The following is an 88,276-nucleotide window of genomic DNA, read 5'->3' as shown; positions in this document are numbered from 1 at the left end:
GATCGAGTTATATATTATCGTTAATAATCAAACTAAATGACAAAAGTGTGACATTGGTTTTTATTATTTAAATAGTTGTTATATATGAACTTTTAATTATTTGTGATCACGTTCAAATAATAGTTAACTTAGATTAAGAGCAAATCTTTTGCTGCGTATCTCACAATTTTATGACATTTAAATATGTTTTACAGTTTAATTGTATGATTATTAAGTTGTGCCGTAATGGTAATCTAACAATGGAATTTAATGTTTTATTCATGGTTTTTTAAAGGGAAGTAATTATGAATCAATGGCCGCGTAGCTTTACAATGACAGCGTTAATGTCAGCAATATTGGCGGGTTGTGGTGGCTCATCGAGTTCATCTGACGAGTTGTCTGGTGGTAGTGCAATATCTAGTGAAACGTCAGTGCCTCAATTTACCTGTTCAAGTTATGATGAATTATCGCTTTTATCTGCCGTGGACGATGGCAGTTTTTATGAATCTTATTCTCCAGACAAAGCCATTGATGGAAAAGGAACAAGTGACTCTCATTGGTCTTCTGAAGGAGCAGGTAAAGAGTTGATTATCGATTTAGGGACAACGTCATACATTAATATGGTTTCGATTCTTTGGTACCAAGATTCTGATATGCAGCGTGAATATGCTTTTGAAATAATGGTTTCGGAAGATGGTAAAACCTGGCAATCGGCACCAGTAACCAAGCCTTCAAGTGTCAATCAAGACGAATATGTCGATTATGATATTGATACGGCTAAAGCTCGTTATGTCAAAGTGATTGGCCAAGAAAACAACGTGGATAACTTTATTAGTATCACTGAAATAAAAGTGAAGGGATGCGGTGAAAGTTTTTCTTTAGATCCGATGTTACCACCGTCAAGTAATTTTGATTTAAGCCGCTGGTATTTAGGTGTGCCGATTGATCTCGATAATAATGGTAAATCAGACAGCATTTCTGAAGAAACATTAAATAACGGCTATCAATTAGAAAATACTTTTTATACTAATGAAGACGATGGCGGTATGGTATTTAGAGTGAACGTTGACGCACCAAAGACTTCAACGAATACCAGCTATGCTCGAACTGAGTTACGTGAAATGCTGCGTCAAGGAGATACCAGTATAAAAACTCAAGGGGTAAATAAAAATAACTGGGTTTTTTCATCGGCACCTGAGAGTGATAGAAACAACGCGGGTGGTATTGATGGCGTATTAGAAGCAACACTGGCGGTGAATCATGTGACAACCACGGGTGATGATTATCAAAAAGGTCGCGTGATTATTGGTCAAATTCATGCCAATGATGATGAACCAGTACGCCTGTATTACCGTAAATTACCGAATAATTCTAAAGGTTCAATTTACTTTGCTCATGAGTCAAGAAATAGCACTAATGATGCATGGCATGAACTTATTGGCAGTAAAAGTGATTCTGCGAGTAATCCATCCGATGGAATTGCACTAAATGAGAAGTTTAGCTATCAAATTAAAGTGAAAGGTAATGCATTAACCGTGACAATTTCTCGTGTAGGGAAGAATGATGTAAGTAAGACCATAGATATGAGTAATAGTGGTTACGATAATGGTGGCCAATATATGTATTTTAAAGCTGGTGTTTATAATCAAAATAATAGCGGTAATGCGAATGATTATGTTCAAGCCACTTTTTATTCATTAGAGCAAAGCCATAATTAACATCATTTAAATTTAATAACAATTATACAATTAAGGATACTCATTGGAGTGTCCTTTTTTTGTTAGGGGTGTTCCGTCCGAAATAAGATCAATGCCAGTAATGCTTTAATTTCTGTTACAAGTATTATTCTGTTACAAGTATTGTAATGGAATCGATAAAATAGAGTATTCAAATAAAAAATAGAAATAAAAAATAGAAATAAAAAAGCCAAACGTTGAGTTTGGCTTTTTGTTTCAAAGAGGGATGTACAAAGGTGGTTTAGAAGCTGTAAGTCAAACCTACACGGCTACGCAGTTGACGTTCATCAGATTTACTGCTTACACTCACATTACCCAATTCGAAGTATGGGCGCCAGTTACTGTCATTTTTGTAACCGACCTTCAGGTTGTAGTCGTAGTTCCAGTCTTTTCCATCATATAAAAGCCAGTTGTCGCCTTCACGAGCTTTTTCATAGTTGGTTTCAAAATCAAACTGAACGGTACTATTCCAAGTATAGGTAAGGTTGGCCGTCACTTTACTTTTTTGCCATGTTTCACCATTCTCTTTTTCATCAGTGAAATCACGGAACTCATGACGGTAACGTAATTTAGCCGTAATGCCTGAATCGAATTCATAACCTACACGTAGTTGCGGTTTGTAAGTAACTCGTTGATCACCCATGGTAATTGGCATGCCAGGTTGTAGATAAAAGTTGTCATTTACAAAGTATTTGAAGCTGTATTCAAATTCAGAATCACCACGCTCTAAATCTTGGTAACCGTATGAACCATCTTTACCATTAAATTTCATTTCAACACTGTAATAGTGTGTACCAAGTTCTACTTTGGTACTGCCGCCAATCTTGATACGGTCACCATTTGATTCTGTATCATGTTTATACTCATGGCGATAATCAAGTGAAGCTGCATTTACACTAACAGCAGAAGTTGCAAGCAAAAGAGTAGTTGCAGCTAATGTAATTTTATTTAATTTAAACATACAGACGTCCTATCTAGTTATTGTGTTTACATTATTTTTCGTGATTTATAACGCTCGATATTTCAATGTTTAGGCTTATTTTTTAGCCGTATTGAATAACATTGAGCGTTACAGATTTAATCCGTTATTTATCTAATGAAGTGCGTGTTAATCGATTACTTACCGTCATGGATATCTCGATTACGCTTTAAGTCTTATTAGAATTAAATAATACAAATAGATTAAATAAAATAATGACGAGAAAATGTGAAAAAGATCGACTTATTAAAAGTCACGATTAGTTACAAATGTAATAATAGTGCGATACTTATAGTTAAGTTATTGTTTTTTAATGTTTATTTGTTGTTATTGCAATGCTGTCATAAATTCGTAAAGTGTGATCTGTGTGTAAGGTTTTTCTTAGAGGCAAGCTTAATCCTACTGATTTTTAAGGTAAATAGTGAGATCTACCTTTTGTTTTAACCTGAACTAGATTGTGAATGAATGGTTATTTTCGCGCTATTTAGAATGAAATAGTTGGGTATGCACCATACATTGCTGTCATCTATACTCAATTTTTTAGTTTTCATATTGCTGGTAGGATGAGTTTGAAGCAGATGAGTTGGCCATTAAAGCAATGAGATTAGTTATCCATCTTATTTCAATTGATTTTATCGTTATAAGATAAGGCCTAGCACTGATTTATAGGGAGAATGTTTGAGTGAATAGTGTAAGATCATCAAGATATAATAGATGGTATTTTAAACACTTTCACTGCAGTATCTAAGTCAATAATTAGGTGAAAGAGCTAGTGATAATGGGTTGTAAGCGATAGAAATCAATAAAATAATTGACCTAGATCACTTGTCCTACAAATAAGTGTCTTTGAATGTCGATTCATGTCACGCAATGGCAATATTGTACTACAAATGAATTTATAACTAGCTATATTAACGTTGAAACTAAAACTTAATATAAAGGGTAACACGATGGAATTTGATCTTAATACTGCCATTGTCGGAATCTATTTCCTCTTCTTAATCGCGATTGGATGGATGTTCCGCACATTTACAAGTAACACCAGTGACTACTTCCGCGGGGGCGGCAACATGTTATGGTGGATGGTTGGTGCAACTGCTTTTATGACTCAATTTAGTGCTTGGACTTTCACCGGTGCTGCAGGTAAGGCATATAACGATGGTTTTGCGGTAGCAATCATCTTTATTGCAAACGCCTTTGGTTACTTGATGAACTACTTATATTTCGCACCGAAATTCCGTCAGTTACGTGTTATCACAGTAATTGAAGCGATTCGTATGCGTTTTGGGCGTGGTAATGAGCAAGTATTTACATGGTCAAGCATGCCTAATAGTGTTATCTCTGCTGGTATCTGGCTAAATGGTCTTGCCATTATTGCTTCTGGTATCTTCGGTTTCGACATGAACACGACTATTATCCTAACTGGTCTAGTTGTATTGGTTATGTCGGTAACAGGTGGTTCTTGGGCGGTTATCGCATCCGATTTCATGCAAATGGTCATCATCATGGCGGTTACTGTAACAGCGGCTGTTGTAGCTATGATTAAAGGTGGTGGCGTTACTAACATCGTTGAAAACTTCCCGACGGATTCATTCCTTACAGGTGGTGATTTAAATTACGTTAGTATCTTTGGTCTTTGGGCGTTCTTCATCTTTATTAAGCAATTTAGTATTACTAATAACATGCTTAACTCTTATCGTTACCTTGCAGCAAAAGATTCAAATAACGCACGTAAAGCAGCATTACTTGCTTGTATCTTAATGACATTAGGCCCAATTATTTGGTTCATGCCTAGTTGGTTCATTGCAGGTCAAGGTGTTGACTTAGCCGCTCATTATCCAGAAGCAGGCAGCAAAGCAGGTGATTTCGCTTACCTTTACTTTGTACAAGAATACATGCCTGTTGGTATGGTCGGTCTGTTAATTGCAGCAATGTTTGCAGCAACCATGTCTTCTATGGACTCAGGTCTTAACCGTAACTCTGGTATTTTTGTTAAGAACTTCTATCAAGCTGTTTTACGTCCAAATGCGACTGAAAATGAATTGGTATTTGTATCTAAAGTGACTTCAACCTTCTTTGGTATTGCGATCATTATGGTTGCGTTGTTTATCAACTCACTGAAAGGGTTAAGCTTATTTGACACAATGATGTACGTTGGTGCCTTAATTGGCTTCCCAATGACAATTCCAGCATTCCTTGGCTTCTTTATTCGTAAAACGCCGGACTGGGCTGGTTGGGGTACGCTAGTTGTTGGTGGTTTCGTTTCTTACTATGTTGGTTTTGTTATCACAGCGGATCACATCTCAGCATGGTTTGGTCTAGAAGAGCTAACGAAACGTGAATGGTCTGACTTGAAAGTTGCGATTGGTCTGATTGCTCATATCGTAATTACTGGTGGCTTCTTCATGCTATCAACATTGTTCTACAAGCAACTTGCACCACACCGTGAGAAAGATGTTGATTTGTTCTTCAATAACTTAGCAACACCTCTTGTATCGGAAGGCGCAGAGCAGAAGAACCTAGATAACAAACAACGCCGTATGCTTGGTACACTAATTAGTGTGGCTGGTGTGATGGTAATGGCAATGTTTGTGATTCCAAACCCATTCTGGGGACGTATGATCTTCGTTCTGTGTGGTGTGATTGTTCTTGCTGTAGGTCTGTTGCTTGTGAAAGCGGTAGATACTAAAGTTGAAGATGCACAGATAGAAGCTGAATCTAAGTAAGTGGAATATTAGCGGATGAGTTATATCCGCTTTTATTTCTAAACAAAGCCAGCGTGGTGATAACGCTGGCTTTTTGTCCTTTTGATTTTCTAACAATGCTACCAAGGAATAATCTGTTAGATAATGGTAATAGCTAGAACTAATGGTTAAGTGGATAAATACAAATCTTAAATGCCGTGAATTATAAAAGGTAAGAAGTCGATGCTAAAAAGTTTGAGTAATAAGTGGTTTTCTCATCCTTTAACTCGTTTAGAAAGTGTGAGGAAAAGTATTACTGTTGAACCGCACTGGCCCGATAGTTTGCGCCAACTGCTTGCCTATCCTTTACCTAAGTTAACGACTCCGATTGATACTCTTCACTATTTAGCATTAGATTTTGAGACTACGGGTTTTAATCCCATAGACAATACTATTTTAAGTATTGGTACGGTGCCTTTGTACGGATATAAGATTGAAATTGAATCGTCTCGACATGTTTACTTAAATAATCAACATCACATTAATCCAGAAAGTGCGGTGATTAACCATATTGTTCCTGAAATGCTGTTGGAAGGGGATGAGTTGGATCAGGCGATGGAAGCCTTATTTGAAATGATGCGAGGTAAGGTGATTTTAGTCCATGGCGCGATAGTCGAGAAAAGCTTTATTGATCATTATGTGAAAAATAAGTATGGCATTAAAGAACTGCCTGTTGTGTGGATTGATACTCTAAAAATTGAAAAGTGCTTAACCTATATTAAACATGGTGAGCTATGTCGTTACCAATTGACCGATGTAAGAGAAAAGCATGGTTTACCGTGTTATCCGGCTCATAATGCACTGATTGATTCTATATCATGCGCTGAATTATTTCTTGCTCAAATGGTGAATATATTTGGTGATCAACGACATAAGGTCAACATTGATGATATTTTCAATAAGAAAACGCTTCCTAGAATGGATTTCGGTTAATTGTTAAAAATTTGATCTTGAATGTCATTAATCTAGAAAAACTCACTCATCATCACATTAAATATTACAATAAGACATTAATATTAACTTCGATTATTAAAACTAAATGAGGTTAAGGATGATGAGAAAAGTATATTTAAGTTTAGTGATTAGTGGTGTATTAGTTGGGTGTGCTTCAACATCAGAACCAGAAGCGACAGCAAGTACCGCAACAACATCAGCTCCTGCTGCGACGAGCACAAGCTCGGCTTTAGGTTTAATTCAAGATAATCAACTTACTGAATTTAGAAGTAATAATGGTAAGAGTGATGCATGGCAAAAACTTGCAGATAAGAGTAATGGTAAAGGTGATGTAGGCAGTTCAAAAGATACGGCATTTGGAGATGAAGGCTCAGCTCGGATTCGCTTTGTCAGTGAAAATGATGATTTCACAGCAACTCCAGGGTTAAGCCAAGAAGTATCAAATATTGAACCGAATACCGATTACATACTTTCTTTGTATTATTACGATAAGAAAGGACCAACTTCTCCTAGTGAACTTGAATTTGGTGTTAAGTCTAAAGATGGTAAAACCATTAAGTCAACAATGGCTCATGCAAAAGACGTTGCAATGAATCCTCAAGGTGCGGTTAAGAAAGGCTTTAAACAGGTGTCAGTCGCGTTTAATTCTGGCAGCAATACTACCCTTGATATTTATGCATTAATGCACATTACCGATACCAGTGGCATAAATTTAGATGGTGATATTGGTAAGCAAACTGAAGTACGTATTGATGAGTTCAAACTAACAAAAAGTTAAGTGGAATTTGGAATAGATAGAGCACGGCAATAATGTTTGCCGTGCTCTTTTTGTTTTATTTACCTACATTTTCTTCAATTGGTTTAGATGTAGATTCTGGCGCAGGTGCTTTTTTGCCTCTAAGTTTTTGTAGAACCGCTTCTTTAGGTCCATCAGCAACGATATGACCGCGTTCCATAACGATTAATCGGTCAACAAGATCAAGCATACTGGTTTTATGAGTAATTAAAATCAGTGTTTCACTTTGTGATAAACGCTTTAATTGCTGCTTAATTAAGGCTTCAGAGCGATTATCCATTTGGCTGGTCGGTTCATCCATTAACAATAGAGGAGGCTGGCTTAACCAAGCTCTGGCTATTGCAATAGCTTGTCGTTGACCTCCGGAAAGCGCAGCTCCACCTTCACCTACTTGTTTATCTAACCCTGATTCATCATGTTGAGTAAAATTGGTCACTCCAGCACGTTCCGCAGCAATTAATACATCATGATCGTTGGTTTGCGTTCGGCCAAGAGTAATGTTATCGCGGATCGAGCCAAAAAAGAGTGAGCAGTCTTGAGGGACACAACCAAAATTGTTTCTTACATCGGTATGGTGAAGTTGATTAATGTCCATGTCATCGATTTTTACCGAGCCTTCTGTAGCTTTATATAAACCCATGATGAGACGTTGAATTGTTGATTTACCTGAACCGATACGCCCAATAATGGCCACTCTTTCACCGGGTTGTATGGTAAAGCTAATATTTCTTAACGCATAAGATTTACTTTCAGGGTAGTGAAAACTGACGTCATCAAATTGAATCTTTCCTTGTAGAACAGGGCGGTGAATATAACGTTTACCTTCTTCCTGTTCCATTGGCATCGCCATGACTTGTTCTATGATTGTCATAGCGGATTTTGCCTGGTTATAACGAGTCGATAGCATAGACAGTTGTACCAAAGGTCCAACCGCACGACCACTAAGCATGGTGGCTGCAATTAATCCACCCATGGTTAATTGACCGTCTGCAATAAGGTAGACCCCCCCAATAATCATTGCTACAGAAACAAATTGCTGAAGAAAGCCTGCGGTATTTTGGACTGAATCAGTTAAACGACGGGTTTTGATGCTCCAATTAGACATGTGAGCCACGGCTTCTTCCCAGCGATATTGAAATTGACTTTGAGCGTTAAAAGTCTTTAATGTTTCTAGTCCGCTTAGGCTTTCAATTAAGTTGGCGTGTTTTTGAGAAGATAAACGAGATCCTTCTTCAATCGAGCGTTTTAAAGGTCGTTGCACTAAGAAGCTGTAAATTACCAATATCAAAACTGCGCCTAACGGTACGAGAGCCAACGGACCTGCAATTAAGAAAATGACAAACAAGAAAAGTAAGGCAAAAGGAAGATCGATCAATGCACCAACTGTGGCGGAGGTTAAGAACTCCCGAATAGATTCAAATTCTTGCATGTTTTTAGCAAAAGCGCCGACAGAAGCTGGCTTGGCTTCTAAACGAATGCCTAAAACACGATTAAATATTTTTGACGAGATGAGTAAGTCTGATTTTTTCCCTGCAATATCAATGAAATACGATCTCATTAGTTTAAGAACTAAATCAAAAATAAAAATCAGAAAAATACCGCTAGATAAAACCCATAAGGAATCAAACGCAAGGTTCGGGACAATTTTGTCATAGACTAAGCGGGTAAAAAGTGGTGTTGCGATCGCAAATATATTGATCAATATAGAAGCAAGTAAAACATCGCGATAAATATTTTTGGATTCCCAGAGCGTCCCCCAAAACCAATGGCCATTGCGAGTTTTAAGCACTTCCGGTGACCGATCATCATACCGAAAGCGTTTTTTAATGAGGAATAATTGACCAGAATATTGACGATTTAATTCTTCAAGTGGAATGGATTGTGTTACACCTTCTGATTGAGCAAGAACAATTTCGGCTTCTTGAGTTTCGTTATCAAAATCAAGGATAACGCAAGTATCCCCACCTTTAAGAAAGGCCACAACCGGAAATAATAATGGTGATATATTATCAATTGGTAGTTGACATAATTTGGCGGTTAATCCGGCTTTTTCTGCCGCTCGTGGGAATAGGTGCGTGGTGAGTAAGCCATCGGATAATGGTAAATCATTTACTAATGAGTTAGCGGAATGGGGCTGCCCATAGTAATGGCTAATATAGATAAGGGATTCTAATAATGGATCTTTCATTCTTTGGACTCATTGGTTACAGCATCAGCAAGAAAACCTTGAAAGTTTTGCAGTTCAAATTGATATAAAGTTTCCATTTGAGCACTGTTTTCTATGCGAGTAGCGATAATTAAAATATTGAGGTTAGTTACATACCTTAGTATTGAACTTAGTAGATCGGCTTTTTGCTGTTCATCAATATGAACCGTATAAACATGATCTAATTTGACATAAGACGGCTTGAATTTATTTAGATAATGGATCTGATTAAAATTATGGCCAAAGTGATCAATACCAAACCGAAAACCGTGCTTTTGAATTACACCAACAAGGCGTTGAATATTACTTTCGTAGCGTATAAAAGCGATTTCAGGTAATTCAAATATAAGCTGTTCAGCGAAGTGTGGGTGGCTATTCAGTTTGTTATCTAACCAACGTGAAAAGTTAGCACTATTAATGCTATTCACTGTGATGTTAACAGCAACTGGTAATGTTGAATCGGAATGAGTAAGTTTTCTAAATAGTAACTCAAGAATATGCATATCAAACATTAAACCTTCGCTGTGATATTGAATGGCATTAATGAATTGACCAGCATTAAATTGGTCTCCGTGGTATTCGATATGAGCAAATACTTCTTGATGGATAGGTTGGCGCTGCTGATTTATTGGGCTTTGAGTCGTGAGTTTCACTTCCATATTGGCAACGGCTTTCTTTACCAGTAGCCTCCACTCTCCAGCAGAGCGGAATTGAATATCGGCATGCTTTCCATTAGTATAGAAAGTGATGTTATCACCAGTATGAATAAGATTATCTTGTACTGCGATTCTTGCCTTTTTAAGCGATTGCTGTAGGTCATCATCTTCACTTACCGTGACGACTCCAACTCTGGCTTGTAGAGTAGCGAGATTGAATGGTTCTGCTTGTATTTCTTCTGCTTTGTTTAGCATAGTAAGCGCAATATTTTCCATGTCTTCATGAGATTGAGTGGGCAGAATCAGTACAAATTCAAAAAGGCTGATATTAGCAATAATACTATTGTCATTGGTGAGTGTTTTCAGTTGGATTGCCATTTGTTGAGCTAATCTTTGAGCTTCAATGAATTCATCATTCTCTAGATGATCTTGAATGAGATCGGAATGTAATAAAAGCAATGAGGTGGAATATTTTGAGCTTGCTAAAGATTGCCCAGTTGATGCCATCAGATAGTCCAAATTTGCTAGGCCGGTAATTGGATCTTGGTAAATTCGTTGGCGTAATTTTTCAGTCTCTTCGGCTTGTTGTCGGGTATTCGCTTCAATTTGAGCACTCATGTGGTTGAAACTATGTGTGAGAGCTTTCAATTCACTAATGTTTGGAATAGGCAGAGAATGGCCAAAGTTTTGCTGTGCAATTTTATCAGCTTGTAGTTGAAGTCTTTTAATCGGTGTGAGGATATGTCTTATCATAATCACTAATAAAATAAGGCTTACCAGTAAAAAGCAGAAAAAATTAATGAGTAAATGGTAAGTGGCACGCCAAAGCTTTAAATAGGTATTATTGAGATTATTGGCGACGGTAATCATGAGTGGGTTGTTATCGTAATGGGGTATTGCTTGCGTGACCACTACAGGCTCAATATTCACCATGTTTTTAAACCAAGATGGTACTCGATTTACAGGATCATTTTGGTGAACCACAATCGGCTCATCTTGATCTTGGTATTGAAGCTTTATATAACCATGGAAGCCTTGGCTGTATAAAGTATCTGTAATTTCTACCATTTTTTCAATATCATTAGTTGCCACATAGGGTTCAATAGCGATTTGAACAGCGCTGCTTAAATTGTGCATGCTAATGGTTTGTTGTGATTCTAAAAAGTCATTTGCTGATTTGTATTGAGTGATGAAAATTGAAGACATCAAGATAAAAAAGAGTAAGAAAAAGCCAATTAATAACTGTTTAAATAAGGTCATACAGCACTCGCTTATACGTTATTCTAACGAGAAGGTTTTTAACTGTTGATTGTAATGAGTATAAAGGTGAGGCTTACAACCGCCTAGTTTTGTTTTTGAACTGCATATTCAAATGTAAGGCAGAGCCCTGAGCGTGTAGATTGAACGCAGTGTTACTTCTTTGTACATTGAAAGAAACAAATAAACAACACTGCTTATGTGGAGATTTGGTAAAATATCGTTTTTATTCAGCGCGCTGATCGAAAATCGTCCAATTCTCTTTGATGTCGGTATTCATACCTAGCACAGTTGCTGTTACTCGGCGACTTAAGGTATTAACGACATTTTTATCACTGGCTTGAACAGGTTCATTTTCACCAAAGCTAATGGTTTGGATACGGTCAGGAGCTACACCTGCGTCGATTAAGGCCTTGCGAACATTGACAGAACGTCTTTCCGAAAGCGCTAAATTATAATCTTCTTTTCCTACAGGACTAGCATAACCTTTCAAGGTTATGTAGGTACTTGGGTACTTAGCTAAAAAATCACTCATGCTTTGTATTTGCTTGAGAAAAGCGCGAGGGACTTGATCAACATCGTTTGGAAAAAGGATGTGCAGCTTGTTTTGTTCTGATTGTACAGAAGCTATTGGACAGCCTGTGTTGTCGATTACTACACCTTTAGGGGTTTGCACACAATAATCTCGGGCGTTAATCACACCATCGCCATCAGAGTCGAGTAAGTCATGACTTTGTTGAACGATTGGTGGATCTTCTGCTTGCATAGAAGAGCAACCAGCGAGCAATAAGGCTAAAAGGGTAAAATAAATAGTTTTCATAGTTCGCTCCTTATTGATTAGATTCAGTCCATTCTTGTGGTAAGTCGACACGGAAAGAGTCTAATAGTAATCCTGTAGAATTCAGCAAACGGAAGTTCGCGTAAAGGCCATTGTAATAGGCTGAAATATACTCTTTACGTGATTCAAAAAGCTCATTCTCAGTATTGAGCAAATCCAGGAGTGTACGTTTTCCTAGTTTATATTGCTTTTCATAAACAATGATTGTTTTTGCTGACAAATCAACATGTTGCTCTAGGTATTTTCTTTGTTGCTCAGCCAGTTCACGGGCATTCCAGGCATAACGTGTGCTTTCTTCTAACATACGATAAGCGCGGTCACGAATGTTTTTTGCTTTGTTGACTTGATAAGCAGCACTACGGCTTTCTGCTTTATCAGAGCCACCGTTATAAAGGTTGTAGCGCATTTTTAGCATGACTTTAAGCTCATCGGTATCGCCTTCTGAGCCATCAAGTTCATCACCCCATTTCTGAGAACCTTCTACTGTAAAGGTCGGCAATAATGTTCCTCTTGCTTGCTCATATTGAGATTGAGCGGCATCAATGTCGTGTTTAGCAACTAATAAAACTGGGTTGTTTTCCTTTGCTTTAGCCAAAGCATCATCGATAGAAACGGCAAGATAGTCATCATCAACATCAGGCACTTTTAAGCCTTCAGGGTATTCACCGACTAATTTCATAAAGTTAGAAATTTGATCGGTAAGGTTACCTTGAGCTGAAATAAGGTTAGTTTGGGCTCGGGCTAATCGGCCTTCCACTTGAGTAAGATCAGCTGTGGAGCTTAATCCGGAGTCAGTTCGCTTTTGAATGTCTTTCACAATACTCTTGTGAACGTCAAGATTAGCTTGAGTTAACGTTAAAAGCTCTTGGGCTTCAAGAACTTTTAAGTAAGCTTCAGAGGTTTGTAGTGCCATATCTTGCGCATCAGACAATAGTTGGTAACGTTGAGCTTCCGCTTCTGAAGCCGTGCGTTGGATGTCATTGTATGTACTTGAGCCATCCCAAATCAATTGTCGAATTGAAAGTTGGGCATAGCGGGGATCGAACTCACCTTGTGTTCCTAATGAGTTATCGTAATCTTCATAGCCAACACCTGCCTCTAAATCTACACTCGGTAGATAATTGCCTTCCGATACATCACCTTGTGCCACCCGACTCATGTATTCGTTATAGGCACTTTGAATGTCGGGATTAGTCGCTAACGTTTTAGCTATTACTTGTTCAAGCGATTCTGCCTGAGTGGTAAAGGCTAAAAATTGACTACTGATCAGTAAGGCGACCTTCGATAAGTGTCTTTTATTCATAGTTATTCTCTCAATGCCGTTTGTCTTGCTTTAAGAACTGGTTTTAATAAGTAGTCCAGTACTGTTCGCTTTCCTGTAATGATATCTGCTGAAGCTGTCATCCCTGGAATAATCGGTAAATCAGTTCCTGTTGGGCCATGTAAGCTGTTTTCATCAGTGCGGATTTTTACTTGATAGAAGCTGTTCCCTTCTTCATCTTGGATAGTATCAGCACTAATGGTTTCCAGTGTACCTTCTAACCCCCCGTAATTAGTAAAATCATAGGCGGTAAATTTTATGATTGCTTTTAGTCCTGGATATAAAAAGCCGATATCTTGTGGAGCAATTTTCGTTTCTATCAATAAACTGTCTTCGGTTGGAACAATTTCAATTAAATCCATACCAGGTTGTATCACGCCACCGATAGTATTTACATGGATTTTCTGGATGGTTCCAGTTACAGGGGAGGTAACAACTGTTCGAGTCACTTTATCTTGCAAGCCTACTTGCATCTCAGACATGCTAGAAAGTTTATTCGATACATCACTTAGCTCTTGTTGTGTTTTTGTTCTAAAATCAGAAGCAATATTAGTGTATTTATAAGTCGTTTCTTGTATTTCAGATTCAATCACAGGAAGCTGCATGCGGGCAGAAGTGAGTTCTCTTTGGCTATCATTCATTGAGCGTTGTAATTTTAATAATTCAATCCGAGGAACTACGCCTTCATCAGCCAGTGGTTTTGTCATATTGTATTCTCGGCGAATAATACTGTAATTACTAGCTAAGCTGTTTGCTCGACTTTTTGTTTCATTGAGCTCTTGTTGCTTTTGTTTAATTTGTTGGGCGGTGACATTCAGTTCATTCTGGAAGTTTGCCATCACATCATGGTATTCATTTTGTTCTTGTAAAATAAGGCTGGCGTGCTGAGCAGAAAACTCGCCGTCGAACACTAAGGGAGCAACGTTCAGTTTTACTTTGGATTGCCAATCAGAGGCCGAGTTATCAATCACGATATTTCGAATAATTTGACGAAGGCGAATACTGTCAGCTTTTAAGCTAGCAAGATCTTGGCTTTTTTCACGAAAGCTAGATTGAAAAAGAGTATCGTCGATAAGCAATAATTTTTGACCTTTTACGACAGATTGCCCTTCCTTAATAAGCATTTCTTTTACGATGCCACCTTCAAGGTTTTGAACGATTTGCAATTGAGATGACGGGATCACCTTGGCAGAACCTGTTGTGACTTTATCTAATTTTGCAAATGAGGCCCAAACGATAGCAAGAATAAAAAAGCTGATAATGATCCACAAAAGAATACGAGCACTTTTAGGTGTGCTGAGAAGTAACGCAGCAGATTTATCATCGATAAAATCCATGTGTTCGCTCGAGACTAATGAAGGTCCATGATTCATAAACTTCCCATTCTTACTGCGGCGGAAAAATTCCAGCCAGAAAATAGTTAAAAATTCTGCAATTTCCTCATTTTACACCTTAAATACTTATCATTTTGTTGCCTTAGTCTTACAATTATTAAGGAAAAGGCTATTACTACTATAAGAAAAAACCTAAAAGGTCTAAAATGTAGACTGTGTTGTAAACTTTTGTGTATATTAGGTTTCATTGTCGCTGAGGTAAAGTGATTTCATATAAGTTTATCAATTGTTTGTATGTAATGAGCGTGTAGTTTGTTGAAAAATGTATTTGTGTTGTTAAATATCAGAAAGTAACTATGACAAGATATAAAAATAAGGAATTTAGAGTTTTTTGATTTTTTATTTTTATAAATTCAATAGGTTACTATTTATATTTAATGGCCTTTGTCTTTAATTTGCTCATGTAAATAAGTGGAAGCTGCAGTATGGATAATGTTAATTCTAATCAAGCAAGTATTGTTGTCGAACGAGGAGAAGTCTTCGTAGGAGATAGCGCACAAGAATTGAGGCCGATTGCGGGAGAATCTACTTTTTCTTCCCCAGATTTAATATGGGCGAATCCAAATGCACGTTATGTCATTACTACACAATCGGGTTCTCAAACGGTTGAAATGGATTGTGCTACCTGTGTCACGGTAACTGATGCTTCCCAACGCCCCATCATTATTCCACTGGATCCAACAGTTATCATTGATCCTAATGATTTATCGAATAGCCAATTTACTGCAAGTGATATCGCCACAATTAAAGCCCATATTGTTGCTGAAGATAATACTAGAATGGAGCAAGATGGCAGAGATGATGAACAATCTACTAATAAAAACACGGTAGAGGAAGAGCTATTACCGACACTGGAACAAACTGCATCAACTGGTTATGTTGCTGTTGAATACGATAATGCGGAAATTTTAGCTGGTGCTGGTCATGATACTTATGGCTACTTTGATGAGGAACAGGAGGAAGATAATACTGTTCCTATTTTAAACGCCTTAGGTGGGGGGAGGGGATCTGTTACCTTAGTGGAAGGTGATCGTGAACCAAAAGATTTAGGTGAAGTGTCTTATCCTATTACAACGGATGTCTCTGTTTTCGTTCGTGCAGGAACTTTACCTTTAAATTCTGATACTTTTACTTTTTCTTTTTTAGATGCTCTTTTAGCTGAGCTAAGCCAAGAAATCACTTCTTCTGGTCAAGCATTAACCTTTGTATTTGATGCGGAGACAAATTCAATTGTTGGTAGTCTAGATGGTGAAGATTATCTTGTTATTTCAATTGAAGCGACTTCTTCTCCAAATGGCCGTGATGTTGATATTATGGTGTCAGTCACGCTCAATAATTCTTTAGATCATTATGAAGCTGGTGATACAGCAGGAAAGGTGTCAAATCAAAATGATAATTTAGTTATTAGTGTTGATATTCAAGGTGAAGACAGCAGTGGTAATGAATTAAATGAAGCTATTGCAGTTGATGTAACTATTGCTGATGGTGTGGTGCAAACCTTTGGTGATGATACTGGTATTGTAATTAATGAATCAGAGAATATAAATGAAGTTATGAATGGGAAAATTGCCATTGATATTGGTTCTGATGATATTTTTTCCATTGAATTTTTACCTGAACAATTTACTCACTTGCATGATAGCGAGTTCACTGGTGCCTTAGCCTATGAAGATGGTAAGCCTGTTGACTATATTGTGGATGGTTCAACATTAACCGTTTTTAATGTTGAAGGTGAAATTGCGGTTATTATTGAAATATTTAATGATGGCAGCTATTCCGCTCAATTATTACAGCCGATTCGAGAGGTTAGTGACAGTGATGATGGACGCTATTTTTTCCATATAATTGCAACGGATCAAGATGGGGATACAACAATTGGCCAAATTCAGATTGATGTATTGGATGGTGATAATGCTAGGGGGCGCGAAGAACAAACCGTCGAGATGACGGAACCGGATTATGATCCGAGCGGATACCCTTTAACTATACCGTCCCCTGTTATGGTTATCGAACCAGGCGTAGAGCGCTTGGTGCCAGAAACGATACAATTTGCTCCTGTGACAATTAATGCATTAATTACAGAGTTGAATTCAGATATTACCGCTCAAGGTGGTGAAACGCTGACTTTCTCCGTGACAGCGGACGGTGTTCTCATCGGTTCTTTGAATGGTGAAACTGTCATCAGCTTCACTTTGACAGCAACACAAAATATTGATAATCCTTTTGCTGTTGATGTCATTATGACAGTTGAACAATTTCAGCCATTAGACCATTCAAAAACACCAAATACTGCTGGGTTTGTTCATGTGGAAGATGGTAAAATCTCTATCAATATTCCAATTCAATTACAAGATGTTGATGGAGACTCATTAAACTGGCCTGCTCATTTTGATGTCATTATTAATGATGGAGCCTTACCTGCCCTTAGCGCTGGTGATCTTGCAGAGTTACAAGATAATTTAGATTCTGATACAAATAATGTAACGGCATCGGGATCTATTACTTTAGATGTTGGTTCTGATAACGTTGATTATTTTGATTTTAATATTAGTCAACCTAGCTTAGAAGGCTTAATGACCAATGGTCTTCATACCGTTTATGAAGTTAATGGAAATCAAGTTATCGTTTATGTTGACGGTGCAAAAGAGACACCAATTTTAACCATCACCATGAATATCGATGGTACCTTTGATGTGGTACAAACTGCTGCGTTAGAGCAAGAAGGAACCGATGACACTATTCATTTAGCGCTTGATGTGGTCGCTTATGATAAAGACGGTGATGTAAGCAACTCGATCCAAGCTACGATTGATATTAAAGATGGTGTCAACCCTACTTTTTCAGCCGATTCTGGCACCATATTAAATGAAAATGGTGTGAGTGCTGGCTCGACAATCATTGATGATGGAAGCAGTGAAGTACCATTAACGGTGGGCTCCGATAGCATTGAGACATTATTATTCAAACCGTCGGCAGAACAAACCGCTTTTAATGGAATCACCAGTAACGGTTTATCGACAACGGTAGATGTAAAAGAAAATGTCTTAACCTTAACAGACAGTGAAGGTAACCTGATCCTTACCATCACCATTGCTAAAGATGGTACATACACCGTCAAACTTACCGGCCCCCTTGATCAAGATACGTCGGTGGGTGCGGATGGAACAGGTTCTCTTACGTTTGACGCCTACGTTCAGGCGACGGACTTTGATAATGATACCGCAGATGGCACTATTGTGATCACTGTGCTTGACGGCGCTGATTCGAATGGAACGGTCACGTCAGGCTCGACGGATTTGGTTTTCCTTGAACCGGATTTAGATCCAGCAGGAGACAATAGTCAATCCACGACCTTTACGATTGAAGCAGGAGATGATCGTCTCTCCCCCGGTACGATTACATTTTCGCCAGAAGATTCATCTTATCTGGCTGAGTTGATTGCGGATTTAAATCAGGTGATCACTACCGAAAATGGCGCTGGTGATATTGTATTTTCAGTTGACCCAGCAATGGGGAGCCTTATTACCGGCACACTAAATGGTGTTGTGGTTGTGACATTAGAAGTGTCGGCAACCAATGTGGGGAATGATGCTGAGATCACACTGACTTGGACCCAAAATATCCCTCTCGATCATATTTCCGCGACAGGAGACAATAGTCGCGTAATAGTGAATGGAGACAATATCGTAATCAATGCGCCGATCCAAATTCAGGATTCAGATGGGGATTACTTGACCAATGCTGTTGATACGACGGTGACCATTCAAGATAACGCTGCGCCAAGCATTGTAGAAAAAACCCCAGTAAGCTACACCGAAACGGATGTGGGTGGCAGTGGTTCGGGTGAGATCAGCATTGATCTTGGTTCAGATAATATTAAAAAGTTTGAGTTCCAGTTAAGTGACACCACGTTATTAGATAGCTTGGCATCGAATGGTCAAGGAACTAATTTTGATATTCAAGGTAATGTGCTAATTGTATATTTGGGTGACACTCAAGATACAGCAATTTTGACGATTACTCTAAATCCTGATGGAACTTACGATGTTGTACAAACTGCACCCTTAGAGCAACTAGAGTCTGCGGATGATTCAATTCAACTTTCCCTAGATGTGGTGGCAATTGATAAAGATGGCGACCCTAGTGATTCAACACCGATCAATATCACCATCATTGATGGGAGCGATCCCATTTTTGAAGACGATGAGTCGGCATTAATATTTAATGAAAGTGATGCTGTTGAAGCCGGCGATGGTGGAATCAGTGATAGTGGACAAGTTATTATTACTACAGGTTCTGATGCGATTGAAAGCGTTGTTTTCCAAGAAGCTCAATCCACTTTTGCTAACTTAACATCAAATGGTCAACAAACTCGTTTTGAGTTATCTGAGGATAAAACAACACTTACGTTGTTTGATAGTGATGACAAGCCTTTAATCATTATAGAGTTAACTGATAACTATGGTAATTATACCGTAACTGTCTTAGGTCCAATAGATCAAGGTGATAGTAACAGCACAACCTTCGACTTGGGTATTACTGCGAATGACTTTGATGAAGATTCGGTAAATGGTTTGCTAAGCTTTACTGTTACTGATGGTAAAAATGGCATTAGTACGAATGGCTCTGTCACCATTGATGAAGGTAATTTGACACCGGACACCTTAGAAAATCCATACCCTCTCACTAGCCAACCTCAACCTATTCGCATTTTTTCTGGTGTTGAAAAACTTGATATTAATACGGTTGAAATTGCTCAGGTTGATATTGATTCACTTATCGTTGAACTTGAAGCGGAGTTAACTTCTGGCGGGGAAGCGCTGACTTTTGAATATAATCTGGCAACCTTAACACTGACAGGCTCATTGGCTGATGGTAGTGAAGCTATTACTATTAAATTTTCGGCTGAAGAAATTGCAGATAGCCATGATGTGTATTTAAACGTCAGTATTACGCAAACTTTACCATTAGATCATCAGACTTTACCAACAAATACGGATGGTACAACTGACAGTGAATTAGGATTAGTTACGCAGACAGATTCAGAAATTCATATTCAATTTCCAGTACAAATCAAAGATACGGATGGGGACTATTTAACCGATGCCGATGGCCTACCAACTCCAGTGAATGTGGATGTCGCTATCATTGATGGAGCGGATCCTACTTTTGATTTTGTCGTGGGTGGAGATAACACAGTAAGTACGGTCATTGATGAGCAAAAAGAAGGCTCTAGTGTGATCACAAACAATCTTGTGCTAAACACCGGTAGTGATGCTATTGATGTCGTAACGTTTGCGTTAACAGAAGCGCAAGAAATGTCATTAGATGCGATTACTTCGAATGGTCAAGAAACGTCATTTTATATTTCTGATGATGGTGCATTGATAGTATATATACCATCGACATTTGGTGGTGAAGATGTCACGGTTTTAGAGATCGCGTTTAATAATACTGATAAAGATGGCAGCTATACAGTTCAGCAGTTTGAACCGATTGACCAGCCAGAAACGGAAGATAGCATTACGCTTGATTTTGATGTTGTTGCTATTGATATGGATGGTGATACAGCGAGCACTACGATTGATATTACGATTAATGATGGAACCAACCCTTCCAGTGAAAATATACAACCTAGCTTTGAAGTGACAGAAGGTGATTTAGACGTTAATGGTTTAAATAATGTCTTCATTACTCCGGCGACTTTAATTGGTAATTTTATTATTCCGGCAACTAATGATGATTTAGATCCAATGTCATTGGTATTGAACGATTATGAAGCACTGAAATCAGATTTTGTTGCGCTAGGTTTTACATCTAATGACAGTGTCGTAATATTATCTGACAATATTACCCACAATCCTAATAATGGCAGAATCACCATTACCGCGGTGAATGAGGATGGTGAAACTGTCTTTACGGTGAGCTTTACTCCAACACTACAAACTGATGGCAGTGTGACGGTTAAAGTCATTATTAATCAATATATGTCTCTAGATCATCCTGATGGTGCCAATGATGCAGATGATTCAACACATCTTGATGAGCTCGGCTTTACTGTACCAATTCAAATTTCAGATACCGATGGTGACAGACTTGTAAATGCCAATGGTGATGAAACACCGGTTAATGTTGATATCGTATTTAATGATGGCACAGATCCTTCATTTGGTACTGATAGTGGTATTACGATTACCGAAGTGGATGGTGATTCTACTGACACCATACACAGTGGGAAAATCACCATTAATATTGGCAGTGACAGCATTAGTGACATTAGATTTGAACTTACTGATGATCAACGAGTTGCTTTAGAAGCAATTACTTCTAATGGCGATGATACCGAAGTGGATTATACAGATGGTGTGATCACGGTCTTTATTGGTGATGTGAGTAACCCTATTTTTGTGATAAGTCTTGATGACTTAAATGGTAACTATTCAATTCAACAATATGCTTCTATCGATCAGCCTGATAGTAATGAACTAAATCTATTATTGAACGTAGTTGCAACCGACTATGATGGTGATATGAGTGTACCTGCAGAGATTAATATCACGATAAAAGATGGCACAAACCCAGTCATTAACCCAGATACATCAGGTTTGGTATTCAATGATAATGATGCAATTAGTTCTGATACGGGCACAACAAATTCAGGACAAATAACCATCGATGTTGGTGCTGATGAAATTGATACGATTGTTTTTCAAACCGATCAACCGGCACTGATAGGCTTGACTTCAAATGGTAACGAAACGTCATTTGTTGTTGAAGAGCACTTAATTACGGTATACGACAATAGTGATCCAAAAGAAACCTTAATGACGATTGAGCTAGATGATAATGGTGCCTATACGGTGACTATTTTAGGGCCGATTGATCAAGGTAACAGTGAAAGTACTATTTTTGATATTGGTATCACCGCTACTGATTTTGATAATGATACTGCAGATGGGTCAATTATTTTTACTATTAATGATGGTGATAATGCGACTGGAGCCATTAACAACGGTGCGATAACCACGATTACGATCACTGAAGGTGATTTAAACCCTGATGGTATGACTGGAGACGGAAACGCTTATCCTATTGATGGTACGACAGGTAATATTACTATTGCCGCAGGCGTTGAAAGATTAGATCCAAGTAAGGTGCAAATTTCACCAGATGATCTTACCAACTTTATGGCAGAGCTAGAATCGGATCTCACTTCTGGCGGGCAAGCCATTACTTTTAACACTACTCTAAGTTCTGAGGGTGGAGTATATACGTACACGATAACGGGCCAAGTTAACGGACAAGATGCATTAATCATCACGATAACCGCGACACAAAACACCAATGGTCAAGATGCGGATATTAGCGTGAATATCACTCAATACTTACCTTTGGATCACGATCAAACGGCCTCATCAAATAATACATCTGGTTTTGTTAGGGTAGATGATTCCGAAATTCATATTCTATTACCTGTTCAAATAGAAGATACTGATGGAGATTTGCTTGACGAAGCCATAAGTATTGATCTCACGATTAATGATGGCTTGCCTCCAGCTTTCGTTGTTGATTCCCCTGCCGCGGTTGATGAATCTGCTATTGATAATACTGGCCAAGATCACTACGGTTCTAACTCAGACAGTGATACTGAAACAACATCAGGTCAAATAACCATTAATTTAGGCAGTGATGAAATTGATAGCTTTAAAGTGGATGTCGATGAATTTACAACTTTAAATCCAAGCCTGACCTCTGGTGGGAAGGTTGTCACGTTAATTGAAAATGAAGACGGCACATTCAGCGGCATAGTGGCAGGTGAAGCTGTACCGATATTCACACTGAGCTTTACTCCTGATGGTAAGTACACCTTTATATTACTTCAGGCTATTGATCATAACAGTGAAACCCCTGATACGGGTTTAGGTTTAGAATTAGGTATTAACTTACCGATTTATGCCGTGGATAAAGATGGCGATAAAGTCCCTAGTCAAAGTGTGGGTGATGATTATACGAATAGTACTATCGTCGTTACTGTAAAGGATGATACGCCTTCTATTGATGGTAAAACTTATGAGGTTGATGAAGGAAAGACGATAACCGGTAACTTGAGCCCAACAGGTGAAGGGGCCGATGGCCTACAATCCTTATCACTTCAATTTGATGCTCATGATGGAGAAGGAAATATCTATCATGATGGTCCATTCGAGGATAAAGAAGTTTGGGCTAATGGTATCAAACTTGGGGAAATGAGTGTTGATGAGCATGGTAATGTTACGTTTAAAGCAGAAGATAATTTATCTCATGTGGATTATACGATTACTCTAGAAATACCGACAAGAGTGGTTGATAAAGATGGGGATGCAAGTGACGGTACGGTCACTTTAGTATTGGATGATACTGACCCTATATTTGTTATTCCAGAAAGTTTTGATGGTGTTGAGGAAGATGGTCAAAACCTTGATGATTTCGATAATTTAGGTACGAATGACTCTCCTGATCCACTTCACTCAACAGAAGGGATAGCTATAGATTTTTCGATTGACCTTGGTGATGTTGATCGTGATGAAGCATTAGTGGATGGTACTTTAAAAATTACGGTTCCCGAAGGCACTCAAGGTCTCTTTTGGTACAATGGTCAGCCATTAGCTATTGGTATTGATAATAAAGTAACAATCCCTTCAGGTGCGATATCAACCGTCGCAGGTAGCAGCACGATTGTTATTTCTGGGGTAACCTTTGTACCTACTAAAGATTTTTCAACTGATGGTATTACTTTCGATGTTGAAGCTGATATTTTTTCTACTGGGGACAATCCCGATGGCGTTGATGGTGGTTCACAGCATATTACTGGTGAAATCATCATAAAAGTAGATGGTGTCGCTGATATCCCAGTATGGAATAGCAATAATAAGACGGAATATGAAGGTACTGAGGATTCTGCTATTGCTATTGATGGCTTAGTTGCTGATTTGATCGATAAGGATGATTCGGAAGTCTTGTATTACCTAATCAAGATGGAAGATGGCTCAGAAGGAACTATTTCTGGAACTGGATTATCCACTATTACTATCGAAGGCGTTGAGTGGCAACGAATTTCAGCCAATAATATTTCCAGCTTGGCGGTGACGCCGAGTAAAGATTTCAGTGGTGAAATTTATTTGAATGTGATTGCTCAAAGTGAAGAGCAAACACCTTTTGCTGATGGAAAAGAAAATGCGCTTTCTGAACCTAAACTAGTGACTGTACTTGTAAAGCCTGATGCCGATCCAGCAACCTTAATTGTCTCTCGTGTCGATACTAATGAGGATACTGCTTTTACGCTTGATGGCATCATTACTTTAACTAAGTCAGATGATAATACTGATGCATCTGAAGCTTTATTTGTTCGTATCAGTGGCTTGCCTGAAGGTGCTCTATTACTACTTGATGGTGAACTAGTTACGATGATTAATGGTGCTTATGAAATAGCGTACGAAGAGTTATCTCGTCTACAATACAAACCGGCCCCAGAAAGTAGTGGTGAATTTACCATTACTATTGAAGGTATTGTAAGGGATAGCATTACCTTTGATAGCACCAATGATGGGGAGATCTCTGAATACATTACAGAAAGTAAAGTGGTGAATATTTCTGTTAAAGGTATTGCAGATTCACCTGAATTCGATACAGAGGGCTCAGACTGGTCCGTTATTGAAGAAGATGGTATCCAACAAGGTGTTGAAATTACGATTGATGAAGATTCTTTTGCTATTTTTGATTTTTCAGTGATCAGCGGTGAGCTGGAGAATGCTTTAGCCGGAGATCAATCTGAAACAGTTTCTTTAGTGATTTCAGGTATTCCAGAAGGTGTGGTTGTCAGAAGTTCTGATGGGAAAACTATTGATCTGACTTATGTAGGAAAAGGTGCTGATGGTCAGCCTATTTTCGAAATTGGTATCGATTCGCTTGATCATATTGAGATCATTCCACCAGAAAATAGTACTGAAGATATTGTACTTACTGCTAATGTTGTTGTAACTGAAGCCGATGGTGATACTGCTGAATTTGAAAGAGATATCTTAATTCATATCGCTCCTGTGATTGATGCTACGGATTATACTAAAGTCACGAAAGGTGAAGAGGACACGCCAGTTACTTTAAATTGGATGCCAACGCTTTCTGATAATCAAGAGTATATTACTTCACTAACCATAAGGCTTGAAGAAGGCGCAGACACGACGGGATATTCAATATTCTTTGTGCCTGCAACTGGTGACCCGATTGAATTATCATTTGATGAGGCTGGTGAACTGAATTTAGATAGCTATCTTGATGAATTAGTTAATCAAGGAGCTGAGTTGCAGATTCAAGGCCCTGTAAATTCTGATAATGACTTTAAGTTATATACCGACGTAGGTGTGAAACAAGATGATGCCGACGTAGAAGAGCCTTCAGTGACTAGTACTATTTATGGAACACTTGATATTGATGTACAAGCGAAAGTTGAAGCTGAAGGTGATCCATATACATCTTCTGAAGGTGCAGGTGAAATCGTAGTTAGTACAGGAGTCGATGAGGATGGTGATGGTATTATTGATAAAGTTGATAATATCACTTGTGATACTGACGGTGTGATTGATTTTAGTGTTGATACTGGAATTGGCCAATTTATGTGGGCCGAAAACGATTTCACGAGTAGTGAAGAGATCATTGAGTTTATTCTTGATTTTAGAGGTATTAACTTGCCGGAAGGTCAAGGTTTTGTAGTAGAAGGTGCACTTAATAATGGTGATGGTAGTTGGACAGTAAAAGCTGGTGCATTGGATAATGTCAAAATTCATGCCCCTGCAGGTTATACAGATACTGTAAGTATTAAGGTTATCGCAAAAGTACAAGATCAGGGTGATAATAATGAAGGAGATATTAGTGCTGAGACTATTGTTCGAGGGACCATTGAACTAGATTTTTCTAATAATCAGAAAACAGAGACAGAGTTAGCGGCTGAAATTGAAGCAATAGATACCGTAGTAACGGGGACCGAAGATCAAGGGATTAACTTAGGTTCACAATTAATATTGAATAATTCAATTTCTCTATCGACAGATGATGTCGATGGCGATTTCGAAAGTGAGATCCCTAATGATGTATTAACGGTTGTGATTACGGCGAGTCAAGGCTCTATTCCTACTGGCTTAATGTTCTCCGGCGGGGTGATGGACTTTGAAACTGACCAGTATATTTATGAAGCGACGATTAATGCGGATGGCACTGTCAATTTAAGTGGATTACATTTAATTCCACCTGCGGATTATGCCGGTGATTTCTCTTTTGAAATAAAGTATGTGACCACCGACACCATTAGTGGTGATGTTAAAGAAGCGACTCAAATAGTCACGGTGCAAATTGATCCAGTGGTCGATATTGGTGATGATGCAACGAATAGACCTGAACTTATTATTGATGTTATCACTAGCTCGGGCTTAGATGCTGATAAACAGCCGATTGATATTTCTGATGGTACGACAGACGTTACGTATGACAATGTCGCTTATGAAGATGCCACTATTCATTTGGATTTTTCTAATATCACGTATGGAGATACGGTTAATACCGTGGAAGGTGGTCAAGAAGTTATTGACAGTTTGACGATTCGTGTTAGCCCTGAACAAGGTTATTTTTTGGATGACAATGATAACTTGGTAAGTGTGTTAGTACTCGGTCCTAATGATTTGACTGATGTTCAATTTATTCCAAATGAAGACTTTAGTGGCAATGTAGAGGTCACGATAAGTGCCGTCATTACGGATACTGCAACATTTGATATTGTTGGTGGTACTGCAATAGATACGGGTGAAACAGTTGAAACAACGGTTAGCTTTGAGGTAGTTGCGGTCAATGATAAGGTTGAAATACAAACGGTTGGTGGTAATTTAACTGGTTATGAAGATACGGCTATTTCTTTAGCTGGTGGTAGCGTGACTTTGCAAGATATTGATGGTTCAGAGCAAATCGTTTCGGTTGTGTTGCAAAATATTCCTGAAGGTTTTACGTTAATAGGCGCGACGAATAATGGTGGTGGTGAGTGGAGTGTTAATGTTCCTAGTGGTCAGACAACTTTTGATCTCAGCTCTGTAAGTTTGGTTCCACCGAAAAATTTCAGTGGTACTTTGACGGTTGATGTCGTGATTTATACCAAAGAGGATTTGTTAGATGAAGTCGTTGGTTTTACCTCTCAGATTACGGTTGAAGTGTTGGCAGTGGCTGATGATATTGATACCAATATTGTAACCTCTGTAGAAGGAACGGAAAGTGATGAAGACAGTATTACACTGACATTGGGTATCGCAACCGTCGATAATAAGTCTAGCGCTGAATATAACCGAGAGGTAAAAGAATACGGTGCTCATGTCAACGAAAATGGACCTGAATCGATTCAAATTACGATTAGTAATGTGCCTGCATCAAGTTCTTTCTTAGCGATTAATGGCGTTGAATGGACATTTGAAGAACAAGGTGATGGAACCTTTACTTGGACTATTACCGTTGAACAAAATACGTTAGATAGCATTCAGTTTATTCCTGGTGATGCAAATAATACTAATTGGGATGGAGACTTACAGGTTGATATTCGAACTGTTGATAACGGTACGGTGGCCACTGATGATTTAGCAGTGGAAGAAATCATTCATGTTGAGATTTCTGCTGTCAATGATGCACCTGTTAATACAGTTCCGACAGAAACGATCAATGCAACTGAAGGTGTTGTTGTAGTCGTTGATGGAATTAGCATTACTGATGTTGATGTAGTAGATACGGACTCAGGAAAAATGACGGTCACACTATTGACCGATAGCGGTACATTAGCAGTACCTAGTGATTATATTGGTAGTGTATTAATTGATAATTCGACTGATGGCAAGTTGATTTTAACTGGAGATATTGATGATATTAATGATCTCCTTAGTGGTGGCATAGAGTATACCGCTAGCTATGATGTTGTTGCTGATGGGCTTACTGATGCGACAGCAACCATTACTGTGACGGCCAGCGATAATGGGAATACTGGTTCTGGTGGAGCTAAGACGGATGAAAGTACGATAACGGTGAATGTGTCTGCCGGTACACCACTAGCAAGTGAAAGTATGCGTATGGCAAGCCCGCCTTTAACCGCAAGACAATTTGTGCCAACAGCGTCAGTTACTGCCGCTCAGTTAGCATTGATTCCACTATTAGCATTGTTAAATGATAAAGTGAATGCTTCGGACTTATTGCAAGTTGAACTTCATAATGTAGGACTTGCTAATATTGTGAATTCCAATCGTCAGTCATTGGGCACTGTGCTATCTGATGGTTCAGTTGTGATATTACCTGAAGATTTAACTAATGCTTATATTACTGATTTACCGGAAGGTGAGCACCGACTTAATGTTACGGTAACAAAGCAAGTAGATGACGTTGTGATGACATCTGATGTATTAGTTGATGTTCAGGTTGAGGCTAATGGTCAAGTAATTGTTGAAGCTACAGGTGCCAACTACTCACAAACATCTATTCTAATTGATGGAGAAGAATCTTCAACTATCGTCGGTACGGATGGTGATGACATCCTTATCGGTGGTGCGGGTTCGGATATTTTAATCGGCGGTGCGGGTGATGATGAACTCTGGGGTGGTGATTACCAAGGTACAGGTGACGGAGAGTCAGATACCTTTGTTTGGCATGCTGAAGATATCGGAACAACCGGTTCACCGACCACGGATATCATCAAAGACTTTGAACTTGATATTGACCAAATTGACATACGTGATTTATTTGCAGATGGTGATACGGAAGGGGTTCAAATGGATGATATGCTTGCGAATATTACCGCTGTTGAAGACGATGGTAAGATCAACTTAACGGTGAATTCTGGTACTGATGGTGAACAAGTTATTGTGTTGGATAATATCAGTACAGGGTCTTTAGGTTTAGACAGTGGTGCGAGTTCTAACGACATTGTTAATCAGTTATTTACTCAACATAATGCGTTTACAGTAGATAGTTAATGTCACGTTGAAAGCCACATCATCATAAATGATGAACCATTCAAACACCTCTTAGCTGCCTCTAAGAGGTGTTTTTTTATTAACAGTCGCAAATATCGCATCAAATGTTTCATGATGGTGCACGTATGAAGTGCATTCAGGCATTAAATTAAACCTCAGCCAAGTAATAACAACAACTTAGCGAGGTTTAAAACTTGGCACACTTTTCGCTTTAAACCATGTAATGAATAACATTTGATATTCAGAAAACCTGATTCGCAGGCAAAGGTGCCTCCTATTGTTGACATCACGAGAGTGATCAAAGCATGGGAGGTATTTTTTTTTCTGAAGATAAAAGGATGAGAGACATGGCGAAGGAATGCATAAAGTCTGCCTGCCCATATTGTGGCGTGGGTTGTGGTGTTGAAGTGAAAACAAATGGCGATATAGTTGGGGATAACGCTCACCCGGCTAATGGCGGTGCGTTGTGTGTGAAAGGCTCTGCTTTAGCAGAAAGTTTAAACATGCCATCACGCTTACTTTACCCACGCGTTAATGGACAACAAATGGATTGGCAAAGCACCATTGATGCCATCAGCGACAAAATGTATTCCACCATTAAGGAACATGGCCCACAGGCCGTTGGTATGTATGTTTCAGGGCAGCTATTAACGGAGGATTACTACGTCGCTAACAAGCTAATGAAAGGGTTTGTAGGCAGTTCAAATATTGATACTAACTCACGTTTATGTATGTCTTCTGCCGTTGCTGCTCATGTCCGTGCTTTTGGTGAAGATCTCGTTCCAGTTGACTATGATGACCTCAACTTTGCCGACCTTATTGTCATTGTTGGTGCGAATACCGCATGGACTCATCCGATTGTGTTTCGCCGAATTCAACAAGCTCGCGAAGCTAATCCAAACCTGAAATTAGTGGTTATTGACCCACGTAAAACCGTCACGGCAGAACAAGCGGATTTGCATTTACAGCTTGAAAACGACGGTGACGTACTCTTGTTTAATGGTCTATTACGCTATTTGTTGGATACTGGTTCAATCGATACTGACTTTATCGCTAAATACACCAATGATTTTGATGCTTTATGTAAAGAAATCGCCAAACCGCATTATGAATTGCAAGCCGTCAGTGAAGCGTTAACCATCAATGCCACCTTGCTTCGCACGTTCTTCCAATGGTTTGCTTCTTCTGAGAATGTCATTTCTTTATTTTGCCAAGGCGTAAACCAATCTCAATCAGGGACGGATAAAGCCAATGCAATCATTAACGCGCATTTGCTGACTGGGAAAATCGCGAAAGAAGGTTCGGGTCCATTTTCAATAACAGGACAGCCGAACGCGATGGGAGGGCGTGAAGTTGGTGGATTAGCCAATCAACTGGCGGTACACCGTGGCTTTGACCCGGATTCAGTGCAGCAAGTTGCACAGTTTTGGAATGCACCAAATATCGCAACCCAACCGGGCTTAAAGGCCGTTGATTTATTTAACGCGGTTGAACAAGGTGAGATTAAATTCTTATGGGTAATCGCGACGAACCCTGCCGTTTCGATGCCCAATTCAGAGCAAATACGTAAGGCCTTACAAACATGTGATTGTGTGGTGGTGTCTGACATTACTGCCCAAACGGATACTGCTTATTATGCCGATATATTATTGCCTGCTGCAGGTTGGGGTGAGAAGCAAGGCATGGTGACCAATTCTGAGCGCTGCATGACTCGTCAACGTCAATTCATTCAACCACCGGGCGAAGCTAAAGCCGATTGGTGGATGCTATCACAAGTGGGCAAGTCATTATGTGAAAAAATGGGCGTACCTTCAGGGTTTGAGTTTCATTCTGAAATGGATGTATTTAGAGAATACGCAGCAATGACAGAAATCAATAAGAATACCTCGCTTCAGCTGGATATTTCAGAGTTAAAAAGCCTGTCAGATTCTGCTTATCGAGCTTGGCAACCAAAAGCATGGCCACTCAATGGACGTCACGTATTAAAAGATAAGCACACCGAAACTGTTGCGTTTCCAACACACAATGGTAAAGCGAACTTAGTTGTGGCTTGTGAAGCATCGTCAATAAAACCAATTGATTCAAACCAAGCTAACCCAATTCAAATCAGTGAGAATCAACAATGGTGGCTCAATAGTGGTCGCCAACGCGATCAATGGCATACCATGACTCGTACCGGTCACATCAGCCATTTAGCGGCCAGCGAAGTAGAGCCTACGTTGTATTTACACCCATTAGCAGCAGAACAAGCCAAGCTTAAAGCCAATGTCATTGTGGATGTGACTCACCCACAAACCAAAGAAAACGTCAAAGCAAGATTGGCATTTGATGAAGGGTTGAGCCATCAACAAGCGTTTATGTCGATGCATTGGGCCGGTGTTTTTGGTGGTAATAATCGCGTTAATAAAAGCATGCTTGGCTTAGTTGACCCTTATTCTGGTCAGCCTGCGTTTAAATCACAATATGTTGAAATTCAAGCAGCAGAAATTGGCAGTTATGGATTAGCACTTGGTATTGATCTGTCGGCGCAGCGTTGGCAATACATGAGCTTACAGCACGTAGAATTCACGCAAACACGTTCGACTTCAGAGCAAAACCAAGGTGTGTGGCGTTTTGCTGATTTTGAATGTTTTAGCAAGAATGAAATAAAAGAATTAATACAAAAGCAATTTCCCAATAGCCAAGTACTCACATTGGATCATCTTAAATCTTGGACCTTGCTTGCCATTATTGATAGCAAGATTGTCGCTATGATTTCAGTGAGCTCATCACCAGTCGTCTTACAAGCCGATGCGGTTATTCCTTTTATTAAGCAGCCTTTAAATATTGCCAATCTGCTTTCTGTCTTAAACAGTACCGATGGAAAGGCCAATAAGTTGGTGTGTAGTTGTTACCGTGTCACGGAATCGGATATTGTTGAGCAATTAGAAAAAGCCCCAAATATGTCTTTGCGTGAACTGCAAAATACACTGAATTGCGGTAAGAATTGTGGTTCATGCTTACCAGAAGTAAAACGATATTTGAATGAACAAACCATCGAAGTGATGGCAGTGAAATAACACAAGGAATGTGTCATGAGAGCAGATAAATTAAGCCGAGTACAAACAACCCCAATTGAAAAAGTTATGCAGGAAGTCGGCACCAAAGGGGTTAGGAATAAAGAAGCAAAGAATGGGTATTTCAATTATCAATCATCGAATGATGTCGATAAGTCGATGAACATAAAGGTTGGAGATAAAAAGAGAAGCGCCAAGAAAACCGGAAAGGTGTTATTGGTTGGCGCAGGTCCTAATGATCCGGATTTACTTACCGTAAAAGCCTATAAAGCGATTCTTCAAGCCGAAGTGGTGGTGTTTGACCGCTTAGTTGGCCAAGACATTTTGAACCTTATTCCCGATCATTGTGAGCAAATCTATGTAGGTAAACGCTGTGGTCAGCCGAGTTTGAAGCAAGATGAAATAAATGACATTTTAATTGAACAAGCCAAGTTAGGTAAGCAAGTGCTGAGATTAAAAGGTGGCGACCCGTTTATTTTCGGACGTGGTGGTGAAGAAGCCTTAGCCTTAATTGCACAACAAATCCCTTATGATGTGATCCCCGGCATTACCGCAGCCATAGGTTGTGCGGCATCAGCTAAAATGCCTTTAACTCACCGTGGGCTTTCTCGCAGTGTAACTTTAGTGACTGGGCATGTTATGGATGGCGCGTTTGACTCATGGTCAGGTTTGGTTTCGACGGGTCAAACGTTAGTCTTTTATATGGGGCTTGAGCAAGCGGAAAAAATTCAGGCGGGTTTGCTTCACTCTGGTTTATCAAAGCACACACCAATCGCCATTATTGGTAATGGTTGCAGTAAAAAACAGCAAGTACATATAGAACAACTTTCAGAACTTTGTCATTTATCAACCAAATTAAAAGGGTTAACACCAGCATTAATTGTCGTTGGTGAGGTTGTCTCACTTCGCGAGAAATTGAATGTTGAGTGGATTGAAGAACTCAGCTTGTATCAATAGAGGTAAAACTACCACTTTAGAGGTATTTTGTTGTTTTTAAAGGAAAAATTACCATCCACGGCATGTTAGTTGCTGCTTAATAAAGATTATGTTGTTTTTGCAAGGATGCAAATCTATGACTCAGTCTTTAGAACGCCCTAAAAATTCGTTCAAAGTGTCACAATCAAGCAAACTATCAAAGCAAATTCCTTTGATAGTTTGTTGTGACAATACCGAAACACAAGTGGCGTTATGCGCGCAACTTGCTCAAGATTTTGATGACATTACCGCATGTTCATTACATCAATTACCGGAACGATTACACCAACAACCTGACTCAAGCGTCGTGTTGTCATGGTATAAGCCTTGCGCTGATCTGATTTGGGGGATTGATTTTATCGAACAAAAACAAAATCCACTTCTCGTGTTAACTCAAGAACTTAACGTCGATGATGCCACTCGATTACCTGATAGCCTTGGCTATGCTTTATTACCATCCCAGTCTGATGTCCCATTACAAGGTTGGATTGAGTACGCCCAACAATTGAGAAAAAGAAGCCAAGCATTAGATAAAACCATCGTGCAACTAAATCAAAAACTCGACGATAGAAAATGGGTAGAGCAAGCGAAAGGCTTATTGATGAAAATACAGAATTTGGATGAGCAACAGGCCTACCAAGCCTTGCGCAGTGCCGCGATGAAAAACAGTCAAACCATTGGGCAAGTGGCAAAAAATGTTATTGCTACGTTTGAAAATTTATCGGTATAACGAGTGAAAGCGGTGCAAGCGTGCACCATAACCATTCAAAAGATTGCGAGACAGATTCAACTTTTATCTAAGCGCATGAAAATAAAGAAATATAAAAACTGGCACGGAAATTGGATTACTTATAAAACAAATCACTGTAGATATTCACTAAACCGACGATAGGTTTTGAAAGTGATAACCAGATTGAATATCGATTGACTCATCAATGGCGGTGAGAACATCGAACAGAAGATAAAGAATAGCAATGGCGCTATCGGTCCTAGGATCGATGGCGCTTTTTTTTGGAATTTATGCTGAAAGACATGGAGTCATACATGAATAAAGTGGTAGTGAATAGCAAGAGACAGCGTGTAAAAGCCTTTGCCCACAACGTATCTAAAATGGGGGCGAAACAATCGTTATTCGTTTTGAGTCTCGCGGCTGTGTTTAGCGTTAGTTCTCATGCTGCGACTGATAATAAAATCACCATCGGCGAAGCAGAAAAAGAAGATCTTACTTTTGGCTTTATTAAATTAACGGATATGGCTCCGCTGGCTGTGGCTTATGAAAAGCGCTACTTCGAAGATGAAGGTTTATACGTCACCTTAGAATCTCAAGCAAACTGGAAAGTATTGTTAGACCGAGTGATCGATGGCGAATTAGATGGCGCTCATATGTTAGCAGGGCAACCACTTGGTGCAACGATTGGCATTGGCACTAAAGCCGACATCATTACTGCCTTTAGCATGGATTTGAATGGTAATGCGATTACGGTTTCAAATGATGTATGGGACAAAATGAAACCTCAATTGGCGAAAACGTCAGATGGAAAAATTGAACATCCAATTAAAGCCGACGCCCTAAAACCTGTTATTCAACAATATAACGCGGAAGGTAAGCCTTTCAAAATGGGCATGGTGTTCCCGGTTTCAACTCATAACTATGAATTACGTTATTGGTTAGCGGCTGGTGGCATTAACCCTGGCTTTTATGCACCAGAAAAAGGCGATAACAGCGGTACGGCTCAGGCGGATGTATTACTTAGTGTTACTCCACCACCACAAATGCCCGCTACGATGGAAGCCGGAACGATTCATGGGTATTGCGTAGGTGAACCTTGGAACCAACAAGCGGTGATTAAAGGAATTGGTGTACCAGTGGTGACCGATTACGAAATTTGGCAAAACAACCCAGAGAAAGTGTTCGGCGTCTCGAAAAGCTGGGCAGAAAAAAATCCAAATACCCACTTACGTGTAGTTAGAGCGATGATCCGCGCAGCGTATTGGTTAGATGAAGAAAACAACAAAAACCGTAAAGAAGCCGTCAGTATTTTAGCTCGTAGTGAATATGTTGGCGCTGATAAGAACGTTCTTGCCAACTCGATGACAGGCACGTTTGAGTATGAAAAAGGGGATAAACGTGATGTGCCTGATTTCAATGTGTTCTTCCGCCATAACGCAACCTACCCATATTACAGTGATGCGATTTGGACACTGACACAAATGCGTCGTTGGGGGCAAATACCGCAATACAAGCCGGACTCTTGGTATATGGATATCGCTAAGCAAGTCTACCGTCCAGATATTTACAAAGTTGCGGCTCAATCATTAATTGATGATGGAACCTTAAAAGCAGCCGACTTCCCAGAACTCAATAGTACTGACGGTTTCAGAGGCCCGCAAAAACACTTTATCGATAACATTGTTTACGACGGAAAACAGCCGAATGCGTACTTAGAAAAGTTCAGTATCGGATTGAAAGACAAAGATTCTCTTTAAGTTAATACGCTCAAGAGCCTCATACAGATAGTTACGGATATAAGGAAAGTATTATGTCGAATTCAGCACTGCTTAGTACAAAGGCCAACGCCTCATCTAAAAAGCGCAATAACGTTTTTTCGTTATTACCTTCTCCATCGCAATCAGGATCAATTTCTGCGGCTAAAAAAATCTTAATACCTATGGTTGGGATTGTGGTGTTTTTACTGATGTGGAGCTTAGCAGCAAAACAAGTCCAAACCTCATTAGGCACTCTGCCGGGGCCGTATGAAACGGGGCAACAATTTAGTGGGTTGGTGAAAGAACATTTTGTTAGCCGAGAAAAAGAAGAAGCGTTTTATGAGCGCCAAGAGGTTCGTAACCAAGATAAGTTGGCAAAAGATCCTAATGCGGAAGTTCGTATTCGCCCATACACAGGTAAAGCGACCTTTTTTGACCAAATCGCCACTAGCTTATTTACGGTGGCTGCTGGGTTCTTATTAGCCACTATTGTCGCGATTCCAGTGGGGATTATCCTAGGGTTGAATCAAGGATTATACAAAGCATTTAATCCAATTATTCAATTACTTAAGCCTGTTTCTCCGCTGGCATGGCTACCAATCATTACCATGGTGGTGAGTGCCACTTATGTGTCAGATGATCCTATGCTCCCTAAATCGTTTGTTAACTCATTACTGACGGTGTCTTTATGTTGCATTTGGCCAACATTAATTAATACCACAGTAGGCGTGAACAGCGTGGATAAAGACTTATTGAACGTGAGTAAGGTGTTGCGTTTATCTTGGTGGAAACACGTTCGTACCATCGTTCTTCCTTCTGCGATTCCAATGATTTTTACCGGTTTACGTTTATCAATAGGTATCGCTTGGATGGTATTGATTGCCGCAGAAATGCTGGCGCAAAATCCAGGGTTAGGAAAATTTGTGTGGGATGAATTTCAAAATGGCAGCTCAGATTCACTAGGAAGAATCATGGTCGCCGTCATTGTTATTGGTTTTATCGGGTTGTTGTTCGACCAAGGCATGTTGCAATTGCAAAAGAAAATGTCTTGGGACAAGAAACAAGAATTACGTTAATCGATTCAATCTTAGGATGGAGAAGAATATGACAACCATGGAAGCAATTAAAAAAGTGGCGAATGACGCCGATACAAGTTTTGCACAAGATGACTCGCTGCAAGCAAACCCATTACATGAGCGCCCAATGGTCGAGCTCACTCGTTTAGGAATGCGATTTCCGACCCCTAAAGGGGAGTTTATCGCACTAAAAGGCGTGGATCTTACGATTAAAAAAGGCGAATTCGTGTCGTTAATTGGTCACTCCGGTTGTGGGAAATCAACGGTACTTAACCTTGTTGCAGGCTTAACCTTGCCAACGGATGGCGGTGTAATTGTCGATAGCCGCGAAGTTGATGGTCCAGGGCCTGAGCGTGCCGTGGTGTTTCAAAACCACTCTTTATTACCTTGGTTAACGGTTTACCAAAATGTTGAGCTTGCAGTAAAGCAAGTAGCAAAAGGAAAAGACAAAGCTTGGGTAAAAGAGCGCACTGAGCATTATCTTGCCCTCATTCAAATGCAACATGCTGCAGATAAAAAGCCTGATGAAATTTCAGGTGGTATGAAGCAGCGAGTCGGGATAGCAAGAGCACTCGCACTTCAACCCAAAGTATTGCTAATGGATGAACCTTTTGGGGCGCTTGATGCATTAACACGTGCTCACTTGCAAGATTCATTAATGAAAATTCAAGCGGATTTAGGCAATACCATCATTATGATTACTCACGATGTTGATGAAGCAGTCTTGCTATCAGACAAGATCGTCATGATGACCAATGGCCCATCTGCCACGATTGGTGAAGTGTTGAATATTCAGCTAGACCGCCCAAGAAACCGTGTTGAACTTGCTAATGATGCAAAATACCAAGGTTATCGCCAAGCGGTATTGAAATTCTTATATGAAAAACATGTTCACCCACAAACAGAAAAAAAGACAGATTCAGTAAAAAAAGCAAACGTGACATTTGCTGCTGACATTAAACGCGCATAAGGATAGTGCCATGAAAAAATTAAATTTAGTGATCGTCGGAAACGGTATGGTTGGTCATCATCTTGTTGAGCGTTTGGTTGAAGCTAACGCGACTGACCAATTCAACATTACCGTAATTGGTGAAGAGCGTTTTGTGGCTTATGATCGTGTCCACTTATCGTCGGTATTTTCAGGTCAAACCAATCAAGATTTGTTATTAAGCAGTGAAGATTGGTACCAACAACAAGGCATACGCTTAATTTTAGGCAGCCGAGTGACTACGTTAGATACGCAAAACCAGCGTTTAGTTATGGATGATGAAGATGTTTTAGCGTACGACAAATTGGTGTTATCAACGGGTTCTTATCCATTCGTGCCGCCAATTGAAGGTAATGACCGTGATAATTGCTTCGTGTATCGAACTTTAGATGACTTATCAGAAATCCGAAATGCTTGTGATTCAGCCAGTTCTGGCGCAGTCATCGGCGGTGGTTTGTTAGGGCTAGAAGCAGCCAATGCCTTACGTTTATTAGGTGTGGATACTCATGTGATTGAATTTGCTCCACGCTTGATGCCAGTGCAATTAGATGCAGGGGCAAGTGGGGTATTAGAAGATAAAATCAAACAGTTGGGTTTACAAGTACACCTTGATACTGCAACCACTTCCATCTGTGATGGTGAAAATGCTAAACACCGTTTGAACTTTAAAAATGGTGAATTTATTGAAGTGGATGTATTGGTTTTTTCTGCCGGTATTCGCCCTCAAGATGCGTTAGCCAAACAAGCAGGTTTAGCGGTAGGTGAGCGTGGCGGTATTGTGATTAATGATGCTTGCCAAACCAATGATCCTAATATTTTTGCGATTGGTGAATGTGCATTATGGGAGCAAAAAATCTTTGGCTTAGTGGCACCAGGTTACCAAATGGCGAGAGTGGCATGTTCGAGTTTATTGGGTGAACAAGCAGGCAAAACACAAACCTTTACCGGTGCTGATATGAGCACCAAATTAAAACTGCTAGGTGTTGATGTTGCCTCTATTGGTGATGCGCAAATGATGACTCAAGGCGCGCAAGAAATGGTATTACAAGATACTGTTGCGGGCAGTTATAAAAAGCTGGTGGTCAATGAAAAAGGCGATCAACTCTTAGGGGCGATTCTCGTGGGTGATAACACCGATTACGATGCTTTGCTCCAATGTTATTTGAATAAAACACCACTGCCTGATCATGCGGCGCATCTGTTATTTGATACTTCAATGCTGTCAGGTGAAGTGGCCGATACCGCGCTGATTTGTTCATGCCATAACGTGACTAAAGGTGATTTAATCACGGCTATTCATGCAGGAAGCCATGATTTAGCTTCTTTGAAATCGTGCACCAAAGCCGGAAGCGGTTGTGGTGGTTGTAGCAACATGGTTAAAACCGTATTAGATACCGAACTTGCCAATATGGGTATGGAAGTTAACAACCATATCTGTGAGCATTTTGAATATTCTCGTCAAGAGTTATTCCATTTGTGCCAAGTTGAAGAGATCAAGGATTTCGAGACATTAGTCGCCGAGCATGGTCATGGGCTAGGGTGCGATCTTTGTAAGCCGACAGCGGCCTCTATTTTTGCATCATTATGGAATGAACACATTTTTGAACCGCAACATCGTAGCTTGCAAGACTCCAACGATGCTTTCATGGCGAACTTGCAAAAAGATGGTTCTTATTCAGTGGTGCCCCGTATTCCCGGCGGTGAAATCACCCCAGATAAACTGATTGCACTTGGAGAAGTGGCGAAAAAGTACGACTTATACACCAAGATAACCGGTGGTCAACGTGTCGATTTATTTGGTGCGCAAATGGGTCAACTACCGGATATTTGGGAGGAGCTTATCCAAGCAGGTTTTGAAACTGGACATGCTTACGGTAAATCTTTGCGTACCGTTAAATCCTGTGTGGGCTCTACTTGGTGTCGTTATGGCGTAGATGACTCTATCGGTTTAGCTATCGAGCTGGAAAACCGCTATAAGGGCTTACGTTCGCCACATAAGATCAAGTTTGCAGTATCGGGTTGCACGCGTGAATGTGCAGAAGCGCAAAGTAAAGATATTGGTATTATTGCGACAGAAAATGGCTGGAACTTATACGTGTGTGGTAACGGTGGAATGCGTCCTCGCCATGCTGATTTGTTTGCCGTTGATCTGAGTAAAGAGCAATTGATTCAATACATAGATCGCGTGTTAATGTTCTACGTAAAAACGGCGGATAAATTACAACGTACGTCTGTATGGATGGAAAGCTTAGAGGGCGGTTTAGAATATTTACAACAAGTCGTGATCGAAGACTCGTTAGGTTTAGGGCAAGCATTGGAAGCGCAAATGCAAAGCGTGGTAGACACTTATCAATGTGAGTGGAAATCGGCGGTGGAGAATCCGGCTAAACGCGCTAAATTCCGCCCATTCATTAACCAGCATAGCGATGAACTACCCGTTCCTATGACTTACCAACGGATCCGTGAGCAACGTATTCCAGCTTTGGTGATTGACGCTGCGGCAGAGCCAAAAGAAGATAAACAAGAAAGTAACCAAATTAAAGTAACCGTGGATATGGGGGCGTAACTTATGTGGCATAACGTATGTGAATTATCTCAACTGGATGCAAATATAGGCACCGGTGCATTGGTTGAAGGACAACAAGTGGCTTTGTTTTATTTACCCAACCAACAAGAGCAAGTCTTTGCGATTGATAACTGGGATCCAATTGGCAAAGCCTTTGTACTAAGCCGTGGCATTGTAGGGGATGTAAAAGGGCAACCTTGTGTTGCGTCACCACTCTATAAACAGCACTTTGATTTAAAATCTGGAAGTTGTGTTGAAACGCCTGATATAAAAGTCAAAACATGGCGAGTACGAGTAGAAGATGAGCAAGTGTGGTTACAACAAGCTTAATGATTCGATAATAAACTTAAGCTGATAATGAAAGGCTTCATTCTGATGATTGAACAGAATGAAGCCTTTTTATTTAGAATCTAACGGTGCTATCTCATAACCTCCCGTCTACGCTATACTTATCTTAAATATTTCATCCGTATACATATTATTTTTAAATGGGAACCTGCCACCGTGTCATTAAATAAGAAAACGCTTTGTGCTTTAGTTTTCATCTGGCTTGTACTGGCAGCCACTCCTAGCTATTTGCTGATTAAGCATCAACAAGTATTTCCTTGGCTTGACCTTTCCAGTCTTCCAGCCGCTCTTCTTTACTTCTTAACCTCAACGGGCACTGCGCCTTATGCTGTTATGAGTGTGATTTCATTCCTCGCCATTAGCTTTATTTATGTGCCTAAGTTGATATGGACTCGGTTAGTGTTTGCCGTGGTATTGAGCGTAACCATTAGTTTTACCTTAAACCATCAATTAAAATCGTATTTTAAAGAAGCAAGACCTAATGCGGTGTTTTTATCCACTCAAACGCAGTCACCGATAGATCTAGAGTCCTTTTATTTACAAGATCCAGTCATGCGAAGTGCGTTAATTACGCAAGCATTGCAGCAATATCAGACCTCTGAAAGCTCCAATACATATCAAACGACACCACCGATTAGCATTTCTCCGATGATTCAAGATCATTGGATTGGTGAAGTTGGCTATGCGTTTCCATCCGGCCATACTATTTTTGCCATTACTTTAGTATTAACCGCCAGTTATTATCTTTTACTTTCAGGCGCAACCGTTTTGAATGTTCTGCTTGTAACGTGGGGTATATTGATGGGGGGAAGTAGAATGTTGTTGGGCATGCATTGGCCGCAAGATGTTCTCGCCTCAACTTGTTTGGCTGCTGTCATTAGCTTATTAAGTGTATTGATAGTTGAAAAAATGAGACGAAGTAAATGATAAAGATACTTTTAGCTGGGGTTTTCATTGTGAGCTTTTTCAGCTTATTTTCATTCTTCAGTACCGATGATTGTTTGGATCATGGCGGAAGCGCCCAACAATTTGGCTTGTTGTGTGAAGGGGCAGAACCGTTATATCAAAACATCACTATGCCATTGTTGGGAATCATTATTCTTCTGTCTGCCCTAGCTACGCGAGTGGGGTGGAAGTTGATGATATGGTTAAAGAATCGAATTTAGTTGTCTATCTAATCCTTTCGTTTTGAGTAAAAGAAAATACCCACAAGAGAAGTCTTGCGGGTGTTCTTGTATGGGGCGTCGGATGAAACGCTTAAACCAATATTAGTTATAATTTGGCGATGGTCTCATCTTGATTTTTGGGCTGTTTCTTATGGTTTTTTTCTGCTTTTTTAATCAGAGTTAATAGCTCACCACAATCGTAATCCTGCTGATTGACACCATATAAACTTGCCATCAATTCATTGATTTCTGCTTGAATGGCTAGCTTCATTTCACCTGGAATATTCGGGTATTTTGCTTGCCATTGCGTGAATTCGCTTTGAATTCTCGCACCATCTTTCGATTTGATGGCATCGACTAAACTTTTACTTTCCGCATTTGGTTGCACTTTAGGGGCCTGAGTTTGTTGAACTTTGGATTGTTTTTGCTTAATCAGTAATAACAAGGTTAAGGCCCATAAGAAAGCAAACAATGCGGTTAAATAAGGCCAAAAGCCAGCCGCTTGTATAGAAGGTGCATTGGAAGTAGCGGTATTACTTGCCGCACTTTGCGTTGTGTTAACTGCGCTGTTTCCATCCTTGTTGTCGAGTTTGATGGCTGGCGCAGCACTTTGAACAGGCGCGTTTTCATCCACGGTAGTGTTGAGTGTTAATCCTTTCGCTTCAGCGGTTTCTGCTTGGCTGGTTTGCGAGTTCCACCAAGGCACATTGACGGAGGGTAAAGCAATGCGACCAGGTTGTTTTGGTAGAATAACTTGCTTGATCGTCATAACGGTATTGCCGGATTTATCTTGTCCAAATTTTGGTTTTTCATCGTAAACACGAACCGATTTTGGATAATCAATTTTTATGTCTGGCAGGCTTTCAGCGCTAACATCTTTTACTACTAAGGCCAAAATTCGAGTGATTGGCTGGCCAACTTTAGCGTCAATGCTGCCGGTTGAAGTATCAACCATATTGCCTTCGCTATCCTGCCAACCTTGTTGTAATTTAAGAGATTGAGTTGGCAACCACACGCCATGATACGACGCAGGTTTTTCTTTTACATTTAAAGTGATTGGGCCTGAATGTACGTTCACCGGAACAATACGGCGTGCGCCAGTTGCTCGGCTAATGCTCACGACTGTTGCGGTTAAGCGAGGCGGGTTTAATATATGCTTTCCAGCTGAATTGGCGGTGACAGTATAATCTTGTTCGACAACGGTCGTTTCAACGCCGTTAATCACTTTTTGATACTGATTAGGTTGGCCAATAGGATCAATGGTTAAACCATCACCTGAGGGTGGGATAAGCTTGGTGTTTTGCAAACCTCGTGGATCGGTTTTAACCAATAAACGCGAGGTGAGGGTCGCCATCTCTTTTGGGTATAGCGTGGTTTTTGATAAGTGATCTTGAAACTCAATTAAATCATCTTGAGTTGGGCTACTTGGGTCTTTTGATACATGCAATGTGATTGGCGCAGTTTTTGAACCATTAATGTCAAAGCTTGGGATCACAACTTCACCGGTTTTATCGGTTGAAAGCGAGATATTCCATTCATTGCGAACCGAGTAATTTCCATTTACAAATGATCGGGTGCTGCCGTATTGGACTTGCCCGGTGGTGAAGTCTTTTTTAAGAACGCTTGGATCAAAGTCTTCACGGTGAGCCGCATCCATGTATTCAATTTGTAAGTTGAATATTTCATTGGTGCTAATGCGAGCTTTAGAAACCGAAGCGGATACCGCCACGTCTTCCGCCATGCTCATTTGGCTTACACTGAATGTAGCGATTAAAAGGCCTAATAAAGCGAATGGCTTTATCTTATTACGTTGAAATAAACGGTGACCTTGAGTCAATTTGCTACCTTGAATAAAGAATGAGCGGATTTTAGAGAAAATCGAAGTCATTGTACGGTCCATTATTCGAATTACCATTGTTGGCTACTGGTTTGTGGTTCAGGGTTCTGTTGGGCTTCAAGCGCCATTTGAGCTTGTAATAAACGTTTTGCGTTATCTGGGATTTGCTCAAGCTTATTAAGTTGAGGATCGACCGCTACGGTATTACCAGCTTGAGGTTTAGCATTTGGATCTTGCTGTGCCTCTATGGCTTGTTGCTTTTCTTGCTCTTGCTGTTTCTCTTGCTCAGATTGACTTGCTTGGGCAGCTTGTTGCGCTTTTTGTTGATCTTGCTTCTGATTGTCATCGCTGCTGTTGTTTTGGTTGTCGCTGGTTGGTTTACTTTCGGATTGATCGCGCTTGTCATTCTGGTCATTGTCTTGCTGGCTTTGCTGGCTTTGCTGCGAATTGTCCGATTGGTTCTGTTCAGCGTTTTGTTGTGAATCTTGTCCTTTAGATTGATCTGAGTCTTGCTGTGACTGCGGTTGATCGGACTTTTTCTGATCAGATTGATTTTGCTCTGATTGATCCTGCTGCGACTGGTTTTGTTGCGAGTCCGAGCCTGAGTCGTTTTGTTCGTCTTGTTCGTTTTGTAATTGCTTCTCTTGAGAGTTTTGCTCTTGTGATTGATTATCCTTTGACTGCTGATCTTTTGATTTATCTTGTTGCTGTTGCTGTTGCTGTTGCTGTTGCAATGCTTTATTGACGATGTCTAAATCTTTTTTTGCATCAGTAAAATTAGGGTTATTTTTTAAGATGGCTTGATAGCCAGCTTTTGCTTCATCAAGTAATCCAGCTTGTGCTTGCGAGCTTGCTAAGTTATAGAGAGATTGTTCATCATCTAAACCTGTGAAGGATTGAATAGCTCCTTGAAAGTCACCAGATTGATATTGTGCTATACCTTTCCATTTTTTATCAGTAAACAAAGCAGCAGCATTATTGTATTTTTTAGCTTGATAAGCGTCGTAACCTTGTTGATCACGAGTTTTAAAAATGGAATCTAAGCTCAGGTTTGAGGTGACCTTCGCACTATTGGGCGTTGCCGGTTGTTCTTCTGCTGCATACGCAGGATGTGGTTGAAGTAGCGGCAAGCTTAGTATTAACGCTAAGCTGAAAATGCCACCACGACGGAAGCCGCCTAAAGCTAAAAGCAATAAAATAGGCAGTAACCAAAATCCGTTATTAATATGTACTTCCAATTCAGGTGATCCTTTATTTTCTTTCGTTGTTTTTAATTCAACGTGGTGCAATGCATTAGATAAGGTTTTTATGTCTGCATCGTCAGCACGAAGTGGGGTATAAACACCGTTACCGGCTTTAGCTAATGCTTGTAACCCATTGATATTGGTTTTTGCCACGACGGTCGTACCGTTACTGGTAAACATGTCCCCATTTGGCAAACGAATCGGCGCGCCTTGTTGGGATCCGACGGACATAACAGATAACTGCCAATTGGTGCCTTTGAGTTGATCTTGAATATTATCAGCTTCATCGGCGCTAATATCGTCTGCAACCAAAATGATATCGCCTTGTTGATGGTCCGCTTGTGTGAGCATATCAATGGCTTTTTTCACGCCAGCTGCCGCATTGCTGCCGCGTGTGGGCATAATATCGGGTGCTAAGTTCGGAATTAAGCTGGCGAGTGTATTTGTGTCGCTGGTCAGCGGGCTGATCATATAGCCATCACCCGAATACGCGACAAGCCCGGTAGTGCCTTCATTTAATGCCGGTAACAAGTCCATTACTTTATAACGTGCTTGAGTTAAACGATTCGGCGCGATATCGGTGGCGTACATCGACAAGGTCATATCCATGACGATGACACGGGCGTTATTGACCCCAAAGCTCGGTACTTCTTGTTTTTGAAAACTTGGCCCTGTCAGTGCAACAATGGCGATTAACCAAGTGCTGCTAATTAGGCTGACGACAGAGCGATGGGAGTGTCGCTTATTTAAACCAAGTTGTTCACTTAAATGGGATGCAATTAAGCTTGTTCGTTGTGGCTTGGAATACAGCCAGCCGCACAATAACAAAGCCGGTAGTACTGCATAAAACCAATGAGGATGAAGAAATTGAAAATCAGCCATGTCGTCTCCTTAAAATTGCAAGGATGAAAGACAAAATCAATGCAAGTCCTAGTGGGTAAGTGAACCATTCGGTTTGAGGTCGCCATGTTTGAGTGGCATTAGTCACAGGTTGCAATTGGTTGATGGTGTCGTAAATCTTGTTCAGTTCATCTTGATTACGCGATCGGAAGTATTGTCCACCGGTCATTTTGGCAATTTCTGTGAGCGTTTTTTCATCAAGATCTTGTGACGTATTGACGGTTCGACTGCCAAAAAAACTATCGACTTTTAATTCACCAGCACCGACACCCACTGTGTAAATAATCGCATGGTTTTCTTTTGCGATTTTGGCGGCTTCTAACGGGTTAATTACCCCAGAAGTATTGCCACCATCACTGAGTAATACGATGACTCGTTGCTCGGCTTCACTTTTAATGAAGGTTTTAGTCGCAATGCCTAAACCTTCACCAATGGCGGTTTTTTGGCCAATCATATTGAGCTGCGCACGGTTCAATTGTTGCAAAACCGTGGTGCGATCGAGAGTGAGCGGTGTTTGAAGATACGCGTGATCAGCAAATAATACCAAGCCTAAACGGTCACCTTTACGTTTGGCAATAAATTCAGTCAGCACTTGTTTTACCGCGGTTAAACGATCGACATAGCCATTGGCCGAATTCATATCTTCTTGTGCCATTGAGCCGGAAAGATCGACCACCAACATCATATCTCGATGTTTTGGTTGGAATTCAACGGGCTTTCCATACCAAATAGGGCGTGCTGCAGCGATAACAAGCAGAACCCAAATGGTAATCGCCAGTAATTTTAAGCTGAAATGTTGACGTTGTTGAACCGAGCCTTCTGTCGGTAATGTTGGTAATACTATTGCGGCTCTTGGTGTGTGAGGAGGCGCAAGGAAGTAAACAATCAAAGGTAGTGGTAACAACACAAACATCCACACCCAATGAAACTCAAACATCGTTTTTGGATTCCTTGTTTTTAGATTCTGATTCAGCAGAAGGGCTTTCTAACGTATTCGTATCTTGCTCGCTTGTTGCTTTGAGTTGGCTTTCTTTTTCAATAAGCGCTTTTGGCGTGGTTTTCACTGCGCGAGCTGATGAAATGAGCCCATTATTGAAGGTAGAAGCCGTTTTTTGAAATGCTAAGTTAGCCGCTTTCAATTTCTTTTTACTTGGAGGTAGCGAATGTGTGATCCAATCTTCAACTTGTTGATACAGTTGATTCGCCAGTTCATCACTCACACCGTCTTTTTGGTATAGCGCTTGTTGCCAATCGTGTTGATTGACTTGAAAGTTGGATTTGTTTGATGGGTGTTGATCATCCAGAAACGCATACCAACGTTCTCCATGCAAGCTCGCTAACATAGGGCGAGGGTAGTAAGACAAACAAACTTGACGTAGCAGGTCATTTACGGTCGCCACTTTTTTATTACCAGCTTGATTGCGTGTTGTTTGCTTTAATAAACGTAATACGGTTTTTTTCGCAAGTCGGCGTTTTTTATGGCGCTTATAAAGCAGTACCATAATCAAAATGGTTAACACCACCAGTGCCAATATTGCCCACCAACCCCATGCCAGCGGCCATAGACCGGGTTCAGCAGGAAGGTGCAGTGGTGCTAATGGTAATTGCGTTTGTGTGGCTGATTGCGCGACTTCTTGCGCCTGAGATGCAGAAGCTAGAGATGGATCGTTCATTAAGAATCTCCTGAAGGCGAGATTGAAGCGGATGAATGTGACGATTGAGCACCCAATTGTGTTAACAATGGTTCGGCACATGAAAGAGAGCGCATTGGTATGGCCATGTTTTTACATATCTTATCTAATTGATTTAAGTGCTTAACGTAGCTATTTTCAAGTTGCTTACGGGTATTTTTCAACCCGAAGTTTAGCCAATGAGTGTGTTGCCCATTGGTCACGTATTCACTTCCTCTGAAATGTGTATTCCCCATTTCTAACGGATCGAAGATATGTACGAATTGCAATCGATTATGTTGGCGTAGTTGGTTGAGTAATGGTTTCGATTCTTCGGTTAAGCGTTGGAAGTCACTAATGAAGATAATATCGCTGCCTTTTGGGCACATACGATGCAACGTTTGCAGCGCATGATTAAAAGGCAGTTCAGTGACCGTATTTGAGCTATTTTGTTGCTGATCTTGAACTTGTTGAATGGCTTCATTATTGAGCTGCATCAGCTGGTGGCTAATGTGCAAAGCGCCTTGCTGACGAGCGGTTGGTTTTAATTCAACTAATCGGTCACCCATATCAATCACAGCCCCAATGCGGTCTTTTTGTTCGACAGTCAGCCAACTGAGTAAGCTTGCTAAATGGGCGCATTGAACCGATTTAAACAACAACTGCGAACCAAAACGCATGTTGCGGCTTAAATCGAGATACAAGATCACAGGCTGTTCACGCTCTTCGGTAAAAAGCTTGGTGTGTGCTTTACCTGTACGAGCGGTAACGCGCCAATCAATAGAGCGAATATCATCACCCGCTTGGTATTGACGCACTTCCGAGAAGTTCATGCCTCGGCCTTTTTGATTACTTTGATGGCTACCGTTGAGCTGTGACCAAATGCTTTTACCGGGCGGTTGCCAATGAACGGTATGGCTTTTGTAATGCAGCAATTCTTTTAAGCACAGTTGAACGCCGGTAGCAAAAGGGGGTAACTTTTGCTCCATCATGCACTGCCAACCTGTGCTAATAATTCTGCAATAACTCGGTTTGAAGTAATGCCTTCAGCTTGAGCTTGATAACTTAGTAATAAGCGATGGCGTAAAACCGGGAAGGCCATCGCTTGTACATCTTCTGGGCTAACGAAATCACGGCCAGAAAGCCAAGCATGTGCACGAGCACAACGATCCAGTGCAATGGTTGCACGAGGGCTGACACCCATTTGTAACCATTCAGCTAATAGTGGATTGTATTGTTCTGGCTGACGCGTCGCCATGATCAAACGAATGATGTATTGCTCAACATTGTCTGCCATGTGAATGGAAAGTGCGGCTTGGCGGGCATCAAAAATCGTTTGTTGCGATAGTGTGATTGGTTGCGCGGCAACATGGCCTTGCGCCTCACCACGGTTTAAACGCAAAATATCCAGTTCACTTTCTGCACTAGGGTAGTTTACTTCAAGGTGCAATAAGAAGCGGTCGAGTTGCGCTTCAGGCAGTGGGTAAGTCCCTTCTTGTTCAATCGGGTTTTGGGTCGCCATGACCAAAAACAATTCAGGTAACTTGTAAGATTCACGACCAACAGTGATTTGCTTCTCTGCCATTGCTTCTAGCATTGCCGCTTGAACCTTTGCAGGCGCTCGGTTGATCTCATCAGCGAGCAACAATGAATTGAAGATTGGGCCAGGCTGGAACGTAAATTCGCCAGTTTCAGGGCGGAAAATATCAGTACCAGTTAAATCGGAAGGTAATAGATCTGGCGTAAATTGCACGCGGTGAAAATCCCCAGCAATACAATCGGCTAATACTTTTACTGCGCGAGTTTTTGCCAGACCAGGAGGACCTTCAACCAGAATGTGTCCGTCGGCAAGCAGTGCAACTAATAACTGTTTTACTAATTCATTTTGGCCAATAACTTGAGAGTTTAAATATTGCTGGAGCTGGGCAAAAGTGTCCGAATGCATGGTCAAAATATCTCCTAGGATAACTAAGTTTGTTTGCTTAATAATATGTAATTTAAGGTGTTATAGTTGTCGTTACAAATGTGACAATTTGTAACGACTTCTATCCGACCAAGGAAAATTAAAAAAGTTCTCATTTTTAAACGTTAAAAGGAGTATTTAATACTTATCTGACAAATTTTTGCGACCAAATTGGTTTTTCGAGTAAGTATCTGCGTGAACGGAGGTTACGTTGAATAGTACAGCTTTTCTGGCAGATGTGACTCAAAGCCGTTAGAATTAGTGAAAGTTTTATTTTTGGGGGAAGTATAGATGAGCAATGATATTGAAAAAGAACTGGATCAAATGTCTGCAGAAATGACGGATGCACCAGAAACACCATTACCAAGCATTGAAGAGCAAAAGGCGATTGTTGCGAAATTTAAGCAACTTGAAGCAGAAGGTAAACTTACCCCAGAAGTGTTAGAAGCACATTTTGCTCAATTTAGTGATGATGGCGCAGGCCCAATTCATTAAAACTGAGCCATTAATCGTTAACGCCTGCTTTTTGAACTTAGCGGGCGTTTTTGCATTTTGGCATAGCTCATCAAAGGCTTGAGAATCTTATGTTAGAGAAAGAAAACTTAATCAAACTGGCACGCATGCCCATGCCATTTGGTAAGTATGCCGGTCGAATGTTAATCGACTTACCAGAGGAGTACTTGCTTTGGTTCCAAAATAAGGCGGAGTTTCCTAAAGGGGAGTTGGGTGATTTATTGAAGCTGTGTTTAGCACTTAAAGTTGAAGGACTAGATAGCTTAGTTAAGCCGTTGAAGCGGTCATGATTTTCATGGGGCTTCGCTTACTTGCCCTTCACGGCAACTTCAATTACTTTGGGTATAAACATTAATCAATGGATTTGGAATGGCTGTTTAGGGATGAAGCAATGGAACTAGAAATATACGTGGTTGATGCGTTTACCAATCAACAATTTAAAGGCAATTCAGCGGCGGTTGTGCCATTACCTGAATCCATGGGCAATGAATGGCTCGATGTTGATTTGATGCAAAGAATTGCCGCTGAAAATAATCTGTCTGAAACGGCCTTTCTTAAAAAAATATCTTCAAATTATTATCAAATTCGTTGGTTTTCACCATTAACCGAAATTGACTTTTGTGGGCACGCCACACTCGCATCATCGTTCGTGTTATTTCATCATTTAAGTTGTTGTGGCGATATTCAATTTGATACTCAAAAGGTTGGCACATTAACAGTTAAATCGTTAGCTGATGGCCGGATAGAAATGAGTTTCCCCAATCAATGTCCTGAAATGGTTTCCAATGTTCCACAAGATTTGTTGGATGGTTTATCTATTGCTCCTGAAACGGTATTAGTCAATCGACAGGCGTATTTTGCGGTGTTGCCTAACGTTGAAGATGTGTTGAACGTCACTTACCGTTCAGCATTCCTTAAAAAATTAGCACCGTTAGACGTGGTTGTGACTGCTGCTAGTGATGATAGTGAATATGATTTTGTTTCTCGCTATTTTTGGCCTGCTAATGGTGGCGATGAAGATCCCGTCACTGGTTCCATTCATTCGGGTTTAACCCCTTATTGGGCAAACGAACTCAATAAAACGGACTTGGTGGCGTATCAAGCTTCGCAACGTGGAGGCATTTTATATTGCCAACTTAGTGAAGGGAGAGTGTTGGTTTCTGGTTCTGCTGTGTTGTATTTGAAAGGCACAATATTAGTTTAATAGCGTGAACCCATAGATTTTTAATGTATATAGGAGTCAGCCTTCAAGGTTGAAGCAAAATATGACAACAATTAAAAAAGTACAGATCTCACCACAAGGTCCAGAGTTTTCAGAACTTGTTCAAGGTTACTGGCGCCTTGGCGATTGGGGTATGAGCTCACAAGAGCGTTTAACATTTTTAAAGCAACACATTGAGCTTGGTGTCACCACGGTCGATCACGCAGATATTTACGGCTACTACGAATGTGAGCAGCTTTTTGGTGAAGGCTTAGCACTGGATAAATCGGTGCGTGATCAGATTGAAATTGTGACCAAATGCGATATTAAATTGTGCGGTGATAAAAACCCGGACTGGAAAGTGAATCACTATAACACCAGTCAATCTCATATTGTTGAATCGGTGAATAATTCATTGCAGCGCTTGCAAGTTGAAGATATCGATGTATTGCTGATTCACCGACCTGATGCGTTAATGGATGCGGATGAAGTAGCAGAGGCGTTTAGCGAATTAAAGCAAGCAGGTAAAGTGAAGCACTTTGGTGTGTCGAATTTCACACCTCGTCAATTTGAGCTTTTGCAATCTCGTTTAGATGCTCCACTGGTGACTAATCAAGTGGAAATTAACCCGCTTAATTTTGATGTGGTAGACGACGGCACGTTAGATTTATTGCAACAACTGCGCGTAAAACCTATGGCGTGGTCTTGCCTTGCCGGTGGTGATATTTTTAATGGCACGCAAGAGCAACATATTCGGGTTCGTAACGAGTTAGAGGCGATTGCTCAGGAAGTTGGCGCAAGCAGTATTGATCAAGTGATTTACGCATGGGTGCGTCGCTTGCCATCAAAACCCTTACCAATTATTGGCTCGGGTAAGATTGAGCGTGTTCAGGCCGCAATTGATGCATTAAAGATTGAGCTAACGCGTGAGCAATGGTTCCGTGTGTGGATTGCTTCGAAAGGTCATGGTGTGCCGTAGATACTTAACTATATTTAATATCAAAAGGAGCTCATTGAACATGTTGGCTCCTTTTCTATTCTAGGAAGATATAAAAGATTTAATTTCCTTCTATCGCTTTCTCAACACTTAAACAGATGGTTTCACGCATCCATTGGTGGCCTTTATCTTGGTTATTTCGCTCGTGCCATAGCAATACATAGGCCATCGGCAGGAATTCAAAAGGGAGGATTAATTGGGTGAGCGGGTACAGTTTTAATGCATGATTAGCAAAGCTAGAAGGCAATGTGAAAATGAGATCGGTATGAGCGCACACGCTGGCCGCACCGTAAAAGTCGGGTACAGTGGCACTGATGTTACGGTGATGACCTCGATCGGCTAAGTGATAATCCAATGCCCACCATTCTTTGCCTTCACACCGAACTTGTACATGCGCCATTTCTAAGTAACGTTCAAGCGTCCAATCTTGCTGCTTCACGGCTTGTAAAATAGGGTGATCATTCCGCACCAAGCAGACTTGTTTATCTTCATATAACGTATGTTGAACGAGACCTTCTGGTAATTTGTTGTGATCAAGCCCAACTTGAGGGTGTAAATCTCTTCCTGCTATCCCAAAATCAATTTGACCTTGTTGTAGATCATGGAAGGATTGTCCGGTCCATAAATAAGTATCGAGCTTAATATCAGGTGCTTGTTGCAATAATGAGCCAATAAAAGAAGGGATTAAGGTTTCGTAAGCACTTTCTACCATGGAAAAGGTGAATTTTCGGTGACTAATCGCAGGATCAAAAACCGGTGGTAGCGTCAGTTGATACAAGCCTTGCAGAGTATTGGGTAATAATTTTGCCAATGCCATAGCATGTGCGGTGGGCTTTAATCCATGAGAGGTACGCTGAAATAAAGGGTCATCTAGGGTTTCGCGTAATCGATTTAAACTCTTACTGAGGGCGGATTGGCTAAGGTTTAAGCGATAAGCTGCGCGAGTGACGCTTTGCTCTTCAATTAAAACTTGTAAGATCACTAATAGATTAAGATCGATACGCGCAAGTTTATCTAAATTCACCTGATATTCCTTGTTGGAAATTAACTTTCTAAATTATACCATTTCTATTCATATCATCTAGGCGTTAAACTCACGATCTAAAAATTTGTTTTGCCCTTTTTACGAGAAATACATGCCAAATACAGCCAAGCAAGATAAGCCCATGCAACGTAATTTATTACCTATGTTGATGGCAATGGTGCTTTTAAGCCCACTTGCAATAGACATCTATTTACCTTCTTTACCAACCATGGCCGCAGAGTTTTCTGTATCGAACAGCGAAGTTCAATCAACGTTGATTCTATTTTTATTCTCGATGGGTTTAGGCCAAGTGATTATCGGCCCATTGGCTGACCGATTTGGCCGCCGTCCGGTAGCACTGTTTGGTATTGTGTTATATGGATTGAGTAGTGTCTTAGCGGCAATGGCTCACCAGTTTGAATGGTTACAAATTGCGCGTGTATTGCAAGGGTTAGCGGCGTGTTCAACCTCTATTGTGGTGTTTAGCGCCGTACGAGATTGTTATTCCACCAAAGATAGCGCCAAAATTTACAGTTACTTAAATGGTGCGATCTGCGTCATTCCTGCGTTAGCACCGACTTTAGGTGGTGTGTTGGCGTTGCACTTTGGTTGGCGTTCAACATTTGTATTTATGACCTGCTATGCAATATTGATGTTGTGTGTTGTGGCATTTCGTTTGCCGGAAACTCGCCCTGCCAATACGATTAGCGATGGCGCACTTTACCGCTGGGCTCGTTATAAGCCAGTTCTAATGGATCGTCATTTCATGTTTTACGCCATTTGCTGCATGACTGGTATGGGGGCGATTTTAACGTACGTTTCTTATTCACCGGTTTGGCTTATTGGCAAGCTTGGTATGTCTGAGCTGGCATTCAGTGGTCTATTTGGAGTCAACGCACTGGTTAATATTGCTGGCTGTTTTGGTGCGCCTTGGGTGATTAAGAAGTTAGGTAATCGTCCAACAGTTATTTTGGCATTTGCTTTGTTTATTGTTTCGGCTTTATTGGAATTTGGCGCTCAATTATTGAACTTTCAAACCCCAATTTATGCGGCTGCAGGCTTTATGTTACCAATGGCGTTGTTGTGCATAGGGTTTGCATTTTTATTAGGGCCAGCAACAAGTATGGCATTGGCAGGATTTGGCGAGCGAGCGGGTACTGCTGCAGCGATGCTGGGCTTTATACAAATGAGTGGTGCATCACTACTGGCTGGATTGATTCAACAAACCTCATTAACCGCGCCATTTGCAGTGATTGCTGTGATGGGCGGAGGTTCAGTGATTTTACTGGCAGTGATGTCGATGAAAAGAATGAACGCGTGGCATGTCGAAAGATTGGCTCAGGATTGATGTGTCACGCTTCTCCCTAACAAGAAAAGTCAGCCATTGCTGGCTTTTTTTATAACTGAATCAACGTAGTAAGATAGCTTGATGCGATGTTGTTTCAATTTTAGTCATTCTTTTATTACTTTCTCTGCACGATATTTGGCGACTAAATGAAGAGTGATGGTAGAAATGTATCCATATAGGCGATTAAATGTGATTTGTGACAGTTATTGCTTGAAGTGAATTAATCACAGAGGTTAATGTGTCGCATTGCTATTTTTTAAGGTAAGGGGATACATGAAAATTTCGATGTTTAGTACGAAGTCTTATGATGAGGTGTCATTTCTAAAAGCCAATCAACAATATGGGTTTGATTGCCATTTTTTTAATTTCCAATTGGACCTAAAAACAGCAGCCATTGCTGAGGACTCTCAAGTCATTTGTGCGTTTGTGAATGATGAACTAGGCCGTCCAGTTTTAGAGAAACTTGCTTCTCAAGGAACGAAATTAATTGCCATGCGTTGTGCTGGTTTTGACCGTATTGATTTGGATGCGGCGAAAGAATTAGGCATTCAAGTTGTGCGAGTGCCTGCTTATTCACCAGAAGCTATTGCAGAGCATGCTGTTGGATTAATGATGTGTTTGAATCGACGTTTCCACAAAGCTTATCAAAGAACACGTGATGCTAATTTCTCTCTTGAAGGGTTAACTGGCTTTAATTTTCACGGCAAAACCGTTGGGGTAATTGGTTCTGGGAAAATTGGCTTAGCCACCATGAGGATTTTAAAAGGTTTGGGTATGAATATTTTATGTTATGACCCATATCCAAGTGATGCCGCAATTGAGATTGGTGCTCAATATGTTGAGTTAGATGAAATATATCACCGCTCCGATGTGATTACGTTGCATTGCCCATTAACAGAAAGTAACCGACAATTATTAAATGCAGAGTCGTTTAGTAAAATGAAAGATGGTGTGATGATTATTAACACCAGTCGCGGCGGCTTACTAGATTCACAAGAAGCAATTGAAGCTCTTAAATCAGGTAAAATTGGGGCGCTTGGTTTAGATGTTTACGACAATGAAAAGGAATTGTTTTTCCAAGATAAGTCGAATGACATTATTACCGATGATATTTTCCGCCGTTTGTCAGCTTGTCATAATGTGTTATTTACTGGCCACCAAGCCTTTTTAACACAAGAAGCCTTAGCGAATATTGCTGAAACGACTTTAATGAATGTGGATGCATTTTCAAAAGGTGCGTTGTCTGGAAATGAATTGTTTAATCTCTAATAGAACCGTCTGTAATAGCGCTGCCGGTCATAAATGAATATTTGGTGGACAGAATGAATGCGGGTCACCTCAGTGATCGTTGGTATCGTAAAAATTTAGGAGATGCATTATTTGCTTCTCCTGAAATTGAGCGTATCAAACATTTGTGCTTAGAATCTGATGATAAAAGCAAGATGAGTGTTTATTATCGCCATGAATCGGGTGGGCAACTGCACTGTGATTTTATTTTGTACTTCCCGCCAGAGTGCCGAAATTTTGCTTTATCTATTGATGCCGTATCGTGTGAACAGCCAGATCGTCATGATCTGGCTTTATTATTTTAGAATGGGTTGTCATCATTGTAGATCGTGGATTATTATTCGCCTTCAGCAGCATGAAGTATAAGCTTTAAGCGATATCGAACAAATCCATTAATACAGTGAGCACCACCAATGATTACCATTCAAGCAGGCGTTTTCTATTGCCTGATAATAAGCCTTGTAACCTTTGTCGTTTATTGGAAAGACAAATCTGCAGCCAAAAAAGGTACGTGGAGAACGCCAGAAAAAACGTTACACACACTCGCGTTTGCCGGTGGTTGGCCCGGCGCATTAATGGCACAAAAAATTTTTCGACATAAAACCAGTAAGACCAGTTTCCAAATCGTATTTTGGATAATGGTTATCTTAAATTGCATTGGAACGGTGTTGATTTTAAATCCCGATTTTTTTCTTTAAGTTCTATATTTAAACGCTATTAAGATGTGAAAAAATCACCTTGTTTATATGAAGGCATTATTTTGTTATAATGCCGTCACTTTCACCAGACGGTGAACAGTTTCCCCAATCAGTTAAGGATGACGGAACACAATAAATTAGGTGTATCCATGTCTATGAACCAATTCTCTAAAAACGTTAACACTATCCAATCCTCTCAAATTGAAAATATTGAGCCTCAAATCACTGAAATTCCTGAGCAAGTTTGGCCTCAAATAGAACAAATTCAAGAAGTGGCTTATCGTGATGGCTTAGCCGAAGATATTGATATTTTAAAAATCAAAGCAGATGTTTCTCCTGAAACGTGTTTTGTCTGTATGGATGAAGACGATCAAGTGCTTGGTTATGTACTTGCACATCCATGGGAAAGCGATGTTCCTCCTTGTATTAATCAAGATATTTCTGAGCGTGATGAAGTAGTTTCAATGGAAGATGCTTCAACATTATACATTCATGATCTAGCCATTAACCCTGATGCACGCGGTGCTGGTATTGCCCAAGCTTTGATTGAAAATGTGATTACCCATGCTGAGGATTTTAATATAGATAAAATTTCTTTAGTCGCAGTACAAGGTATGGCTAGCTTTTGGGGCAAATATGGTTTTAAATCAATTCAGTCGAACAGTACCGATAGTTACGGTGATGATGCTCAATTTATGGTGCACCAATTGTAATGATGCTTCGTTATGATATTAACCATTAAAATGTTTCATGGGCATCCCCTCACTTAATCAGAATTGCGCAAGGGCGTTTAAATTACCATATTGAATCGTATGTAGTTATTCGCAATTCAGGTTTTCATATAAAAGAAAGGATGGATGCCATGAACTCTGCTTACCCAATGATCTCACCAACTTGGTTATTTGATCATTTTTCCGATGATAACTTAATTTTGCTTGATGCCACCACAGAACACGCGGTGGTGGGGGAGACATTAGAATTACCCCGTAAGTACCTTCCAAATTCGCAAGCATTTGATATCGAAAATGTCTTTGTTGATCTTGATAATCCATTGCCTAATAGTATGCCAAGTGCCGAGAAGTTTACCCAAGAAGTCAGGCAGCTTGGTGTTAACTCCGAGAGTATTGTTATTATCTATGATGCAAGAGGGCTTTATTCCGTTCCTCGCGCGTGGTGGATGTTTAAATCTATGGGGTTTGAGCAAGTTTATGTTCTTGATGGCGGTGTGTCTCGCTGGCAAGAGTTAGGTTACCCACTCGTCGATGCATTATTAGATCCGGAGCAAAAAGCACAGGGTAATTTCAGTGCTATTTTTCACCAAGAGAAAGTGTATGGTGCGAAAGAGGTTCTGGAGGCCATTGATGATCCTGAACAACAAATTATTGATGTACGTTCAAATGAGCGATTTATGGGGCAAGTCAAAGAACCACGCGAAGGGATGCGATCAGGGCATATTCCATCGTCTATCAACCTACCCTTTGGCCAAGTGCTGAATGGGCATCGCTATAAAAGCCAAGAAGAATTACAGCCCATATTTGCAGAGCATCAACTCAGCTATGATAAGAAACAAATATTTTCATGTGGTTCTGGTTTAACAGCCTGCATTGTTATTTTAGCGGCTTATATAGCTGGTTTCACCAGTTTGGTTGTTTATGATGGATCGTGGGCGGAATGGGGTGCTGATCCTAACCTTCCAATTGAATAGTTAAGATTAATGAGCAAAAGGGGTGAATGATGAACGAAGTAAATTATCCAGTGCAGGGTGAATGTCAGTGTGGGCAAGTTAAGTTTTCATTAAAGGCAGCGCCTAAAATGGTGATTGCTTGTCATTGTAAAGAATGTCAAAAATTGTCTACCAGTGCATTTAGTATTACCACAATCGTTAATCGAAATGATATTGATATTACAGGTGAGTTGCATGAAACTTCTCGTGTTGCTGACAGCGGTAATACGAATGTTGGAAAATTTTGCCCTAGCTGTGGCAATCGTATTTATCAAGTTAATCCAGCTGATCCGGAAATGATCAAATTCAAAGCCGCTGGTGGATTAAGTGATACTCGCATGATTGTTCCCACAACGCATGTTTGGACCAGTGAAAAGCAGGCTTGGGTGACTATTCCTGAGGGTGTACAAGAATTTCCCAAGCAACGCTAACCCTACCAATCTCATTCAAATAAAGATTAAGAGGGATATTCAATTAGATTGATAACTTGCATATCTCTTGATTAAGCTCGACACTGAAGCCATCGAATTCCGCTCTTAAAAGGAAAGAAACGATGGCTTCCTCTTCATCTAATACCTCAAAATCAACGACCTTCCGTACCGAAAAAGACAGCATGGGTGAAGTGCAAGTGCCTATTGATGCCTTGTATCAAGCTCAAACCCAGCGTGCTATTGATAATTTTTCGATCAGTGGTCTTGAAATGCCCCATGAATTCATTCGTTCTATTGTTCTAATAAAGCTCGCTGCTGCGAGGGTGAACACACAATTAGGGCTACTTGATCAAATACGATTTAAAGTGATTGAACATAGCTGCCTTGAGCTACTCGATGGTAAGTATCAAGATCAGTTCCCGATTGATGTTTTTCAAACAGGGTCGGGTACCAGTACAAATATGAACGTTAATGAAGTGATCGCTTCTTTAGCGAATCGAATGCTGGTTGCTAATGGCGATGAGAGTACGCCAGTCGGCCCGAATGACCACGTTAATATGGGGCAGAGCAGTAATGATGTGATTCCAACTGCGATTCAGTTAAGTGCGTTACTTACCATACGTGAAGGCTTATTACCGGAAATGGATCATTTAAGTTGCACCTTGGCAAAGAAAGCAGATGAATTGGCAAATGTTGTTAAAACAGGTCGAACTCATTTAATGGATGCCATGCCGATTACAATGAAACAAGAATTAATGGGATGGAAAACCCAAATAGATAAAGCGAAATGTAGAGTTGAGAATCGATTAGGTGAATTTGAACAACTAGCTCAAGGCGGTACAGCCGTTGGCACAGGAATTAATGCCCATGATGATTTTGCGAAAGAGTTTTCTAAAGTGCTTAGTTCGCTAACAGGCTTGGAATTAACGCCTAGCAGCAATTACTTTTACAACTTGAGTTGTCAAGATTCGAGTGTGGCACTTTCCGGTGAACTGAAAGCGTACGCGGTTTCATTAATGAAAATTGCCAATGATCTTCGATGGATGAATTCAGGGCCTCTGGCTGGGATCGGTGAAATTGAGTTGCCTTCTTTACAGCCGGGCTCTTCTATTATGCCAGGGAAAGTCAATCCGGTTATTCCAGAAGCGGTCGCGATGGCTGCAGCGCAAGTGATAGGGAATGATACGACCATTACAGTGGCCGGTCAGGCTGGGAATTTTCAGCTAAATGTAATGTTGCCAGTCATTGCACAGAATCTTTTGCAAAGCATCAAGTTGTTGTCCACGAGTTCTAATGCATTAGCTGAAAAGGCTATCTTGGATTTCACCGTTAGGAAAGATAATTTACAAGTGGCATTAGCTAAGAATCCAATATTAGTCACGGCACTCAATCCCATCATTGGTTATGAAAAAGCAGCAAAAGTAGCAAAAAAAGCCTACAAGGAAGGACGTGACATTATTGATGTCGCATTTGAAGAAACGGAATTAACGCGAGAGGAATTGGAACGATTGTTGAACCCATTACATCTCACGAAAGGTGGGATTTCATAATAGAGGGGATCCTAACTTCAACAAGGCTCTGAGCTGGTACTTAATAGAGTTGTGGTAAGTTTTAACAAAGGATGGATTAAATATCGCGATATTGGCGTTGAAACTTACATTTTGAGATTACGTGGGTAGGCGCGTTTTCGGATTGTGTATTTCGTTTATAAAGTAAAAAAAAGAAGCCACAAAAGTGGCTTCCTTCATTTATATCTTTACGTGTTCTTAGTTCATTTTGTAGTAAACTTCGATACGACGGTTTTTCTCGCGACCTTCACGAGTAGCGTTGTCTGCGATTGGGTTTTCTTCACCTTTACCATCAACAGTGATGCGAGATGTTTCAACACCTTGAGCTGTTAAGTAATCAGCTGCAGATTGTGCACGTTTTTCAGACAGTTGTTGGTTGTATTCAGCAGCGCCAGATGAGTCTGTGTAGCCAACTACGTCAACAGTTACGTCAGGATGTTGCTCTAGGTAAGTAGCAACAGGGTCTAAAGAACCTTTAGCAGTATCAGTTAACTCTGTAGAGTTAAGAGTAAATGCGTTAGTAGAAAGTGTAGCTGCTGGTAACGGCTCTGGAGCTGGCTCTGGAGCAACTTCTTGAGCAACAACAGGAGCAGCAACAGCTGCAGCAGCAACTGGAGCAGGGCTACCGAAGTAGTATGAAATACCAAAGCTTAGGTAGTTAATATCTGTATTACCAGTTGTGCTTCTTTCGCCAACATGGTTAAACCATTGGTATTCTGAACGTAGACGCCAGTTGTGGTTGATTTGGTATTCAATACCAGCACCAGCCATGTAAGAAAAGTTTTCGTCGTCTTCTGTTGCAGTCGAATCAACATCGTTGTAAGAACCACCAACTTTCGCGAATAAGTTCCACGTGTCAGTTAGGTTCCAATCCATTTTCAGACCTAGCTCACCTTGGTTTACGCGAGTTTCATTAGCAAGAACGTCAGAAACATAAGACTTTGATTTACCAAGGTAGTTGTAACCACCTTCTAAAGATAACCAAGAATTAAATTGGTAACCACCGTACAAGCTGCCAGCCCAAGCGTCATCATCACAATCAGTAGAGCTACATTCTACGAAGTTTGACCAGCCTGTTTTAGCACCTAGGTAAAATTCACCAGCATTTTCAGCTGCAGCGTTTGCTTGACCTGAAAAGAGTAAAGAAAGTGAAACGATCGAAGCAACAGATGTAAGTAACGAAACTTGTTTAATTTTCATATCAGCACCAACTAAGTTAATTTGTCCATAAACGATTCAAACCACAAGATTTGTGTCATGGTAATGTCAGCCATTTACCTGAAAACTTTATAGTTATCAGGAGCTAACTAAACAATACTGTTCTAAGCGTAGTTTATCAATCACCAAGTGTGAAACTTTTTTCACGAACTTATGTCCAAGAGAGCTAAAAATGGTAAGCGAACTTCTCAGGGACACCAACTCTTCCCTATAAACATTACTGTTTTGTTTTTGCGTATAAATTAATTGAAATCAAGTGGTTATGGTTTTGTTTGGCATTGTCTTTACATGATTTTCACTTGTAAATAGTACTTTTTCGCTTATTGTTTGACCTATGATTTGCCTCTCAAATAAGTTCATTTAATAATAAAATTAATGTTTAAAATGTGATTTATGTCACACTTTAAGGTTTGGTAAAATGTAAATGATATGTTGATATTATGTGTATTATTTAATGTTTAAAGGTTTGCCATAAATGTATCGATTAGGTTTAGATGTTGGTGGAACAAAAATTGAGGCTGTGGTTATTGATAAAAATAACCATGTTATCTTTCAAAAACGTATTTCAACACCTACCGATGCGTATTCTTCTTTCTTATCGAGCTTGATTAGCTTCATTTCGCAAATACAAATGGAACTTAGTGAACCATTTACTATTGGGATTGGTTTACCAGGCGCGATTAGTCCTGATACTGGTAAAATTAAGAACTGTAATTGTTTGATTTTAAATGGCGAAGATTTAAAAAGTGATTTAAGTCTAGCATTTGATCAACCTATTTACATTGCTAATGATGCTGATTGTTTTACTTTATCTGAAGCTATGGATGGTGCTGGATCGAACCATACAACGGTTTTTGGTGTGATTATTGGTACTGGGTGTGGTGGCGGTATTACGATGAATAGGCAACTGCTATCTGGCCCTAATGCCATAGCGGGTGAGTGGGGGCATAATATTTTACCGCAATACAGTGAGAGTAAAGATGGTACAGAGCAGCTTTGTTATTGTGGTAGAGAGAATTGCATTGAACGTTATATTTCGGGGACTGGCTTTGCTGTGCGCTATAACCAAAAATATTCAAGTGATTTAAAGGCCATTGATATCATAGAAAAAATGCGGTCAGGTGATAAATCGGCGGTTGAGCATTATGAATTATTAGTTGATATGTGTGCCCGAAGTCTCGCATCGGTGATTAATATTTTAGATCCTCATGTCATTGTGTTGGGTGGTGGTCTTTCTAACGTTGACGAGTTGTATGAGGATATACCCAAAGTGATCGGTCAATATGTGTTTTCTGATGTATGCAATACCCAAATCGTGAAAGCAAAATTCGGTGATTCAAGTGGGGTTAGAGGGGCTTGCTGGTTACCTGAAATGCATCAAGCTAAACACTAATGACAAAGTGATTGAATAACCCTATTAAATGAACAAGCCGCAGAGATCTCATCTCTGCGGCTATTTTGTTAGTCTTCGCTAGTAGAACTAATTTTGTGAATGGATAAATCCGCTCCGTTGTACTCTTCTTCTTGGGTAAGGCGTAACCCTGTTACTTTGTGGATGATGCCATAAACAATAAATGATCCTGCAACCGCAATAGCAATACCTGCAAGTGTTCCTATTATTTGAACAGTCAAACTTACGCCCCCCATGCCACCTAAGGCTTGTTGGCCGAAAATCCCAGCTGCGATACCACCCCATGCACCACAAACACCATGTAATGGCCAAACCCCTAACACATCGTCAATTTTTGTGCGGTTTTGCATGAAAGTAAATAACCACACAAAGATGGCCGCTGCGACGATACCTGTGACTAAAGCGCCCAGTGGGTGCATTAAATCTGATCCTGCACATACTGCAACTAAACCGGCTAGAGGGCCGTTATGAATGAAGCCGGGGTCATTTTTACCAACGATCATTGCGGTAATGATACCTCCTGCCATTGCCATTAAGGAATTCATAGCAACGAGGCCGCTAATACCGTTAATAGCTTGAGCTGACATGACGTTAAAGCCAAACCAACCAACCGAAAGAATCCACGCTCCTAGAGCTAAAAATGGAATGTTTGAAGGGGCAAAGTTGGTGTGTTTACCTGCTCGCACTCGACCATGACGCATGCCTAAAAAGATAACCGCGATAAGTGCAATCCAACCGCCTACACCATGAACAACAACTGAGCCAGCAAAATCATGAAACCCTGCTCCGAAGGTAGCTTCAAACCAATCTTGAAGTCCAAAATTACCATTCCAAATCATGCCTTCAAACAGTGGATAGATAAACCCGACAATAAAAAAAGTGCCGATTAAAATGGGATAAAAACGCGCTCGTTCGGCAATACCACCAGACACAATTGCAGGAATGGCGGCTGCAAAGGTTAATAAGAAGAAGAACTTAACCAGTTCATAACCATTACCGGCAGATAAAGTTTGGGCATCGACAAAAAAGGTTTGCCCATAAGCCACCCAATAGCCGAAAAAGAAATAAGCAATGGTTGATACGCCAAAGTCAGCCAGTATTTTAACTAAAGCATTCACTTGGTTTTTATGGCGTACAGTACCGACTTCCAAGAATGCAAAACCGGCATGCATCAAAAAAACCATGATGGCACCGAGTAATAAAAATAGTGTATCTGAACTTTGGGTGAGGGCTTGTACAGCGCCATTCACTTGGCTAATTGACTCATCCATGTATTCTCTCCTAAACATAATTATTATTTTGAATCTTGCTGCACGAAAAGTGTGCGATACAAAGTTCTCGCCCTTTTATGGGGCATGATTCTTGTTATGTTTTACTTTAAGCAAGAAGTAAGCCAGTTATGAATTAAGTGATATTTAGAAGATGACATTTAGGTGCTAGCTGGAATGAAAGTGTATTGGGTGGGAGTTTTTAAATTTTTCCAATGAACAATTGCACCACAAAAGTGCAAGATGTACCTTTGTGGTGCGTTATGAATTGCGCTTTTATTGGTGCATTCGTTGATTCTAATTAAATTTCAAGCTACTTTGTATTTCGTTTTTTGGACTGTACTGGCTTTGATTTAGACTGAAAATCTTTAATACTGCGCTTTTTAGCACTTCTGCGGTTCGCTTGTTTGTCTCGAGGTTGGCGTTTTGTCTCGCCAGTGCTTGGTTTATCGGTAACTGGGAAATCACTTAATTCGACTAGCGGCATAGCCTGTTTAGTGAGATCTCGAATAGCCGTTAAGACTTCTTGCTCGGCATGACATACTAAAGAAATACTCACGCCAGTTTGACCCGCACGGGCTGTACGCCCAATGCGGTGCACGTAAACGGCAGGGTTTTCCGGTAACTCAAAATTAATTACCGATGGCAAGTTATCGATATGTATGCCGCGAGCTAATAAATCGGTAGCAATAAGAATATTGATCTTTTTATTCTTAAAGTCACAAAGGGCTTGTTCACGATCTGCCTGATCTTTATTACCATGCAAAACAGAAAGTGAGATCCCTGCTTTTTTGAGCTTCTTGGCAAGGCTATCGGCCGTATCTTTAGCATTGGTAAATATCAACGCTTGTTTGTCTGCTTGTTGATCTAAAAGCGATAAAAGTACATTTGTTTTACTGCCTTTATTCACCAAGTAGAGTTTTTCATTAATATCGGAAACAACACTATTCTTGGTGTGAGCATTTAAGCGAACAGGCGATACAAGTACTTTTTCAATTTCTGCTTCAATATTGCCGGTCAGAGTTGCTGAAAAACACAGAGTTTGGCGGTTAATAGGTAAGTTGGAAATGATGTTTTGAATGTCAGACCAAAAACCCATATCCAATAAACGATCGGCTTCATCCAACACAAGGTGTTTGACCGTAGATAGGTCAACTGAACCAGCTTCGATCAATGCAAGTAAGCGACCTGGCGTAGCGATTATTATTTGAGGAGACAGAGCCAGTTGAGAGGTTTGGATAGATAAATCAACACCACCGAATAAACTAGCAGCTTTTATGGTTAAAGCGGATGTAATGGGCAAAAGATCTTGATGGATTTGTCTGGCAAGCTCTCGAGTTGGCGCAATGATGACACACTGAATTTGGCTTTTACTTGCTTTTAGCATTTGTAATATAGGTAGCCCATAAGCAAGCGTTTTTCCGCTTCCTGTTTGAGCAAGGGCAAGTACATCTGCTTGATGAAAAATGGCTGGGATAGCTTGTTCTTGAATCAGGGTTGGAGTTGATATCGATTTGGGTAATGCTCGAAGGATATCATCACAAATTTTAAGTTCAGAGAAAGTCATTATAAAGGCCTAAGGGAGAGGGGCGGTAAAATCATAAGCTAATGAGCCTTGATAAATAAACCGTATTATTCCAGATAAAAGAAAGGCTCTAAAGTCGTTACTCTAGAGCCTTAAAATACGCAACGGTAATGAAGATTAGTTCGTTGCTTTAATCACACTTTTTACAGGGGCATCTTTCACATCATTGACGCTATCTGAAACAGAGTCTTTGGTGTCAGAAACTTTGTCTGTCGTGTCGTTGACTTTATCTGACACTTTGTCAGTAGTGTCATCAACTTTATCAGTCACACCATCAACGGCTTCATTTTTAGTCTGCTTTGCTGTTTTAGATACATCGCAACGTCCATTAACACCAACAGTGCTTTCTAGAGCTGCATTTTTAGCTGCTTTAGATACATCACAATCTGGTTTAACGACACCAGCGAAAGACATGCTAGTAGCAAGGCTTAAGCTAACAAGCAAAAAAAGAGAACGAATTTTCATAACTTCACCATAGTATTGAGTGATTATACTGACTTAGCAGCACGATCTTTAAGTAGCTCTTCATAAGTGCCACGGAAATCGTGGATTTGTCCATCACGAATTTCAAGTATACGAGTTGCAAGAGAAGATACAAATTGGCGATCGTGCGAGACGAAGAATAATGTGCCTTTGTAGTTTTCAAGTGCAAGGTTTAATGATTCAATCGATTCCATATCCATGTGGTTAGTAGGTTCATCCATTAACAACATGTTTGGCTTATGCATCATTAATTTACCCAGTAGCATGCGGCCTTGCTCACCACCAGATAGTACTTTTACGGATTTTTTAATGTCATCTTGACCGAATAACATACGGCCTAAAAAGCTGCGCACAACTTGCTCATCTTCGCCTTCTTGACGCCATTGGTCCATCCAATCAAATACTTTCAAGTCTTTTTCAAATTCATGCTCATGATCTTGTGCGTAATAACCGATATTCGCATTCTCAGACCATTTGAATGAACCGTTCTTAGGCTCTATCTTGCCAGCAAGAGTATTTAATAGGGTTGTTTTACCAACGCCGTTTTCACCGATGATTGCAACGCGTTCGCCGACTTCAAAAATCGCATTGAAATTTGAATATAGGTCATTTTCAAAACCTTGTGTTAAATCTTCGACAATAAGTGCATTTCGGAAGAGTTCTTTTGATTGCTCAAAACGAATGAATGGGTTTTGGCGGCTTGATGCTTTCACTTCATCCAATTGAATTTTATCAATCTGTTTAGCACGAGAAGTTGCTTGTTTTGCTTTAGATGCGTTAGCTGAGAAGCGAGATACGAAAGTTTGAAGCTCTGCAATTTGTGCTTTCTTCTTCGCATTATCATTTAATAAACGTTCGCGAGCTTGAGTTGAAGCAAACATGTAATCATCGTAGTTACCTGGGTAAACACGTAATTCGCCGTAGTCTACATCTGCCATGTGGGTACAAACAGAGTTTAAGAAGTGACGGTCATGCGAGATAATGATCATGGTGCAGTTACGTTGGTTTAACGTATCTTCCAACCAGCGAATCGTATCCATATCCAAGTTGTTGGTTGGTTCGTCAAGTAGCATGATGTGTGGGTCGGCAAAAAGAACCTGAGCGAGAAGAACACGAAGTTTCCAACCCGGTGCGATTTCACTCATTGGCCCCCAATGTTGTTCAGTCGCGATGCCTACTGAAAGAAGAAGGTCACCCGCACGTGATTCGGCGGTGTAACCGTCCATTTCGGCAAATTCAACTTCAAGATCGGCCACTTTCATACCATCTTCTTCGCTCATTTCTGGCAAAGAGTAAATACGGTCGCGTTCTTTTTTCACTTCCCAAAGTTCTTTGTGACCCATGATAACGGTATCAAGCACAGAGAATTCTTCGTAAGCAAACTGATTCTGGTTTAGTTTTGCGACTCGTTCGTTTGGATCAACGCTCACGTTACCAGCGGTTGGCTCAAGCTCACCACTTAGAATTTTCATAAAGGTAGACTTACCACAACCATTGGCACCAATTAAGCCGTAACGGTTACCGTCACCAAATTTTACTGAAATGTTTTCAAATAGTGGCTTAGCACCAAATTGCATTGTGATATTAGCTGTAGAAATCAATGTAGAACCCTTTATAAAATATGTGTTCGAGAAGCAAGGTATCTTTCGTATAAGACGAAATGATGAAAATCGCGCCACGGTAACTCCGATTGGCGCGTTTTTCAAGTTAAATGGTGATAAGAGTCACAGACTATGCCCTTGATCAACCAAATTACAAACTTATGTGAGTGTTAGTTATAGGCACGAGCATAAGTGCCTTCACTGCTTGCTTGATACTGCTGAGCATCGAAAGGAATAAAGGCCGATTGTCCTTTGGATAACACTAATGTCTGGCCACTGGCATGGTGCAGGGTAACATCGTTATCAATGGCGAGAATAATTTCAGCACTTTCACAGGTGATTTCTGCGTTACCTTGATAAACACTGAACTTAAAATCGTCGACAGGAATTGGATAGTGTTTGACGTTAGCCATGGTGGTTGGGGTGAGTAGAATATCGTCTTTTGGTTTTGGAACGCACAGGGTATTTGCGATCAATTCTGGAACATCCATATATTTTGGCGTAAGGCCAGCACGTAAAACGTTGTCAGAGTTGGCCATGATTTCTAACCCGGTTCCCTTGATATAAGCATGCGGTGTACAAGCATGTAAGAACATGGCTTCACCCGGTTGCAAGGTAATGCAATGCAGCATTAACGGAGCAAAGAGACCAACATCCCCTGGATACTGCTTTCCAAGATCAAGTAACAAATCCGTCAGTTCGTTACCTTTATTTTCTTCTGCGTGCTGCATTAATACGCTTAAAGAAGAGGATTTAGTTTCCCCTTCAAGAGATAAAATAGCTTGGAAAAATTCGCTTAGTCCTGCTTCGGTTTGGTTTGCTTTTAGTGTTGCTACATAGCTTGCAAGTGCAGGTGCATTGACAGCTTCAAAATAGTGAATGATGTCTTGATAATCACGGAATCCATTCATGGCCTGATAAGGCGTTAAGGCATACACCAATTCAGGTTTATGGTTAGGATCTTTGTAGTTTCGATTGGCTGCTTTTAAATCGATACCAGCATTATTTTCTTTTTCAAAACCAATTTCAGCCGCTTCTTTACTTGGGTGAACTTGAATAGAAAGGGCTTTTTCTGCTGCCAGTACTTTGAATAGATAAGGTAATTCGTTAAAGCGCTTTTCGGTTCTTTCACCCAAAATGGAGGTTTTATCTTGTTCGATAATGGTATCTAATTTTACGCTTTTCTCATTAATTTCTATTTTAGAACAACCGTTTGGGTGTGCACCCATCCAGATTTCAGCTTGAGGTTTCTTTTCTGGGTTAGGAATATCGAATAGTGATTCAATGGATGAAGTACTACCCCAAGCATAGTCTTGAATGACATTTTGCATGAGTGCGAAAGGAGGAAGCGTTTTCATAATAATCCTTATCTAAAATGAAAATTTAGGGATATTGAATTAGGGTTATTGAGTCTTGATATAACTTGTTTTGTTTAAGTAGTATGAATGAAAATGCAGGCTAATGGTCAGCCTGCATTTTTATTTTGATAATTGTACCTTACTTAACGTTAAGCCGTTACCGCGTTACTTTTTGATTGACGCATTTTTTTGATCGCGACACAAATTACGGCAGTGACGATAGCGCCAACAGCCATGCAGATAATTGCCATGACAGGTTTGTTCATTGCACCTAATAATGCAACCACAGGTCCTCCGTGAGCAACGCTATTAGTAATGCCAAATGAGAATGCCATCACTGCGCCCACCATTGAGCCGATAACGTTTGCCGGAATTACAGACAATGGGTCTTGAGCTGCAAATGGAATGGCACCTTCAGAAATTCCCACTAAGCCCATTGCACCGGCAGCTTTACCTGCTTCAATTTCACTGTCTTCAAAGATACCAAACTTACGCCCGATAATCGTTGCCAAAGACATGCCAAGTGGTGCGATAGGGATAGCCACCGCCATTGCGCCCATGAATTGAGTTTGACCGTTAGCGATCATACCTACTGAGAATAGGAATGCCACTTTGTTAAAAGGCCCACCCATATCAAAGCCTGCCATACCACCTAGAACAATACCCAATAGCACCACATTACCAGTGCTCATTTCGGTTAAGACAGCATTTAGCCATTGCATTAAATCGGCAATTGGCGCACCAATGACAAAAATAAATAATGATGCAATGAATACTGTACCTAAGATGGGAGCAATCATGATCGGCACTAATGGCGCAATCATTTTGTGATAGTCACGCATTGCAATAAAACGTACAAAGTAACCCACTAATAGGCCGGCGATAATGGCACCGATAAAGCCAGTACCTGCTTCAGCCCCATAAAAAGAGCCGTTGTTTGCGATCCAACCACCAATGAAACCCGGTGCGAGCGCGGCGCGATCACCAATAGCAAAAGCAATATAACCGGCTAAGATTGGAATCATTAAAGTAAAGGCAACCACACCAACATTAAGCACTTGGTTCCATAAGCTACCTTCAGGGATCTGCATGCCATTTGGTGTTGGTTCACCACCAATTGCCAGAGAAAGGGCAATCATCAAACCACCTGTGACGACAAATGGAATCATGTGAGATACCCCATTCATCAAATAGCGGTATAGATTTGAACGGCCTGAGCTGACTGAAGATTTTTCTTCTTTACTGTTACCTGAGGTATCCGCTTTGTATGGCGCAGCATCAAGCGCTTGTTGGATCACGCCTTTACCATTACTGATAGGGGCTTTAACACTGGTTTGAATCAATTTTTTACCGTTGAAACGCGCCATATCAACTTGTTTATCACAGCTCACTACGATGGCAACGGCACGTTCAATTTCTTCAGCTGTTGGGGCATTTTTGACACCAATAGAACCATTGGTTTCAACTTTAATTTCGTAACCCATTTCAGCTGCGGCTTTCTCTAGCCCTTCAGCCGCTAAATAGGTATGTGCGATACCAGCAGGGCAGCCGGTTACACCAATAATTAAGCCTTTGTCTGCGGCAATCGTTTCTTGTGCTTCTTTTTGCTCAAGCAATAAAGCAAGTGCAGCGGCTGGCGTTTCGGCTTTAAAGAAAGCATCAATAAAACCATCTTCAATTAATTTTGATGATAATTCTGCTAGCACTTCAATGTGATGGTCTGCGCCGCCATCTGGTGAGGCGATCATGAAGAAGAGTTTTGAATCTTCACCATCTTCTGCGCCATATTCAATACCAGTACGGCTAATACCAATGGCAACTGCAGGCTCTGCTACTGCCGCGCTTTTTGCGTGTGGGATAGCAATGCCTTCTTCAAAACCAGTATTACCGATTTCTTCACGGGCATAGATGTCTTTTAAAAACTGTTCACGATCGCTAAGTTTGCCTTGAGCGTCTAATACATCAACCATCTCATTAAAGACTTCGTCTTTAGTTGTGGCTTTTAGATTCAAGCGGATCAGGTTTTCATTAATCAGCTGTGTAATCATAATCGTACCTATTTATTGGATGTTATTGTTTATATTGACACCATGAATTGTTGGCGATTTGAACAGTAAAAAATAGTGTACATAAAATGCATTTACTGGATTATTGTAACCTAGTAATTGCTTTGTGATCACGATCACCTAGAGGATGATAGTATCGATATAACTATCAATCGAATTAAGATTAAAATAGAAACCACCTTCGATTGACAATTAAATATGGTATTAAACCTAATAAGAATAGGCGTAAAACACTGCTATGAACCAAGTTTTTATTAATGTTCTAGAAGGGGTGCTTTCGGATAGAGAGCACTTTAAACGTGTTTGGTTTGCAAGTGACCAATCCACGCCGCCACCTTTTAGCTATCAAGTGAACTTTTCTCGCATGGAATTTGTTATCACTGGAGAATATATAAACCAAATAGAAGATCCAGAGTTTGGCACTACTGAGGTTAAAGTTCTTCCTGGAGATATATTGTATATTCCACCGAATAGTTGGAATAAACCCGATTGGGATAGTGATTGTTGTGTGCTGAGTTTATTGTTTGGTAAACGTCAGTTAGGGTTAAGCCTAGTTGAAAAAAGAAAAGGTGAAGCGACTTTTTTTGATGTTCAAAAGCACAGTATTCAAACGCGTACTGGTCATGCCATTGATCATATTTTGAATGCTTTAAATACATTATCTAAAGAAAAAAACTTACACCCAACGGGTGGTCATTTATTAATGGCATTAATGACTTACTGTCATGGCATGTTACTTTCCCCTGATGCATCGTCACAAAGCCGTAGTGAAGATTTGTATCAAGGAATTTGTATTTATATCCAAGAAAATTTCCACCGTAATATTACCCGAGACAGCATTGCACGCCGGTTTAATATCAGCCCTAATCACCTATCTCGTTTGTTTCGGCAGCAAGGTCACATGCGTTTAGCCGATTACATTACTTGGGTGAGGTTGGAGCGTGCCAAGTTTATGCTGACGCGCTATACGTTTCGCTTAAGTGAAGTGGCGATGCGTTGTGGTTATAACGATGTGAATTACTTCTTTCGAGTATTTAAAAGCAAAGTAGGGCGCACACCGAGTGAATTTAGAGCATTAAAGGTGAACGAAAAATAAAGCAAGGCAGCTTAACGTTGCTCCATTAAACAGCTTAAAATAACTTGCAACTCAGCACCTGTATTTTGCTGAGTGATAAACTGTTGAAAGTCTTCATTTACAAGTTTGCTCGCAAGGTTTTTCACGCCTAAAAATGCTTCTTTTTGAAAGGGTTTAGGTAAGATCAAACACATGATATGGGTAACAGGACCAAAGTTTGAACCCCATTGAATGGGGGTAGTGGTTGTGACACAAAAAAGTTGAGGGTCGGTTACACCTTCACTGACTATGTGGGGAAAAGCGATGCCATTTTTCATACCGGTCGAAGACATTGATTCTCGTTGTTTGAGCTGAGTTTCAATAATTTCTCTGTTAGCATAATTCGCCTGCTTTGCGAGCCATTTTAAAACATAGGTTTTCTCTTTTTCGTTCACGCTTGATTCGGTCGGTTGGCTTACGCTTTGAACGAATCGATTAAAAGCGTTCAGTTGTTTTTCAATATGACAGAATTGAAAATGGAAAGTATCAAAATTTAGATGAGTAGGAGCTGTGCTTGTATTTTTATCGACAATAAAACAGTTATCTGGAAGGCATTGATTTAAGCGTCTTTCAAAGTCATCCATTTTAGGACCACATAAAATTAGCTGACACAAATCAAAAGGCTGAAAGGCCAATGTCATCGCATCGAGATAATCTTTGACGTTCACTTCTTGCAGGGTTTGAATTTTAAGCAAGGTGACAGAACCATCAAAATCTATCAGTTGATTATGGATAGACTTAATCAACCAACTTGGTAAACCATCAGCACCAAGGAAAAAAGTCAGACGTTTACTGTGCATGTTTGAGGCAGTTCTTTAAAACCGTTTCAGGATTAGTTAATACTTCTTCAATCGTGACTTTAAGCGTTTTAATTTGCTCAAAACGTTCAATTTGTTCGATATCAATGTCAGAGGCAATCAGTGCAATATTCGCGTGGTTAATGTCTTTGTAACTGAGTTTATTCTCAATGCCCATCGCACCTTGAGTTTCTACTTGAATATTGAGCTCTAGTTTTGCTGCGCTTTTGATTAAGGCTTCTGCCGCCATGTAGGTGTGAGCAATTCCTGTTGGGCAAGCGGTCACTGCAATGATTTTCATCCGTCTATTCCATTTGTTTTTATTATGTTATACCCAGCCACTCAATAACGTGGCTAGGTATATTGGTTTGCTCATCATACTGCCGATGAGGCAACTTTCAACTGGAATTGTGAACAACGGTTTAGTTTATTGATTTAGATGCTTATTTTTCTGATTTTGGTTTGAACTTTAATAAGCGTAAGGCGTTGAGAGTGACTAACGCTGTTGCGCCACTGTCGGCTAACACCGCTACCCACAACCCAGTAATGCCAAACAAACTGGTGACAAGGAAAATGCCTTTTAGGCCAAGTGCCAATGTGACGTTTTGTCGAATGTTGGCCATCGTCGCACGAGACAATTGAATCATGTTGGGTAATTCAGTCAGTCGGTTATGAGTTAACGCTGAATCAGCAGTTTCTAGCGCGACATCGGTACCGCCACCCATCGCAATACTTACGTTTGCAGCTTTCATTGCGGGAGCATCGTTAATGCCATCACCCACCATGGCAACAAATGATTGCTGTGAAAGCTGCTCGATATAAGTCACTTTGTCTTTTGGTAGTAAGCTGGCTTTAAAGTCTATACCAATACTTTTACTTATTGCTGCTGCGCTACGCGGGTTATCGCCGGTTAGCATAATAGAATGCACCCCCATTGCTTTTAGCTCTTGAATGGCTTGGGCGCTGCTTTCACGTAATGTGTCTTGCAGAGCAATAATACCAATTGGTTGGTCTTCTTTTGAAACCACCACCACGGTTTTTCCTTGGTCTTCTAAATTGAAGATTTGTTGAGACTGCTCTGCCGAAAGCGCTGTCTCGACTGCATTAGGCGCACTAATTTGATAGTTATGGTCTTCAATGAACCCTGAAACCCCTACACCAACCAATGCTTTCTTGTTGGTGGCTTTTATCGCTGAGCTATCATGCTGTGGTTGAGTCGATTGCTGCGATTTCATTACAATCGCTTTAGCCAATGGGTGAGTAGAACCTTGTTCGATGGCACCGCTATACGCTAATAGCGCTTGTTCCGTCCAGCCTTCAAAAGCGATGACATCGGTCACTTCTGGCTTGCCTTTAGTCAGCGTGCCTGTCTTATCAAACGCAATGGTTTCTATTTTTCCTAATTGCTCGAGTGTCGCCCCTCCTTTAATCAGTGCGCCATATCTTGCAGCCGCAGAAAGGCCTGAGGTAATGGCCGCGGGCGTTGAAATAACCAATGCACAAGGACAAGCGATAAGTAATAAAGCAAGGCCGCGATAGATCCAAGTATCCCAACTTGCGCCAAATAACAATGGCGGTATAACGATAACTAAAGCTGCGATTAGCATCATTAATGGCGTATACCAACGGCTGAAGCGATCCAAGAAACGTTCAATAGGGGCTTTACGTGATTCTGCTTCTTCAATTAAATGTAAAATGCGGTCAATGGCATTTTCACCTTGTTTAGAGGTGATTTTAAAACGCACCACTTTATCGACCACAATAGCGCCAGCCATAACACTCGCGCCTTGTGGATGCTCGACCGGGATGGATTCTCCAGTTAATGCACTTTCATCAAAGCTGGCAGCTTGTTCTAATAAAATACCATCGGCTGGCATGCGTGAACCGGGTGCAACTTCGATGATATCGTCCGGTTGTAACTCATGCACCGAGACTTCTACGCTTTGTCCGTCGATGATTTTGATTGCAGTTTCAGGAACTAGAGCCATTAATGCTTGTACGCCACTACGTGCCTTTGACGCTGCAAATGATTCAAGCCTTTCACCAATTAAGAACAACAATAATACCATTGCGGCTTCGGCAGTTTCGCCTAAATACAATGCGCCTAATGCCGCGACACTCATTAAAGTTTCAATAGCAAATGGGCTGCCTGTTTGGGTTTGTCGATAAGCTTTTTTAACAATAGGAAATAAACCTAACAAACAGGTAATGGTAAATAAATTTTGGCTTAATGCGGGTGACCAATATTGTGATAAAGCAGCGATCAACATGGATACCGCAATGGTAATAATTTGGCCGTTTTCTTTGACGGTTTGCGCCCACTTATTGGTGTTTACATCAGGAGAAGCTTCATTATTATTGCGTGGTTGGCTTAGGTTTTGAAGAGTAAAACCTTGTTGTAAGCATGACGCTTCAATTTTTGACGCGACTTCATCAGCTTTAGCATTCGCAGTTAAAGTGATCTGAAGTTTTTCCGTTGCAAATAATACCTTGCCCGATTCAACATTTTCGAGTTGATTGACGATGTTTTCTATTTTTCTTGCACAAGCAGGGCAATCCATACCCGCAACTTTCCAACTGATGATGTTGATAGAAAGAGATTCAGAAAGCAGTTCATTATCTGTGGTTTTTGCCTCACCTGAATGACAAGTTGACTGGCTACAACATGATTTGTTTTGAGCAATGTCTTCAGCTTGTGCTGAGTGAATATCGATTTTTGATTCTTGTTCTTGGGAAACAGCGCTATTGATTCGCATTGAAGCACTCCTTATTTCGTGATTAAGGTAAGGATAAACCTTTGAGTACACTCTAGGGTCAAGAAGTATTTCAATGAATTTATATTTAGGGCGACCGTTATGTTTTACTGAGGGTTTAATAATGTAATCATTCTGAAGTGTGTATTGATAGGTTTATATAAATGAAATATGGCTTTTTAATAATAGTTTTTTAGTTGTTTTATGGTTGTTTTTTAGCTTAAAGTTCAATCACTTAATAATAAGGAGCTTGAAAATGGCTAATCTATCATTTTTACGAGTTGAAGGAGTAAAGCAAGGTCTGATCTCGGCAGGATGTAATACTCAACATTCAATTGGTAAAAAATATCAAAGCCATCATAAAGATGAAATTTCAATCTGTGCTGTTTCCCATTCGTTGATGCAAGGTGAAGGCACGCCGATTAAGCGTGAGCATAGCCCGATCAGCGTGACTAAGTTTATTGATAAATCAAGCCCTTTGCTGGCACAAGCATGGGCGAATAGTGAGCAATTGGATTGTGTCTTAACGTTATATCGCACAAGTGGCCAAGGGAGAAATGAAGGCTATTACGAAATTAAGTTAAAAGGGGCAAGAATTGCTTCCATTAGCCTTGATATTCCTAGCGTTCAAGATGAAGTTGGGGAAGACCCACAAGAGGTTGTCACTTTAGCGTATCGAGATATTGACTGGAAGCATCTTATTGCCGGTACGCTAGGACGAGATAGGTGGGAAACCCAAGTTTTATAAGTCTATAAACTCTTAGTACCCGAGTGTAAAAATAGATTAATACTCATTAGATAAATACGAATAAAATTAATGACGCATAAATTATGTAGCGACTGAGTTTTGCATTGGATAATGCGCCCTGTAGTCGCTACATAAAAGTGTTGAAAAGAGTCCGTTAACCTTTCATGTTGATTTCAGTAGCCTAGCTCAATACAAATTTCTCAATTGCTTGTGCTACACCACTATTATTATTGGTGTCAGTAATATAATCAGCAATGGCTTTTGTCTCTTTGGTGGCATTACCCATAGCAATACCTAAACCCGCGTATTTTAACATGTGATGATCGTTACCAGCATCACCCATAGTGATCACTTCAGAAGCTTGAATCCCTAAATGTTCTGCTAAAGCTTGCACTCCCGCGCCTTTATCACTGTTTTTATTCATGAATTCTAAAAAGAATGGTGCACTGCGCACAATGGTAAATTTTTCGTATAACGCGGCAGGCAGATCTGAAATGGCTTGGGAAAGTTGGACTTCGTCATCGATCATCATGACTTTTAAAATCGCTTCATCATCCGCTAAGTCAACAAAAGGCATTTCCGTTAAATTAATGCCATTAATGCTAGATTCTAGGGCTGTGTATTGACTGTTTTTAGGCGTAATAAGCCCATCTTTTATTGAGAAAGCATGCACATTAACGTTTAATTTTTCAGCCCAATCAGCAATTAATTTTGCATCTTCGCCAGTTAAAATCTCTTGGCGTATTGCGTTTTTACTTGCGACTTTTTGTACCATTGAGCCATTAAAGCTAATTACAAAATCATTATCGCTATCCATGTCTAGCTCTTGTAAGGCCGTTAACATCCCAGCTAAAGGACGACCTGAGGCTAAAACAACATGCACACCCTTGGCACGCGCAGCGGCAATGGCTTGTTTGTTTTCGTCGCTAATGCGATGTTCAGAGTTAAGAAGCGTGCCATCCATGTCGAGTGCGATTAGCTTATACATAATAAATACTGCCTAATGTAATAATGAAGAGATGATCATCTTAACGGTTGGGCATTGATCAGACAAACTGGAATATTAATGTAAAGTATGGATGACACTTTAAGTATTACCATTTGCCATGGTTAGCACTCGCTTTAAGATCCAGCGTAAGAGGAGCGGGATTTTTTCAATGCCATGCGCCTCACAATACTCCACAATGCCGAGCGCAAGATCGGGTTTGGCATGCTTTTTAACGGCGCGTTGAACAATCTTTTTATCGGAAATAGGGTGATTCGCGGTAATGTGAACCATGCTACGAAAGAACTCTTCAAAACCGTTGTTATAAAGAAAGTGTTCGATATCTCGGTCGGGCAGTTCTGTTAAACGATGTTTTTCAATATCTTGATCTAATTGAGAGCGAACTGCGGCTGCGTATTTTTGCCCTGCTGGATCGCCATCTACAACCACATGCCAATCAATATGTAACGCCTTTGCCACTTTAATGAGCGATTTTAACCCTGATTGGGCAAATTCGACCAATTGCACCCCTTCGGCCGCTAAGTTGTAGCCATAGATTTTCGCTAATTCGTTGAACAGCCACACTTCGGTTTCCCCTTCAACTAATAACCAGCAACGCGCAAATAATGCATTCGGTCGATGAAAGCGAATGTGGAAGCCAATGCGACGTAAATCATCTTTATTTAATAAATGATCATGAATAGCAAATGCGGCGGTTTTATCCGATTGCCTCACTAGCCGACGAATAGAAGATAAAGGCACTGCACTTAATAAGATGCCACTGTTGGTAGTGAGTATTTTTTGCATTGGGATCAACTGCAATAATTCCCAAGATTTGAGAAGGTTAGTCGGGTGTAATCGGCCTTCTGGATCTTCCAAAATAAGAATAGGGCGTGCCATAGCGCTGATTTGTGAGGATCCTTTCGCTTGTAAATAAGCATTCAATAGCCCCATTAACAGTAACTTGCTTTGCTGATTCTTATTTTTTTTCAATAAATTGAGCAAGCTGGTTTGATCATCCGGCGAATGATGCTCGGCGCTGAAAAGGTGTTCTCGTTGCTGGCGAGCATGAATATTGGGGTGTTCTTGGAATGAAAAATAGTGCTCAATTAAATGTTGCATGGCATTGAGTGTGCTTTTTAATTCTGCTTTATTGACGTGACCGGGCATAGCAAGTAAGCGCCGATAGGTATTGTTAATCCGCTTTTCTGCTTTGTTATCAGAAGCCTGTGTTTTTGAATAGTGTTGATTGGTATGCCCATTGTATTGATGTAACCGACGTGCATCTCGCAAGCGTATCACTGGGTGAATCCGAGACAATTCTATGACTAATTTATCAGAATCGTGGATAAGCATTGGTTGTCCTTGAGCATCTAGAAATTGATAGATGGTCTCGACTTTATGTTCTACCCGAGACGCACTGATTTGATAAATGAACATCTTTGCTTTGTTGTTGCTAGTGTTGGTATCACTATCATCGAGCCAAATGGGTTTCAACCTACGGTATCTGGGATTGCGGTGTTCGTTGTCGGTGGTGGTTCTCCAGCGAGTGATAATTTGAATTTGTTCGGTTTGAGGTTGAGATAACACGTAATCAACGTGAAAATCTTCGATTTCAAATTGATGTAGTTGACCATTTATGGGTAAAGCAATGCATAAAGCATCCAGTAAAGAAGACTTACCCCAAGTGTTTTCACCTAATAATGTGGTGACTTCATCAAAACTTAAAGACAGGCGCTTAATGCCTCGAAACCCAAGAATTTCAACTCGATCAAGTTGCATAGTGACTCCTCGGAATACATTCCTGAAAACTGGAATGTGCAATTCTTTCATTATGCTAGCAATATTCTATTATTGATTTAAGCATAGTTTGAAAATCATCGTTAAGTTTGTATGGTTGGCTATGCTGATAAGTAAAAGAATATTTAAAAGGTGAGTAAGATTTTTTGAATATTAACAGTAAATTGTCACAAAATGTAAGGCTACTGTGTATAAACTCGGACTGCCAGTTGGTTTGTAGCGACTGGTAAGGTGTCATATTAAATAATAAAAGGCTAATTATGAAAATCCGTACTCTGACTTTGTCACTTTTAACAATTGCTGTATTGGCTGGCTGTAAAGATAAAGAGCCGACCACAGCTAAAATCACTATGGTTGATGCTGTAACCGAGCAAGTGAAAACACCTCATCAAGTTTGTAAAGATGTCGCAATAACGAGTCAAGTTGAAGCAACGGATAAACATAAAATTCTTGGTACTGCTGGTGGCGGTGCTGCCGGTGCTGCTTTAGGTCATCAAATCGGTGATGGAACAGGTCAAGACATAGCAACCGTTGCTGGCGGTGTTGCGGGCGCCGCTTTAGGTCGTAAAGTACAAGGCAATGCACAAGGTAATAACACGGTAACGACGACACAAAATCAGTGTCATACTGAATATACCGAATCTGAGAACGTGACTGGTTACAAGGTTACTTATGAATTTAACGGTGAGCAAAAGACCATTCAAATGAAAGAAAAGCCAACAACTAAGTCTTTCCCTGTTGAAAATGGTCAGGTTGTATTGCCTAACTAATATATTAAAGCTTCAACGCTAACGATATGTAAGATATAGATTAAGCCGGAGTAGCATTGCTATTTCGGCTTTTTTTGTTTTCACTTTGTATTTTTACTGTTTTACCTTCAGTTCAGGTCGCTGAAAATGTGTGCATATTAGTGTTTTGAAGAAAGGGATGAGTAAGTTTGAACTGAAGATTGAAAAAATAGTCATAGTTTTGTCACTATTCAAGCAGTACTATGAATAGAAATCAAAGAAGTACGATACCCTTCTTACTTGAAGCTGCAATTTTGGTTGGCTATATCAATCATCTCAATCGTATAGGGAATATATGCACAGGGGGATTCGCTAACTTGCTCCCTCACCGTAACGTCAACTATTTTGGATATATAACACTGAAGCGCAGAAATTCAGTGAGAAGAAAGAAACCGTCACAGAGGTATAATGACCCCAACAAAGAATAAATCTGTGAGCATAATCTTAGCTCACATCAACGATACCCATTCCTATTTTGAACCAAGTTCATTGCAACTGAAGCTAAACATAGAAAACCAAATACTGCAGCCTTATGTGAGTGCTGGTGGATTTGCTCGCATTTCAACAAGGGTTAATCAGTTACGCCAACAAGCTCAAGACCTCAACAAAGGTTTTCTATTTTTACACGCAGGAGACTGTTTTCAAGGCACTCTTTACTTTTCTCTTTTTAAAGGGCGTGCAAATGCAGAATTATTGAATGCGTTGAATATTGATGCAATGGCACTAGGTAACCATGAATTAGATATGGGGAATGAGCCTGTTGGCCATTTCTTGAAACGAATTCAATTTCCGTTGCTTGCAGGTAACTGGGATGTGTCTAATGAATCGACACAAAAGCCAGTGAGAGTCGGTAATGCGGATAAATTACACCCTTATAACAACGCTAATCAATGTGCCAATTGGATAACAAAGGAAGTGGATGGGGTGAATATTGCTATTTTCAGCTTAGCGCTAGATAAAATGGCTGATATTTCGAACCCGGATCAAGACACACCTTTCCTAAACTCTATCGAAGTTGCAAGAGCGACCGTTAAAGCCGTTCATGAACAAGGTATTCAAAATATCATCTTGTTAAGTCATTTAGGTTATGAAGCGGATTTAGACTTAGCGGGAAAGGTTGAAGGTATTGGCGTTATTGTGGGTGGGCATTCTCATCGATTACAAGGCGACTTTTCTTCAATCGGTTTAGAGAAAGATGATGAATATGGGCAGAAAGTCGGCCAAACGTTTGTAGTGCAAGCCGGTTATCATGCTTTGTCGATGGGGCATTGTGATGTCACTTTTAATGCAGAAGGCATGGTCACTCACTTTAATGGCAAAAATGAATTATTACTCGGTCGCCGTTTATGTTTAGACGCAAGTTTGTCAGAAGCTTATGTGGATAATACTCATGCAAAAGCAAGTGAAGGATTACGCCAGAATCCACATGTTGTGATTTGTAAAAAAGATCCGGTGGTGCATGACATTTTATTGAACAAGTACATTCCGCGAGTTCGCAAACTACAAGAAACCATTATTGCCAGAAGCGATACACCATTACGCCATGTACGCATTCCGGATCAAGAAGGGCCAAGCATGCTCGCGCCTTTAGTGGCAGAATCGTTCTCGTTTATGATGAATAAGCAAGGTTTTGATGTCGACTTTTCTATCCATAATGCGGGCGGCGTACGTGCGTCATTAAATCCTGGAAATATCACAATTGCAGATATTGCCGGTAAATTATTGCCTTTCGCTGTGCCTATTGGAGTGTATGAAATTGAAGGTAAATACCTTGCCTCAATATTAGAAGGGGCGATAAATAATGCGCTTAATAATGGTGTAGAAGGTACAGGATCGGGCAGTTATCCTTACACTCATAATTTACGTTTTGATTATCAAGCAGAGAAGCCATTAGGTCAGCGTATCCATTCCTTGAGTGTTTGTGATAACAAAGGAAACTGGCAATCAATAGACGATCAACGTATTTATACGGGCACTTCATCTGCTTATACAATGAAAGGCAAGGAAGGATATGATGCTATTACCAATATGAAAAAATATGGCACGGTAACGTGTTTTTCTATGGCGGATTGCTTCATTGAGTTCTTACAACATCACCACGAACGAATTGACCAGGTTGAAAAAGCCCAAGCTGCAAGATAAGTTTTCAGTATATTTATTGGGTTTTATGAAATAGTGCTTGGTGGCAAGTTAGTGTGCTTGTACACTGAGCGTGTTTGGGGAGTAGTCAGTGAAAATTTGCTTGTCGTCATCTCGAAATAGGCCACTGTAGTAGTGATAGATCTATTTCCGGTAAGCAAAGGTGAGAATGAAAATTCATCACTCCGACGAGACCAACGCATATATCAATCATCAAGTTTTTTAGCTTGATGATTTTACATATTATGCGGAAGGTCTGAATCATTCCAATTCATTTCTTACCGCGTTGAGGGTTAGAAATGCACATCTCTACTTATGCTTATTTTGGTTTGTTAACCTTATTCATGTTTGCTTTGGATGTATGGCAAACACGTAATGGTAATGTCACGATTAAAAAAGCCGCCATCTGGAGCCTTTTTTGGGTTTTCCTCGCGTTTTTATTTTTTATCTCTCTATATGAATTCTGGCCTGTATTTGAGCCGGATAGTGCCTATACCCCTCATGCGGCCGCAACAGCTTTCTTAACCGGCTTTTTATTAGAAAAATCCTTGAGTGTAGATAACCTGTTCGTGTTCGCGTTGATCTTTGGTCGCTTTGCGGTTCCACAAGAATTACGCCCAAGAGTGCTACTTTGGGGGGTGATTGGGGCCTTAATTCTGCGTGGTATTATGATTGCAGTCGGCGCGGAGCTATTGAATACCTTCCACTGGGTGTTATACCTATTTGCGTTCTTCTTAATTTGGACAGGGTATCAATTAACCAAACCAGAAGAAGAGGAAGAAGAGCAGGTGAACTCTTTACCTGAGCGTATTGTGCGTAAGTTCTTCCGAGTGAGTGATTCATATCAAGGGACTAAACTATTTGTACGCGATAATCTTGGTTTGTTAGCCACACCATTAGTGGTTGTGGTGGCTGTAATTTCGATGACAGATGTGATGTTTGCTTTGGATTCTATACCGGCTATTTTTGCTGTGACACAAGAACCGTTCTTAGTGTTGACCGCGAATGTATTTGCTTTGCTAGGGCTTCGATCGCTGTATTTTGTACTCGAAGGTATGCTTGATAAGTTTGTGTATTTAAGACCAGCACTTGCCTTTATTATGATCTTTATTGGTTGCAAGATGTTGTTAATTGGAACGCCTTATGCGATTCCAACCATGGTGTCGCTGTTGGTTCTTTTAACAACCATGACCATTGCGGTTATTGCTTCAATCATTAAAGATAAAAAGTCGAATAAAGCTCTGGATAATTGATTGATAAGTCAATCTAAATGGTTTGGGCTAGTAATTAGACAGTAGAAAAAGAAAGGCTGAAGGTTCAATGAATGGACCTTCAGCTTTTTTCTATATAAAGATATTATCGAAAAATAACGTATTTTCCGTCATCTCAATAAAAATCAAGAATAGAATGCTGGAGCAAATGTCTGAATAGTAACGGTTTCACCAGCTTCTACACTTCCACGCTCACTTTCTAAAACAATAAAGCAGTTTGCTAGGCTCATTGAACGGAAGGCTCCAGAACTTTGATTACCAGTGCTGCTGACTTCAAATTGCCCATATTCGTTTATGCTATAAATTCCACGTTGAAAGTCAGTACGTCCTGGGAATTTTTTAAATCCGGTCATCGCTTTTGCAGGAATAGTGGGTTGAGGTTGCCAGTTTGAATGCCCACATAATTTAGCCAATAGTGGCTGAACTAAAATATAAAGCGTTAAAATGGCTGAAACAGGGTTACCCGGTAAGCCGCAAAAAATCGCATCAGAACTATGATCTTGAGAAAGCAATTGACCAAAAGCAAAAGGCTTGCCTGGCTTCATGGCAATTTTCCAAAAACCAACTTTACCCAACTCTTCCAATATTTCTTTGGTGTAATCGGCTTCCCCAACACTCACACCACCAGAGGTAATCACAACATCGGCTTGTTGTTGAGCTTGAATGAACGTTTGACGAAGCTTTACTTTATCATCTGGAATAACACCTAAATCGATAGCTTCACAGCCAAACTTTTCGAGCATGATTTTAATGCCGTAACGATTGCTGTCGTAGATCTCGCCATCTTTTAGTTCAGTACCTAGTGGTTGTAATTCATCACCAGTTGAGAAAAAAGCCACTTTGGGTTTATTTAAAACGGTTAAAGAAGGGATGCCTAATGTTGCCACCATTGGAATATCACGCGGAGTAAGCCGATGACCTTTAGGTAGCACTAAATCATTTTGGCCGATATCTTCGCCCAGCGTACGTATATTTTGGTGTTTTCTTAGGGGCAATGCTTGAGAGAAATTGACTTCTTCACCATTGACCGTTGCTTGTTCCTGCATGATAACAGCATCACAACCCGCAGGAATTTTAGCACCCGTCATAATTCGAATGCAGCTACCTTTTGGCCAATCTCCCGAGAAAGGAATACCGGCGAAAGACTTACCGACCACGGTTAAAGTTGTGGTGGTTGATAAGTCATCAATCCGAACGGCATACCCATCCATAGCCGAGTTATCAAATGGTGGTACATTAATTGGAGAGTGAAGGTCTTGCGCTAATACGTAGCCAACGGTGTCGGAAAGTGGCTTATTTGTAGTGTGATTGATTGGAGTGATGACTTCTAACATTTTGGTAAGAGCATCATCAATAGGCATTAAGCCTGGGTTCGCACAGCTATCCATGGTATTTCCTAATTTGATTTGATAGACATCATTCTAAATGGCTGAATAATATCAAAGTGAATCTCTCCATGCTTGTGTTAGCAAAGCACACACGGAATTTATGGATGTAATTATGCTTGAGAACGAGTATCCTTGTCATCAACTCAATAGTGGTATCTGGCTTCTAGTCGAGTTTTATATCGGTACGATTGGAGAAAGTAATGGCAAATTTGAACTCTCAAGTTCTAGGTGATCAAGCAGTCGCTAATGATCAAACGTTAAGTGAATCAGCACAATTAGTCAAAGCGGCGCTACAACAGCGTGGTATTGAGACTCCAATGCGCTTAAATGACACTCCTCGTGCAGAAAAGAAAGAACGCATTGAACACCACATGCGTGAAATACTAACACTTCTTGAACTTGACCTTACCGACGATAGCCTAGAAGAAACACCGCGTCGCATTGCGAAAATGTACGTTGATGAAGTATTTTCTGGTCTGGATTATAAAAACTTTCCAAAAATCACAGTGATTGAAAATAAGATGTCATGCAGTGAAATGGTGCGTGTTAAAAACATTACCGTGACAAGCACTTGTGAGCACCACCTTGTCACAATTGATGGTCAAGCCGCAGTGGCTTACATTCCTCGTGGAAAAATTATTGGTTTGTCGAAGATTAATCGTATTGTGCGTTTCTTTGCTCAGCGTCCACAAGTTCAGGAACGAATGACTCAGCAAATTTTAGTGGCTTTGCAAGCGCTTCTTGAAACGGATGATGTTGCGATTACGATGGATGCGACTCACTATTGCGTGAAATCTCGTGGTGTGATGGATGCAACCAGTGTCACCACTACCACGGCTCTTGGGGGGATATTTAAATCCAACCCAGCCACTCGTGCAGAATTCTTACACGGATTACGTTAACGCTTTTTTTAAGCCTTGATACAGTCCTGCTCAAAATATTGAAGCAAACCGTTGATATTATTGCTCTCAGTAATATCAACGGTTTTTTATTCAACATATTTGCGATTCAACCCCGCAGAATTAAAAATCAATCTTTCCACGTAATTGTTTCGTTTGGCCTCTTTTTACTTTTTGATCGGTACGCTTTCTTTGCGAGGAACGTGTCGGTGCTGTTGCTCGTCGTGCTTTTTCAATTTTAATTGCGTCTAAAATGATCAGTTTTAAACGCTCTAATGCATCCTCTCTGTTTTTTTCTTGGGTGCGATATTGTTGCGCTTTGATAACAATAACACCTTCGCTTGTGATCCTTTTGTCCGATAAGCCGAGTAGCCTCTGCTTATAAAAATCAGGCAAACTTGATGCGTGTATATTAAAACGCAAATGAATAGCCGAAGAAACTTTATTCACATTTTGCCCGCCAGCGCCTTGTGCTCTAATGGCGGTCAATTCAATTTCCCAACTAGCGATTTCAACATTATTGGATATTTTTAACATAATATGATTATTAGCTCACAGAAATTTAACTATTAATGATCGAATTGTTATTAAACTTGATGGTATTCTAATCCCATAAAAATATTAAGTTTAAAAGTTTTGATTGATGTATTCAAAAAGCCAAAACGATTAAAATTAAACAGAGAGGCACGTATGGCTGTAGATGTTTCTGGTTATAAAGGGTTGATTTTCGATATGGACGGAACACTTATCGATACGATGCCTTCGCACTTACATGCATGGGAGCAAACTGCCACGCAATTTAATTTTCCTTTTGAGCAGGAATGGATACACAGCTTAGGTGGAATGCCGACTCGTAAGGTTGCGATGCAACTGAATGAAAGGTATCACATTGATATTGATCCTCAAAAAGTAGCAGATACCAAAACCAGTTTATTTAGAACTTTAATTGAAGAAGGCAGTATTATTGCATGTACTTTTCAAATTCTAAAAGAATTTTATGGGCAGAAGAAGTTGGCAATAGGGACGGGCAGTAATCAAGAAAATGCCATTAAATTACTTGAATTCAATGGTATTTTACCTATGTTGGATGCAGTGGTAACCGCCGCTGATGTCGAGAATCATAAGCCTAACCCAGATACCTTTTTACTAGCAGCACAGCGTTTAGGACTCGAACCTAAAGATTGTGTAGTGTTTGAAGACACTGAAATAGGTAAGCAAGCGGCTTTAGCAGCAGGAATGGCATGCATTATGGTCGTGAATGGACAGCTTGTCGCTTAGTGTTAAAGTTGTCTCTAATTTATAACAATGCCCTGATGAGATTAATGTCATCAGGGCATTGCTGTCATTGAGGCGGAATTGTTGTAAATCGTACCGGGCAGGTGCTATTTCATAATTTCAAGCAGCTCAACATCAAAAATAAGGGTTGCACCGGCTGGAATAGGGCCTGAACCACTTTTGCCATATCCTAATTGATAAGGGATAAACAGGCGTACTTTTTCACCTTCAACCATATGTTGCAGTCCTTCTTGCCAACCTTTAACCACTTGGTTTAATTGGAATACAATAGGCTCACCACGCTTATATGAGCTGTCAAATTCGCTACCATCAAGAAGTGTACCCTGGTAATGAACTTTTACTTGGCTCGTGGCGGTAGGAAATTCAGTGCCTGTGCCTTTATATAATACCAGATACTGCAATCCACTATCGGTGGTGATCACTCCACTTTTATGAGCATTTTGAGCTAAAAACGCATTTCCTTGCTTAATATTTTGCTCTGCTGCCTTTTGTGTATTCATTGTTCTGTATAGCAAGAATGCCACTAAAAGTAATGCCAATATAGGGAGTAGAACTTTCACCGATAGATCCTTTAAGGTTGTTTAAGTAAGAAATTGATTGTGTTGGCGATGCCTTGAATGTCTTTGTGGCCACCAATAAGTACTTCATATTTGCCATTAACAATAAACGTAGGGACAGCGTTAAAGCCGCCTTGTTTGCTAATGTCCATTGCGTTGTCTAAATAACGGTAGAGCGCTTTTTGTTGCAGTCCATCAAAGCTGTAAGGGCTGATCATGTGACGCGAAGTAAAAACTTGTTCAATGGTCTGTTGCTGTTGAGTAATGGTTGCTCCATCACCAAGTTGTACCGCAGCAAAAAGATCTTTCATCATACTTTCATCAGGAATCTGATTAAGTTGCATAACCGCGGCATAATAGATTAAAGCTGCCACTTGGGCTTGCTCATTAAAAGTAACGTGAACTTTACCAAATTTTTGGTGGGTAAGTTGTTCAAGTTCTGGCAGCGAAGCTTCCATGTTACGACAATGCCCACAGGTTAATGAAAATACTTCGGTAACAGGCTTGATGTCGGTTTGAGTTAACGGTGTCGATAACTGTTTATATTGTTCACCTAACTTAGGCGTACCACTTTCAGAACAGCCTGAAAGAAAAATAAGTGTCAATGCGAATAGAAGAAAACTTTTAAAATATTTAGGCATGAGGCTCGTTCAGCGTTGTTATATAAGTATTTATGTAGAGCGTTCAGAATAAGAAAAGTTCCATCCGAAGTAAATCATCTTTTGCTTTAAAAGTACTTAAATAATGTGTTTATTATACAAGTGTACCGCACACTGGAGCTGTACGTCATTTCCGATCAAT

The 88,276-nt window shown here is 40.3% G+C and carries 64 protein-coding genes; 35 read left to right on the top strand and 29 right to left on the bottom strand.

Features of this window, described 5'->3' with window-relative positions:
- The first annotated feature begins 284 nt into the window (after positions 1-284).
- On the top strand, positions 285-1,697 hold the full coding sequence (locus A1QC_RS13365) for a polysaccharide lyase family 7 protein (RefSeq protein WP_017026280.1): 1,413 nt from the start codon (positions 285-287) through the stop codon (positions 1,695-1,697).
- 259 nt (positions 1,698-1,956) lie between these two features.
- Here A1QC_RS13365 and A1QC_RS13360 read toward each other — a convergent pair whose 3' ends face one another.
- Positions 1,957-2,676 (bottom strand): oligogalacturonate-specific porin KdgM family protein, encoded by a 720-nt coding sequence (locus tag A1QC_RS13360; protein WP_017026279.1) that lies wholly within the window; start codon positions 2,674-2,676, stop codon positions 1,957-1,959.
- Between the two features lie 968 nt (positions 2,677-3,644).
- Between A1QC_RS13360 and A1QC_RS13355 the strand changes: the two genes are divergently transcribed.
- The 3 genes from A1QC_RS13355 to A1QC_RS13345 all read left to right on the top strand — a co-directional run bounded on the left by A1QC_RS13355 (position 3,645) and on the right by A1QC_RS13345 (position 7,170).
- On the top strand, positions 3,645-5,420 hold the full coding sequence (locus A1QC_RS13355) for a sodium:solute symporter family transporter (RefSeq protein ID WP_017026278.1): 1,776 nt from the start codon (positions 3,645-3,647) through the stop codon (positions 5,418-5,420).
- A gap of 201 nt (positions 5,421-5,621) precedes the next feature.
- Complete coding sequence (locus A1QC_RS13350; protein ID WP_017026277.1) at positions 5,622-6,371, top strand: exonuclease domain-containing protein; 750 nt, start codon at positions 5,622-5,624, stop codon at positions 6,369-6,371.
- Positions 6,372-6,489: 118 nt separating this feature from the next.
- Entirely contained in the window at positions 6,490-7,170 is a 681-nt protein-coding gene (locus tag A1QC_RS13345; protein ID WP_017026276.1) for a hypothetical protein, read from the top strand.
- A gap of 55 nt (positions 7,171-7,225) precedes the next feature.
- On the opposite strand, the gene A1QC_RS13340 is transcribed toward A1QC_RS13345, so the two are convergent.
- The 5 genes from A1QC_RS13340 to A1QC_RS13320 form a co-directional block, all read right to left on the bottom strand.
- On the bottom strand, positions 7,226-9,376 hold the full coding sequence (locus tag A1QC_RS13340) for a type I secretion system permease/ATPase (protein WP_017026275.1): 2,151 nt from the start codon (positions 9,374-9,376) through the stop codon (positions 7,226-7,228).
- The gene (locus A1QC_RS13335; protein WP_017026274.1) at positions 9,373-11,310 is read right to left on the bottom strand and encodes a bifunctional diguanylate cyclase/phosphodiesterase; all 1,938 of its coding nucleotides are present in this window, start codon (positions 11,308-11,310) and stop codon (positions 9,373-9,375) included. Before A1QC_RS13335 ends, A1QC_RS13340 begins: the two co-directional genes overlap by 4 nt.
- Positions 11,311-11,533: 223 nt before the next feature.
- The gene (locus A1QC_RS13330; protein WP_017026273.1) at positions 11,534-12,127 is read right to left on the bottom strand and encodes an OmpA family protein; all 594 of its coding nucleotides are present in this window, start codon (positions 12,125-12,127) and stop codon (positions 11,534-11,536) included.
- Between the two features lie 10 nt (positions 12,128-12,137).
- A complete protein-coding gene (locus A1QC_RS13325) occupies positions 12,138-13,448 on the bottom strand; it encodes a TolC family outer membrane protein (RefSeq protein ID WP_017026272.1) in 1,311 nt (436 codons plus the stop codon).
- Between the two features lie 2 nt (positions 13,449-13,450).
- Positions 13,451-14,839 (bottom strand): HlyD family type I secretion periplasmic adaptor subunit, encoded by a 1,389-nt coding sequence (locus tag A1QC_RS13320; RefSeq protein WP_017026271.1) that lies wholly within the window; start codon positions 14,837-14,839, stop codon positions 13,451-13,453.
- A 446-nt stretch (positions 14,840-15,285) separates the two neighbouring features.
- Here A1QC_RS13320 and A1QC_RS13315 point away from each other — a divergent pair, with 446 nt between their 5' ends.
- The 11 genes from A1QC_RS13315 (at position 15,286) to A1QC_RS13265 (ending at position 41,546) form a co-directional block, all read left to right on the top strand.
- Positions 15,286-28,884 (top strand): DUF5801 repeats-in-toxin domain-containing protein, encoded by a 13,599-nt coding sequence (locus A1QC_RS13315; protein ID WP_017026270.1) that lies wholly within the window; start codon positions 15,286-15,288, stop codon positions 28,882-28,884.
- Between the two features lie 347 nt (positions 28,885-29,231).
- A complete protein-coding gene (locus tag A1QC_RS13310; RefSeq protein WP_017026269.1) occupies positions 29,232-31,943 on the top strand; it encodes a nitrate reductase in 2,712 nt (903 codons plus the stop codon).
- Positions 31,944-31,958: 15 nt separating this feature from the next.
- The gene (cobA, locus tag A1QC_RS13305) at positions 31,959-32,897 is read left to right on the top strand and encodes a uroporphyrinogen-III C-methyltransferase (protein ID WP_017026268.1); all 939 of its coding nucleotides are present in this window, start codon (positions 31,959-31,961) and stop codon (positions 32,895-32,897) included.
- A 115-nt stretch (positions 32,898-33,012) separates the two neighbouring features.
- Complete coding sequence (locus A1QC_RS13300; RefSeq protein ID WP_017026267.1) at positions 33,013-33,645, top strand: ANTAR domain-containing response regulator; 633 nt, start codon at positions 33,013-33,015, stop codon at positions 33,643-33,645.
- Positions 33,646-33,959: 314 nt separating this feature from the next.
- A complete protein-coding gene (locus A1QC_RS13295) occupies positions 33,960-35,402 on the top strand; it encodes a CmpA/NrtA family ABC transporter substrate-binding protein (protein WP_017026266.1) in 1,443 nt (480 codons plus the stop codon).
- A gap of 53 nt (positions 35,403-35,455) precedes the next feature.
- The gene (locus A1QC_RS13290; RefSeq protein ID WP_017026265.1) at positions 35,456-36,478 is read left to right on the top strand and encodes an ABC transporter permease; all 1,023 of its coding nucleotides are present in this window, start codon (positions 35,456-35,458) and stop codon (positions 36,476-36,478) included.
- 127 nt (positions 36,479-36,605) lie between these two features.
- Positions 36,606-37,448 carry an ABC transporter ATP-binding protein gene (locus tag A1QC_RS13285; protein ID WP_039836743.1) on the top strand — a complete coding sequence of 281 codons (843 nt, stop codon included), beginning with the start codon at positions 36,606-36,608 and terminating at the stop codon, positions 37,446-37,448.
- Between the two features lie 10 nt (positions 37,449-37,458).
- Positions 37,459-40,032, top strand: coding sequence for a nitrite reductase large subunit NirB (gene nirB, locus A1QC_RS13280; protein WP_017026263.1), 2,574 nt, complete (start codon positions 37,459-37,461; stop codon positions 40,030-40,032).
- 3 nt (positions 40,033-40,035) lie between these two features.
- Positions 40,036-40,362 carry a nitrite reductase small subunit NirD gene (gene nirD, locus A1QC_RS13275; protein WP_017026262.1) on the top strand — a complete coding sequence of 109 codons (327 nt, stop codon included), beginning with the start codon at positions 40,036-40,038 and terminating at the stop codon, positions 40,360-40,362.
- A 174-nt stretch (positions 40,363-40,536) separates the two neighbouring features.
- Positions 40,537-41,307, top strand: coding sequence for a phosphatase PAP2 family protein (locus tag A1QC_RS13270; protein WP_017026261.1), 771 nt, complete (start codon positions 40,537-40,539; stop codon positions 41,305-41,307).
- Positions 41,304-41,546 carry a hypothetical protein gene (locus tag A1QC_RS13265; protein ID WP_017026260.1) on the top strand — a complete coding sequence of 81 codons (243 nt, stop codon included), beginning with the start codon at positions 41,304-41,306 and terminating at the stop codon, positions 41,544-41,546. Before A1QC_RS13270 ends, A1QC_RS13265 begins: the two co-directional genes overlap by 4 nt.
- Before the next feature lie 106 nt (positions 41,547-41,652).
- Here the strand turns inward: A1QC_RS13265 and A1QC_RS13260 are convergent, their stop codons facing one another.
- Genes A1QC_RS13260 through A1QC_RS13235 form a run of 6 tightly spaced genes read right to left on the bottom strand, consistent with a single transcriptional unit; the run spans position 41,653 to position 49,142 of the window.
- Positions 41,653-43,434: a BatD family protein gene (locus A1QC_RS13260; protein WP_017026259.1), complete on the bottom strand. Its 1,782-nt coding sequence runs from the start codon at positions 43,432-43,434 to the stop codon at positions 41,653-41,655.
- Positions 43,435-43,454: 20 nt separating this feature from the next.
- Positions 43,455-45,509, bottom strand: a complete 2,055-nt coding sequence (locus tag A1QC_RS13255) for a vWA domain-containing protein (protein ID WP_017026258.1) — start codon at positions 45,507-45,509, stop codon at positions 43,455-43,457.
- Complete coding sequence (locus tag A1QC_RS13250) at positions 45,502-46,464, bottom strand: vWA domain-containing protein (protein ID WP_017026257.1); 963 nt, start codon at positions 46,462-46,464, stop codon at positions 45,502-45,504. Before A1QC_RS13250 ends, A1QC_RS13255 begins: the two co-directional genes overlap by 8 nt.
- Positions 46,457-47,200, bottom strand: coding sequence for a DUF4381 domain-containing protein (locus A1QC_RS13245; RefSeq protein ID WP_017026256.1), 744 nt, complete (start codon positions 47,198-47,200; stop codon positions 46,457-46,459). Before A1QC_RS13245 ends, A1QC_RS13250 begins: the two co-directional genes overlap by 8 nt.
- A complete protein-coding gene (locus A1QC_RS13240) occupies positions 47,200-48,189 on the bottom strand; it encodes a DUF58 domain-containing protein (protein WP_017026255.1) in 990 nt (329 codons plus the stop codon). The genes A1QC_RS13245 and A1QC_RS13240 overlap by 1 nt, the downstream gene beginning before the upstream one ends.
- On the bottom strand, positions 48,186-49,142 hold the full coding sequence (locus A1QC_RS13235) for an AAA family ATPase (RefSeq protein WP_017026254.1): 957 nt from the start codon (positions 49,140-49,142) through the stop codon (positions 48,186-48,188). Before A1QC_RS13235 ends, A1QC_RS13240 begins: the two co-directional genes overlap by 4 nt.
- A gap of 309 nt (positions 49,143-49,451) precedes the next feature.
- On the opposite strand from A1QC_RS13235, the gene A1QC_RS13230 reads away from it, so the two are divergent.
- The 4 genes from A1QC_RS13230 (at position 49,452) to A1QC_RS13215 (ending at position 51,853) form a co-directional block, all read left to right on the top strand.
- Positions 49,452-49,655 carry a hypothetical protein gene (locus tag A1QC_RS13230; protein ID WP_017026253.1) on the top strand — a complete coding sequence of 68 codons (204 nt, stop codon included), beginning with the start codon at positions 49,452-49,454 and terminating at the stop codon, positions 49,653-49,655.
- Positions 49,656-49,744: 89 nt separating this feature from the next.
- The gene (locus A1QC_RS13225) at positions 49,745-49,963 is read left to right on the top strand and encodes a DUF3820 family protein (protein ID WP_017026252.1); all 219 of its coding nucleotides are present in this window, start codon (positions 49,745-49,747) and stop codon (positions 49,961-49,963) included.
- Positions 49,964-50,064: 101 nt separating this feature from the next.
- On the top strand, positions 50,065-50,877 hold the full coding sequence (locus A1QC_RS13220; RefSeq protein WP_017026251.1) for a PhzF family phenazine biosynthesis protein: 813 nt from the start codon (positions 50,065-50,067) through the stop codon (positions 50,875-50,877).
- A gap of 61 nt (positions 50,878-50,938) precedes the next feature.
- A complete protein-coding gene (locus A1QC_RS13215; RefSeq protein WP_017026250.1) occupies positions 50,939-51,853 on the top strand; it encodes an aldo/keto reductase in 915 nt (304 codons plus the stop codon).
- Positions 51,854-51,932: 79 nt separating this feature from the next.
- Here the strand turns inward: A1QC_RS13215 and A1QC_RS13210 are convergent, their stop codons facing one another.
- Positions 51,933-52,895 carry a LysR family transcriptional regulator gene (locus A1QC_RS13210; protein WP_017026249.1) on the bottom strand — a complete coding sequence of 321 codons (963 nt, stop codon included), beginning with the start codon at positions 52,893-52,895 and terminating at the stop codon, positions 51,933-51,935.
- 112 nt (positions 52,896-53,007) lie between these two features.
- On the opposite strand from A1QC_RS13210, the gene A1QC_RS13205 reads away from it, so the two are divergent.
- The 8 genes from A1QC_RS13205 to A1QC_RS13170 all read left to right on the top strand — a co-directional run bounded on the left by A1QC_RS13205 (position 53,008) and on the right by A1QC_RS13170 (position 59,932).
- Positions 53,008-54,243 (top strand): multidrug effflux MFS transporter, encoded by a 1,236-nt coding sequence (locus tag A1QC_RS13205; RefSeq protein WP_017026248.1) that lies wholly within the window; start codon positions 53,008-53,010, stop codon positions 54,241-54,243.
- A 273-nt stretch (positions 54,244-54,516) separates the two neighbouring features.
- Positions 54,517-55,512 (top strand): 2-hydroxyacid dehydrogenase, encoded by a 996-nt coding sequence (locus A1QC_RS13200; protein WP_017026247.1) that lies wholly within the window; start codon positions 54,517-54,519, stop codon positions 55,510-55,512.
- Positions 55,513-55,565: 53 nt separating this feature from the next.
- Positions 55,566-55,835 (top strand): hypothetical protein, encoded by a 270-nt coding sequence (locus A1QC_RS13195; RefSeq protein ID WP_017026246.1) that lies wholly within the window; start codon positions 55,566-55,568, stop codon positions 55,833-55,835.
- A gap of 108 nt (positions 55,836-55,943) precedes the next feature.
- Positions 55,944-56,228, top strand: coding sequence for a DUF1294 domain-containing protein (locus tag A1QC_RS13190; RefSeq protein WP_017026245.1), 285 nt, complete (start codon positions 55,944-55,946; stop codon positions 56,226-56,228).
- A gap of 149 nt (positions 56,229-56,377) precedes the next feature.
- Positions 56,378-56,941, top strand: coding sequence for a GNAT family N-acetyltransferase (locus A1QC_RS13185; protein WP_017026244.1), 564 nt, complete (start codon positions 56,378-56,380; stop codon positions 56,939-56,941).
- Positions 56,942-57,090: 149 nt separating this feature from the next.
- A complete protein-coding gene (locus A1QC_RS13180; RefSeq protein WP_017026243.1) occupies positions 57,091-57,933 on the top strand; it encodes a sulfurtransferase in 843 nt (280 codons plus the stop codon).
- 29 nt (positions 57,934-57,962) lie between these two features.
- Positions 57,963-58,382 (top strand): GFA family protein, encoded by a 420-nt coding sequence (locus A1QC_RS13175; RefSeq protein WP_017026242.1) that lies wholly within the window; start codon positions 57,963-57,965, stop codon positions 58,380-58,382.
- Positions 58,383-58,504: 122 nt separating this feature from the next.
- Positions 58,505-59,932 carry a class II fumarate hydratase gene (locus tag A1QC_RS13170; RefSeq protein ID WP_017026241.1) on the top strand — a complete coding sequence of 476 codons (1,428 nt, stop codon included), beginning with the start codon at positions 58,505-58,507 and terminating at the stop codon, positions 59,930-59,932.
- Positions 59,933-60,148: 216 nt separating this feature from the next.
- On the opposite strand, the gene A1QC_RS13165 is transcribed toward A1QC_RS13170, so the two are convergent.
- Complete coding sequence (locus A1QC_RS13165; RefSeq protein WP_017026240.1) at positions 60,149-61,150, bottom strand: OmpA family protein; 1,002 nt, start codon at positions 61,148-61,150, stop codon at positions 60,149-60,151.
- A gap of 493 nt (positions 61,151-61,643) precedes the next feature.
- On the opposite strand from A1QC_RS13165, the gene A1QC_RS13160 reads away from it, so the two are divergent.
- Positions 61,644-62,561: an ROK family protein gene (locus tag A1QC_RS13160; RefSeq protein WP_017026239.1), complete on the top strand. Its 918-nt coding sequence runs from the start codon at positions 61,644-61,646 to the stop codon at positions 62,559-62,561.
- A gap of 68 nt (positions 62,562-62,629) precedes the next feature.
- On the opposite strand, the gene A1QC_RS13155 is transcribed toward A1QC_RS13160, so the two are convergent.
- The 6 genes from A1QC_RS13155 to A1QC_RS13130 all read right to left on the bottom strand — a co-directional run bounded on the left by A1QC_RS13155 (position 62,630) and on the right by A1QC_RS13130 (position 70,922).
- On the bottom strand, positions 62,630-63,850 hold the full coding sequence (locus A1QC_RS13155) for an ammonium transporter (RefSeq protein ID WP_017026238.1): 1,221 nt from the start codon (positions 63,848-63,850) through the stop codon (positions 62,630-62,632).
- Between the two features lie 310 nt (positions 63,851-64,160).
- Entirely contained in the window at positions 64,161-65,414 is a 1,254-nt protein-coding gene (locus A1QC_RS13150) for a DEAD/DEAH box helicase (RefSeq protein WP_017026237.1), read from the bottom strand.
- A 135-nt stretch (positions 65,415-65,549) separates the two neighbouring features.
- Positions 65,550-65,897, bottom strand: a complete 348-nt coding sequence (locus A1QC_RS13145; RefSeq protein ID WP_017026236.1) for a hypothetical protein — start codon at positions 65,895-65,897, stop codon at positions 65,550-65,552.
- Positions 65,898-65,920: 23 nt separating this feature from the next.
- Positions 65,921-67,516 carry an ABC-F family ATPase gene (locus A1QC_RS13140; RefSeq protein WP_026025970.1) on the bottom strand — a complete coding sequence of 532 codons (1,596 nt, stop codon included), beginning with the start codon at positions 67,514-67,516 and terminating at the stop codon, positions 65,921-65,923.
- 170 nt (positions 67,517-67,686) lie between these two features.
- Entirely contained in the window at positions 67,687-68,874 is a 1,188-nt protein-coding gene (gene manA, locus A1QC_RS13135; protein ID WP_017026234.1) for a mannose-6-phosphate isomerase, class I, read from the bottom strand.
- A 149-nt stretch (positions 68,875-69,023) separates the two neighbouring features.
- Positions 69,024-70,922 (bottom strand): PTS fructose transporter subunit IIABC, encoded by a 1,899-nt coding sequence (locus tag A1QC_RS13130; RefSeq protein WP_017026233.1) that lies wholly within the window; start codon positions 70,920-70,922, stop codon positions 69,024-69,026.
- A 256-nt stretch (positions 70,923-71,178) separates the two neighbouring features.
- On the opposite strand from A1QC_RS13130, the gene A1QC_RS13125 reads away from it, so the two are divergent.
- The gene (locus A1QC_RS13125) at positions 71,179-72,036 is read left to right on the top strand and encodes a helix-turn-helix transcriptional regulator (RefSeq protein ID WP_017026232.1); all 858 of its coding nucleotides are present in this window, start codon (positions 71,179-71,181) and stop codon (positions 72,034-72,036) included.
- A gap of 11 nt (positions 72,037-72,047) precedes the next feature.
- Here A1QC_RS13125 and A1QC_RS13120 read toward each other — a convergent pair whose 3' ends face one another.
- The 3 genes from A1QC_RS13120 to A1QC_RS13110 all read right to left on the bottom strand — a co-directional run bounded on the left by A1QC_RS13120 (position 72,048) and on the right by A1QC_RS13110 (position 75,607).
- Positions 72,048-72,854: a PTS sugar transporter subunit IIA gene (locus tag A1QC_RS13120; RefSeq protein WP_017026231.1), complete on the bottom strand. Its 807-nt coding sequence runs from the start codon at positions 72,852-72,854 to the stop codon at positions 72,048-72,050.
- Positions 72,844-73,152, bottom strand: coding sequence for a PTS fructose transporter subunit IIB (locus A1QC_RS13115; RefSeq protein WP_017026230.1), 309 nt, complete (start codon positions 73,150-73,152; stop codon positions 72,844-72,846). Before A1QC_RS13115 ends, A1QC_RS13120 begins: the two co-directional genes overlap by 11 nt.
- A gap of 142 nt (positions 73,153-73,294) precedes the next feature.
- The gene (locus tag A1QC_RS13110; RefSeq protein ID WP_017026229.1) at positions 73,295-75,607 is read right to left on the bottom strand and encodes a zinc/cadmium/mercury/lead-transporting ATPase; all 2,313 of its coding nucleotides are present in this window, start codon (positions 75,605-75,607) and stop codon (positions 73,295-73,297) included.
- Between the two features lie 253 nt (positions 75,608-75,860).
- Between A1QC_RS13110 and A1QC_RS13105 the strand changes: the two genes are divergently transcribed.
- Complete coding sequence (locus tag A1QC_RS13105) at positions 75,861-76,352, top strand: Hcp family type VI secretion system effector (RefSeq protein WP_017026228.1); 492 nt, start codon at positions 75,861-75,863, stop codon at positions 76,350-76,352.
- A 181-nt stretch (positions 76,353-76,533) separates the two neighbouring features.
- Here A1QC_RS13105 and yidA read toward each other — a convergent pair whose 3' ends face one another.
- The gene (yidA, locus tag A1QC_RS13100) at positions 76,534-77,340 is read right to left on the bottom strand and encodes a sugar-phosphatase (protein ID WP_017026227.1); all 807 of its coding nucleotides are present in this window, start codon (positions 77,338-77,340) and stop codon (positions 76,534-76,536) included.
- Positions 77,341-77,439: 99 nt separating this feature from the next.
- The gene (locus A1QC_RS13095) at positions 77,440-79,119 is read right to left on the bottom strand and encodes a DUF2813 domain-containing protein (RefSeq protein ID WP_017026226.1); all 1,680 of its coding nucleotides are present in this window, start codon (positions 79,117-79,119) and stop codon (positions 77,440-77,442) included.
- Between the two features lie 275 nt (positions 79,120-79,394).
- Here A1QC_RS13095 and A1QC_RS13090 point away from each other — a divergent pair, with 275 nt between their 5' ends.
- The 3 genes from A1QC_RS13090 to A1QC_RS13080 all read left to right on the top strand — a co-directional run bounded on the left by A1QC_RS13090 (position 79,395) and on the right by A1QC_RS13080 (position 83,317).
- Complete coding sequence (locus A1QC_RS13090) at positions 79,395-79,907, top strand: glycine zipper 2TM domain-containing protein (RefSeq protein WP_039836727.1); 513 nt, start codon at positions 79,395-79,397, stop codon at positions 79,905-79,907.
- Between the two features lie 426 nt (positions 79,908-80,333).
- On the top strand, positions 80,334-82,067 hold the full coding sequence (locus A1QC_RS13085) for a bifunctional metallophosphatase/5'-nucleotidase (RefSeq protein ID WP_017026224.1): 1,734 nt from the start codon (positions 80,334-80,336) through the stop codon (positions 82,065-82,067).
- A gap of 296 nt (positions 82,068-82,363) precedes the next feature.
- Positions 82,364-83,317 carry a TerC/Alx family metal homeostasis membrane protein gene (locus A1QC_RS13080; RefSeq protein WP_017026223.1) on the top strand — a complete coding sequence of 318 codons (954 nt, stop codon included), beginning with the start codon at positions 82,364-82,366 and terminating at the stop codon, positions 83,315-83,317.
- Positions 83,318-83,460: 143 nt separating this feature from the next.
- Here A1QC_RS13080 and moeA read toward each other — a convergent pair whose 3' ends face one another.
- Positions 83,461-84,723, bottom strand: coding sequence for a molybdopterin molybdotransferase MoeA (moeA, locus tag A1QC_RS13075; protein ID WP_017026222.1), 1,263 nt, complete (start codon positions 84,721-84,723; stop codon positions 83,461-83,463).
- 200 nt (positions 84,724-84,923) lie between these two features.
- Here moeA and folE point away from each other — a divergent pair, with 200 nt between their 5' ends.
- On the top strand, positions 84,924-85,625 hold the full coding sequence (gene folE / locus A1QC_RS13070) for a GTP cyclohydrolase I FolE (RefSeq protein ID WP_017026221.1): 702 nt from the start codon (positions 84,924-84,926) through the stop codon (positions 85,623-85,625).
- A 120-nt stretch (positions 85,626-85,745) separates the two neighbouring features.
- Here the strand turns inward: folE and arfB are convergent, their stop codons facing one another.
- Positions 85,746-86,159: an alternative ribosome rescue aminoacyl-tRNA hydrolase ArfB gene (arfB, locus tag A1QC_RS13065; RefSeq protein WP_017026220.1), complete on the bottom strand. Its 414-nt coding sequence runs from the start codon at positions 86,157-86,159 to the stop codon at positions 85,746-85,748.
- Positions 86,160-86,312: 153 nt separating this feature from the next.
- On the opposite strand from arfB, the gene A1QC_RS13060 reads away from it, so the two are divergent.
- Entirely contained in the window at positions 86,313-86,900 is a 588-nt protein-coding gene (locus A1QC_RS13060) for a beta-phosphoglucomutase family hydrolase (protein WP_017026219.1), read from the top strand.
- Positions 86,901-87,004: 104 nt separating this feature from the next.
- On the opposite strand, the gene A1QC_RS13055 is transcribed toward A1QC_RS13060, so the two are convergent.
- The gene (locus A1QC_RS13055) at positions 87,005-87,418 is read right to left on the bottom strand and encodes an FKBP-type peptidyl-prolyl cis-trans isomerase (protein WP_084021895.1); all 414 of its coding nucleotides are present in this window, start codon (positions 87,416-87,418) and stop codon (positions 87,005-87,007) included.
- 71 nt (positions 87,419-87,489) lie between these two features.
- Positions 87,490-88,116, bottom strand: a complete 627-nt coding sequence (locus A1QC_RS13050; protein WP_017026217.1) for a thioredoxin domain-containing protein — start codon at positions 88,114-88,116, stop codon at positions 87,490-87,492.
- Positions 88,117-88,276 lie beyond the last annotated feature (160 nt).

It is taken from the genome of Vibrio rumoiensis 1S-45 (assembly GCF_000286955.2).
In the GTDB taxonomy this organism is placed as follows: domain Bacteria; phylum Pseudomonadota; class Gammaproteobacteria; order Enterobacterales; family Vibrionaceae; genus Vibrio; species Vibrio rumoiensis_A.
This window is presented reverse-complemented; position numbering and strand designations above follow the sequence as displayed.

Coding starts and splice junctions, on each gene's coding strand:
- A1QC_RS13145 (WP_017026236.1), bottom strand. CDS start 65,897: ATGAAAATTCGTTCTCTTTTTTTGCTTGTTAGCTTAAGCCTTGCTACT.
- A1QC_RS13310 (WP_017026269.1), top strand. CDS start 29,232: ATGGCGAAGGAATGCATAAAGTCTGCCTGCCCATATTGTGGCGTGGGT.
- A1QC_RS13160 (WP_017026239.1), top strand. CDS start 61,644: ATGTATCGATTAGGTTTAGATGTTGGTGGAACAAAAATTGAGGCTGTG.
- arfB (WP_017026220.1), bottom strand. CDS start 86,159: ATGTTAAAAATATCCAATAATGTTGAAATCGCTAGTTGGGAAATTGAA.
- A1QC_RS13330 (WP_017026273.1), bottom strand. CDS start 12,127: ATGAAAACTATTTATTTTACCCTTTTAGCCTTATTGCTCGCTGGTTGC.
- nirB (WP_017026263.1), top strand. CDS start 37,459: ATGAAAAAATTAAATTTAGTGATCGTCGGAAACGGTATGGTTGGTCAT.
- A1QC_RS13120 (WP_017026231.1), bottom strand. CDS start 72,854: ATGCACAGTAAACGTCTGACTTTTTTCCTTGGTGCTGATGGTTTACCA.
- A1QC_RS13245 (WP_017026256.1), bottom strand. CDS start 47,200: ATGAACGATCCATCTCTAGCTTCTGCATCTCAGGCGCAAGAAGTCGCG.
- A1QC_RS13055 (WP_084021895.1), bottom strand. CDS start 87,418: ATGAATACACAAAAGGCAGCAGAGCAAAATATTAAGCAAGGAAATGCG.
- A1QC_RS13085 (WP_017026224.1), top strand. CDS start 80,334: ATGACCCCAACAAAGAATAAATCTGTGAGCATAATCTTAGCTCACATC.
- nirD (WP_017026262.1), top strand. CDS start 40,036: ATGTGGCATAACGTATGTGAATTATCTCAACTGGATGCAAATATAGGC.
- A1QC_RS13080 (WP_017026223.1), top strand. CDS start 82,364: ATGCACATCTCTACTTATGCTTATTTTGGTTTGTTAACCTTATTCATG.
- A1QC_RS13265 (WP_017026260.1), top strand. CDS start 41,304: ATGATAAAGATACTTTTAGCTGGGGTTTTCATTGTGAGCTTTTTCAGC.
- A1QC_RS13320 (WP_017026271.1), bottom strand. CDS start 14,839: ATGAATCATGGACCTTCATTAGTCTCGAGCGAACACATGGATTTTATC.
- yidA (WP_017026227.1), bottom strand. CDS start 77,340: ATGTATAAGCTAATCGCACTCGACATGGATGGCACGCTTCTTAACTCT.
- A1QC_RS13365 (WP_017026280.1), top strand. CDS start 285: ATGAATCAATGGCCGCGTAGCTTTACAATGACAGCGTTAATGTCAGCA.
- moeA (WP_017026222.1), bottom strand. CDS start 84,723: ATGGATAGCTGTGCGAACCCAGGCTTAATGCCTATTGATGATGCTCTT.
- A1QC_RS13355 (WP_017026278.1), top strand. CDS start 3,645: ATGGAATTTGATCTTAATACTGCCATTGTCGGAATCTATTTCCTCTTC.
- A1QC_RS13340 (WP_017026275.1), bottom strand. CDS start 9,376: ATGAAAGATCCATTATTAGAATCCCTTATCTATATTAGCCATTACTAT.
- A1QC_RS13350 (WP_017026277.1), top strand. CDS start 5,622: ATGCTAAAAAGTTTGAGTAATAAGTGGTTTTCTCATCCTTTAACTCGT.
- A1QC_RS13175 (WP_017026242.1), top strand. CDS start 57,963: ATGAACGAAGTAAATTATCCAGTGCAGGGTGAATGTCAGTGTGGGCAA.
- A1QC_RS13200 (WP_017026247.1), top strand. CDS start 54,517: ATGAAAATTTCGATGTTTAGTACGAAGTCTTATGATGAGGTGTCATTT.
- A1QC_RS13240 (WP_017026255.1), bottom strand. CDS start 48,189: ATGATGGAGCAAAAGTTACCCCCTTTTGCTACCGGCGTTCAACTGTGC.
- A1QC_RS13335 (WP_017026274.1), bottom strand. CDS start 11,310: ATGACCTTATTTAAACAGTTATTAATTGGCTTTTTCTTACTCTTTTTT.
- A1QC_RS13215 (WP_017026250.1), top strand. CDS start 50,939: ATGACAACAATTAAAAAAGTACAGATCTCACCACAAGGTCCAGAGTTT.
- A1QC_RS13165 (WP_017026240.1), bottom strand. CDS start 61,150: ATGAAAATTAAACAAGTTTCGTTACTTACATCTGTTGCTTCGATCGTT.
- A1QC_RS13195 (WP_017026246.1), top strand. CDS start 55,566: ATGAATGCGGGTCACCTCAGTGATCGTTGGTATCGTAAAAATTTAGGA.
- folE (WP_017026221.1), top strand. CDS start 84,924: ATGGCAAATTTGAACTCTCAAGTTCTAGGTGATCAAGCAGTCGCTAAT.
- A1QC_RS13205 (WP_017026248.1), top strand. CDS start 53,008: ATGCCAAATACAGCCAAGCAAGATAAGCCCATGCAACGTAATTTATTA.
- A1QC_RS13105 (WP_017026228.1), top strand. CDS start 75,861: ATGGCTAATCTATCATTTTTACGAGTTGAAGGAGTAAAGCAAGGTCTG.
- A1QC_RS13115 (WP_017026230.1), bottom strand. CDS start 73,152: ATGAAAATCATTGCAGTGACCGCTTGCCCAACAGGAATTGCTCACACC.
- A1QC_RS13230 (WP_017026253.1), top strand. CDS start 49,452: ATGAGCAATGATATTGAAAAAGAACTGGATCAAATGTCTGCAGAAATG.
- A1QC_RS13060 (WP_017026219.1), top strand. CDS start 86,313: ATGGCTGTAGATGTTTCTGGTTATAAAGGGTTGATTTTCGATATGGAC.
- A1QC_RS13290 (WP_017026265.1), top strand. CDS start 35,456: ATGTCGAATTCAGCACTGCTTAGTACAAAGGCCAACGCCTCATCTAAA.
- A1QC_RS13125 (WP_017026232.1), top strand. CDS start 71,179: ATGAACCAAGTTTTTATTAATGTTCTAGAAGGGGTGCTTTCGGATAGA.
- A1QC_RS13250 (WP_017026257.1), bottom strand. CDS start 46,464: ATGTTTGAGTTTCATTGGGTGTGGATGTTTGTGTTGTTACCACTACCT.
- cobA (WP_017026268.1), top strand. CDS start 31,959: ATGAGAGCAGATAAATTAAGCCGAGTACAAACAACCCCAATTGAAAAA.
- A1QC_RS13170 (WP_017026241.1), top strand. CDS start 58,505: ATGGCTTCCTCTTCATCTAATACCTCAAAATCAACGACCTTCCGTACC.
- manA (WP_017026234.1), bottom strand. CDS start 68,874: ATGAAAACGCTTCCTCCTTTCGCACTCATGCAAAATGTCATTCAAGAC.
- A1QC_RS13130 (WP_017026233.1), bottom strand. CDS start 70,922: ATGATTACACAGCTGATTAATGAAAACCTGATCCGCTTGAATCTAAAA.
- A1QC_RS13180 (WP_017026243.1), top strand. CDS start 57,091: ATGAACTCTGCTTACCCAATGATCTCACCAACTTGGTTATTTGATCAT.
- A1QC_RS13315 (WP_017026270.1), top strand. CDS start 15,286: ATGGATAATGTTAATTCTAATCAAGCAAGTATTGTTGTCGAACGAGGA.
- A1QC_RS13235 (WP_017026254.1), bottom strand. CDS start 49,142: ATGCATTCGGACACTTTTGCCCAGCTCCAGCAATATTTAAACTCTCAA.
- A1QC_RS13150 (WP_017026237.1), bottom strand. CDS start 65,414: ATGACTTTCTCTGAACTTAAAATTTGTGATGATATCCTTCGAGCATTA.
- A1QC_RS13190 (WP_017026245.1), top strand. CDS start 55,944: ATGATTACCATTCAAGCAGGCGTTTTCTATTGCCTGATAATAAGCCTT.
- A1QC_RS13260 (WP_017026259.1), bottom strand. CDS start 43,434: ATGACTTCGATTTTCTCTAAAATCCGCTCATTCTTTATTCAAGGTAGC.
- A1QC_RS13220 (WP_017026251.1), top strand. CDS start 50,065: ATGGAACTAGAAATATACGTGGTTGATGCGTTTACCAATCAACAATTT.
- A1QC_RS13300 (WP_017026267.1), top strand. CDS start 33,013: ATGACTCAGTCTTTAGAACGCCCTAAAAATTCGTTCAAAGTGTCACAA.
- A1QC_RS13360 (WP_017026279.1), bottom strand. CDS start 2,676: ATGTTTAAATTAAATAAAATTACATTAGCTGCAACTACTCTTTTGCTT.
- A1QC_RS13110 (WP_017026229.1), bottom strand. CDS start 75,607: ATGCGAATCAATAGCGCTGTTTCCCAAGAACAAGAATCAAAAATCGAT.
- A1QC_RS13345 (WP_017026276.1), top strand. CDS start 6,490: ATGATGAGAAAAGTATATTTAAGTTTAGTGATTAGTGGTGTATTAGTT.
- A1QC_RS13155 (WP_017026238.1), bottom strand. CDS start 63,850: ATGGATGAGTCAATTAGCCAAGTGAATGGCGCTGTACAAGCCCTCACC.
- A1QC_RS13295 (WP_017026266.1), top strand. CDS start 33,960: ATGAATAAAGTGGTAGTGAATAGCAAGAGACAGCGTGTAAAAGCCTTT.
- A1QC_RS13255 (WP_017026258.1), bottom strand. CDS start 45,509: ATGGCTGATTTTCAATTTCTTCATCCTCATTGGTTTTATGCAGTACTA.
- A1QC_RS13095 (WP_017026226.1), bottom strand. CDS start 79,119: ATGCAACTTGATCGAGTTGAAATTCTTGGGTTTCGAGGCATTAAGCGC.
- A1QC_RS13050 (WP_017026217.1), bottom strand. CDS start 88,116: ATGCCTAAATATTTTAAAAGTTTTCTTCTATTCGCATTGACACTTATT.
- A1QC_RS13185 (WP_017026244.1), top strand. CDS start 56,378: ATGTCTATGAACCAATTCTCTAAAAACGTTAACACTATCCAATCCTCT.
- A1QC_RS13325 (WP_017026272.1), bottom strand. CDS start 13,448: ATGAATAAAAGACACTTATCGAAGGTCGCCTTACTGATCAGTAGTCAA.
- A1QC_RS13285 (WP_039836743.1), top strand. CDS start 36,606: ATGGTCGAGCTCACTCGTTTAGGAATGCGATTTCCGACCCCTAAAGGG.
- A1QC_RS13225 (WP_017026252.1), top strand. CDS start 49,745: ATGTTAGAGAAAGAAAACTTAATCAAACTGGCACGCATGCCCATGCCA.